The sequence below is a fragment of the Myxococcales bacterium genome (assembly GCA_016717005.1).
In the GTDB taxonomy this organism is placed as follows: Bacteria; Myxococcota_A; Polyangia; order Haliangiales; family Haliangiaceae; genus UBA2376.
On sequence record JADJUF010000008.1, the window covers coordinates 192,844 to 308,186 of the forward strand.

Sequence of the window (115,343 nt, forward strand, 5' to 3'; positions counted from 1 at the left end):
ATCCGGGAACTGGGGCAAGCCCGATCGCGCCGATCATCCAGTCAACTGTGTGTCCTTCGCGCAGGCCCTGACGTATTGCAACTGGCTGGGCAAGCGCCTGCCGGCGAACGACGAGTGGGAGAAGGCAGCCCGCGGCACCGACGGGCGCACGTACCCGTGGGGCGAGCAGACCCCATCGTGCAAGCGCGCGGTCATCAAGGGCTGCACCCGTGGCATCACCGCGCCGGTCGGCTCTCGCCCCGCCGGCGCGAGCCCCTACGGCCTGCTCGACATGGCCGGCAACGTGCGCGAGATCGCGCTCTCGAAGAACCTGCTGCGCTACCAGATGGATCGGCTCCCGATCACAGTGGCCGGGCTCGAGCCGATCGCGGAAAACGGCGCTGCGCGGGGCGGTGACGTTGATGCGCACGCCACCGATTCCGCGTTCAAGGTGTGGGCGACCGAAAATCACGGCGTGGCCGACTGGGTTGGGTTCCGGTGTGCGGCGTCTGTGCCAGGGGTGACCGGTCCTTGATCGCTACTGCAGCTGGCGCAGCGGGCGGCTGTCCAGGTACTGCCACAGCGCGACCTCGCCGCCGGCCCGCGCGACGTGGTCGTCGACGCCATCCACCTGGCGTGCGCCGTCAGCGGACTGACGCAGAACGATGGCGCCGCTGTCGTGGGCGCGGATCAGCCGGATCTCGACGACCCAACCGCGCATCTCCGATAGATGCTTCGCGTAGGCGTGGTCCTGCATGGTCTGGGACATGTCGTCGGAGCCGTAGCGCCCGAAGTCGATCTCCGAGAGCACCATCGAATACCCCGCGCCGTATCGGTTCGGCACATCGAAGTTGACGCTCCCACTGACACGCAGCTTGCGCCGCTCGGCCTGCGTGTCGCGCCCGACGACCTCGCCGTCGGCGATGCCGGTCGCGCGATATCGCAGGTAGCGGTCGAGGAGCTGCGCGAACCCCGCGTCGAGTCGCGCGGGCACGTCGGTCGCTGCAGCGGCGAGGAGCTTCACCGCTTCAGCCATGCGGTTCATGGTGCGGTGGTAGTTGGCGACGTTGTCCCGGGCTTCGTCGTAACTTCGCTTTCCGTAGTCGTCAGGTCTGGTTGCGGCGCCAAGATCTCGCCGCACGTCGGCGTCAGCGCTTCGCGTCAGCGCTTCGCGTGCGCTCGCGAACTGCGTTAGCAGGCTGCCGTACTGGCGAAACAGCGCGCGGCTCGCTGCCCCCGCGTGTCCACTTGCGAGCGCGCCGACGGTCCCGAGGCGGGCCTGCAGCCCGTCGATCTCTGCGTTGAGCTGGCCTGCGGCGTGGACGTCGTATGCGAGCTGGAGCGTCTTCGAGATCGCCATCGTCACCGGATGCCGATCCGCGGCCGCGTCCACCACCTCGGTGAGCAGGAACTTCGCGGCCTCCTCGTCGGGGTTGGCGCGGATGCTGCCGAGCGCCGCGATCCCTTCCTGGCTCAGCCACGTCACGACGCGCTGCTGGAGCGACGCGCCGGCGCTGGCGATCGTGTTCGCGAACCGCGCCACGGCCTCGTCCGCGTGCGGAATCAAGGCCTGGTAGTTCATCGGCACCGTCGAGATCGCATCCGCGGCGCGGTCTCGCAAGTGACGTCGCTGTGCCACGGTGTGCGGCTCCTGGGCCTCGGGGAGCTCCTCGATCGAGGGCGGGCGCAGCGGATCTCGGGCGGCATCTTCCTCGGCGGTGCCTGCGATCTTCATCGCATCGCCGCCGAGGGCGATGCGCAGCGGAGCTTGGTCGCCGTAGCGCAAGACCAGCACGCCGGCGTGATGCCCGCTGCGGGTGGGCTCGAAGCCAACGGGCAGCACTTCGCTGGGCTGGTTCTTGCGTTCGGCGCGCACGAACAACGGGTCGCGCGGCACCGAGAAGGAACCGCTCTCCTCGACCGAGACGTCGACGCGCACAGTGTCCTCGTTTGGATTGGTGATCGTCACCGCCTGTGGCAGCACCGGTCGTCCGACCACCGCGGCGAACTGCAGCTGGTGTGTGTCGACGTGGAGGGGGACGGGGACGTGCACGGGCGGGGCGGCGGCGGGTTCGGGCGGTGGCGTGGGGGCCGCAGCCGGTGCCTTCGGCTGCCGCGTGGCGCCATCGTCTTCGTCCGGTGCGGCGGCGGCCGTGGCCGGCGCCGCTGGTGCGGATGCTGGCAGCGGTCGCAGTTGCGCCGAGGCGGCGACGAAGAACTGGAAGGACTCGCCGAGATCGGTCGTCAGCTCGACCAGGCCGCTGTGGTCGCCGACGGCATGGGGCTCGAACGTGACCAGCACGATCGCGTAACCTCCTGGTGCGATGGTGTCCGTTGCTCCAGTGCCCCGCTCGCGCTCCGCCACGCGCGCCGAAAGCGCCGACGAACCACCGACGCGCACCCGGGCGATGCCGACCGGGTCGTCGCCGACGTTGTAGATGTAGGCCGGAACCTGCCTGCGATCGCCGACGATTCCCTCGCCGATCTCCAGCCTCGCATCGAACTCCAGGCGCGTCGGCGCGTTGTCGAGCGTGGCGCCGTCACCATCGCTGGCGCGGGTCGCCGCGCCCGCGCCATCGACCAGCGCGATCACGGACTGCGTGAAGTGGTTGCCGCGCTCGGCCTGGAGGGCCTGGAGGGCCTCACCACGGTGTGCCTCGGGCATCGCCCGAAGTCGGTCCGCGACGACATCGGCGGAGCCACTCGCGACGTTGGTCCCGCGCTGGGGCAACCCCGCGTCGAGGTGGGCGGCCGGCGACGGAGTCTGCATGCTGCCCGACGTGAGCGCAGCTCCCGAGCCTTCCTCGATCGAACGTTCACCTGACATGGTGAGGATTGTACGGCCGGAACTGGCCGAACCTTCCTTGCGAGGGCGACGACAATGCGTCGCATCGAGACGGGCGACCTTTGTCGCGGACCTCGCCTGGCCGGACCGGTCGTGCGGCGCGGGTCACGGGCGACAGGAGATGTCGCGAGAAATGTGCTTGTGTGCGACGACGGCTTCGTTACGATGCGCGAGCCGGATCGGGGGAGCCCCGGCCCAGGAGACGTACATGCCAGCACGCAGCCCGCTTCATCTTGTCCTGTCCCTGATCGCCGCCGCCGGGCTGGCCTCGATGGTCGCGTGCGCCGCAGGCGCCGAGGGCACCGGCGGCGATGGCGATCCCATCGACGCGCGCCGCATCGACGGGCCGAACAACCCGAACCCCGACGCCGCGACCGCGGACGCGCGCCTCATCGATGCGCCGGGCCAGCCGATCGACGCCCCGGTCAGCCTGCCGGACGCGCCCGTCGGCTTGCCAGACGGCGGGATTCCTGGAACCTGCACGACCAACGCCGACTGCACCGTCGCTGGAGAGTGTTGCTTCGTGATCGCGTGCACGCCCGGCGTACCGCTCCCGCCCCCGATCAACTGCCTGCCCAACTGATCTTCGCTGATCGAGCTGCGGTGGCGAGCGTGAGTCGCCACGATCGCGGTGGTCGCAGACCGGGGCGTCTGCATTCCGGCGGGCCCTCGCGGATTTCAGTCCAGGCCGAGCTTCTCGAGGTCGTCGTCGTCGAGGCCGAAGTAGTGGGCGGTCTCGTGCAGGACGGTGATCCGGACCTCCTCGGCGATGGCCTCGGGGTCGCCGCCGCCGGCGCGCTCGAGGTTCTTGCGGTAGAGGTGGATCGTCGTGATCGTCGGGACGCCGCCGACGGCGGACTGCTCGGACAGGGGCGTGCCCTCGAACAGCCCGAGCAGGCGCGGATCGACGCCGTCCTCGACCAGGTGGTCCGAGGGCAGATCGTCGATCATGATCGGCACGTCGGCCAGGCGCGCGCGGACGTCCTCGGGGAGCTCCTCGAACGCGGCGGCCGCGAGCTGCTCGAGGTCGTCGTCGGCGACCACCGGCTGCCACGGCTCGGCGCGATCGCGCGCCAGCACCTCGCGCCAGGCGGCCACCATGCCGGCCTTGTCGCCCTTGGCCTCGCGCGCGGCGCCGATGAGGTGCCAGGCGTGGGCGGTGTGCTCGTCCTCGGTCGAGGTCAGCCGCCGCAGCCACAGCTCGGCGGTGGTCGGATCCTCGGCGGTCAGGAGCGCGTTGGCGACGTCGAGGATGATGTCGGGGTCGTCGATGGCCGAGCTCGACAGCTCGCCCAGAACCTCGCGGGCCTCGCCGGCGCGGTCGGTCGCGCACAGGCCGTCGGCGAGCAGCAGCACCGCCGCGACCAGGTCGCCCTCGTCCTCGACCAGGTCGGCGGCCTTGCGCGCCAGCTCGACCGCGGCGTCGGGATCGATCCCGAGGCCGATGTCGGCGGCGCACAGGAGGCCGTGGACGTGCTCGGGGTGGGCCGCGACGATCTCCTGGGCGATCGCGTAGCCGGCCTCGAGATCGCCCTCGAGCGCGGTGAGCTGCGCGTCGAGGCACATGACGTCGGGGTTGCGGCGATCGACGCGCGCGGCCAGCGCGTGCTTGGCGCGCGCCCCTTCGAGATCTCCCTCGTCGAGACAGTCGTGGGCGGCGTCGATCAGGGCGGGCAGGCGCTCGGTGCGTGACACCGGCGGACCTAACCACACCCGCGGCCGCTTGCCCACCAGGGAACGCCGGGTTCGCCTCGCGCGTTGGACCGGCATGGCCCACGTCGGTCTCGGGTTTGCTGCGCTCGGCGGCGGCGGCTATCGTCGCGGCATGTCACGTCATGTGTCCCTGGTCGCGCGCGCGCTGGCGCTGGTGGTGGCCTGCCTGGTCCTGGCCGGCTGCCCCAAGTCGACCCGCCGCACGCTGGTGCCGCAGGTGCCCACCACCGGCGACGCCGCCGCCCGGCAGCGGTTCCTGGCCGCGCGCGAGGAGTTCCTGCGCTCGGGGGGCCAGACCGACGAGTTCCGGGCCATCGCCGACGAGTTCGCCGGCGACCCGGTCGAGCCGTTCGCGCTGCTCTTCGCCGGCGTCGCGGCCCAGCAGGCCGGCGAGGCCGCCGGCGCGGTCGCCAGCCTCGAGAAGCTCCTGGCCAAGCCCGACCTCGAGGCCGGCCTGCGCCGCCGCGGCGAGCTCTACCTGGGCCTGGCGACGAGCTACCTGGGCGACGGCGACCGCGCGGTGCCCCTGCTGGCCGGCAGCGAGGGCGCGATCGAGAACGACGCCGAGCGCGGCGAGTGGCTGGCGGCGCAGGTGCACGCGCACCTGGCGTCGGCGCGCCCGCTGACGGCGCTGCCGTGGATGGACAAGTTCTGGTCCAAGGCCAGCGCGGCCGAGCGCGGGTACGTGCTCGCGCGCGGCGCCGAGGTGGTCGCGGCGGCGCCCGGCGCCGACGTGGCGGCGGCCTGGGCGGCGGCCGGCGAGGGCCGGGTCGCGGTCGTGCTCCTGGCCGAGCGGGTCGCGGTCGACCTGGCGGCGACCGGCGACAGCGCCGGGGCCACCAGCGCGCGCAAGCACGGCGCCGACGCCCGCCGCGCGCTCGATCTGCCCGACCTGGGCCCGCCGGTCACCGCCGACGCCGCCCCGGTCGCGCCCGGTCGGCTGGGCGCGATCGTCGCGCAGTCCGGCAAGCAGGCCCGCATCGGCGAGCAGATCGCCCGGGGCCTGCACGTCGGCGCGATCAGCCTCGGCGCGCTGGCGCCGGCGATCACGATCGTCGACGCCGAGGGCGGCCAGGCCGCGACGGCGGTGGCCACGCTCGCGAACGGCGAGGCGCTGGCGATCATCGGCCCGGCCGACGGCGCGTCGGTCGACGCGGCGAGCGCGGCCGCCAGCGACGCCGGCGTGCCGCTGCTGTCGTTGTCGCCGCGGCCCGAGGAGCGCAGCGGCGGCGGGCGCTGGGTGTTCCATGTCATGCACTCGGCCGAGGCCCGGGCGCGCAGCCTGGCGCGGCGCGCCCACGCCGACGGCGTCCGCACCTTCGCGGTGCTGCGCCCCGAGAGCGGCTACGGCGCCGCGGTCGCGCGGGCGTTCGCCGAGCAGGTGGCGGCCCAGGGCGACGCGCTGGTCGTCGAGGTCTCGTACAAGGCCGACACCCGGTCGTTCGCCGGGATCGTCAAGAAGCTCGGCGGCGGCTGGCAGGCGGTGTTCGTGCCTGACACCGCCGACCGGGTCGAGCTGGTGGCGCCCGCGCTGGCGGCGGCCGGGATGCTCGCGCGCCCGGCCGGGGCCAAGAAGGTCAAGGGCGGCCGGCCGATCGTGCTGCTGTCGACGGTCGAGGGCGCCGGCGACGACTACCTGCGCGAGGCCGGGCGCTACAGCGAGGGCGCGCTCCTGGCGCCGGGCTACTTCCCGGGGGCCATCGACGAGCGCGGCCTCGAGTTCGAGCGGCAGTACCAGCTGGCGATCGGCAAGCCGCCGACCGCGGTCGACGCCTACGCCTACGACGCGGTCCGCGCGCTGGCCGCGCTCGGGGCCGGCAGCCGCGACGAGCTGGCCCGGCGCCTGGCCTCGGCCCGGGTCGACGGGGTGACCGGCGCGATCGGGTTCGACGCCGAGCACCGCCGCAGCGACGACGGCGTGGTCTACGTGGTCGAGGTCGACGGCGGCGGCGTGGTCGTGCGCGCGATCCGTTGACCGCGCGCGCCGGGGCCGGCTACACCGCGCCCATGAGCTTCGACCCCGGCAACCGACTGATCGTCGCGCTCGATGTGCCGGACGCCGCCGCGGCGAGCGCGCTGGCGGCGCGGGTCGGCGCGGCCGCGTCGTGGGTCAAGGTCGGCCTCGAGCTGTTCATCGCCGAGGGGCCGGCCGTGGTCGCGGCGGCGCGCGCGGCCGGCCACCGGGTCATGCTCGACCTCAAGCTGCACGACATCCCCGAGACGGTCGGCCGGGCGATGACCCAGGCCGCGCGCCTCGGCGCCGAGCTGGTCACGGTCCACGCCGGCGGCGGCCGCGCGATGCTGACGGCGGCGGTCGCGGCCACCGCGGGCACGCCGGCCCGGGTGCTCGCGGTCACCGTGCTGACCTCGATGGCCGACGGGGACCTCGACGACATCGGCGCCCACGGCCCGGTCGCGGCGCTGGTGGCGCGGCGCGCCGCGCTGGCCGCCGCCGCCGGCTGCCACGGCGTGGTCGCGTCGGCGCAGGAGGCGCGCGCGATCCGCGCGGCGGCCCCGGCCGGCTTCTTGATCGTCACCCCCGGCATCCGCCCGGCCGGCGCGGCCGCGGGCGATCAGCAGCGGATCGCGACGCCGGCGTCGGCGCGCCGCGACGGCAGCGACCTGATCGTCGTGGGGCGACCGATCCGCGACGCCGCCGATCCCGCGGCCGCGGCCCGGGCCATCGTCGCCGAGCTCGAGGCGGCGTCGTGACCGACCGCCTGGTCTACGGCGTCGGGCCGGTGCGCGAGCTGGTCGCGGCGCGGCCGCGCGCGATCACCGTGCTCTACGCGGCGCGCGAGCGCGCCGAGGCCAAGGGCAAGGACCCGGTGGTCGGCGTCGTCGACAGCGCCCGCCACCAGCACGTGCAGGTCGAGCTGCGGCCGCTGCGCGAGCTCGACAAGCTGGCGCCCGCGGGCGCGCGCCACCAGGGCGTGATCGCGGTGACCGGCGAGTTCCGCTACGCCGAGCTCGAGGCGCTGTGCGCGCCGGGGCCGACGCCGCCGCTGGTGGTGGTGCTCGACGGCCTCCAGGATCCGCACAACCTCGGCGCGATCGTGCGCTCGGCGTACCTGTTCGGCGCGACCGGCGTGGTCATCCCCGAGCACCGCGCGACCGAGGTGACCGCGACCGCGACCAAGGCCTCGGCCGGCGCGACCGAGCTGATCGGCATCGCGCGCGTGCCCAACCTGGTGCGCGCGCTCGAGCAGCTCAAGGCCGCGGGGTTGTGGGCGTGCGCGGTGGCGGCGGTGCCCGAGGCACGCCCGATCGCGTCGCTCGATCTGCGCGGCCCGCTGGCGCTGGTGGTCGGCGCCGAGGGCGAGGGCGTCCGACCGCTGGTCGCGCGCACCTGCGATCTGCACGCGCTGATCCCGATGGCGGCGACCGGCGTCGGCTCGCTCAACGCCTCGGTCGCGGCCGGCGTGGCGCTGTACGAGGTCGCGCGCCAGCGCGGCGCGGGTCGACCCAGCTGACCCGTGGCACGGGGCGGGGCCGGGCTCAGGTCACCGCGACGGCCTGCACGCGTCGTGCGTGAGGGTCAGGGCAGCGTGACCGGCTGCGCGGTCGCGAAGTCGCGATGCCCGGCGAGGCCGATGGCGCCGTAGCGGCCGTTGCCCCAGCACCAGAGCTCGCCGGTCGCGGTCAGCGCGCAGCCGTGGCTCCAGCCGAGGCTGACCGCGCTGAAGCCGGTGCCGATCGCCGTCGGGCTGGTGACGTCCCCGGGATCGCGATCGAGCCCCGCCTGGTAGCTGTCCTCGTCGTTGGCGCCCCAGCACTCGAGCGACCCGCCGCGCACGCCGCACGAGGTGTCACTGCCGGCCGCCACCGCCGACCAGTCGACGGCGGTGCCCTGGCGGCGCGGGGAGGGCGAGCCCGAGGCGAGCGGGCTGCCCTGATGGCGAGCGTTGTCGCCCCAGCAGAACAGCGCGCCGACCTCGACGCCGCTGGTGACCGCGCACACGTGATCGCCGAACGCCGCCGGCGCGATCGCGCTGAACGTGAAGCCGGGGATCGCGACCGGCCCCGACTGCGCCGATGCGCCGGTGCCGAGCTGGCCCTGGTCGCCGCCGCCCCAGCACAGCGCGACGCCCCCGCGCAGGCCGCAGCCGAAGTTGGCGCCGAGCCCGGGCGAGGTCCACAGGGGCGAGCCGTCCACGGGCTGCGCGTCACCCTGGTTGGCCACCGTCGGCAGGCCCAGGCGGTTGCCCGCGTTCTCACCCCAGGCGAACAGTCCGCTGGGGCCCGCCGCCTGGGAGCCGTGGTCGGCGAGCGCGAGCTCGCTCGCGTGCAGCGCGCCGCCGCCATCGGAGACCACGGTCGGGGGGAGGACACCGCCGGCGACCGAGCCGTTGCCGACCCGCCCGTAGGTGGCCTCGCCCCAGCAGCTGACCGTGCCGTCGAGGGCGACCGCGCAGGCGTGCTCGCTGCCGACCGCGACGTCGAGCGCCGGGCCGACGTCGGGCAGCAGCGTGGGCGTCTCGAGCAGCGCCGCGGGGCCAGGCTGGTTCCAGCCGCCGAAGTTCTGGCCCCAGCAATAGACCCGCTGATCCGCCATCGCGATCGCGCAGGTCGCGTCCTTGCCGGTGGCGACCGTGCGCCACACGCCGGGCACCTGGACCCGGACGTGGGCGGTCGCGGTCGTGCCCTGGCCGAGCTGGCCGTCGCTGTTCTTGCCCCAGCAACGGATCGAGCCGTCCACGAGCGCGGCGCAGTGGAACCGCGTGCCCGAGGCCAGGCGCTCGACGCCGGGTGCGCCCTGGACCGGTCCACCGTAGGTGCGCCGGTACGCGAACGAACCGTCCCCGAGCTCGCCGTCGCTGCCGTCACCGAAGCATCGCGTGGTCGTGCCGTCGCTGGCGCACGCGCCGTCGCGCGCTGCGCTGAGCGCCGAGACGCCGCTCAGGCCGCTGGGCAGGGCCGAGACCGGGGCCGGATGGGCGGCGTCGTTGTAGTACCCCCAGCACGAGAGCCCGCTCGTGGTCGTGATCGCGCACGAGTAGGTGTCGCCGATCGCGACCCGCGCGGCCCCGGCGAGCACGGTCACGTCGGTCGGCTCGTCGTTGTCGACGCCGGTGACCGCGCGCCCGAGCATCCCGTTGGCGTTCTCGCCCCAGCAGTACACGGCATGGTCGCTGGCGACCGCGCAGGTGTGGTTGACGCCGCAGGCGACGTCGGTCCAGGTGCGGGATCCGGCGGTCAGCACCTCGGCGGCGGCCGCCCGCTGGCCGCCGTCGCCGGCGGGGCCGTCGCCGAGCTGGCCGTAGGCGTCCGAGCCCCAGCACATGAGCGCGCCGGCGACGATCGCGCACGAGTGCGCGGCGCCGGTGCACAGCGCCGTGGCCCCGGTCAGCGCGGCGCCCGCGCCATCTTTGACCTGGCTCGGCGTCGACGACATGCTGACCATCGCGCCGGTCTGGCCCGACGTGTTCGAGCCGAAGCACCAGACCACGCCGGCGCGGATGCCACAGGTATGGTTCTGGCCCGCCGCGACGTGCTCCCAGTCGGTGGCGCTGCCAACGACGATCGGGGTGCCGGTGCGTTTGATCGACAGCGTGACGCCGAGCTGGCCGCGGCGGTTGTCGCCCCAGCACGCGAGCACGCCCGCGCGGATGGCGCAGGCGTGGCGGTTGCCGGCCGCGAGATCCTCGATCGGCGACGGCGGCATGGCGTCGATCTCGCGGGCGTCGTCGCCCGGCGCGTCGGGATCGCCGGCGTCGGGCGCGGGCGCGTCGTCGCCGCCGCACGCGAACGTGTCGCCGCCGCCGTGGCAGAAGCCGTCGGATCCGCACGTCAGCGCTGCCGGGCACCCGCTGGCTGGCGTGCACGCGAGCTGGCACTCGCCCGGATTCGGGCGGTAGCAGCCGGTGGCCATCACGGCGACGGCGAGCGCCAGCGTGGCGAGGGTACGTCCGCGCGCGGCGCCGGGCATCGGCTCATCGTGCCACACCGCGCGCGGGCCGACGATCGCGGCGCGGTTCGTTCGCGGGCGGTGATGTAGGCGGGTGTCCGCCAGCGGGTGATCGCCGGCGCCGTGCCGAGCGCCGCGACCGCGCGCGTGCTGATCGCGTATGATCACCCGGGCATGGTGAGCCGCACGACGCCGGGCGCCGACCAGGACACCGACGCCAACACCGACATCGACGGCGGGCCGTTCGCCGCGCCGCTCATGCCCGGCACGATGGTCGGCGAGTACCGGGTCGAGGCCAAGATCGGCGAGGGCGGCATGGGCACGGTCTACGGCGCCGTGCACCCGGTCATCGGCAAGAAGGCGGCGATCAAGCTGCTGCGCGCCGAGCTGTCGATGAACCCCGAGGCGGTCGAGCGGTTCCTCGGCGAGGCGCGCGCGGTCAACCAGATCGGGCACCCCAACATCGTCGACGTGTTCAGCTTCGGGGCGCTGCCGGACGGGCGCCGCTACTTCGCGATGGAGTGGCTGCGCGGCGAGTCGCTGGCCGCGCGGATCGATCGCGACGGCGGCCTCGTGCTCGCGGAGGCGCTGCCGATCCTCGAGCAGGTCGTCGCGGCGCTCGCGGCCGCCCACGAACGCGGCATCGTCCACCGCGACCTCAAGCCCGACAACGTGTTCCTGTGCGAGGTCCGCGGCGAGGCGCCGCGCGTGAAGCTGCTCGACTTCGGCATCGCCAAGCTGGTCGGCGAGCCGCTGGGGATCAAGCGCACCAAGACCGGCGCGCTCATGGGCACGCCCGGCTACATCGCGCCCGAGCAGGCGCGCGGCGAGGACATCGACGCGCGCGCCGACGTCTACGCGCTCGGCTGCATGACCTTCGAGGTCCTCACCGGCCGGCTGCCGTTCGTGTCCGAGAGCGCGATGGTGGTGATCACCAAGCACCTGACCGAAGATCCGCCGGCGCCGTCGAGCGTCGACGGCTTCGACGATCTGCCGCCCGAGGTCGACGGGCTGGTGCTGTCGATGCTGGCCAAGGATCGGGACGCGCGCCCCGGCCTCGACGACATCCGCACGCGGCTGACGGCGTTCGGCCGAGCCGAGACGCGGCTCGGCGCCGGCGGCGCGCGGCCACGGCGGGCCAAGGGCATCTCGCGCGCGCCGACCGCGGCGCCGGCGGCGGGGGCCGTCGGTGCGACCGGCGTGATCGTCGCCGCCGTGCCGGTGTCTCCGGACGTCACGCTCGCGCCGCGCCCGACGCGCGGGGCTGAGCTGAGCGGCGGCGGGACGGCCGCGGCCCGGCCCAGCCGCGGCCGCTGGATCGTCGCCGGGCTCGTGCTCGCGGCGGCGGTCGCGGCGGTCGTCGGCCTCACGGCGGGTGGCAGCTCCGGCGCCGGCGCGGCGAGCCCCGCGGGCTCATCGGCCGCCGCGCCGCCCGCGCCCGCGCCACCGCCGAGCGCGCCGCCGCCCGAGGAGCCCGCGACGATCGCGACCGCGCCGGGCACCGCGATCATCAAGGTCACGGGCGCGCGCGCCGCGGTCGTCACGATCGACGGCGCGCCGCAGCCGCTGGTCCGCGGCGTCGCCCGCGCCACGCTCGCGCCCGGAGCGCACGAGCTCGTCGTGACCGCGCGCCGGATGCGCAGCGAGCGTCGCCAGCTCATCGTGACCAGCGGGCAGGCGATCGAGACCGAGCTCGCGCTGGTCCCGGAGCGGTCGACGGCGCCGCGCCCGCCGACCGGCAGCGGCGCCGCCACCGGCGCGAGCGCCGGCCCGGGCTCGGGCGCCGGGACCGGCACCCCCGACGACGACGCGCTGGTCGATCCGTTCCACAAGCGCAAGCCGTCCGGGGCCACGCCATGAGCCACACCCGCTGGATCGTCGCGGCGACGCTGGCGCTGGCGAGCGCCGCGATCGCCCAGCCCGCCCCGGGCACACCGGAGGGCCAGGCGCTGGCCGAGCGGCTGTTCGCCACCGGCAAGGCCCACTACGATCTCGGCGAGTACGCCGAGGCTGCGACGGCGTTCAAGGAGGCCTACCGGCTGACCAGCGAGCCGCTGTTGCTGTTCAACATCGCCCAGGCCGAGCGCAAGCAGGACGACTGCGCCGGCGCGCTCACCGCGTATCGCAGCTACCTGCGCAACCTCCCCGACGCGCCCAACCGCGCCAAGGTCGAGGAGTTCATCGCCGACGCCGAGGCGTGCGTCGCGCGGACGCCCGGCGAGCCGCCACCGCCCGACCGCGCGGGCCCCGGCGGCGCGGGCCCCGGCGGCGCGGGCGGCGGCGGCGCGGGCCCCAACGACGGACTGCCGCTCGGTCCGCCGAGCGCGGCGGGCGCCAGCGGCGGGCGCACGCTGCGCTACGCCGGGATCGCGTCGGTCGGCGTCGGCGTGGTGGCGCTGGGCGTCGGCGCGTACTTCGCGCGTGCGGCCGGCGATCGCGCCGCCGAGCTCGAGGCGTGCGCCGCGCCCTGTGCGGCGGCGACCTGGACGGCGATCGACGCCGACGGCCGCGCCGCCCAGCGCAACGCGACGATCGGCTTCGTCGCCGGCGGCGTCGGGATCGCCGCCGGCGCCACGCTCTACGTGCTCGGCGTGCGGGCGCACCGCGAGGCGCCGGTCGCGATCGCCCCGACGGTCGGCGGCGCGACGGTCCAGGCGACCGTTCGCTTCTGACCCCCGGCCGCGCGTCGGTCAGCGCGGGGCAGGGCGCGGCCGCCCGTCGGTCAGCGTCGGGCGCAACCGGCCGTCGGTGAGCGCGCGTCGGGCGCGGCCCGTCGGTCCGCGGTCAACACGCGTCCGCCCGGTCAGCGCGCGTCGGGCGCGACGCGCTCGAGGAAGCTCAGCTTGAGCAGCTTCTCGCCGTGGCTGGGGAAGAACGTCAGCGCGCTGTCGCCGAGCACGCGCACGACCTCGCCGTCGCCCCAGGTGGCGTGGCGGACGAGGTCGCCCTTGCCGACCGGATCGAACCGGGTCCGGGCGCGCTCGATCTTGAGGGCGCGGCCGCGCTGGGCCCGGCGCCGCGCCAGCATCTCGTCGGCCTCGGTCGGCGCGGCGTCGGTGCCGTCGGCCGCGGCCCGGCGGGCCGCCAGCACCGCGGCCACCGCGGCGATGCGCGCCGGCGGCGGCGCCGTATGGGCGGGCCCCGCGGCCCGCTGGCAGTTGTCGCAGGCGCCGCAGTCGGGCCCGTCGGTGTAGCCGAAGTAGGTCACGAGCAGGCGCGACCGGCACAGGTGCGACTGGGTGTATCTGAGGATCGCCTGCAGCCGGGCGCGGTCCTGGGCGCGCTTCTGCTCGTAGCGCCGGGTCGCGCGAGCCAGCTCGGTCAGGCTGGGCGGGTCCGCGGCCAGCGGCGCGAACTGCTGGCCCGGCGCCTCGGCGGCGAAGCCGATCTCCTTCAGGAACGACAGCACCACGCGGGCCTTCTTGGCCGGCGCCTGGGCCGCGGCCGCGATGACCTTGAGCGGCACCGTCGTGGTCAGCTCGTCCGGATCGGTGACCGGCGCGCCCGCGGCGGCGCGGTAGGCGTCGACCAGCGCCGACGCCACCGCCTGGGTCTGCTCCGGCGTCGGGTAGCGCCCCCCGAGGAAGAAGCTCTGGATGCGCTTGTCCTCGGGCTGGTACAGCAGGATGCAGTGGGCCGGCTGGCTGTCGCGGCCGGCGCGGCCGGCCTCCTGGTAGTAGCTCTCGAGCGAGCCCGGGAAGTTGTAGTGGATGACGAAGCGGATGTCGGGCTTGTCGACGCCGAGCCCGAACGCGTTGGTGGCGACCATGATGCGCGGGTCGCTGTGCTCCATGAACGCGGTCTGCACCCGATCGCGATCCTTGGCGCGCATGCGGCCGTGGTAGCGGCCGCACGCGATGCCCTGCTCGTGCAGGAAGTCGGCGAGCGCGTCGACCGCGCGGACGGTCGCCGCGTAGATGATGCCGCAGCCGCTGTGGCGGTCGAGCATGCGCAGCAGGATCGCCTGCTTCTTGCGCTCGCTGTCGGCCTTGAGCACGTAGTAGCGCAGGTTCGGGCGCGACAGGCCGATGTCGACCACCGCCGCGTCGGCGATCCGGAGCTGCGCGAGGATGTCGTCCTTGACCTTGGCCGGCGCGGTCGCGGTCAACGCCAGCACCGGCGGTCGGCCCAGCGCGCGCACCGCGTCGCCCAGGCCCAGGTAGGCCGGGCGGAAGTCGTGCCCCCACTGCGAGATGCAGTGGGCCTCGTCGACGACGAACAGCGCGACGTGGACGCCGACGAGGCGCTCGCGGAACCGCGGATCGCCGAGCCGCTCGGGCGTGACGTAGGCGATGCACGGCCGCTCGTCGGCCAGCCGCGCCAGCGCGATCGCCTCGTCGCGCGGGGTGATCGTGGAGTCGAGGCGCACGACGTCGATGCCGAGCTCGACCAGCTTGTCGTGCTGATCCTTCATCAGGGCGATCAGCGGCGACACCACCAGCGTCACGCCCGGCAGCTCGAGCGCGGGCAGCTGGTAGCACAGCGACTTGCCGGCGCCGGTCGGCATGATCGCCAGCGTGTCGATGCCGGCCATGACGTTGCGGATGGTCAGGGCCTGGCCGGGGCGGAACGCGCTGATGCCGAACCGGCGCGCGCCGACCTCGAGCAGGTGCGCCTCGAGCGCGTCGCCGTCGGCGTCGACCGCCTCGGCGGCCAGATCGGGCAGCTCGGGCGCGTCGGGGTCGTCGCCGGTCGGGGCCTCGAACACCACCACGGGCAGCGGCGCGAGCGGCGCCAGCGTCCCCGCCGCCATCCTCGCGCGTCGCCTGCGCACGTCCACGTCCTGCCCGGGCATATGCCGCAGGGTCGCGCGGGACTCTGGCCCGCGCAAGCGGGAAAGTGCGCGAATCCCGGAACGACCGGGCCGCGTCACCGTCGACGAACGACCCGCCTGTAAGAGCGCGCACAGTCGCTGCATCGATCGTGCACCCGAGATGCGTTCACCGTCGGCGGTGAGGCATAGTGAGGCAGATGCGGTGGGTCGCTGTTGCGCACGTGGCACTGCCAGGATTCCTGGCGTGCGCCGTCCCCGCGTCAGAGTCCTCGGACCACGCCGTGATCGGCGGCCAGCCCAGCGGCGCGGACGCGGTGGTGATGCTCGACCTCGGCGCCGGGCCGTGCTCGGGCGTGGTGGTCGCGCCGCGGGTCGTGCTGACCGCGGCCCACTGTCTCGGCGTCGGCGGCCAGGTGCAGGTCGGCGCCTCGGCGCCGTGGCGCCAGACCCTCGAGGTCGTGGCCCAGCACGCCCACCGGGCCTACGTGCCCGGCGAGCTCGCCGACGACCTCGCGCTGGTGCGGCTCGCGGCGCCGGCCGAGGTCGCGCCGCTGGCGGTGCGCGCCACCGACGCCGCGGCGCTCGCCGAGGTGCAGGTGATCGGCTTCGGCCGGCAGGTCGCCGACCAGCCGGCGTCGGGCGGCGTGCGCCACGGTGGCCTGGTCGCCGTGGTCGGCCACGACGCCGGGCTCCTGTACACCGCGGCGACCGGGCCCGTGTTCACATGCGCCGGCGACTCGGGCGGCCCGGCGCTTGATCCCGTCGGCGCGATCGCGGCGCTGGTGGTCGCCGGCGACGCCGGCTGCGCCGGGGCGTCGCGGCTGGCCCGGGTCGACCGCGCGGGCGCGTGGATCGCCACGGTCATCGCCGCCTGGGACGGGCCGTGCGCGGCCGACGGCGCGTGCGCGACCGGCTGCGCCACCGTCGACCCCGACTGCGATCCATGCGGCCTCGAGGGCACCTGCGCCCCTGGGTGCGCGGCGCCCGATCTCGACTGTCCGCTCGGCGGCGCGCCGGGCGCGACCTGCGCCGACGACGGCGCCTGCGAGTCGCGGCTGTGCGCGCCGGCGCCCGACGACGCCACCAGCCAGTTCTGCTCGCAGCCGTGCGGGCCCGAGGCGCCGTGTCCGGCGCCGATCAGCGCGTGCGTCGACGGCGGCTGCGTCTACCCCGGACCGACGCCCGGGCGGCTCGGCAGCGCGTGCGTCGACGACGCGGCCTGCCGCAGCGGTCGGTGCGATCGCGGGCTCGACGTGTGCGCGGTGGCGTGCGGCGGCGACGACGCGTGCCCCGACGGCTACGCCTGCGCGACGACCGGCAGCGGCCCGCTGTGCCGGCCGAGCTCGGGTGGCTGCGGCGCCGGGCCCGACGGCGGGCTGGGCGCGCTGGCGCTGGTCGGGATCGCGCTGGCGCTCAGCGGACGGCGAGCCAGCGGGGCAGGAGGGCGGCGGCGCCGATCGCCGCCAGCACCGCCACGCCGCCGTGGATGACGCCCACGTGCAGCGCGTCGGCGATCGGGCAGTGCAGGTGCAGCATGAAGCCGCCGATCGCGCCCGCGGCGGCGCCGATCGCCGCGGCGGTGAGGCGGGTCGCGGTCGGCGCCGCGCCCCGGAGCGCCAGGGCCATCAGGGCGATCGGCACCAGGGCGGTCGCGAGGCCGGTCGACAGGCACCCGGCCCAGGACGCCAGCCCGCGGTGCAGGCTCGACGGCCCGCTCCGCGCCAGCGCCAGGCCGGCGACGATGAACCCGGCGGTGGCGACGGCGGCGATCGCCGTGGCCGGCACCCAGCGCGGCATCATCGCGCGCCGGCCGGGGACCACGACCAGCACCGTCGGGACCACGAACCCGATGAGCCAGGCGGCCAGGTAGGCGTAGAGCCAGGTGCGGGGCAGCTCGTCGAGGTCCCGGCGCACCGTCAAGAGGCCGACCATCGCCACCGCCCAGCCCAGCGAGGCCAGCACGACCACGGCGGCCTGGCGGGCCGGGCGTCGGGGCCGGACCGGGGCGAGGTGGTCCAGCTCGGCCGCGAGCTCGGCCGGCAGCGGCGGCGGGGCGCCGCCCAGGTCGAGCCCGTCGAGGGGTTCGCGCGGGTCGTTCACGAGGCACCTCGCAAGATCCGGCGCAGGGCCTCGTAGCCGCGGTGGGCCCGCACCTTCATGGCGCCGGGCGTGGTCCCGGCGATGGCCGCGGCCTCGGCCACCGATCGGCCGTCGAGCTTGGTCAGCACCACCGCCTGGCGCTGGGCCTCCGGCAGCTGCGCCAGGGCCGCTAGCGCCGCCCGGGTCACCTCGGGATCGGCCTCGGTCCGCTCGGCCGCCACGGTCGCGGCCTCGCCGGTGATGGCCGCGGCGGTCTCGGGCACCTCGCCGTCGTCGGTGGGCACCGCGGCGCGCTTGCGGCGCCGGACCTCGTCGAGGAAGGTCCGGTGGGCGATGGCGTAGATCCAGGGCAGGGGATCGGCGCCCCGGACGTAGGCGGCGCGGGCCCGGTGCACCTTCAGGAAGGTCGCCTGGAGGACGTCCTCGGCGACCGCGCGGCTGCGGGCCATGCCCGTCAGGTAGGCCAGGAGCCGGGGCGCGACCTCGCGGTGGAGGGCGCGGAATGCGTCGGCGTCGCCATCGCAGTAGCGGGTCATGAGGTCGGCGGCCGTCATCTCGTTCGGCCGCAGACTATACGCGGTTGCAGCTCGGGCGGTTACAGGGCTTGACCCCGGCTGCGACTTGACTAGACTCCGCCCTCCGAACTGGACCGCAAACGAGGTTGCCCGTGGCTGCTGGACGCTCGAAAAGTAAGCTCAAGAACCGCCCCAAGTACAAGCGCGATCGCTCGCTCACGGGTCGCAAGATCAAGGCGAAGAAGGCCGCCGCGAAGAAGCGGGGCCTCGGCCGCAACCGCAAGCGTCGCAAGGCGCGCGGCTCGCGCGCCAAGTAGCGCCGGTCGCGCTTCGTCGCGCTGGGCACCCGGTCGTCCGCGTCGCTCAGCGGACGACCAGCGCCCAGGCACCCGGTCGTCCGCGTCGCTCAGCGGACGACCAGCGCCCAGGCGAACAGCAGCTGGGCGCCGTAGTACACGGGCAGGCCCAGGGTGCGATTCAATGGATCGCGCCCGATGAACTTCTCGCGCGCGACCGCCAGGTCCGAGGCGAAGAACGCCGCCGCGCCCGCGGTCAGCAGGTGCCGCGCGGTCGGGATCGCCACGCGCTCGCCGTCGACCAGGGTCGCGGCCAGCCCGCCGATCAGCATCGCGGTGATCACCGCGACGTAGCCGATCACCGGGATCCGCATCGGGCCGAGCCGCGGCCACAGCCAGCGCAGGATCACGCCCGCGGCGACGACCGCCGCCGGCGCCGCGCCGATCATCGCGCCGTCGAGCCAGTGGCCGGGCGCGGTCACCCGGGCCAGCCCGACGACGTAGGCGACGTGGCCGAGCAGGAACGCCACCAGCCCGGCCAGGAACCCGCGGTCGCTCTCGAACATGAGCGCGACGTCGCCGAGCGCGCCGAACCCGAGGCCGACGACGATCCAGACCGCGAGCGTGCGGTCGCCGCCGTCGGCGAAGGCGCCGCCGACCAGCGGCAGCGCGACGAACGCGGCCGAGGCCAGCGGCTTCCACAGGAACCGCCGGCGCCGATCGCCGGCGCGCTCGGCCGCCACCAGCAGCGCCACCGCCAGCGCGCACGCCGCGGTCGCGACGATCGCGGCGGTCATCGCGCCTCCGGGATCCAGCCGCGCAGCGCGGCCGCGACCAGGTCGAGGCGATCCTGGCCCCAGAACGCCAGCGGCCCGGCGGCGCTGTGCACGATCGTCGTCGGCGCGCCGAACACGCCCGCGGCCGTCGCCGCCGCCGTCGACGCGATCAGCGCCTGCTTCACCGCCGGCTCGCTGGTGCGATCGACCAGCGCCGGATCGAGCCCGACCTCGGCCGCCAGCGCGCGCAGCTCGTCGGCGCCGCCGACGTCGCGGTCCTCGACCCAGGCAGCCCGGAACAGCCGCGCCACCAGCGCCGGGGTGCGGTCGCCGGCGAGCAGCGTCAGCCGCAGCGGCGCGACGGTGCGCAGCGGGAACCGGCTCGAGAACCGGAAGTCGACGCCCCACCAGCGGGCCCAGCGATCGAGCTCGCGCGCGACGTAGCGGCGCTTGGGCTCGGGCATCTGCAAGAGCGGCACGTCGGCGGTGCCGAGCTCGCGGAACAGCGCCCCCAGGAGCATCGGCCGGTAGCGCACGGTGGCGCCGGCCGCGGCGGCGACCCGCTCGATCTGGGTGGCGCCGAGGTACGCGAACGGCGACGAGTAGTCGAACCAGAAGTCCAGCGCCGGCGCGGCCGCCGCCGGTGGCGCCGCGCTGGCGGGATCGGCCGGCACCTGCCGCGGCGGCGGCCCGCCGTCGGGAGCCCAGCCGTCGAGGACCGCGGTCAGCCAGTGCAGGCGATCCTGGCCCCACAGCAAGATCGGCGGCGCGTCGCCGCGGCGCACGACCATCGCCGGCGCGCCGAAGATCCCCAGGGCCACCGCGCGATCGGTGCGGGCCCGCAGCTCGTCCTTGCGCGCGTCGCTGTCGGCGGCGATCAGCGCCGCGGCGACGACGTCGGCGTCGAGCCCCGCGCCGGTGAGCGCGCCGCCCAGCGCGGCCGCGTCGGTGACGTCGACGCCGTCGACCCAGTACGCGGCGTAGAGCGCGTGCATCGCCGCCGGCCAGGTCGCGGGCGGGAGCGCCAGCATCGTCCGCAGCGCCCGCACCGTCCGCTGCGGGTGGCGCGGCGGCACGTGCAGCGGCACGCCGCGGCGCTCGGCCCAGCGCGCCATGTCCCGGGCGTTGGCCAGGGCCTTGGCCGGCGCCAGGGTCGGCATCGGCCCGTCCCCGGCCCCGATCGAGCGGAACACGCCCCCGAGCAGCATCGGCGCCAGCTCGAGCCGGACGCCGGGCCGCGCGCAGACGGCCTCGATCGCGCGCGACGCCAGGTAGGCGTACGGGCACGAGAAGTCGAACCAGAACTCGACGGTGATCACCCGCCGACGATCGCAAATGCTGCGCGCCCGCGATACCCGCGGTCGACCGAGATCGCGACGGCGGCGCCGTGCCCCGTCGGGACCGCGCCGAACTGTTTTGACAGCGCCCCCGGTGGGGTTAGACTCTCGCAGTGTCCGCCACGCGGACGGCCCATGGCAAAGCTGATCGAAGGATTCAAGGACGGCCGACCCGAGCTCGGACGCCGCACGTTCCTGGTCCCCGAGAACCACGCCGAGGTCCTCGCGCTGCTCTATCACGAGCGCACCGGCATCGTCGGCGGCCTGCCGGTGGGGCCGGTGACCACCGATCCGTGCGGCGCCCACGGCATCCGCATGTACCCCGATCAAGATCCGGCGATCCTCGAAGAGACCCGCCGCTACTTCGAGAAGCTGTCCGAGCGGTTCTCGAACGATCTCGCCAAGGCGTGAGCGCGCACCGACCTGATCCCCGCCCCCGCGGCCCGACGATCTCGCGGCGCCGGTCTGGTAGCGTCGGCCCGTGATGCGGACCTGGTGGGCAGCCGTGCCGATCGCCGTCGTGGCCGCGTGCGCCGGACGGGCGCGGTCGCCCAGCCCGTGCGCGAAGGACACCGACTGCAAGGGCGCGCGCGTGTGCTCCGCCGGCGCGTGCGTCGATCCCGCCCCGGGGACCGCCGGCGCCCGCCCGGGGCCTGGCGGCGACGGCGACGGCGGCGTCGCGGTGGCGCCGGTGATCGGCCCGCGGCCGTTCGCGATGATCGGCGGCGGTCCGCGCCACCTCGGCCGCACCGCCGGCCCGGCGCCGCGCAAGGCCCCGACCGAGCTCTGGCGGGTCGAGGTCGGCGGGCCCGTCACCGGCGCGCCCACGCTCGGCCCCGACGGCACGCTCTACGTGACGTCCCACGCCGGGACGCTGACCGCGATCGATCCGACCGGCGCGGTCACGTGGACCTTCGCCATGGGCGAGCGGTCGTGGAGCACGCCCGCGGTCGCGGTCGACGGCACGATCTACGTCGGCTCCGACGACGATCACCTGTACGCGGTCGACGCCGCCGGCCACAAGAAGTGGGCGCTGCGGATCGGCCAGTGCGATCCCAACGGCTTCGGCCCCGAGAGCTCGCGCTGCGACGCCGACGGCGGGCCGGTGATCGGCGCCGACGGCACGATCTACCTCGGCGGCGACGGCGTCCACGCGGTCTGGGCCGACGGCACGCTGCGGTGGCGGTTCGCGACCGCCGAGCACGTCGCGACCGCGCCGGCGCTGGCCGACGACGGCACGATCTACGCGGGCGGCCAGGACGACGCGCTCTACGCGCTGGCGCCCGACGGCAGCAAGCGCTGGGAGTTCCGGGCCGGCAGCGACTTCGACGCGGCGCCGGTGATCGGCGACGACGGCACGATCTACGCCGGCAACGACGACGACGCGCTCTACGCGCTGCGGTCCGACGGCACGCTGGCGTGGAAGACGTTGGTCGGCGGCGATGTCCGCGGCGCGGTCGCGATCGCGCCCGACGGCACGATCTACGTCGGCAGCTACGACCACCACCTGTACGCGCTGGCGCCGACCGGGCAGGTGGTCTGGCGCCTGGCCGCCGCCGACAAGATCCACGCCGCGCCGGTGGTCGCCGCCAACGGGGTGATCCTGGTCGGCGCCCAGGACGAGCGCCTGTACGCGGTCGATCCCAGCGGCGTGCTGCTGTGGACGATCGCGATCGCCGGTGACCTCGACAGCGCGCCGATCATCGGCAGCGACGGCACGATCTACCTGGCGGGTGACGACGGGATCGTGCGCGCGCTCAAGTAGCGCGCGCCATCTCCGGCCGCCGCCGCACCGCCCGCGCGCTCGACCTGTCGACGCGCCGGCCCACCCCTTCTCCCGCGGATCTGCGCGCAGGTCCGCCTCCGACAAAGGTCTGACGAAATGACGATCGAACGCGACGATATTCTCGAGGGGCTCCGCACGGCGGTGACCCATGGCATCAAGTTCACGGCCCTCGCCGACGCCATCGGCGCCCGCAAGGTCGACTACGCCCACATGCGCGCGGTCCTGGCGACGATGGTCGCCGAGGGCCTGGTGCGGGCGCTGCCGGGCGGCGGGTTCGGCCTCGCGCCGCACGGCCGCACCGCCGACAAGAAGGCCCGGCCCGGGCTGCCGTGGCAGGACGCGCCGGCGCCGGTCGACGCGGCGCCGCCCGCGCCTCGGTCCCGCCGGACGTCCAAGGCACCGCCGGCGGACACGGCGCCGCCCGCGCCCCGACGCGCCGCGCGCCCGACCGCACCGCCGGTCGAGGCCAGCGACGACGCCCCCACCGGCCGCATCACCGTGCACCCCGCCGGCTACGGCTTCGTCGGGCTGCCCGACGGCCGCGACGTGTTCGTCCCGGCCAAGTACCGCGGCGGCTCGATCGACGGCGATCAGGTGCGGGTCACGACCTGGGTCGGGATCAAGGGCGTCGAGGGCCAGGTGATCGAGGTGATCGCCCGCGGCCGCGCTCGCCTCACCGGCGTGCTGCGGGTCAGCGGCCGGCGCATCTACCTCGAGCCCGACGACCCGCGCGTCGCCGCCGACTTCGGCCAGGTGCCGATCGACGGCGGCTCGCCGTCGGCCGAGGGCCAGGCGGTCGTGGTCGAGATCACCCGCTACCCGGCGCCGGGCAGCCGCGACGTCGCGGCTCGGGTGCTCAAGGTCCTGGGCGACCCCGACGATCCCCGCACCGAGATCGAGAAGATCCTCGCGTGCGCGGCGCTGCCGCTCGAGTTCCCGGCGGCGGCGCTGGCCCAGGCGGTCGCCACGCCGCAGCAGGTCGGCCCCGACGACCTGGCCGATCGCATCGACCTGCGCGATCGCCGGTTCTGCACGATCGATCCCGAGACCGCGCGCGACTTCGACGACGCGCTGTGCATCGAGGACGGCCCCGACGGTGGCACCCGGGTCTGGATCGCGGTCGCCGACGTCTCGCACTACGTGCGCTGGGACGACGCGCTCGATCGCGAGTCGACGCTGCGCGGCGTGTCGGTCTACCTGCCCGATCGCGTCATCCCGATGCTGCCGCACCAGCTCTCGAGCCAGATCTGCTCGCTCTTGCCCGACGTCGATCGCTGCGCGATGGTCGTGCGGCTCGACTACGACGCCGACGCGCAGCTGGTCGGCGAGAGCTACGCCGCGGCGGTGATCCGGTCCCAGGCCCGGCTCGACTACCCGGGCGTGGCCGCGGCCCTGCGCGAGGACTTCCGCGGCCGGCGCGAGGCCTACCGGCCGTGGCACGCCGAGCTCGTGCGGCTCAACACCCTGGCCCAGACCCTGCGCGCCCAGCGCCGGGCCCGCGGCACGCTCGATCTGGATCTGCCCGAGGCCAAGGTCATCCTCGACGCTGACGATCCGCGGCTGGTGCGCGACGTCGTCCGCGCCAAGGGCGACGCCGACGTCAAGGGCGCGTACCAGCTGGTCGAGGAGTTCATGATCGGCGCCAACGAGGCGGTCGGCCGGTTCTTCCGCAAGCGCAACGCGCCGACGGTGTGGCGCGTGCACGCGCCGCCGAGCCGCGAGCGGGTCGAGGAGCTCGCCGCGATCCTGGGCGGGCTCGGGCTGCCGGTCGACGTCGACGCCGCGCTGACGCCGCTGGGCATGAAGCAGGTGCTCGACCTGGTCGCGACCACGAACGCGGCCCGGTCGCTGTCGTTCCTGGTGCTGCGCTCGCTCAAGCAGGCGGTCTGGGACACCGTGCCGATCGGCCACTTCGGCCTGGCCTCGGGCGACTACGTCCACTTCACGTCGCCGATCCGGCGCTACCCCGACCTGCTGGTCCACCGGCTGCTCAAGCACTACTTGCACAAGGACGGCCTGCCCGCGGGCGGCGCCTACCGCGAGCCGCCGCCGCCGATCGAGCGCCTGGCCGAGCTGGCCGCCGGCGCCAGCGGCCACGAGCGCCGCGCGATGGAGGCCGAGCGCGAGGCGGTGGCGATGTACCGCGCGTACCTGGTGCGCGATCAGATCGGCGAGCGCTTCACCGGCGCGGTCTCGGCGGTCACCAGCTTCGGCGCCTTCGTCGAGCTCGACGCGCCGTTCGTCGAGGGCCTGATCAAGCTCGAGTCGCTGGGCCACGACATCGGCTACGACGAGGCCCGGCTGCGGCTGCGCGCGCGCCGCTCGGGCTTCAGCCTGGCGATGGGCGACGCGGTCACGGTCGAGCTGATCGACGTGTCGGTGGCCCGGCGCCGGATCGAGCTGAAGCTGGTGACCGGCGCGACCGGCGCGGCCGAGGGCGCGACCACCCGCGGCCGCGAGGTGCTGCCCGGCGCCGCCACCCCGCCCCCGCGCCGCCGCCGCGAGACCGCCCCCACCGACGACGCGCCGCCGGCCCGGACCGGGCCGACCCGGCTGGAACTGGCGCGCCGCGAGCGCGCCGGCAAGGCGGTCGCCAAGGCCAACCCCAAGGCCGGCAAGCGCAAGCCCGCCGGCGCGCGCCCGTCCCTGGGCGTCTCGCACCACAAGCCCAAGAAGAAGCGCTGACGGGCCCCGGAGCCGGACGCGGAGCCGGAGCCGGAGCCGGCCGGGGGGGGGGGGGGGGGGGGGGGGGGGGGCAGGCGCGCGCGCCACCGCGCCTCGCGCGGGCCGGCTTGATCATCGGGCGCAGGAACCGGCCGGTGTGGCTGGCCTCGATCGCGGCCACCTCCTCGGGCGTGCCGGCCGCGATCACCTCGCCGCCGGCGGCGCCACCCTCGGGGCCGAGGTCGATGACCCAGTCCGCGGTCTTGATGACGTCGAGGTTGTGCTCGATCACCAGCACGCTGTTGCCGGCCTCGACCAGCCGCGCCAGCACCTCGAGCAGCCGGCGCACGTCGCCGAAGTGCAGGCCGGTGGTGGGCTCGTCGAGCAGGTACAGCGTGCGCCCGGTCTGGACCCGGGCCAGCTCGCGCGCCAGCTTGATGCGCTGGGCCTCGCCGCCCGACAGGGTCGTCGCCGCCTGGCCGAGCGCCAGGTAGCCGAGGCCGACGTCGACCATCGTCTGCATGATCCGCCCGAGCTGGCGGTGGTGGCGGAACAGCTCGAGCGCCTCGTCGACCGGCGTGTCGAGCATGTCGGCGATCGACTTGTCCTTGTAGAGGACCCGCAGCGTGGCCTCGTTGTAGCGCTTGCCCTTGCACACCTCGCACGTGACGAAGACGTTGGGCAGGAAGTGCATCTCGACCTCGCGCATGCCCGCGCCCTCGCACGCCTCGCACCGGCCGCCGCCCTGCTTGGCGGTGACGTTGAACGAGAACCGCCCAGGCCCGTAGCCGTAGGTCTTGGCGGTCGGCATCTCGGCGTAGAGCTCGCGCACCAGATCGAACGCCTTGGTGTACGTGGCCGGGTTCGAGCGCGGGGTCCGGCCGATCGGCTTCTGATCGATCACGATGACCTTGTCGATCAGGTCGAGGCCGGTGAGCGAGTCGTGGGGCCCGACCCGGTCGAGGCTCTTGTGGAGCTGGCGGGCGAGGGCGGGGTACAGGGTCGCGTTGATCAGCGACGACTTGCCCGCGCCCGACACGCCGGTGATCGCGACCATCACGCCCAGCGGGATCGTGACGTCGACGTTCTTCAGGTTGTGCTCGCGGGCGCCGCGCAGCTCGATCGCGCCCTTGCCGGTCCGGCGGGTGGTGGGCACCGCGATCGACTCGGTGCCGGCCAGGAACCGACCGGTCACCGACGCCGCGGTCGCCTTGACCTGCGCCGGCGTGCCCTCGGCGATGACCTCGCCGCCGTGGCGGCCGGCGCCGGGGCCGAAGTCGATCACCCAGTCGGCGGCCTCCATCGTGGCCTCGTCGTGCTCGACCACGAGCACGGTGTTGCCGAGGTCGCGGAGGCGGTGGAGCGTGCGGATCAGCCGCTCGTTGTCGCGCTGGTGCAGCCCGATCGACGGCTCGTCGAGCACGTACAGCACGCCCGACAGCTCGCTGCCGAGCTGCGACGCCAGGCGGATGCGCTGGGCCTCGCCGCCCGAGAGCGACCCGGCCGGCCGGTCGAGGGTCAGGTACTCGAGCCCGACGTCGAGCAGGAACGTCAGCCGGTTCTTGATCTCCTTGAGCACCTCGCCGGCGATCTGGGCCCGGGTGCCGGCCAGCTTGAGCCCGCCGATGAAGTCGTAGGCCTGGCGCACGGTCGTGCAGGTGACGTCGACGACGCCGCGGTCGCCGACCAGGACCGCGCGGGACTCGGGCCGCAGGCGCGTGCCGGCGCAGGTCGCGCACGCGATCGCGCGGAAGAACGACTCGTAGTGGGCCCGGACCCGATCGCTCGACGACTCGCGGTGGCGGCGCTCGAGCTGCGGCAGGATGCCCTCGAACTTCATGTCCCACGCGCCCGACGAGTGCCGGCCCTGCCACTCGACCGCGACCCGCTTGTCGCCGGTGCCGTAGAGCAGGATCTCGCGGGCCTTGTCGCCGAGCTTGGCCCAGGGCTTGTCGAGATCGATCTTGAACGCCTTGGCGATGGCCTTGACGATGTTGGCGGTCCAACCGGCGTCCTTGCCGACGCTGTCGCGCCAGACGGCGACCGCGCCGCCGTTGATGCTCTTGGTCGGGTCGGGGACGATCAGCTCGGGGTCGGCCTGGAGCTTCTCGCCGAGGCCGTTGCACGCGACGCACATGCCGAGCGGCGAGTTGAACGAGAACGACTGCGGCGACAGCTCGGGGAAGCCGATGCCGCAGGTCGGGCAGCTGTTGTCCTCGGAGTAGACCCGGGGCGTGCGCTCGCCGGCGACGTCGGCGATCAGCTTGCCCTTGCCCTCGCGCAGCGCGGTCTCGACCGAGTCGGTCAGGCGGCCGCGATCGCCGGCGGTGATCGAGACCCGGTCGATGACCAGCTCGATCGTGTGCTTCTTCTGCTTCTCGAGCGCCTCGACGTCCTCGAGCCGGACGATCATGCCGTCGATGCGCACGCGCACGAACCCGGCCTTGCGGGCGTCGGCGATCAGCTCGCGGAACTCGCCCTTGCGGTTGTCGGCCTTGGGCGCGAGCAGCGTGACCTGGGTCCTGGCCGGCAGCGTGGCCAGCTCGTCGACGACCTCGGCCGCCGAGCGCTTGGCGACGGCGCCGCCGCACTGGTGGCAGCGCTGCTCGCCGGCGCGGGCGTAGAGCACGCGCAGGTAGTCGTAGATCTCGGTGATCGTGCCGACGGTCGAGCGCGGGTTCGACGCCGCGCTCTTCTGCTGGATCGCGATCGTCGGCGACAGCCCGCTGATGCGCTCGTACTTCGGCTTCTCCATCTGCCCGAGGAACTGGCGGGCGTAGGCCGAGAGCGACTCGACGTAGCGGCGCTGGCCCTCGGCGTAGAGCGTGTCGAACGCCATGCTCGACTTGCCCGAGCCCGACGGACCGGTGATGACGACGAGCTGGTGCTTGGGGATCTCGAGGCGGTCGACCTTGAGGTTGTGCTCGCGGGCGCCCTCGACCACGATGGCGTCGGGCTGGCTGGGTGCGCGGACGACGGGCGGGCGCGGCATGCGGGCGACACCCTACGGAACAAGCGTTCAGTCGTCAAGCCAGCGACGGTGGTCTGCGGTCGAGCGACCGCCGTCGCCGGGGCGCCGGGCTCGGGGCGGGCTGGCCGAGCCGAACTCGCGATGCGTCCTCGTCGGGCCCGAAAATGCCGACGGGCAGGCGCGTGGCCTGCCCGTCGCGTCGACATCACGCCCCATCGCGGGGCGCTGCCTCAGGCGTGGGCGAGCTCGACCTTGATGATCGTGTCGCCGTGGGCCTGGCCGTTCACCGTGGCGATGATCTTCTCGGCCACCGGCGCCGGCACCCGGACGTGGCAGTAGGTGTCGCGCATCGCGACCGAGCCGAGATCGGTGGCGGCGATGCCCGCCGCGTCACCGAGCAGCTTGCGGACGTCGTCCGCCGACAGCCCGTGCTTCTTGCCGAGGTTCACGTGGATCCGCACCTGGGCGCCGGGCTCGGCGGTGACCGCAGCCGCCGGGGCGGGCTCGGACTTGCGCGCGCGCTCGCCGCGAGCCGGACGCTCGCTGCGGGCCGCGCGGGCCGGCTTGGCGTCGGCGTCCGCCTCGGCCTCGACCGCGGGTTCGACGGCGGGCTCCGCCTTCGCCTCGTGCTTGCGCTCGCCGCGGGCCGGACGCTCGCCGCGGGCCGAGCGCTCGCTGCGGGCCGGACGCTCGTCGCGGGCCGGACGCTCGTCGCGGGCCGGACGCTCGTCGCGGGCCGGACGCTCGTCGCGGGCCGGACGCTCGTCGCGGGCCGGACGCTCGTCGCGGGCCTCGGCCGGGGCTCGGGTCGACTTCTCGTCGGCCCAGGTCTCCCAGAAGTCGCGCTGATCGACCGGGGCGGTGGCCGGTGCGCCGTTCTTGGGCTTGCGGTCGTGGTTGCTCGACGCAGCGCGGGGCGCCTCGTCGCGGGCCGGACGCTCGTCGCGGGCGGGGCGATCCTCACGGGCCGGGCGCTCGTCGCGGGCCGGACGCTCGTCACGGGCGGGGCGATCCTCACGCGCCGGACGGTCGTCGCGGGGACGCTCGTCGCGGGCCGGACGCTCGTCACGGGCCGGACGGTCGTCGCGGGCCGGACGCTCGTCGCGGGCGGGGCGATCCTCACGCGCCGGAGGGTCGTCGCGCGGGCGGTCGTCGCGGGCCGGGCGATCCTCACGCGCCGGACGGTCGTCGCGCGGACGGTCGTCGCGGGCCGGGCGATCCTCACGCGCCGGACGGTCGTCGCGCGGACGGTCGTCGCGGGCCGGGCGATCCTCACGCGCCGGACGGTCGTCGCGGGGACGGTCGTCACGGGCCGGGCGATCCTCACGCGCCGGACGGTCGTCGCGGGGACGGTCGTCACGGGCCGGGCGATCCTCACGCGCCGGACGGTCGTCGCGGGGACGGTCGTCACGGGCCGGGCGATCCTCACGCGCCGGACGGTCGTCGCGGGGACGGTCGTCGCGGGCCGGGCGATCCTCACGCGCCGGACGGTCGTCGCGGGGACGGTCGTCGCGGGCCGGGCGATCCTCACGCGCCGGACGGTCGTCGCGGGGACGGTCGTCGCGGGGACGGTCGTCGCGGGCCGGGCGATCCTCACGCGCCGGACGGTCGTCGCGACGCGGGCCACGGTCGTCACGGGCCGGACGATCGTCGCGGGGACGGTCATCCCGGGCCACGACCTCATCGCGCGGACGCTCGTCACGAGCCGGGCGGTCGTCGCGCGGACGGTCGTCGCGGGCCGGGCGCTCCTCGCGCGGACGGTCGTCACGCTCGCCGCGGTCGTCGCGCTCGCGGCGCGGGCCGCGGTCGTCGCGATCGAACCGACGCGGGCTGCGCGCGGGCCGCTCCTCGCGGACCTCGCTGACCGCGTCGACCACCGGCGGCGCCGCCTCGATCAGCTCGACTAGCGCGACGGGCGCGACGGGCGCGACGGGCTCCTCGCCCTCGGGGCGGCGGTCGCCGAAGCGGGGGCCGCGGTCGCGGTCGCCGAAGCGGGGGCCGCGGTCGCCGCGGTCGCGGTCGCCGCCGAAGCGGGGGCCACGGTCACGGTCGCGGGGGCCGCGGTCGCGGTCGCCGAAGCGCGGGCCACGGTCACGGTCGCCGAAGCGCGGGCGGTCGCCGAAGCGATCGTCGTCGCCACCGCGCTCCTCGCGGACGCGGGCCTCGCGCTCGAGGCGCGCGGCCTCGGCGGCGGCGCTGGTCGCGGCCTTCTCGGCCTTGATCTCGTCGAGGCGGGTGCCGATCAGCAGGGCGACGATCTGCTCGCCGTCGGGCTCGGCCAGGAGCCGCTTGGTGAGCTCGAGGTACTCCTCGGTCGCCTCGCCGCTGACCAGGCCGCGCACGGCGAGCAGCGGGTCGGGCGGCGGCGGCGCGCCGACGCGGGGCAGGGGCGTCTTGAGCACGCCCTCGAGCACCGACATCGGCGGCAGGTCGCGCTCCTCGGGCTGGATCTTGTAGAGCACGCGCAGGTACCAGAACGACGACAGCTCGCGCGGGCCGATCAGCGACAGCGCGGTGCCCTTCTTGCCGGCGCGGCCGGTGCGGCCGGTGCGGTGGACGTAGACCTCGGCCGAGTCGGGGAAGCTGAAGTTGATGACGTGCGACAGCTCGGTGATGTCGATGCCGCGCGCGGCCACGTCGGTCGCGACCAGGTACTTCAGGTTCTTGTCGCGCATGCGCTTCATCACGCGCTCGCGATCGGACTGCGACAGATCGCTCGACAGCGGCTCGGCGTCGAGGCCCTGCTTCTGCAGGAACCGCGCGACCATGCCGGTCTCGTCGCGGGTGTTGCAGAAGACGATCGCGCTCTCGGGCTGCTCGCTGACGATCACGCGCAAGAGGTCGCGGGCGCGGGCGATGCCGCTGACGATGTAGTAGGCGTGGTGGATCTCGGCGACCGAGATGTTGCCGCTCGACAGCGCGATCTGCTCGGGCTCGCGCATCTGCCGCTTGGAGTAGCGGACGACCTCGTTGGGCATCGTCGCCGAGAACAGCAGGGTCTGCTTGGTCTTGGGCGTGTGCGAGGCGATCCGATCGATGTCCTCGAGGAAGCCCATCGACAGCATCTCGTCGCACTCGTCGAGGACGAAGAACCGGATCTGCTTGAGATCGAGGGTGCGGCGGCTGATGTGATCGAGCACGCGGCCGGGCGTGCCGACGACGATGTGCACGCCCTCCTTGAGCTGGGTGATCTGCTTGGGGATCGGCGCGCCGCCGTAGATCGGGACGATCGACAGGCCCTTGTGCTTGCCGAGCTGCGCCAGCTCGCGGCACACCTGCAGCGCCAGCTCGCGGGTCGGGGTCAGGACGATCGCCTGGGGCGCGCGCACGGCGGCGTCGACCGACGACACGATCGGCAGGCCGAACGCGGTGGTCTTGCCGGTGCCGGTGCGCGACTGGACCATCAGGTCCTTGCCGGCGACGACCGGCGCGTAGACCGCCGACTGCACCGGCGTCGGGTGCAGGTAGCCCATGTCGTCGAGCGCCGCCTGCACGTCGCGGGGCAGCCCGAGATCGGCGAACAGCAGCTCAGGCGGGGCGGCGGGGGCGGCGGCGGCGCCGGGCTCAGCGTCGCCTTCGGTCGCGGGCAGGGAAGCTAGGAGGGCGGGATCGGGGCCCGCGGTATCGGGGCCGGAGGTGACAGACGGGTTCGACATGGGTGCTGTTCCGAGAGAGCGAGGGCCCACCGGGCGCGATCACAACCTGCCATGCGTCGGGCGGCCCGCTCCCCCACGACGCCACGATCGCGTCGAGCCACCCGGCGCGCGCCTGGGTGGTGGGGGGAGGCGGCGGCCCGACGACGGGCGCTGCGGTGGACGAGGTGACGAGAGCGATCGGCAGGTCGATCGCCCGAGGATGCGGGACCAGAGCCTCGACGACGATCGGCCCGGACCCGGGGAGCGGGCGCGGTTGCGAGGGTCGAGATGTCCAGCCAGTCCACTTAGATGTCCTACTAGCGCGGGACCATATGCGCCGAACCCCAGGGGGTCAAGGCCAATACGCGGCCCTGGGAGCGCAGGCAGGCCCCTGATTTCTCAGGGACCGGCCCCGATTGGCGTCAGAAGTATCCCCAGCGCCAGGTCGAGCGCACCGCGACCGTCACGGTCGTGGTGTCGCTGGCGAACGAGGTCACGGCCGCCGCCAGGCCGACCGACCGGGCCCGGCTCCGCAGCAGATCGATCCCGGCGCCGATCCGCAGCGCCGGCTCGACGCCGGTCGTGAACGGCCCGCCGGCGCGGACCAGGCCACCGACGCCGAGATCGACGTACGGCACGTACTTGAGGATGTCGATGCGGTAGACGAGGCCGACCGTGGCCTGGCCGGTGAGCGCCGCGCCGCCGCCGAGGTAGCCGGCCACGACCAGATCGGTCCGCCACGACACCTCGGCGCCCAGCGCCCGCTCGTAGGTCGCGGCCAGCGCCAGCCCGGCGGTCGGCGTCAGCGTCTCCTCCATCTTGGCGTCCGGCGTCGCGTACGTGGCGAAGCCGGCCGACACCGACGCCGCGCGCTCGCTGTCGTCGGCGCGGGCCGGCCCCCGGACCAGGATCGCGGCGACCGCGAGCAGCGACGCGAGCGTGCGCATCCACGATCCGTTACGCGAAACACCGGCACGAGGCAACCGCCTGGCCAGGCCGCAGGTCGAACCGCCTGAATTGACGCCGCAATGACCCGGGTGCTACACAGCCGGCTCGTTTCGACGAGGACCCCGTGGCCACCAAAGACGCTGACCCCACCCCTGGCATCTCCGTCACCGCCGTGCACATCGGCGGGGACTCGATCACCGATCGATTGATGCCGCACGTGAAGAAGATCGCCGCCGGCGCCGGTGCGCTGGTCGTCGTGATCGTCGTGTACTACAGCTACCGCTGGTACAAGCACACGCAGGAAGAGAAGGCGACGACCGTCCTGGTCCGCGGCCTCGAGCTGGGCGATCGGGCGGTCAAGCCCGAGGACGCCAGCAGCGCGGCGCCCGCCGACGGCGAGCCGTCCTGGAAGACCTACGGCGAGCGCGCCGAGGCCACGGCCGCGGCGATCGCCAAGGCCGGGCGCGCCCGCGGCGCCGCCGCGGTCTACGAGGCGAACCTGCTGCTGACCGCCGGCAAGCTCGACGCCGCGCTCGCGGCGTTCCGCAAGGTCGGCAACGGCACGAGCGACGACGCGGTGCTGGCGCGCGAGGGCGTCGGCATCACGCTCGAGACCCAGGCCGCGGCCGCGACCGACCCGGCCATGCGCCAGCGGCTGCTCGAGGAGGCGCTCGCCGCGTTCCGCGCGGTGCAGCCCGACGACAAGGGCGCGCGGCGCGACTACGCGCTGTTCCACGAGGCCCGCGTGCTCGAGGCGCTCGGCAAGCCGAGCGAGGCGGTCGCGCCGCTGACGCGCGCGCTGAGCGTCGCCCCCGACTCGATGCTCAAGCAGGACATCGAGAACCGCCTCGCGGTGCTGGGCGCGCCGGTGCCGGAGGCGCCGACGCCGGAGCTCGTCACGCCGTGACCCGCACCCGGGGCATCGGGCGGGGCATCGGGCTGATCGGCCTGGGGCTGATCGGCGGCGCGTGCTCGACGCTGCGGCCGACGACCCACGTCGCCGACGACCCGGGCCGGGCCGCGGCGCTGCGCGTGCGCTGGACGCTGGTCACGAGCGATCGCTCGACCGACGTCAGCCCGCAGGAGTTCGCTGGCGTCGCGACCTCGGCCGAGAACGTGTTCGGCGGCTCCGCCGGCGGGCTGTTCGTGTCGGTCCGCGCGCTCGACGGCCGGGTCCGGTGGAGCAAGCAGCTCGGCGCGATCAGCTCGCGCCCGACGATCGTCGGCGATCGCCTGTTCGTCGGCACCGACGACGGCGAGCTGATGTCGGTCGAGCTCGACACCGGCAAGGTGCTCTGGAAGTACACGACCAAGGGCGCCATCCTCGAGTCGCCGGTGGTGCTCGACGTGCGGGCGCTGCCGAACGATCCGGCCGACGCGGTCGTCGTGTTCTCGAACGAGGCCGATCAGGTGATCGCGCTCGACGCGGTCACCGGCGCGTTCCGCTGGCAGTACAAGGCCGAGACCCCCGAGGAGTACACGCTGCGCGGCCACGCCGGCGTGGTCGCGAGCGGCGAGCTGGTGTTCACCGGCTTCGCCAACGGCACGCTCGTGGCGCTGCGGGCGCGCACCGGCTCGGTCGCGTGGCTGACCACGCTGACCGGCGACGCCGATCGCTTCGTCGACGTCGACGCGACCCCGGTGCTCGACGCGACCTCGCTGTACGTGACGTCGTCGTCGGGCGGCGTCTGGTCGATCGACCAGCAGACCGGCCTGGTCCGCTGGCGGACCCCGCTGGTCGGCTCGGCCTCGGCCCGGCAGGACGGCGGCAGCGGCGCGGTCGGCGGGCTCGCGCTCGACGGCGAGCGCCTGTACGTCGCGGCCGCCGATCTCGGCGTCTACGCGCTCGACCTCAGCGGCAACGTGCTCTGGCGCCACGGCACCCGCGGCGCCGGCGAGCCGGCCACGCCCCAGGTCGCCGGCGACTACCTGATCTACGCGCTGACCGACGCCGGCATCTACGTGGCCGACAAGCGCACCGGCAGCGTGCTCGAGTACTTCGATCCCGGCGACGGCGTCTCGGCCGACCCGGTGGTCATCGACGATCGCGACCTGTACGTGCTGTCGAACCGCGGCGTCCTGTACGCGTTCGACCTGCGCGCGCTCTAGGTGGCGTCGCGCGCGCGCAGGGCCCGTCGGTCTCGACGGCCCAGAGGGTCTGGTCGCAGGTGAGCAGGGCGCGGGCGCCGTCGGCGACGACGGTGCAGTGGGATCCCAGCCCACCGGGGGGCCGCCCCGACACCCGTCGCGTGGCACCGCGCGTCCGCGCTTGCGCGTCGGCGACGAGCGCCCGCCGCGCCGCACACCGATCGCAGCGATACACGGCGCCATCTGCCGCGCCCCGACCGCACCAGGTCGGAGCCCGAGCGAGGCGATGGGGACCGAAAACGCCGCGAGGCCGGCGAACCGGCCTCGCGTCTTCACCGTCGAGTGACGCTAGCGGCCGTAGCCGCCGCCACCCTGGGGAGGATAGCCGCCGCCACCACCCTGAGGAGGATAGCCGCCGCCACCCTGCTGGGGAGGATAGCCGCCGCCGCCCTGGGGAGGATAGCCGCCGCCACCCTGGTGCGGAGGATAGCCGCCGCCCTGCTGCGGAGGATAGCCGCCACCCTGCTGCGGGTAGCCGCCCGGATAGCCGCCGCCGGGAGGCGCCATCGGCGCCGCCGGACGCACCGGCGCGGTCCAGCCCGAGAGCTGGCCGTGGCGCATCAGCGCGATGCCGGCCGCGCCGCCCGAGACGATCAGCGCCGACAGCGCGGTCGAGATCGAGTTCCACTTCTCGCCGTTCACCAGTGAGCCGACGAGCATGTAGAACGCGCCGATCGCGGCGAGGCCGGCGACGAAGCCGAGGGCGCCCATCGCGAACCGCTCGATCTGCGAGTGGGTCGAGTTGTTGGTGCGCGGCAGGATGCCGAGGGCGAAGCCGGCGACGGTCGCCGCGCCGACCACGAGCGGCGTGATCGCGGCCTTGATCGACGGGCCCGGACTCTTGAAGCCGCCCAGGATGAACTGGAGCAGCATGAACACGCCCATCAGCGCCAGCAGGGCGCCGATCAGGATGAGCTGCCAGGCGACCAGCTTGGTGCCGATCTGCTTGTCGTCCTTGCTCGGCCGGTCCTCGCGGCGATCGAGCAGGATGAACAGATACCCGAGCACGATGAACATCGGGATCGCGTAAATACCGGCCATGGCCGTCGAGCCAATGGCCATGATGGGTCCGAGCCCTTCCATGGTCTTCTCCTCTTCCTCGGTGACGATGCGATTGGTGCCGCGACTGTACACCGCGCCCCGGTGGCACAAGCGCGGGCCGGCCGTGATTCGAACGGACGCGTCAGCGCGGACCGGTGGACGGCGCCGCCGGGCGCGCGAACGACCGCGTCAGAGCGGATCGGTGAACGGCGCCGCCGGGCGCGCGATCAGATAGCCCTGGAGGTAGTCGCAGCCGAGCTCGGCGAGGATCTTGGCCTCGGCCGCGGTCTCGACGCCCTCGCCGATCACGCGCACGCCCGAGTCCTTGCACACGCCGACCACCGACGACACCAGCCGCTGCTTGACCGGGTGCGAGTCGACGTCGCGCACCAGCGACATGTCGAGCTTGACGAAGTCGGTGTCGAGCGGCGTGAGGTGGTTCATGCGGTTGAAGCCGCCGCCGAGATCGTCGACCGCGATGCCGTAGCCGATCTCGCGCAGCTCGGCGACGCGATCGCCGAGCCCTTCGATCCCGTCGAGCGAGGTGCGCTCGGTGATCTCGAGGACCACGCGTCGGGCCATGCGCGTGAGCGGCGCGAACGGCGACGACAGGGTCGGGTCGAACAGATCGCGCGCGTGCAGGTTCACGAACACCACGCCGCGCTCGACCGGCGCGGACGCGAAGGTCGAGGCCACCTGGGCCCGGACCGCGCGACCGAGCTGCGAGGTGCGCTCGAGCCGCTCGGCGGCGTCGAGCAGGGCGCCGACGTGCGGCAGCTGCGGGTCGCGCGAGCGCATGAGCGCCTCGTAGCCGAACCGTTGGTGGGTGCTGGCGACGACGATCGGCTGGAACGCCATCCACATCGTGCCCAGCGCCCGGGTGAACGCGACCTCCAGGTCGACCAGGCCCAGCTCGGCCTCGGCGGTTGGTGACGGATCGCCCACGACCGCAAGATACCAAGCCCGGCGCCACCGTGCCTCACCCCCGCAGGGTGATCGGCTCGCTCACGGCCCGGGCGGTGCGCCGAGCCTCAGACGAAGCGGCGCAGGTGCTCACGGAAGTCACCGACGACCGCGGACGCCGCGTGGCCGTCGTAGTGGGCCTCGATCCACTCGCGGCTGACCGGCAGCTCGAGCCCGAGCCGGTAGGTCATCAGGCACGCGCGGTCGGACAGGGGCGTGAACCGGGCCTCGCCCTCGACGCGGATGGCGCTGCCGGAGGTCGTGCTCCAGCGGATCGTCAGCTCCGCGGCCCGGTACTCGTAGCGGACCACGTAGCCGAGGGTCGCGCGGTCGAACGACGCGCGGAACGCGACCTGCGCAGGGCGGCCGTCGTCGTCGCGCTCGAGCACCCGAGCCGACTGCACGACCGACAGCCACCGCGGCGTCTCGCCGGCGTCGGCGAACACCTCGTACGCGACCTCCGCCCGGACCGGCAACGTGGTCGCGACCTCGGTCGAGACCGGCGGAAACTCGGCGGCGGCGTCGCGAAGGAGCTGGGCGGTGGCGTTCATGGCGCCTCACCAAAGCAACTCGGGTGCCGGACCAGCGGCCGCCCAGCCGATCGCCACAGGCCACCAACATCGGGCGGTTACGCAATGACGCGGCGCACGATCGAACTGGCGACCCAGGTTGCCGGCGCCTGGCGTTGGGAGGGCCTGTTGGCACCGCAGACACCAGCGGCAGCCACGATGGGAGATCGGAGCCGGGATCGGGAGCCGGAATCGGAGCCGGGATCGGAGCCGGGATCGGAGCCGGGATCGGAGCCGGGATCGGAGCCGGGACCGGAGTCGGGACCGGAGTCGGGACCGGAGTCGGGACCGGAGTCGGGACCGGAGTCGGGACCTCGGAGTCGGGACCGGAGTCGGGACCGGAGCCGGGATCGGAGTCGGGACCGGAGTCGGGACCGGAGTCGGGACCGGAGTCGGGACCGGAGAACTCACGGGTGTCAGCCGATCGGGATCTGGCCAGAGCTCACGGGTGTCAGCCGATCGGGAGCTGGCCGGAGCTCACGGGTGTCAGCCGATCGGGGGCTGGCCAGAACTCACGGGTGTCAGCCGATCGGGAGCTGGCCGGAGCTCACGGGTGTCAGCCGATCGGGAGCTGCGGTCAGCCGATCGAGTGGCGTGAAGGACCTCGGATGGCCCAAAGATCCCAGCGGGTTGATGGGTATCCAGAGAGGAATGACGTCGCAGAATCTATCTTATGTCAACTCTGCGCGGAGGGCTTCTGGGGGCAACCCCAGCACAGGACCCGCCGCCCGAAATCGCCACGGCGGACACCGCGCTCACTCCAGCGACTCCGGCCCGATCAGCGAGCGCGCGGCGGACAGCAGATTGATGTCGGTCGTGCCGGCGCCGAGCTCCAGCAGCTTGGAGTCCCGGGCCAGCTTCTCCAGGTGGTACTCCTCCATGTAGCCGTACCCGCCGTGCAGCTGGATCGCCGTCAGCGCGCCGTCCACTGCCAGCTGCGAGCACAGCGCCTTGCTGGCGTTCACGAACGCCGGGTCCGCGGTCCGCGACTTCTGCATCCAGGCCAGGCGGTAGACCACGTTCTCGACCGTCTTGAGCTTCAGGTACAGGTCCGCGATCTTCAGCTGGACCGCCTGGAACGCGCCGATCGGCCGCCCGAACTGCCGGCGCTCGCGCACGTAGGCGACCGACTGGTCGTAGCAGCGCTCGAGGATGCCCCAGGCCATCGCCGGGATGCCCGAGCGCTCGGTGCCCAGGCTGTCCTTGGTGTCCGAGCGCCCCGCGGCGCCCTTCTCGCGGCCGCCCAGCAGCCGCTCGGGCCCGGCGACGACGTCGTCCAGGAACACCTCGCAGGTCGGCGAGTCGCGCATGCCCATCTTCTTGAACGGCGTCCCGGTCGTCAGCCCCGGCATGCCCCGGTCCAGGATGAAGGTGCCCAGGCCCTGCTGCTCGCGCGGCTCGCCGCGGTCGATCCGCGCGTAGACGATGAACACCTCGGCGCCCGGGCCGTTGGTGATGAAGGTCTTGCTGCCGTGCAGCCGGTAGCCCTCGGCGCACGGGGTCGCGGTCGTCGCCATCGACCCGAACGCGTCGGAGCCGGCCCCGGGCTCGGTCAGGCACCACGAGCCGATCTGCTTGCAGGTCACCAGCGGCACGCCCCAGCGCTCGATCTGCTCGGGGGTGCCCTTGCCGACGATCGCGCCGCCGGCCAGCCCGACCGAGACGCCCCAGCCCATCGCGAAGCCCGGCGACACCCGCGACAGCTCCTTGACGAACACCGCCATCATCATCGGGTCGCCGCCGAACGTGCCGCCGCCCTCGCGCTCCTCGACCGCGCCGTCGGTCGCCCGGAGCTTGGCGATGCGCTTGCGGGCCGCGGCCTCGGCCAGCGCCGCCACGCCGAACGTGGTCGCCAGGTCGCGCATCAGCGCCCACGGCATCTCGGCGCCGGCCTCGAGCGCGGGCAGCCGCGGCGCGAGCTTCTGCTCGCACCAGCCGCGCACCATCTTCTCGACCATGCGATTCGTCTCGTCGAGCGTGAACATGCCCCGACGGTGCCAGACCCCGGGCGCGTCGCCAACTTCCCGGACGCCGCACCGGCCGCGGTCAGCGCATGCCGGCCGCGAGCCGCTTCCCGGACGCCGCACCGGCCGCGGTCAGCGCATGCCGGCCGCGAGCCGCTTGATCTCGTCGGTGGTCAGGCCGCTCGCGGCCTCGATCATCACGGTCGTGGCCTTGCCGGTGGCGACCTCGACCGCGTCGACCTGCAGGATGCCGTCGGCGTCCATGCTGAAGCTGACCTCGACCCGCGTCGCGCCGCGCGGCGCGACCCGCAGATCCCCGAGCACGAACCGCCCGAGCCGCCGGTTGCGCGACGCCTGCGCGTCCGGGCCCTGGTAGACCTCGACCGCGACGAAGCTCTGGTTGTCCTCGGTGGTCGCGAACACCTTCTTCTCCCGGGTCGGGATGCTGGTGTTGGCCGGGATGATCACCGACATCTTGTCGCCGGCGACCTTGACCCCCAGATCGTGCGGCGTCACGTCGAGCAGGACCACCTCCTGCAGCTCGCCGCCGATGACCGCCGAGTGCACCGCCGCGCCGACCGCGACGCTCTCGTCGGGGTTGACGCCCTTGTGGGCGGGCTTGCCGAAGATCGCGAGCACCGCGTCCTGCACGGCCGGCATCCGGGTCATGCCCCCGACCAGGAGCACCTGATCGATGTCGCCGGCGGTGCAGCGCGCCAGCTCGAGCGCGTCGGCGCACGGCGAGGCGAGCCGGGTCAGGAGCTCGCGGCACGCGCGCTCGAGCTCGGTCCGCGACAGCGCCCGGGTCAGGTGGATCGGGCCGCTCGGGCCGACCGCGATGAACGGCAGGTTGATGTCGGTCGCCATCGTCGACGACAGCTCGATCTTGGCCTGCTCGGCGGCCTCCTTGAGGCGCTGCAGCGCGACCGTGTCGTCGCGCAGGTCGACGCCGCTGTGGACGTGGAACTCGTCGGCCAGGAGCTCGATGATCGCGCGATCGAAGTCGTCGCCGCCGAGCGTGGTGTCGCCCGAGGTCGCGAGCACCTCGAACACCCCGTTCTCGATCGTCAGCACCGAGATGTCGAAGGTGCCGCCGCCGAGATCGAACACCGCGACCCGCTGATCCTGCTGGTGCTGGACCCCGTACGCCAGCGCCGCGGCGGTCGGCTCGTTGAGGATCGCGCGCACCTGCAGCCCCGCGATCGCGCCCGCGTCCTTGGTCGCCTGGCGCTGGACGTCGTCGAAGTACGCGGGCACCGTGATGACGGCCTCGACCACGGCCTCGCCCAGGTAGTCCTCGGCCACCCGCCGCATCTTCGCCACCACGTGCGCCGAGATCTCCTGCGGCGAGTGCGGCTGGTCGCCGATCGTGACCCACGCGTCGCCGTTCTTGGCGGGCACCAGCGGGTACGGCAGCGTCCGCGCCAGGCGCTGGATCTCGGGATCACTGACCTTGCGGCCGATCAGCCGCTTGACCCCGTACACCGTACGCCCGGGGTTGGTCACCATCTGGCGCTTGGACGCGGCCCCGACGACGACGTCGCCGTCGGCGTTCCACGACACCATCGACGGCGTCGTGCGCCCGCCCTCCTGGTTGTGGATGACCACGGGCTCGCCGCTCTCCAGGACCGCCACGCACGAGTTGGTCGTGCCGAGGTCGATGCCGATGATCCGAGCCATGTGGTTCCAATCTCATCACGATCGACGCCGCCGCGCCAATCGCTGGGTCACGCCAGGTTGGTCTTCTCGAGCGCCCACTTGGCCATGCCCAGGCCGGGGTCGCACGCCAGCGCCCGGCGCCACTCGGCCCGGGCCTCGCCGTCCTTGCCGAGCTCGTAGGCCTCCCAGCCGCGCAGGTAGTGGAGGTAGGCGCGGTAGCGCGGATCGTTGGGCGCCGACGCGGCCAGCTCGACCAGCACGGTCCGGGCCTCGCCCCAGCGGCGCTCGCGCAGGTGTGCGAGCGCGCGCTCGAACCGATCGTCGGTCGGCGGCGGCGCGTCGAGCCTCGGCGACAGCGTCGGGCCGCGGCCGGCCGGCTGGCCCGGCGGCGTCGCCGGGGCGACGGGCACGCGCGCCGACGAGGAGGCCGGCGTCCGCGGCAGCGGTGGCTGGCCCGGCGCCGCCGGGACGATCGGGACCCGCGGCGACGACGACGCCGGCGGCCGCGCGATCGGGACCCGCGGCGACGACGGCGGACGCACCGGCCCGGGGCTGGGCACGATCGTCACGCCCCGCGGCGGGGTCCGGACCGCGGTCCGGGGCGGCACGATCGTCACGCCGCGCGGCGGGGTCCGGGCCCGGGTCTGCGCGGCGGTCAGGGCCGGGGCCGTCGGCGGCGGGTTCTCGGCCGCGCGCATGAGCTCGTCGTAGGCCCGGCGCATCACCAGGAAGGTCTCGTTGGCCAGGCGCACCGTGGTGGGCGAGCACCGCGCGTACTTGGCCGGGTGATAGCGCTTGCACAGCGCCATGAACGCAGCTCGGATCGCGATCGCGTCGGCGTCCACCGCGAGCGCGAAGGCGGACCGAGGGTCACCCCGGAAGCGCGTCAGCGTCAGTTCCAGATCACTCACGATGGCTCCCTCAGGGAGCGCGCCGGGGCCCACGGGGTGAGCCTAGCGCACCCACCGTCGTCGGCGCAATTGCGACGATCGGCTGGGCCCCGATCGCGCTTGTCGGTATGTTGTGGTTGTGAGCGGGTGCACCAGCTGCGGCAGCAAGTCGGGATGCGATCATCGCAAGGGCGACATGTTCGCGGCGATCGACGACGCCCTGGCCGCGCTGTACCCGGATCGACGCTGGCGCAGCCCGGCCGGGACCGCGGCGCCGACCGAGGACGCCGCGGCGCTGGCCGACGAGCTGGCCGACGTGCTCCACACCGCCACGTTCGTGCGGGGCCCCGCGACCCCCGGCGCCTGCACCTATGTCTACGTGCTGTGCGTCGGGCGGCCGCCCTGCGCCATCCAGGTGCGCGACGCCGACCTGGCGATCCCCGACGAGTGGCTGGCGGCACCGGCGGCGATCCAGGAGCGCTACCTGCGGATCGCGCTGGCGCCGGCGGTGCCGTTCGCGGTGGTCCAGGAGGTCGCGGTCGACGTCGAGGTGGATCGCGACGGCGCCACCGTGCGCGAGCGCTGCCTGGCGGGCGTGTACTCGGCGCCGCTGCTGCAGCGGTTCCAGCGGGTCGTCGCGACCCTGCCCGCCTACGACCGCCGCCACCTCGACATGGGCGAGCTGATGGGCGCCCCGCCGGGCTACGACGGCGGCCCCTGGGCCCAGCTCTACGCGGGCACACCGGGCGTCGTGAACTACCTGTTCTTCCCCGAGCCGGCGTCGATGACCGCGACCACCTGGATCCCGCGCGAGGGCGCGTGACCGAGGACGCGCGCCAGCTGCTCGCCGAGCTCCTGACCGAGCTGGGCGCGCGCCGGGCGTCGATCGTGCCGGCCGGCGGCGCGTCCCCGCCCGGCGGCGTCGGCGGCCTCCGCAGCCTGCCGCTCGGCGGCGGGGCGCGGCTCGAGGTGGAGCTGGGCGCGATCGGGCGCGCCACCGACGACGTCGATCGGGCGCTCGAGGAGGCCGTGCGCGCGCTGCGCGAGCTGGCGCGGGCGACCGCGCGGCCGTGGCCGGCGCTGACGACGACCGGCGCCGGCCCGATGCGGGTGCGCGACCGGATCCGGACCTACCTCGCGGCCCTGGCCGAGCTCCACGGCGCCCGGGTCGCGCTGGTGTGCGTCCGGGATCGGGTGGTCGTCGCCAACGTCGAGCCTGACCTGCAGGACCGCGAGCGGCTGCCGTTGCTGGTGCGCCGGCTCGAGGCGGCCGGGCTGCGCCAGGGCTCGAGCCACGGCGAGCTCGCCGACGACGACGTGTTCGCGCTGTCGTTCTGGCACCGGGCGGCGGTGGTGGTCTTCTTCGCCGGGCCGTACCCGATCGACTTCGTGCGGCACCGCGCCCGGCTGGTCGCCCGCGAGGTGGCCGAGCTGCTGGCCGATCTCGAGCCGGACCCCGGCGCGCCGGCGATGGCGCAGCGCCGGCCGGAGTGACAGGGTGCTGGAGATGCGCTCGCCCGCCGGCCGGACTCCCCCTCTCCTGCGCGCGCTGATCGCCGCGGCCCCGCTGGTCGCCGCGAGCTGCGGCGGCGTCACGCCCACCGCCCCAGCGGCGCGGGGCTGCCCGCCGGCGACCGCCGTGGCGATGGCGCGCTGGGACGAGGCCGGCGCCTGGCCGGGCTCGGCGCGCACCGCCGGGTATCGGGTGCCGCTCGGGTTCCGCTGGGACGGCGATCCGACCGCGCCGCCGCCGGGGCCGTTGCCAGGGTACGAGGTCGCCAAGCTCGGGCTCGGACCGCTGCCGCCGACGCTGTGGCTGCTGCGCCCGGGGCTGGCGCCGTGCCAGGCCCAGGTGACCGGGTACCTGACCGAGCTCGTCGACGTCGGCCCGATCAGCCGCGCGGTGGTCGCCACGCTCGCGGGCTGCGCGCCGGCCGACGATCTGAGCGCGCCGGCCTGGGTGTCGCTGGTGTCGACCGAGCCGATCGGTTGTCGCCTCGAGACGCCCGCGCCGGCGGGCGGCCGCACCGCCGACGCCACCGGCGGCGGGTTCGTCGTGCCGCCGGCCACCGAGGACGTGCCGGCGGCCTGGGCCGGCCTCGATCCCGACGAGCTGTGCGTCGGGCCGTGCGAGCGGTTGTGGTCGGTCGCGGCGATCGCGAGCGAGCCGGCCCTCGCCGAGGTGACGATCTCCGACGTCGGCGCCGACGGTGCCGCGTGCGCGCTCGAGGTCCACGATCGCTTCGGCATCTTCGCGACCCCGACCGGGCAGCCGCCGGTCGAGATCACCACGTCGGCGGTGGTCGATCTGATCGGCGCGCTGGTCGACGACACCGGCGCGCGGGTCGCGCTGACCCACGGCGTCGACACCTGGGAGGCCATCGACGTCGGCCCCGACGGCGCCACCGGCGGCCGGCGGATGGTGCAGTACGAGGTCGCGCACGAGGAGGACGGCCTGCGCCACTCGCTCGGCCCCGACTGCGGCCCGTGACCGCCGGGTCTTCCGCGGCGCCGCTCGACCCCCGCGCGCCGAGCGGGCTCGAGGCTGGACGGGCGCGGGCGGGGCTAGAGCGCCGCGCGCTCGGCCGGCGGCCGATCGAGGCCGAAGCCGTCGTGGAGGGTCCGCAGCGCCAGCTCGGCGTACTTCTTGGCGACGACCACCGAGATCTTGATCTCGCTGGTCGAGATGAGCTGGATGTTGATGTTCTCGGCCGCGAGCAGCTGGAACATCCGCTTGGCGACGCCGGCGTGGCTGCGCATGCCCACGCCGACCACCGAGACCTTGCAGATCTCGTCGTCGGTCGCGATCCGCTCGCCGCCGGGCCCGACCAGGTCCGCGACCTGCTGGGTCAGGATGTCGATCGCGCGCTTGCGATCGCCCGACGGCACGGTGAAGGTCAGATCGGTGGTGCCGTCCCAGCCGGTGTTCTGGATGATCATGTCGACGACGACGCCGCCGTCGGCCAGCGGCGCGAACAGCCGGGCGGCGACGCCCGAGTGATCGGGGAGATCCTCGACGGTGATCTTGGCCTCGTCCCGGGCCACGGTGACGCCGGAAACCACGACGTGTTCCATCTCGCGCTCCTCGGGCACCACCCAGGTGCCCTCGACTTCGGAAAAGCTCGACCGGACGTGGATCGGCACGCCGAACTTCATGCCCAGCTCGACCGATCGGATCTGCAGCACCTTGGCGCCCAGCGACGCCAGCTCGAGCATCTCCTCGTAGCTGATGCGCTCGATCTTGCGGGCCGACGCCACGACGTTGGGATCGGTCGTGTAGACCCCGTCGACGTCGGTGTAGATCTCGCACACGTCGGCCCCCAGGGCCGCGGCGATCGCGACGCCGGTGGTGTCGGAGCCGCCGCGCCCGAGCGTCGTGATGCTGCCGGCCTCGTCGACGCCCTGGAACCCGGCGATGACGGCGATCTCGCCGGCGGCGAACGCGGCCCGCAGCGGCTCGGCGTCGATCGAGACGATCCGGGCCCGGGCGAACGCGCTGTCGGTCTGGATCTTGACCTGGTGCCCGAGGAACGACCGGGCCTTGCCGCCGAGCTTGCGGATCGCCAGCGCCACCAGGCCGACCGAGACCTGCTCGCCGGTCGAGACGATCACGTCGACCTCGCGATCGTTGGGATCGTCCTGGATCTGGTTGACGAGCTTGAGCAGGCGGTTGGTCTCGCCCGACATCGCCGAGACGACCACCGCGACCTGGTGGCCGGCGCGCTGGGTGGCGAGGCAGCGCTGGGCGACGTGGTTGATCCGCTCGATCGTGCCGACCGACGTGCCGCCGAACTTCTGGACCACCAGCATGGCGCGGACGATAACCGCGGGCGTCGCGGGCGGGAAGCGCCGCGCCAGGGCTTCGTGCTACGTGGCCGGCATGGCCGAACCCGATGTCGTGCTGGTGCTGTCGACCGTGCCCGATGACGACCGCGGTCCGGCGCTCGCGCGCGCGCTGGTCGACGAGGAGCTGGCGGCGTGCGTGAACCTGGTGCCGAGCGTGCGCTCGATCTACCGGTGGGACGGCGTGGTCGCCGACGAGCGCGAGCAGCTGGCGATCATCAAGACCCGGCGCGATCGCGTCGACGCGCTGCTGGCGCGGCTGGTCGCCTTGCACCCCTACCAGGTGCCCGAGGCGATCGTCGTGCCGGTCGCCGGCGGCCACGCGCCCTACCTGGCGTGGGTCGGCGCGATGGTCCGGTAGCATCGCCCGATCAATCCGGCGGTCGCGCCTTGCCAGCGTCGGTCGGCGCGGGCATCCTTTGCGCTTCCGCGCCCGGCGCGACCCACACGCATGTACTGGTTCTGGATCGGCTTCTTCGTGTTCGTCGCCCTGTGCCTGGCGATCGATCTAGGTATCGGGTCGCGGCACGTGGTCGAGCCGACGTTCCGGTCGGCGTTCAAGAAGACCCTCGTCTGGGTCAGCGTCGGCTTGTCGTTCTCCGGCGTGGTCTACCTGATCTACGAGAACCACTGGCTCGGCGCCAACCCGTCGATGTCGGGCGCCGACGCCGCGGTCACGTACCTGTCGGCCTACCTCCTCGAGGAGGCGCTGTCGGTCGACAACATCTTCGTCATCTCGCTGATCTTCCGGTCGTTCAAGATCCCCGGCAAGTACCAGCACCGCGTGCTGTTCTGGGGGATCATCGGCGCGGTCGTGTTCCGGGTGACCATGCTCGGCGGCGGCGTCTGGCTCACCAAGAAGTTCACCTGGGTCTTCTACTTCTTCGGCGCCTACCTGATCTACTCCGGCCTCGGGCTGCTCAAGAACCAGGACGAGGACGAGGACGGCGCCGAGCACAGCTTCGCGGTCCGGACCGTGCGGCGGTTCGTGCGCGTCGTCGACGGCGATCACGGCGGCAAGTTCCTGGTCCGCGACGGCCACGGCCGGCGCGCGCTGACGATCCTCGCGGTGACGCTGGTCGTCGTCGAGCTGACCGACGTCGTGTTCGCGCTCGACTCGATCCCGGCGGTGCTCGCGGTCAGCCAGGAGTCGTTCGTGATCATCACGTCGAACATCATGGCGATCCTGGGCCTGCGCTCGATCTACTTCCTGCTGGCCGGCGCGATGGCGCAGTTCGACTACCTCAAGTACGCGCTGGCCGGGCTGCTGGTGTTCATCGGCGCCAAGATGATCGCGCACGACCACGTCCACGTGCCCAACGGGGTGTCGCTGGCGATCATCGCGGGGTTCATCGTGACCGGCGTGCTCGCGTCGATCATCGCCAACCGCCGCCGCCCCGCCGCGCCCGCCGCCGCGCCCGCCGCCGACGCCGACGACTCGGCGTCCTGAGCCGGGCAAGGCCGACCCGGCCTCGGACCGCCCCGGCGATCGCGCCACGAGCGCCGCGCAGCTCCCCGGCGATCACGTCACGAGCGCCGCGCAGCTCACGGCGCCGGGACCGTCAGGCCGCGCTCGGCTAGATCGGCGAGCGCGGCGCGGACGTCGCCGGGGCTCACGCTCGGGGTCGGTCCGGCGCTGCCCTCCCGCCCGGCCTGGCCGCCGCGGCCGCTGGCGCCCGCGCGGCCGTCGCGGCCCTGGCGCGCGCCCTCCCCGCCGGGGCCGCCTGACCCGCCGCCGCCGGGATAGCCGGCGTCGCCCGCGACCCCGCCGCGGGTGTCGAGCACCACCAGGGTCGCCAGCTCGGGGAACCGCGCGTCGTAGGTGACCGCGATCGTGCCGCCGGGCCCGCCGTCGCTGCCGTCGCCGCCGTCGCCGCCGTCCCCGCCATCGCCGCCGGCCGCGCCGTCGGTGCCGGGGTCGCTGCTGCCCGAGCCCGAGCCCGAGCCGGTGCTCGTCGAGGTCGGCGCTCGGCCGCGCCCGCCGCGCCCGCCGCTGCCGCCGTCGCCGCCGCTGCCGCCGCTGCCGCCGCGCCCGCCGAACGCGATCACCGCCCAGCGCTCGCCGCCGGGGTCGAAGACCGTCGTCTCGACGGCGCCGCCGCGCTGGGCGCGCAGCACCGCGAACCGGCGACCGCTGGCGGTGTCGACGTAGCCGAGCACCGCGGTCACGGCCGGCCCGGGGCCGCCGGGGCTGCCGGGGCTGCCGTGATCGCCGCCGCCGCCGCGCTGGCCGGTCTCGGCCGGACGGGCGCCGTCGTCGGCGCGGCCGTCGGCGCCGGGGGCGCCTCGCCCGCCCGAGCGGCCGCTCCCGCCGGTCGCGCCGGCGGCCCCGAGCGCGCCGCCGCAGCCGAAATCGGGCGTGAGCGTCGTCGTGCCGACCAGGTCGGGGCGCTCGGCGATCCGGACCTCGACCGTGACCGGGCGATCGATCGCCGCGATCGCGTCGTCCGGAAGCCGGACGAACCCGTCGCCGTCGACCGCGCCCCACGACGTCGTCCACTCGAAGGTGTTGAACGGCAGCTTGCCCGCGCGGCCCTCGCCCGCCGACCAGCTGTCGAGCACCGCGCCGGTGGTGGTCGTGACCGCGACGTCGAGCTGGGGCGCGGCGCCGCCGGGGCAGAACCGGTCGACGCCGCCGACCAGGCCGACGGCGATCGCCGCCGCCGTGGCAGGATCGAGGCGCGCCGGCCTGGGCTCTGGAGGGCCGCCGCACCCCAGAACGGCGAGCGCGAGCAGCGCGGCCGGGGACGAACAATGCATGGTTCGATTGTGCCCGATGGGGTGCCGCCGCGCTCGGCCCGGTCGTGCTACTTCTAGACCGTGGATCAGTCGGAGCGGTACCTCCAGCTTGCCCTCCTCGGGCGGAGTGCGTTCCTGGCCTCGGCGGCGCCGGCGGCGCTGGTGCGCCGGCGCAGCGACGGCACCGACACCGACACCGACTCGGGCCGCGGCGGCGACGACGACGTCGAGACGATGGTCGCGCCGGTGCTGGGCCAGCGCCGCGGGCCGCGCGCGATCGAGGTCTACCCGCTGATCAAGAAGCCCGGCGCGTCGTTCGCCGACATGATCACGATCGGCCGGACGCCCAACAACGACGTCGTGCTGCGCGACGTCACGGTGTCCCGCTTCCACGCCTACTTCCGGCAGCGCGGCGATCGCTGGATCGTCGCTGACGCCGGCTCGCGCAACGGCAGCGCGCTCGAGGGCGGCGCGCTCGAGGCCCGGCGCGAGCGCGAGGTCGCGTCGGGGGCGGCGGTGCGGATCGGCGACTTCGAGATGACCTTCTACACCGCGGCGCAGCTGTTCGAGGTGCTGCGCGACGGCGGCCCCGGTAGTCGGTCGTGACCGCGGACTGGACCGACCGCACGCTGTGTCCCGACGGCGCCTGCACCGGCGTCATCGGCAGCGACGGCGTCTGCGGCGTGTGTGGGCACGTGGCGCCGTTCTGGGGCGACGAGCGCCGGCGCGGCATGGTCGCGGCCGAGACCGAGCCGCCCAGCGATCGCGGCCAGGGCGACCTCGACGACGATCGCGAGCTGTGTCCGGACGGCGCCTGCGTCGGCGTGATCGGCGCCGACGGCACCTGCGGCGCGTGCGGCCAGCGCGGCCAGCGCGGCGCGACGCCGGTGACCCGGGTCGTGCCGCCCGGCCCCGCGGTGACCGCCGCCCGATCGGCCGCGGGCGACGACGACGACCGCCGCCTGTGCCCCGACGGCGACTGCGTCGGGCTGCTCGACGCCGCGGGCGTCTGCAAGGCGTGCGGGAAGTCGGACGTGGGCAACTGATGGCCGCGGTCGCGGTGGTCGGGGCCGGCGGCCTCGGCGGCCCGATCGCGCTGGCGGTGGCGGCGGCCGGGCACGCGGTGACGGTGATCGACGACGATCGCGTCGAGCTGTCGAACCTGCACCGGCAGGTGCAGTTCGGCGTCGCCGACCTCGGCCGCCCCAAGGCCGAGGTGCTGGCGCGCCTCGCCGGCGGCCGCGCGATCGTCGCCCGCTTCCCCGACCTGCCCGCCGACCTCGGCCCGGTCGCGGTGATCGTCGACGGCAGCGATCACCCGCCGACCAAGTTCGCGGTCGCGGCGTGGGCGCGGGCCCGCGGCTGCGCGTACGTGATCGCGTCGGCGGTGCGCTACGGCGGCAACGTGTTCGCGGCCGGCCCGATCGACGCGTGCTACGCGTGCCTGTTCGAGGATCCGCCCGAGGACGCGCGCGGGTGCGGCGACGCCGGGGTGCTGGGGCCGCTGGTCGGGTGGATCGGCGGCGTCGCGGCCGCGACCGCGATCGCCGCGGCCACCGACGCGCGCGCGCCCGGCGCCCGGATCTGGGTGCTCGACGATCTGCGGCGCGGCGGCCGGCCGCGCGAGCTAGCGATCGAGGCCCGCGCGGACTGCGGGTGCCGCGGGGCCGCGTGACCTGGTCGCGCGCGCGCCAGGTGCGGTACGCGCACCACGTGCTCCTGCCCGACGTCGGCGGCCGCGGCCAGGATCGCCTGGGCGCCGCCGCGGTGGCGGTCGCGATCGACGGCCGGGCCGGCCAGCTCGCCGCGCTGTACCTGGCCGCGGGCGGCGTCGGCACGGTCGCGCTGTGCGGCGGGGGCGCGCCGGCGCCGGTCGGCTTCCCGTTCGGCGACGCGCCGGTGGGCACGGTGGCCGAGGCGCTGGCCGCGGCGATCGCCGCGCGCAACCCCGAGGTGATCGTCGCGCCGGCGCCGCCCGGCCCGACGCTAGTGGTCGCCGCCGACGCGCCCGACCTGGCGCTGGCGCTGGCGCTGGCGCGCGGTGGCGAGGCCGCGGCCCGGTGGCTGCACGCGTGCGCGGTCGGCGAGGCGGCGCCGTGATCGCGGTGGCGGCGCCGTGATCGCGGTCGCGGCGGCCTGGCCCGCGATCGTGGCCGCGGTCGAGGCGGAGCCCGGCGAGGTCGCCGGCTGGATCGCCGCGGCCGCCGCGGCGGTGACCACGGTCGCGCTCGACCTTGCCGGCGCCTGGACCGACGGCGCGCTGGTGGCGCTGGCGCGCGCGGCCCGAGGTCCGACGCCGCCGCTGACGCTGTTCCACAGCCACCCCGAGGGGCGCGCGGCGCTGTCGGCGCACGACGTGCGGGCGTGGGCGCCGACCGGGACGCCGTTGTGGCGGTGGCCGCAGCTGGTGGTCGCGACCCGCGGCGGCCGCGCCACCGCCGCCGCGCTGTACGCGTGGCCCGTCGACGCCGACGCGCCCGCGCCGATCGCCCGGGTGGTGCGCGACCCTGCCGGGCGCTGGAGCGCGCGGTGACCCGGCTGGGGCTGGTGCTGGCCAGCGCCGACGATCTGGCGCTGGTGGCCGGGCTGGCGCGCGCCGCGGTGGCGCGGCGGCTGGCGGTGCGGGTGTTCGCGATGCACGCCGGGGTCGCGGCCCTGGCGGCGGCGCCGGCCGTGGTCGCCGCCCTGCTCGACGACGGCTGCGACCTGTGCGCCTGCGCCACCAGCGCCGATCGGGCCGGGGTGGCGCTGGCGAGCCTGGGCGTCGTCGCCGGCAGCCAGGACGATCACGCGGCGCTGTGCGCCTGGGCCGATCGCGTGGTGGCGTTCGCGTGACCGGCGCGTCACGCGTGACCCGGGTGGCGATCGTGATCGATCACGGTGACCCGCGCGCGGTGGCCGAGGCCTGGCGCGCGGCCGTCGGTGTGAGCCTGCGCGGCGCGCGGGTGGCGGTGGCGACCCGTGCCGGCAGCGCCGACGGCGGCGCCGAGGCCGCCCGGGCCCGCGCGACCTTGGCGCTGTTCGGCCACGAGGTCGACGCCGACCCCGACGACGTGGGCGCCGACATCTACGAGCAGTGGTGCGACGACGAGGTCCGGGCCCGCCGGCCCAGCGGCCGGTCCGCGCCGGTCGTCCACCTGGTGCGGCCGGGGCGCGTCGCCGGCGCTGTCGCGGCGGGCGATCGAGTGCTAGAGCTGGGCGCCCCCGCCGATGTCGACTTCGCCGCCGTCCTCGCCGCCGCCCTCGCCGTTCCCGTCCGGGTCTGGTGATCTGCTGCTCGATCTGCGCGGCGAGGTGTGCCCGTACACGTTCGTGCGCGCCCGGCTGGCGCTCGAGGCGATGGCCGCCGGCGCCGCCCTGGTGATCGCGGTCGATCACCCGCCGGCGGTGCGCAACCTGCCGCGCAGCCTGCGCGATTGGGGGCAGGAGGTGACCGCGGTGGTCGAGGCCGGCCCGGCGCCCTGGTGGATCCGCGTGGTCAAGCGCGTCGCCTGACGGACGCCGGTTTGGCGCCCCGCCGAGTGCGTGTTACATCGATCGGGTGAGCGATCTGGCCGTCCGACACCGCGCCCTCGAGTCCCGCCTGGCGGAGCTGCCCGGCGTCGTGGTCGCGTTCTCGGGCGGCGTCGACTCGGCGTTCCTGCTCAAGGTCGCGATCGACGTGCTCGGCCCGCGCGCCCACGCCGTGACCGCGGTGTCGCCGACGATGGCCCGGGCCGAGGTCGCCGACGCCCGCGCGCTGGGCGCCGAGCTCGGCCTGGGCGACCGCCACCACCTGGTCGACGCCGACGAGCTGGCGGTGCCCGGCTACGCCGCGAACCCGATCGATCGCTGCGCCCTGTGCAAGACCGAGCTGATGAGCGTGGCGACGCCGATCGCGGCGCAGGTCGGCGCGCCGATCGCGCTCGGCACCAACACCGACGACCTCGGCGATCACCGCCCAGGCATCGCCGCGGCCTCGGCCGCCGGCGCGCTGATGCCGATGGTCGAGGCCGGCCTCGACAAGGCCGCGGTCCGCGCGCTGTCGCGCCAGCTCGGGCTCCGCACCTGGGACAAGCCGCAGCTCGCGTGCCTGTCGTCGCGGTTCCCGTACGGCACGGCGATCACGCGGGCGCGGCTGCGCCAGGTCGACGACTTCGAGGACGGCCTGCGCGCGCTCGGCTTCCGCCAGGTCCGGGTCCGGTTCCACGACGCGGTGGCGCGCCTCGAGGTCGAGGTCAGCGAGCTGCCGCGGCTGGTCGAGCCGGCGGTACGCGCGGCGGTGGTCGCCCTCGGGCGCCAGCTCGGGTTCACGTTCGTCGCGCTCGATCTGGCCGGCTTCACCTCGGGCTCGCTCAACCAGCTCCTGGGCGACGGCCTGGTCCCGCTGGGGCGGCGGCGCCCCGGAGCCGCGCCCACGTGACCCGGGCCGCGACCGCCGCGGCGGTGCTGGTCGCGCTGGTCGCGGCGCCGGCGACGGTGCCGGCCCAAGCCGACCGCGGCGATCAAGCCGCCGCCGACCTCGAAGAAGGCCGCGTACCTCGAGGCCAAGCGCGCGACGACCGCGCCGGCGCCGCGGGTGCTCGGCAAGGCGCCCCCGGTCGTGGTCAACCTGCGCAACACCTGGACCGACGAGTGGCTCGCGCTGGACGCGACCGGGCCGATGACGGTGGCGCCAGGCGAGGTCGATCTGTTCCTGCGCGATCACTACACCAACGATCCGACCCACATGGACCCGCGCCTGATCGGGGTGCTGCGCGAGGCGGCCGTGCACTTCCGCTCGACCCGGATCGAGATCGTGTCGGGCTTCCGCGCGCCCAAGTACAACCTGATGCTGCGCAAGAAGGGCCACGAGGTCGCGCGCGACAGCCAGCACACCCACGGCACCGCCGTCGACTTCCGCATCCCCGGCGTGTCGACCGAGGCGCTGCACGCCTGGGCGGTCGGCCGCAAGCTCGGCGGCGTCGGCATCTACCGCGCGAGCCAGTTCGTCCACATGGACACCGGCCGGGTCCGCTACTGGAGCGGCGACTGACCCCTGCGGACGCGCGTCCCCGCCGCGCCGCGGCGAGGTGCGCGGGTGGCTGATCGACGTGCGCGCCCAGCGTGCGGCGCGGGGGTGGCGCGCGCCGACGGTCAGCGGGCCGCGCGCCGGGCCATCCGGGCCAGGCCGTCGCGGGCGTGCCGGGCGATGTCCGGATCGGCGTGGGCCGTGAGCACCTGCAGGAACGCCTCGGCGTCGGGGCCGCCGATCGCGATCGCGGCCTCGATCGTCGTGGTGAGGCGGGTCGCGTCGGCCAGGTCGACGCGCTCGGTCAGCGCGGCGACCGTGGACGGATCGCCCAGCGCCACCAGCGTCGTCAGCGCCGCGTCGCCGATCGGGGCCGGACGATCGAGCAACGGCACGACCGCGGCGGCCACCCCGGCCGGGCGCCGCGCCGCGATCACGGCCAGCGCGTAGGCCTGCAGCTCGGGATCGTCGACGGCGAGCCCGGCGGTGACGTCGGCGGCGGCGAGGAGGTCGACCTCGGCGGCGAGCTGCGTGCACGCCAGCCCGCGGAGGCGCTCGACCGCGGCGACGATGGCCACGTCGGCGCGCGCGCCCACGACCGGCGCCTCGGCCGCGACCTCGACCCGCGGCGCCGGCAGGTCGTCGCCGTCGCGCCAGGTCAGCGTCACCGCGACCGTCACGACCACCGCGGCGCGATCGGGGCGGGGCGCGGCGTCGAAGGTCACGGCGATCGCGGCGCCCAGCCCGCGCCGCCCGACCGGCACCTGCCGATCGAGCGCGACGACGTCGTCGCCGGCCTCGATCAGGCAGCGGGCCAGCTGGCGCCCGAGCTCCCGCGAGCTGATCACGTCGTCGCCGATCGAGCCGAGGGCGACCTCGATGCGATCGAGCACGACCGTCGGCGTGATCCACGGCGCGGCGTCGGGCGCCGCCGTCGGGGCGGCGTCCTTCTTGCTCGGCGTGGCCTTGCGGCAGCCGACCGCGGCCACCAGCGCCAGCGCCAGCGCGCCTCGGATCACGAGGCGCGGCCGCGGGCGCGCCGGTGCGCCAGCTCGGCGATGCCGCTGATGAGCTGCGGGTAGGTCCAGCCGTGGGCCATCGCGGCGCGGTGGACCCCGGCGTCGGGCGAGATGTCACAGTTCGGGTTGACGTCGATCACCCACGGCACGCCCGCAGGATCGATCCGGAGATCGACCCGGCCGTAGTCGCGCAGCCCGATCGCGTCCCAGGCCGCGCGCGCGGTGGCGACGATCCGCGCGGTCAGCGCCGGCGTCGCGTCGCGCAGCGGCACCGGCTTGGTGCCCGCGTAGTCGACGTGCTGCTCGTCCCACTTGGCCGCGTAGCTGACGATGTGCGGGCGCCCGGCCGGCATCGCGGCGAAGTCGATCTCGTGCAGCGGGAGCACGACCACGTCGGCGCCCGAGCCCAGGAGCGTCACGTTGACCTCGCGGCCGGCGACGTAGCGCTCGAGCAGCAGCGGCTCGCCGAACTCCTTGAGCAGCGCCTGGCAGCGCGCGGCCAGCGCCGCGCCGTCGGCGAGCACGTTGGCCTCGGTGATCCCGACCGAGGCGTCCTCGTTGGCGAGCTTGACGAACCACGGGTAGTCCAGCGCCTCGGCCGCGACCCGCGCGAGGTCGTCGGCGCTGGCGACGACCCGGTACGGCGGCGTCGCGACGCCGCGCCCGATCAGCACGTCCTTGGTGCGCGGCTTGTACAGCGACAGGCCCAGCGCGATCGCGTCGCCGCCGGTGTAGGCCAGGCCCATGAGGTCGAGCAGCGCCGGCACGACGACCTCGTTCCGCGCCACGCCGCCGAGCGACTCGACCAGGTTGAACACCAGGTCGGGACGGTCGCGCGCCAGCGCCGCGGTGACCTCGGGCAGATCCTTGCCCCAGGCGCCGACCAGCTCGGCGGCGTGTCCCGCCACGCGCAGCGCGTCGCGCACGGCCTCGGCGGCGACGCGCACCGACACCGCGTCCGGCGAGGCCGCGCCGGTGATGTGCTCAAAGTCGGTGTTGTAGAGGACCGCGGTCAGTAGCTCCATCGCGGGCATCCTACACGACCGCGCGCGGCGCGAGCGCCGCGACCAACCTCGGGCCCAGGCGCGCGGCCAGGTCGGCCAGCGGCGGCGGCGGCGGCAGGCCCCGGGCCACGCACGCCTCGGCCAGCGACCGCTGCGGCACCGCGAGCCCGCACGGCACGATCGCGGTCCAGGCCTCGGGCGGCGTCGCCACGTTCCAGGCCCAGCCGTGGATCGCCACGCCGCGCGCGAGGTGCAGCCCGCACGCGGCGAGCTTGGCGTCGCCGAGCCACAGCCCGGCCGGCTCGCGCCGGAACTCGGCGCCGACGACCCCGAGCGCGGCGCACTCCTCGGCGATCGCGCCGGCGACGGCCGCCAGGAACGCGACCACCGAGCGGACGCGGACCACCGGGTAGATCATGAGCTGGCCGGGGCCGTGGTAGGTCACGTCGCCGCCGCGCGACACCGGCGTGATCGTGATCCCGCGGCGCGCCGCCTCGGCGTCGTCGATCAGCACGTGGCCGCGATCGGCGGCGTGGCCGAGCGTGATCACCGGCGGGTGCTCGCACAGCAGCACCGCCTGGGCGGCGGCGTCACCGGCGAGGATCTCCTGCCGCCGCGCCTCCTGCTGGGCGATCGCGTCCCCGTGGGCGACGCGGCCGAGCCAGCGCCAGTCGATCACCCGGCCAGCAGCTCGCCGAACAGCTGGTCGTCGACGTAGCGCACCGGCGCCGCGGCGGTGACCACGCCTACGCCCGCGGTCAGGAGCGCGGTGACGAAGCCGTCGCCGGCGTAGACCGAGATCGAGCGCCCGGGCCGCTCGAGCTCGCGCTCGGCCTCGGTCGACAGCTCGCGGGCCGCGAACAGGTGGCCGGCCAGCAGGCCCTTGGCCTCGACGCCGACCCGGAGCTCGCCGACGCCGCGGCGATCGACGGGGGCGTCACCCGCGCGGGCGCTGACCATGATCGTGCCGGTCGAGCCCGGCGCGACCGCGGTGGCGTAGCTGATCGCGTCGGTCCGCTTGATCCAGTTGACCTCCTGATAGCCGACGGCGATCAGGTACGCGTGGACCAGCCGCTCGAACCCGGCCTGGCCGGCCTGGCCGATGCGGGCCTTGAGCGTGGCGTGCGTGGCGACCGCCATCGTCGACAGCGCCCGGGCCAGCGCGGCCTCGGCGTCGGCGGTCGCGCTCTGCGCCACCGGGCCGGGCGCGAACAGATCGCGGCCGCGGTAGACGATGCGCGGCCGCAGGCCCAGCGACCGGTAGCTGCGCTCGTCGCCGAGCAGCGCCGCCTTGAGGTGCGGCCACGCGAGCTCGGGATCGACGTCGAGCAGGCCGCGCTTGCGCATCATCCCAGCCAGTTGCTTGACCGGCATCGGCTGGGCGCCGCGGATCGACGTGAACACCTGCCAGGCGGCGTCGCCCAGCGCGTTGCCGACCCGGACCACGCCGGTCGCGTCGGCGGGCATCGACACCGGCAGCGAGGTCGGCGCGGGCAGCGCCAGCTGGGTCGGCGCCGGACGCTCGCCCTCGGGGCGACGCTCGCCCTCGGGACGACGCTCGCCCTCGGGACGACGCTCGCCCTCGGGACGACGCTCGCCCTCGGGGCGGGGCCGGTCCGCGCGCCGGCCGCGGTCGAAGTCGCGCCGGGACCGCCGCTGCTCGCGCCGCTCCTCCCAGCGCTTCTGGCGCTCCTGGCGCCCGTTGATCTCGGGCAGCATCGGCCGATCCTCGTCGGCGGTGCGGCTGTCGCTGAACTCGGCGTGGGCCGCGGCGGCGGGGGCCGGGGCCAGGTCGTCGCCGTAGAGCGCGGCCAGCTCCTGCTCCTCGGCCGACAGCGGCGGCTCGGGCGCGGTGCCATCGAGCATCGCGTCTTCCATCATCAGGTCGCCGAGATCGCCAGCGGCCTCGATCGGCGCGACCTCGGGGCTGGTCTCGCTCGGGGCCAGCTCGACCTCGGTGACGACCTCGGTCGGCGCGGGCGCCTTGGGGGCCTTGGCCTTCGCCGGGGCCTTCGCGGGCTTCGCCGGGGCCTTCGCCTTCGTCGGGGCCTTGGCGGGCTTCGCCGGGGCCTTCGCGGGCTTCGCCGGGGCCTTCGCGGGCTTCGCGGCTGCCTCGGCCTTGGGCGCCTTGGTGCCAGCGGCTCGCTTCGACGCGCCACCCTTGGCGGCCTTGGGCTTGTCGCTCTTCTCAGCCTTGTCGGCCTTCTCGGACTTCTCGGACTTGTTCGCCATGGTGACCTACCGGCCGACTGGATAACCCCCTTGGCCCGACGACGTCAACCCTTGGACTCGACGACAAAAACTTGCCCGGCCCTGATCGCGCCCGTAGCGTCGCTGACAGGCCGCGGCGGTCGTGTCTCCCCGGCCACACGGGCCTGCGAGCGCGCGTCCCCAGGGGCAGCGGGCGCTGGCACCGCACGTGCTGTCTCCTTCGACACGGCGATCGACACGGCTTCGGGCCACCCCGGCTCGGGCGCTACGGGCAGGAGTCTCGACGATGAAGAACCGCAAGATCGGCGTCCTGATGGGTGGCATGTCCAGCGAGCGCGAGGTGTCGCTGCGCAGCGGCGAGGCGGTGCTGGCGGCCCTGCGCGCGCGCGGCTTCCAGGCGGTCCCGATCTACGTCGATCGCGATCTCGACCTGGCGCTGCGCCAGGCGTCGATCGACGTCGCCTTCATCGCGCTCCACGGCCGCTACGGCGAGGACGGCTGCGTCCAGGGCATGCTCGAGATGATGGGCATCCCGTACACCGGCTCCGACGTGCTGGCCTCGGCGCTGGCGATGAACAAGATCAAGTCCAAGGAGCTGTTCCGGCTCAACAACCTGCCGACCGCGCCGTACTACGTCGCCCACGGCGACGGCGAGGACGCCGTCAGCGCCCACGGCGACTTCGGGTACCCGTGCGTCGTCAAGCCGGCGCGCGAGGGCAGCTCGGTCGGCGTGACGATCGTCGCCAGCGAGCGCGAGCTGCCAGCGGCGATCGAGGCCGCGGCCTGCTTCGACGGTGAGGTCCTGGTCGAGCGCTACATCGCGGGCCAGGAGGTGTCGGTGGCCGTGCTCGGCGATCGCGCGCTGGGCGCGGTCGAGATCGCGCCGAAGACCGAGTTCTACGACTACGGCGCCAAGTACACGCGCGGCGCCACCAACTACTACCTGCCGCCGCGGCTGTCGCCCGAGCGCTACCGCGGCGTGCTGGCCCAGGCCGCGCGCGCGGTCGGGGCGCTGGGTTGCCGCGGCGCGACCCGCGTCGACCTGATCGTCAGCGAGGCCGGCAACGAGTACCTGCTCGAGGTCAACACCGTGCCGGGCCTGACGCCGACCAGCCTGTTGCCGCGGATCGCCGCGGCCGCCGGCATCGACTTCGGCGAGCTGTGCGAGGCCCAGCTGTTCGCGGCCGCCCTGCCCTCCCATCGTCCCCGCGGCGAGCGCCGCATCGCCCAGCGCGGCTACGACGGCGACGAGCGTCGGGCCGAGCCGATCGCGCCGCACTGATGCGGGCCGACGTCGCGCCGGGCGAGGTGACCGCGGTGGCCGCGGCGTGGCGCCGGCTGCGCCAGGAGCGCGTCGCGGTCGTGACGGTGGCGCTCGCGGTCGCGGCGCCGGTCGCGGCCCAGCGCTACCTCGACCATCGCATCCACGCCGATCTCGAGCCGGCGCTGACCCGCGCCACCGGCGTGGCGACCCACGTCGGCGCGTTCGAGGCCGGGCTCACCGGCAACGTCACCGTGCGCCGGCTCGCGCTCGACGGCCTGCTGACCGCGGACGCGGTCGAGGCCGCGGTCTCGCTCGACTCGCTCCTGGCCGGCGACCTGACGCCCGACGAGATCCGCGTGACCCACCCGCGCGTGCGCGCGCTCGCCGACGCGCAGGGGCACGAGGTCTGGCGCGAGGTGCTGGCCCGGCTGGCGGCGCGCCGCGGCCACGGCGGCGCGGCCCGGGCCGGTCGACGCCTGCGGCGGATCGTCGTGTCGGGCGGCGATCTCGTCGCGGAGGTGCGCGGCGTCCGGGTGCGCGCCGGCGACGTCGAGCTGCACCCGTCGGGGCACGGGGTCCGGCTGGTGACCGGCGCCGCGACCCTCACCGCGGGCGGCGCTGGCTGGTCGGTCGACGGCTCGGCCGCGCGGGTCGGCGCCGACGTGCGCCTGCCCGAGCTGGCGATCGAGCGGGCCGCGGTGGTCGGCGGCCGCCTCGGCGTCACGCTCGGCGGCCCGCGCCTGGTCGCGAGCGACCTGACGCTGGTCCGGGACGCGGTCGATGGCCCGTGGCGCCTGACCGGCACCGTCGACGACGGCGGCGCGCCCCGCCCGGTCGCGATCGCGGCCACGACCGCCGACGGCGGCACCGCGCTGGCGTTCGCGGGCGAGCGCGTCCCGCTCGCGGTGTTCGGCACCCGCGCGGGACCGCTGGGGCTGGCCGACGCCCGGGTCAGCGGGCGGATCACGATCGCCACCGGCGCCACGACCGAGGCGCGGGGCCAGCTCGAGCTGACCGGCGCCCGCCTCGACCACCGCGCGATCGCCGACGAGGCGATCGCGCTCGACGGCGCGGTCGCGTTCGCGGTCCGCCGCGCCGGCGATCGGCTCGACGTCGATCAGCTCGCGCTCACGCGCGGCGCGGCCGCCCTCGACGCTCACGGCTGGGTGCGCTGGGGCGGCGCCGGGCCGATCGTCGGCAACCTGGCGCTGGCGGTGCCGACCACGCGCTGCCGCGATCTGCTCGACGCGCTGCCGCCGCCGGTGCGCGGCCACCTCGATCAGCTGGTCGTGCGCGGCACGATCGGCGGCACCGCCAGCGCGACGGTCGATCTCGACGCCGAGCTCGGCGACGGCGTCCACCTCGACGTCGACCTCGCGAACCAGTGCGAGGTCGTGGCCGACGCGCCCGCGGTCGACCCGCGCACGCTGGCCGGCGTCGCCGAGCACCGCTTCCCCGACGGCAGCAGCGCCGCGGTCGGCCCTGGGGTCGGCGACTGGGTCGACCTCGCGACCGTGCCGGCCTACGTGCGCGGCGCGTTCGTCGCCGCCGAGGACGCGCGGTTCTGGGACCACGACGGCTTCGACCTGACGCAGATCGCGCGCAGCCTCGAGATCGATCTGCGCGAGGAGCGGTTCGCGCGCGGCGGCTCGACGATCAGCCAGCAGCTGGTCAAGAACGCGTTCCTGCACCAGCGCCGGACGCTGGCGCGCAAGCTCGAGGAGGCGGTCCTGACCTGGCGGCTCGAGGCGGTGGTCTCGAAGTCGACGATCCTGGCCCGCTACCTCAACGTCATCGAGCTCGGCCCGGGCGTGTACGGCCTGGCCGCGGCCGCGCGCCACTGGTTCGGACGGGCGCCGGCGCAGCTGAGCGTCCGCCAGGTGGCGTTCCTGGCGGCGCTGACGCCGGCGCCGCGCACGATCAGCGCCCGCCTCGCCGCTCAGCACCGGCTCGATCCCGACACCGCGCACCGGGTCGACGTCGTCGTCCGCGCCATGCGCCGCGCCGGCGTCATCGACGCGGCGACCGCGCGCGCGGCCGCGACCGCGCCGCTCGACCTGCGCCCCGCCGCCCTCGGCCGCTGATCGACCTGCGCCCCGGACGCCGGGACGAACCGTCGCCTCAGACGCCAGGCACCGGTTCACGGCGCGCTCCGGTCGACCCGGCTGGAGCCTCACGGGGCGGGGCCCGTCGAGGCTTCCGCACCGAGGTGCCGACGAAGCCGCTGGAACTCACACGCCCAGGAACAGGCGGTTGCCGAAGTTGCGCTCGAGATCGCTCGCGAAGATCTTCTGCGCCGAGGCCTCGATGTCGTAGGGCACGCGCTTGAACTCGAAGACCCGCTCGTCGGTGTCGTAGATCGTGTAGCTGGCGCGGTTGTCGTAGTCGCGCGGCTGCCCGACCGAGCCGACGCTGATGATGTAGCGGTGGTCGGGGCGGATCGTGAACTTCTGCGCGACGACCTCGAAGACGTCGTCCTGCGACAGCGCGAACGACTTGCACAGGTGCGAGTGGCCGATGAACGTCACCGTCGCCAGGTCGTCCCAGATGTCGAGGCACCGCGCGGCCTGCTCGGTCGAGAAGATGTACTCGAACTCCTCGAGGTTGATCGGCGAGCCGTGGCAGAACGTGACCTCGCCGTCCTTGACCTCGTACGGCAGGCCCTTGAGCCACGCCATGTTCTCGGGCGTCAGCAGCCGCGCGTGCAGGTCGAGCGCGCCGCGCGCGGCGTCGTAGTAGTACGAGTAGTCCATGCGCCCGGCGACGGCGGCGTCGTGGTTGCCGAGGATCGTGAACTTGGCCAGCGCGCGGATCGCGTCGCAGCACTCGTTGGGCGACGCGCCGTAGCCGACGGTGTCACCGATGCACACGTACTGATCGATCCGCTCGCCACGGAACGCCTCGAGGACCGCTGTCAGGGCCTCGATGTTGGCGTGAACGTCGCTGAAGATCCCGATGCGCATCTTGGGCGAGCGATCAGCATACCTGGTTTTGCGCGTCGGCGCCCCGTTCGCGCCTCACTCGTCCACCAGATCGCTCTCGTCGAGCTCCTCGTCCCCGCCGTCATCGTCCGGGACCAGGTCGCTGTCGTCGAGCAGCTCCATCGGGCTCGACGCGTCCAGGGCCGCCAGCTCGCCCTTGCCGAGCTCGGGCAGCCCGCGCTCGAGCGCCTCGAAGAACCGCCGGGAGAACGCCCGGTTGACCGTGACCTCACGGCCGGGGCTGCGCCCGGACACGTCGTCCGACGCCGCCGGCGCCATGCGCTCGATCGCCATGCGCGCGACCGGCGCCACGGCGCTGTGGCCGTTGGCGAGGGTCTCGACCGCGTGCTTGCCGCCCCGCACGCCGACGTGGGCCATGGCCCAGGCGATGCGCTCGCGATCGCCGGCGCTGGCGCGGTCGCCGAGCCGGCCCAGGCGGGCCGCCAGGGGCATCAACGCCGGCGGACCCACGTGGCCGACCGCCCGCGCGATCTCGCGCCAGATCTCGGTCGGCTCACCCAGCAGCGCGTCGACCACCGCCTCGGTGCCCGCCTCGGTGTGCAGGAGCGCCAGCGCCAGCGCGCACCCGTGCCGCAAGAACGCCTTCGAGCTGGCAAGCCCGGCGGTCAGGGTCGGGGCCGCGGTCGGCCCCAGCCGCACCATCGCGCCCAGCACCCGCACCGCGTCGGCGCGGCTCATGCGCCGGACCGCGTTCATGACCAGGCGCGCGACGGTGCCGTCGCCGCGCTCGCACAGCTCGAGGGCGGCCGCGAGCCGGCGATCGCGATCGTCGAGCAGCCGGACCAGCTCGGGCACCGGCAGGCCGCGCACGCCCGGCGCCGCGGTCGGCTTGGCGGCGATCGTCCCCGACGTCGCCGGCTCGTCCTCCGCGCTCGCGCTCGTCGCCGAGGCCACGCCCAGCGCGGTGGCCTCGTCGGCGAGGGCCTTGCGGTTGTCCTCGATGGCGTCCGCGTCCAGATCGTTGGCCTGGGCCTGCCCGAGCAGGTTCGCGAACCCGGCCTCGAGCCGCGCCAGCAGATCCCGGCGCGAGCGCGCCAGGCCCTCCGACACCGCGGTCTGGGCCAGCTCGGGGCCCATCCACAGGCCGAGCTCGATCGCGCGCGCCAGCACCGCGCGGCGCAGCTCGCGCCAGCGCGTCAGCGGGAAGCTGCGCACGCACGCGAGGTAGTCCTCCCGCGCGGGCCGCGAGAACCGGCGGGCGATCGCCAGGGCCCGACGGGCCTGGTTCGCGGTGGCCATGGGCTCGAGCTTGTCGACGCGGAACTCGCCGTGCTCGGGGTGAGCCAGGCCGAGCAGATCGAGGCCCGAGCCGCCGAGCGCGACCAGGCCCCGGGCGAAGTTCGCCGACGCGCCGAGCGCGCGCAGGTGATCCGACGCGGCCCGCAGCACGAACCCGACGTTCTCGGTCAGCGGCGCCTGGAGCCGGGCCCGCCGGACCGGCCGGCCGTCGACGATCACGTCGACCTCGATCGTGAAGTCGCGCTCGAGGGCGGCCAGGAACCGCCGATCGACCTCGCCGGCGACGTCGAGCGGGACGACGACGCGGTGGCTCGGGCCGACCCCGCGCAGGGCGGCGGGCGTGCCGATCACCAGCGCGATCACGCCGTACTCGGGCAGGCGGTGGACGACCAGGCGCACGTCGAGCCGGCTGGCGGTCAGCGCGGCGCCGCTGGTGCCGCCGGCGCGCAGCGCGACCCGGACCCGGCCGTCGTCGTCGATCGAGAACACCGCGGGCGCGGTCGAGCGCGCGAACCCGAGCACCCACGGATCGCTGCCCGGACGCGGCGCGTCGGCGGTGACCGTGGTGATGGGATCGGCCGACGACGGCAGCTCGGGCGCGTCGGCCTCCTCCAGCATCTCGAACGGGCTGGTCACCTCGTCGGGCACCTCGGTCAGCGACCGCACCGGGGTCGTGACCGGCTCGCTGGCGGCGGCGGTGGGCGCGCCCGGCGTCGGGCGGGAGGGCCGGATGGCGCTGCGCGCGCCCTCGGCCCGGGCCCGGGTCAGCTCGCGCTCGGCCTCGGCCCGGAGCTCGGCGGCCTCGGCCCGGAGCTCGGCCGCCTCGGCACCGAGCCGGGTCGCGTCCCGATCCGCCTCGACCAGGCGGCGCGCGGCCTCGGCGCCAGCCGCGGCCAGGTCGGCCTGGCGGGCCTCGAGCTCCCGCAGGTGCTGCTCGAGCGCGGCCTCCCGCGTCGCCAGCTCGGCGCGGCGCTCGCCCAGCTCCCGGCGCTCGCGCTCGACCTCACGGCCGGCCTCGGCGGCCCGGTGGGTCGACAGCGCTGCGCCAGCGCGGGCCTCGAGCAGCGCGGTCAGGCCGGCCGCGCCGAACACCAGGCCGAAGTCGCGCACGTACGCTGGCACCGCGGCCGTCCGATCGGCCGCCAGCTCGGTGAAGGTCTGGGCCCGCAGCTCCAGCTCGCGGTGGCGATCGCTGGCGCTGGCCACGACCACGAACACCTCGGCCGCGGGGTCGTGGAACACCACCGGGGTGGTCACGACGACCTCGCTGCCGTCGGGGCCGGCGATCCGGTTGATCGGCTCGCCGGCCATCAGGCGCTGCGCCAGGTCAGGATCGGCGACGGCGTCGATCACGTCGTACACCCGGGCCGTGATCACGTCGCCCGAGGGCAGCGTGACGTGCACGGCACGGGTGCGGGTGGCGCCCACGGCGCCGCGGTACGCGTTCTGCGAAGGTGCGCGCTCGCGCCCACGAGACATACCGACGGCATATCATCGCGCCGCGCGCGCGATCCAGCCGCGGCCGATCAATTGACGAGCGGGTCGACCGGGTCGGGGGCGGGCGCGTCGTCTTCGACGTCGTCATCGGTGCCGTCGTCCGGGGCCGGCACCGGCTCGCCGGCCAGCTGGGCCGCGACGGTCACCAGCACCTCGTGGACGTGCTCGAGGGTGTCGAGCCGGCCGCACAGCGAGTAGTACTCCTCGGTCGACACCGGGCTCATCCGCGCCATCGCCTGCTCGACGTACGGGCGCATCCGCGGCGGCGCCTCGAGGCCGGTGTCGAGATCGTCGACCTCGGCCCGGGCGATCGCGGCCCCGACCATGCCGGCCGGCGAGAACGCCAGCCCGGTCGGCAGCACCATGCGCCAGCCGGTGATCTCCTCGGTCTCGGTCTCCCAGCGCCCGCCGAGCCGGCGCTGCACGACCTCGCCGAAGTACGCGGCGGCGGTCGCGACCACGAGCCGGGTCGTGGCCGGTTGATCGGTCGGCACCGAGCGCAGGTAGTGGTCGAGCAGCGGCAGCGTGTCGCTGTCGAAGTCGAGATCGACCCCGACCGCGCGCTTGACGTACGCGACGGTCTGGGCGGCGTACTCGCGGAGGCGATCCGAGGTGGCGGGCACCGACATCGTCGCAGCATGTCGGCGGAACCCCGGCGGGTCAAGGCGCGCGCGGCGAGCCGCCGGGCGGCTACTGCTGGAGCAGGCTGAAGCTGACGTCGCCGAACCGCGACTCGACCTTGACCGCCGCCCGCCCGCGCCGGCGCCCGTACTGGGCCTCGACCCAGCGATCCGCCGTGGTCGGGGGCGCCGCGCTCGGGGTGCCGCCGGTCATCGACAGCCGGCCGCCCGCGCGCGCGCGGACCGCCAGGCCGACCTGGCCGCGCACCCGCACGTCGACCGAGCCGCGCAGCGACGTGACCGTCAGCGCGCCGCCGGCCTGGGCCTCGGCCTCGAGATCGATCGCGCCGGTGATGGTCGACATCCGCACCTGGCGCGACGCGACCCGCCGGCCGTCGATGTCGCCGTCGTAGACCTGGGCCGTGAGCGCGGCGCCGCGGACGCCGTCGAACGCGACGTCGCCGTCGACGGCGTGGCTGTCGAGCGTGCCGAAGACCTCCTCGAACCGCTGGCTGCCGGCCAGCGAGCGCGCGAACACGACCCCGGCGACGTTGCGGACCACGATCGGCCCGGTCGACGAGTCGAGATCGGCGCCCGCGTCGACGTTCTCGACCGACAGCCGGCCGGTGCTGACCCGGCCCGCGACCTTGACGGCGCGCGGCACCCGGACCCGCAGATCGACCCGGATCGTGGCCAGCGCGACCGCCGGCCGATCCTTGCGCGCGATCACCTCGGTGGTCAGGCGGACCGCGCCGTCGGGGCCCTGCACCGCCACGACCCGCAGGCGCCCGAGCGCGCTCGGATCGGGCGCGTGCTTGACCGAGTCGATCACGACCGAGGTGCCGTCGTAGCCCTCGATGCGGACGTCGCCGTAGGGGTTGTCGATCGCGATCGCGCCGATCGCGCGGGTCGTCGGCACGACCTCGAGCGTGGCGCGCTCGACCACCGCGCCGTCGCCGTCGCCGTCGGTGCCGTCGTCGGCGTGGGCGCCCAGCGGCGCGGCGATCAGCGCCAGCACCAGCAGCGCGCGGGTCATCGTGCGCCCCCCATGGCGACCTGCTCGCCCAGCGCGACGCGCTCGAGGTACGCGGTCAGCTCGTGCCACGCGCGATCGCGGCCGAGGCCAGGATCCGACGTCAAGACCGCGCGCTCGCGCCGCTCGACCTCGTGGGCGAAGTGCCGGGCCCGGGCGGCTGGCCAGCTCGCGACCTCGGTCCGCGCCATCGCCAGCAGCTCGGCGGCGACCTTGCGGAAGCGGGCCTCGGCGTCGCGCTCGAGGTCGGCGTGCTCGTCGAGCGCGTCGCGCAGCGCCAGGTGCACCGGCGGCGCCGGCGGGGCGAGCTCGGTGACCGGCGCGGTCAGCGCCAGCGGACGGGTCGCGTCGCCGCCGTGGCGGAGCTGCCCGACCACCAGCGCGATCGCGCCGGCCGAGGCGATCATCGTCGCTGGCCACAGCACCGGGCGGGCCCAGCCGCGCAGGCGCGTCCAGGCGCGCGCGACCGGGCCGCGCTCGCTGTCGGCGATCTCGGCGGCGCCGAGCCGGGCGTTGATCTGGGCCCACAGCGCCGGCGGCGGCTCCGGCGGCGGCAGCTCGACCAGGGCGTCGCGCAGGCGCGCGTGCTGATCGGCGAGGTCGCGGCACGCCGCGCACACCCGCAGGTGCCCGCGACAGGCGCTCGCGCGATCGTCGTCGAGATCGCCGTCGAGGTAGGCGACCACCGAGGCGGTGAGGTCGCGACAGGTCATGCGCCGTCCCCGGGCAGCCGCTCGGCGGCCAGGGCCGGGCCCAGGAGCTCGCGCATCTTGGCGCGGGCCTTGTGCAGCTGCGACTTGGACGTGCCGATCCGGCAGTCCATGATCGCCGCGCACTCCTCGTGGGACAGGCCCTCGATGTCGTGCAGGACCAGGATCGCGCGGTAGCCGGCGGGCAGGAGCGCCATCGCCGCCTCGACCCGGCGCGACAGCCGCGGGTCGCGCAGCGCGGTCGGCGGCGCGGCCATGCTCTCGAGCTGATCGTCGCCGACCTCGTGCCGGCGCTTCTGCTTGGCGGCGTGGGTCAGCGCGCAGTTGACCGCGAGCCGGTAGACCCAGGTGCCGAGCTGGGCGTCGCCGCGGAACCCGCCGAGGCCGCGGAACACCCGGACGAAGACCTCCTGCGCGACCTCCTCGACGTCGACCGGGCCGACGATGCGGTGGCACAGGCCGAACACCCGGCGCTTGTACTGGTGGTACAGGGTCTCCATCGCGCGGGCCTCGCCGCGGCGACAGGCAGCGATCAGCGTTGCGTCGTCCATGGCGGCGCCGGGGACGGCGGTGCGGGGGCGTGGGATTTCGGAGACTGCGGTCGTGGCCACCGGTTCCTCGCGGCGTGGGTCCGAGGTCAGACCCGCCAGCGGGGCGGAGGGTTGCCTGGGCCGATCGCTCACGTACGCGACCCTACACCGGCGAGATCGCGCGGTCGAGGCGGCCCGGAGCCACGGCGGGCCTGGTACCCTGCGGGTGTGATCGGTCCGACACGGAGCGCTCGGTGAACCGGCCCATCGTCGCCGGGGTCGGGTGCGTCCGCGTGTCGATCTCGGCGCTTGCGCACCGGGTGCCAGACGCGACCTCCGGGGACGCCGGCGAGCTGGCCGCGATCGCCGTGTCGCCAGGTCCGGGCGTCGCCGTCGCGCTCCGGACCGCCGCCGCCTTCGGATGTCAGGCGCGCCTGGCCGGCTGGGTCGGGACCGATGGCCTGTCGGCGCTGGCCCGGGCCACGCTGGCCCAGGACGGGATCGACGGGGCGCTGCTGCGGGTCAACCCCGGCGGCTCGCCGACCGAGATCGTGACCGTCGACCCGCACGGTGGCCGCTTGATCCAGCGCGCGGCCGGCGACGAGATCGACCTCGACGCGCTGCCGATCGACGTCGACGCCACGCTCGGCGGCGCCCGGGCGCTGTTGCTCGACGACTCGGCCCCGCGCGCGCAGATCGAGGTCGCGCAGCGGGCGCGGGCCCGGGGCATCCCGGTGATCATCGACCTGACCGGGCCGGTAGAGGGCTCGGGTGAGCTGGTGGCGTTCGCCGACATCTTGATCACGTCCGAGCGCCTGCTGGCCGAGCTGGCGCCGCGCCGAGATCTGATCGAGGCGCTGGGCGAGCTGGTCCAGCTGGGCCCGCGCGCGGTCGTGGTCACCCTCGGCGCCGCGGGGGCGGTCGGGCGCCACGGCGGCGAGCTGGTCGAGGTGCCGGGCTTCCCGATCGAGACCATCGACGCGACCGGCGCTGGCTCGGTGTTCCACGGCGCGTTCGTGGCGGGCTTGCTCGGTGAGCTGCCGTTCGCGCGCTGCATCGAGCTGGCGTCGGCGGCCGCGGCGCTGTCGTGCCAGGTGCTGGGCGCGTGGGACGGGGTCCCCGAGCGCGACGACGCGCTGGCGCTGGTCCAGACCCGGCGCTGACCGATCCCGGCGTCGCCTCGCGGCGGCGGCGGCGCGATCGGACGTGGTAACGCTTCGGCCATGGCCGAGGCCCCTGCCCCACCCCCCCGTCCGACTGTCGCCGCGTTCGCGAGCGGCGCTGGCGCCGCGCTGGTCGCCGCGCTGGTCCTGGCGATCGTCGACGGGATCGCCACCGGCGGCGGCGCCATGATGACCGTGCTCGGCCTGTGGGGCCTGCCGGCGTTCGGGTTCGCGCTCTACGCCGGCGCCATCGCCGCCGGGTTCTCGGCCACCTTCGGCCCCGGCGCGATCGGTCGGCTGCGCGACGATCGCGACCGCGACGTCGCCTGGGCCGCGGTCGTCCTGGCCGCCGCGGTCGTGGCCGTCGCGGTCGCGACGATCGTGCCGATCGCCACCAAGCTGATCGTCGCCAACGCCCACCGGCCGGTGCCAGGCGCGCGGGTCATGGGCCCGGTCGCGATGCTCATCGCGATCGGCGCCGGCCTGGTGATCGTGCCGCTGGCCCGGCTGGCGCGGGTCGTCGTGGCGCCGGTGCCGGCGCTCGCCGGCGTGCCGCGGTTCGTCTGGGCGGTCGGCCTCGCGGTGATCGTGATCCTGGTGATCGCCCGCCAGCGCCTGCTCCACGCGGGCTTCGACAACGCCGCGCTGCCGATCGGCGCGATCGTCGAGGTGGCGCTCCTGCCGGTGGTGACGCTCGTGCTGGGCGCGCTCGCGCTCGGCCCGCTGGCCGCGGTCCGACGGGCGGTGCCGGCGCGCGGGCCCGTGGTCGCGGTCGGGCTCGTCGTCGCGCTCGGGCTCGGCGTCGTCACGCTGGGTCGGCAGCCGTCAGCGGCGGTGGCCAAGGCCGTGACCGAGCGCGGCGTCGCGTCGCGCACGTTCGTGACCGTGCTGCAGTCGCTGTCGGATCGCGACGGCGACGGCGTCTCGGCGTTCTTCCGCGGGCCCGACTGCGACGACCACGACCCCGAGGTCAACCCCAACGCCAAGGAGATCCCGGGCAACGGCAAGGACGACAACTGCCAGGGCGGCGATCGTCCGCGCGAGGTCGGCGCCGACCCCGCGACCGCGCCCGACGCCGGCCGCGGCGCCCACCGACGGCGGCGCCGCGGCGCCGACCGGCCCCAGGACCAACGTGCTGATCATCATGATCGACACGCTCCGGGTCGATCGGCTCGGCGCCAGCGGCTACCAGCGCAACGGCGCGTCGCTGACGCCCAACATCGACAAGTTCCTGACCCAGGCGGTGTGGTTCAAGCGCACCTACGCCCAGGCCAACAACACGCCGCGGTCGATGCCGAGCTTCATGACCTCGCGCTACCCGTCGCTGGTCAAGGTCGACCAGATGCACGCCAAGTACCCGCGGGTCGACGACGCCAACGTCATGCTGTTCGAGCAGCTGGCCGCCGCCGGCTTCGAGACCCGGGGCCACGCGTCGCACTTCTACTTCCGGCCCGAGCGGAACTTCACCCAGGGCTTCACCACCTTCGACAACGACGGCGCGCTCGACATCGGCCCGTCGAACAAGGACGTCGCGTCGCCGCGGATCGTGCCGCGGGCGGTGGCGTCCCTGGCCGAGCTCGGCAAGTCGCACCAGCGGTTCGCGATGTTCGTGCACCTGTTCGAGCCGCACTCGAGCTTCGTCGAGCACCCGGGCTACCCGCCGGTGACCACGTCGGGGACCAAGGCCCACGCCGAGCGCTACGACTACGAGATCGCGTTCGTCGACGGCTGGGTCGGCCAGCTCCTCGACGGCCTGACCGCGGCCGGCCTCGACGACGACACCGTCGTCGTCGTCATGAGCGATCACGGCGAGGCGTTCGGCGAGCACAATTTCGGCGGCCAGAGCATGTTCCACGGCACCAACCTGTACGACGAGCAGCTGCGGGTGCCGTTCGCGTTCCGGGTGCCGGGCGCGCCGGCGCGCGCGGTCGACGACGTCGTCCAGCTGATCGATCTCGCGCCGACCGTCGTCGACCTGGCCGGCGCCGCGCCCGACCCGAGCTGGCTGGGCCGCAGCCTGGCGCCGGCGATCCGGGGTGAGGCGCTGCCGCCCCGGCCGGCGTTCGCGGAGCTCCTGGCCTACCCGGGCTGGGAGCAAGATCTGAAGATGGCGGTCGCGGGCGACGGCGCGTGGAAGATCATCAACGTCATCTCGCAGCGGCGGACGGAGCTCTACGAGCTGGCGACCGACCCCGGCGAGCGGCGCGACCGCTGGGGCGACGCCAGCGCGGCCGCGGCCAAGGACCAGATGCAGCAGCTCTTGCTCGACTGGGTCGAAGTCACGCTCGCGCAGTGAACCCCGACGCGGAGGCCCCATGACCACGCCCGCCAAGACCTACCAGAACCCGACGCCGACCGTCGACGTCGTCATCGAGCTCGACGGCCGCCCCGGCACGGTCGTGCTGATCGAGCGCGGCAACGAGCCGCGCGGCTGGGCCCTGCCCGGCGGCTTCGTCGATCGCGGCGAGTGGGTCGCCGACGCCGGCGTGCGCGAGGCCAAGGAGGAGACCGGCCTCGACGTCGAGCTGACCGAGCTGTTCCACGTCTACAGCGACCCGGCCCGCGACGCCCGCCAGCACACGATGTCGACGGTGTTCCTCGGGCGGGCCGCCGGCGCGCCGATCGGCGGCGACGACGCCACCGGGGCCGGGGTGTTCGCGCTCGACGCGCTGCCGACGCCGATCGCGTTCGATCACGCGACGATCCTGGCCGACTACGCGGCGTACCGCGCCAGCGGGCGCCGGCCGCCGCCGCGGCGGTGACCGCGGTCGTGTACCATCGGCGGATGCGTACTCCGCTGGTGACGATCGCCATGCCGGCCTTCAACGAGGAGCACTACATCGAGGCGTGCATCCGCTCGGTCCAGGCCCAGGACTACCCGGGCGATCGCATCGAGATCCTGATCGCCGACGGCCGCTCGACCGACCGCACCCGCGAGATCCTGGCCGAGCTGGCGATCGACGACCCCCGCATCAAGGTGATCGACAACCCCGATCGCCTGCAGGCCGCCGGCCTCAACCAGCTCATCCGCGCCGCGCGCGGCGAGATCGTCGTGCGCATGGACGTCCACTGCGAGTACACGCCCAGCTACGTGCGGACGTGCGTCGAGCAGCTCGAGGCGACCGGCGCCGACAACGTCGGCGGCGCCCAGCGGGCCAAGGCCAAGACCGCGTTCCAGCGGGCGCTGTGCGCGGCGCTGGCGTCCCCGGTCGGCGTCGGCGGCGCCCGGTACCGCGACGCCACCGCCGAGGGCTTCGTCGACACCGTGTTCCTGGGCGCCTTCCGCAAGCGCATCTTCGAGCGCATCGGCCTCTACGATCCCAAGGCGATCACCAACGAGGACGCCGAGCTCAACCAGCGCCTGCTCGCGAGCGGCGGCAAGATCTACCTGTCGCCGGCGATCGAGGTCCACTACTACCCGCGCGACTCGTTCGCGACCCTGGCCAAGCAGTACTGGAAGTACGGGCGCGGCCGGGCCCGGACGCTGCTCAAGCTCGGCCGGTTCCCGACGCTGCGCCCGCTGATCCCGTTCGGCATGGTGCTCGGGGCCAGCGCGCTGATCGTGCTGCCGCCGCTGTGGCCGATCGCGCCGGCCGCGTTCGCCGCGTACGCGCTGCTGACCGGCGCCGAGGCGGTCCGGGTCGCCGCGCCGCTGGGGCCGGTCGCGGTCGCGACCGCCTGGGCCATCTTCCCGGTGCTCCACGCGTCGCACGGCGCCGGCTTCGCGTCGGGCCTGCTGCGCTACCTGCGCGACCCCGACTGGGGCCCGGTCGAGACCCTGGACGCGCGCCCAGCGCTGCGCGCGGTCTGATCGTCGCGGCGTCAGCTCGATCAGCTGCGCCACGCCCCCGACCGGCGCGACCGGGACGTCGCGGCCATCGCTCGGCGCTGGCTCGCGCGCCGCGGCGGCCGCGTCACGGCAGGCTGGCGCGATCGGCGTCGAGGCGCGCGAGGCCGCGGGCGGCGAGGACGGCGACGGCGTCCTCGATGCGGGCGAGGAGCTTGTCGCTGGGCCGGGTGAAGCCGACCAGCTTGGCGGTCTCCTTGCCCAGCTCGAGCCGCGGCAGGCCGAGGTTGCGCTCGAGCACGACCCGCGCGGCGGCGGCGAGCTCGAGCAGCGGCAGCTCGTCCCAGTCGCGCTTGCTGTCCGCGGCGCGGTCGTCCGGAACCCGGACGGCCGGCAGGGCGGCGGGATCCTGATCGCGGCGCCAGACCACGTCGGGGTCGTCGGGGCTGCCGACCTGCGCCCGGGTGGCGGCGATCAGGCGCACGCGCTCGACCACGCGCGGCGTGACCCGGCTGACCGCGAACGCGGCCGCGACCCGGCGCGCCAGCAGGCCGGCGTGGACCGGCGCCTCGATCGCCAGGACGCTGTCGATGACCTTGCCGAGGTCGTCGCCGCGCGCGACGTCGAAGAGATCGTCGGCCGTGCGGCGCTTGGCGGCGATCGTCGCGACCGCGTACCGCCCGACCGGCGTGCGCTCGGTGGCGGCCTCCGCGGCAGCGGACGATATGGCGGCGGACGGCGACGTGGCGGACGGCGACGTGGCGGACGGCGACGTGGCGGACGGCGACGTGGCGGACGGCGACGCGGCGGATCGCGACCCGGCGGATGGCGAGGTCGTGACGGGGGCTGCGGCGGTCGGCGCCGCCGCCGATGGCGACGTCGCGGTCGGCGCGCTGGCCTCGCCCCGCCGCGCCGTGGGCGCGCTACCCTCGGCCTTGACCGCCACCGGCCCCGACCGGGAGCCCGGCGCCTTGCGCGCCGCCCGGGCCGCGGCGATCGCGTTGATCACCGCGTTGTGGACCCGGCCCAGCTCCTTGTCGGCGTCGTGGTACCAGTCGAGCGACCAGATCCGGTGCAGCCGCCAGCCCAGGTTGGTCAGCACCTGGCCGCGCAGGCGATCGCGATCGCGGGCGGTGGCGGCGCGGGCGTAGGCCGGGCCGTCGGCCTCGACCCCGAGCACGTAGCGGCCGGGCTCGTCGGGGTCGACCACCGCGAGATCGATCTTGTAGCCGGCGCAGCCGACCTGGTGGTGCACGGTCCAGCCCTTGGCGACCAGCGCCGCCGCGATCGCGCCGGTGAGCGCGGTCGCCGCCGGCCGGGCCTCGCGCTCGGTCGCGGCCTGGCCGCCGGCGCGGGCGTAGCGCAGCAGGTCGGCGAGGTGGCGCACGCCCAGCGCCGAGACGTCGGCGCTGATCTGCTCGGGGGTGATCGACGCGAACACGACCAGCTCGTCGCGCGCACGCGTGACCGCCACGTTGAGGCGCCGCTCGCCGCCGTCGCGGTTGAGCGGCCCGAAGTTCATCGCGACCTTGCCGTCGCGATCGGGCCCGTAGCCGACCGAGAACAGGATCACGTCGCGCTCGTCGCCCTGGATCGTCTCGAGGTTCTTGACCAGCACCGGCTCCCGGGCGTCCTCGGCGAAGAACCGATCGAGGCCCGGGTCGGCGGCGCGGGCGGCGTCGAGCAGGTCCAGCACCAGCTCCTGCTGCGGCTTGCTGAACGTCACGACGCCGATCGAGCGCCCGCAGCGGTCGGGGTCGGTCAGGCGCGCCACGATCTCGGCGACCACCGCCTCGGCCTCGATCCGGTTCTGGCGGGTGCCGGCCCGATCGTAGACGCCGGCGATCGCCCGCAGCGAGACGCCCAGGCCCGGCACGTCGGCGGCCGCGGCCGGGAACACGTCGAGCGTGCCGCCGTAGTAGCGGTCGTTCGAGAACGCGATCAGATCCTCGTGGCGGCTGCGGTAGTGCCAGGTCAGCCGCAGCTCGGGCAGCCGGGCGGCGACACACTCGTCGAGGATGCTCTCGAGCTCCTCGAGCTCGTCGTCGGGGTCGGCCGCGCTCGTCGTCGCGGCCGCCGCCGCGCGGTCGCACAGCTCGAAGAACCGCGTCGGCGGCAGCTGCTTCGAGTCGCCGACCACCACCGCCGAGTGTCCGCGGGCGAGCGCGCCGACGGCGTCGGCGGTCGGGATCTGGCTGGCCTCATCGAACACGACCAGATCGAAGCGTCGCACCGCCGGGTCGAGGTACTGGGCCACCGACAGCGGGCTCATCAGCACGCACGGCTTGAGCCGCGGCAGCAGGTTCGGGATCTCCCGGAACAGCGCCCGCAGCGGCTTGTGCCGGCGCTGCTTCTTGAGCTCGTGCAGCAGCACGCCGATCTCGCCGGCGTCGGCGGTCTCGCCGCCGAGACCCGCGGCACCCGCTCGGACAGCCGCGCGATCGCGCGGGCCCGGGCCACGCCCAGCTGCGCCCGGTCGAGCTCGACGAACTCGGCGACGCGCGCGTGGTGGCTGGCGCCGTGGAAGGTCGCCAGCGCCGGCGTCGCGCTGGTCGAGCGCTCGGCCACGCCCCGGTACATCGCCCGCTCCCACGCGGCCTCGATCGCGCCGGCCGCGACCGCGCCGCGCTCGACCCCGGCCACGGTGTTGCCCAGGCCGGCCGCGACCGCGGCCGCGCGCGCGCGCACGAACGCGGTCCAGTCGCGCAGCGCCGTCGGCGCCGCGGCCCAGGCGGCGACCTGCGCCGCCATCGCCTCGAGGTGCGGGCGATCGCCGTCGACGATCTCGACGCCGCACACGTCGCGCAGCCGGCCCAGCGCGGTCCGCCACCGCGCCGCGCTCGCGGCCAGCGCGGTCCAGGTCGCGATCGCGACGGCGCGGTCGGTGGCCAGCGCGACCACCGATCGCCACGCGCGCTCGCGCTCGGCCGGCGGGCACCGCATGCGCTCGAAGGCCGCGCGCAGCTCGCGGGCCCAGGCGAGCGCGCGCTCGACCGCGTCGAGATCGCCGTCGTCGGCGGTCGCCCCCGCGAGCGCCCCCAACCAGGTCGCGGCGGTGGGCTGGACCGCGGCCAGCGCGCGCTCGGCGGCGTTGACCTGGGCCGCGGTGGCGAGATCGTCGGCGACCTCGGTGTCCGACGGCAGCGCGCCGGCCGCCAGCGCCGCGCGGGCCTGGCGCCGGGCCGCGCGCAGCGCGAACCAGCGGAACAGCGGGAAGCGGTGGGCCCAGGCCCGGAACCGCGCCGCCAGATCGTCGAGCTCGAGCGCGTAGACCCGCTCGCTCCACCGCGTCGCCAGGCGCCGGCCCAGCTCGCGCCGACGGCGCGCCAGCGCCAGCCACGTCACCGCGTCCTTGGGCGCCGTGATCGCCGGCTCGGCCGCCGACGCCCGGGCCTTGACCAGCGCGATCTTGTCGGCGACGGCGCCGGTGGCGGCGCCGGCCGGGTGCGCCAGCGCCGCGTCGATCAGCGCCGGGCCCGGGTGCGGGCTGCCGGCGAGGTGCTCGGCCAGGACGCCGAGCGCGTCGAGCTCGTCCTTGGTGGCCGCGGCCACGCCCGGCAGCTGTGGCGCGATCGCCGCGATCGCCTGGGCCAGCTCGCCGCCGGCGGTCGCGGCCTCGGCCAGCGCGGCCCGGACGGCGTCCTCGGTCGACATCTGCCAGGTGGCGAGGGTCGAGCCGTGCCACGGGTGCGCGGTCACCGGCGCGACGGTCGCGGCGGCCTCGGCGAAGCGCTTGACCGCGTCGCGCTGCGCGGTGATCGCGGCGGCGTCGTCGGCGGCGCCGTCGGCCAGCGCCGGCGCGTCCCGCAGCTGGCCGAGCGCCCCGAGCGCGTCGTGGACCGAGACCCCGGCGGCGCCGCCGTCGTGGAGCGCGGCGACGTAGCGGTTGAGCTCGTCGCGGGTCCCGGCCAGGCGCGCGTCGTCGCCGACCACCGGCGCGTTGGGCCGCCAGACCCGCTCGAGCACGCGCCCGAGCTCGGCCACGACCTCGCGCTTCTTGGCCTTGTGCGAGTGCAGCTCCAGGCAGAAGTCGCCCAGCCCGGCGCCGGCCAGGCGCCGCTGCACGACGTCGAGCGCGGCCTGCTTCTCGGCGACGAACAGCACGGTCTTGCCGTCGCCCAGCGCCTGCGCGATCAGGTTGGTGATCGTCTGCGACTTGCCGGTGCCGGGCGGGCCCTGCAGCACGAACGAGCGCCCGTCGGCCGCGGCCAGCACCGCGGCCAGCTGGCTCGAGTCGCAGTCGAGCGGCGCGTACAGGTCGCCGAGCGCGAGCGTCTGGTCGAGCGCGGCCGGGACCGGGAACGCCGGCTGCGCGGGGAACGCGTGGCCGTCGCCGGCGGCCAGGTGCGCGACCACCGGCGCGGCCAGCAGCGCCTCGCCGCGCTCGGCCAGATCGGTCCACATGACGAACTTGGTGAACGAGAAGATGCCGAGCCGGGCCTCGGGCAGCACCTGCCAGCGCGGGAACTTCGCCACCGCCGCCGCCAGCGCGCCCATCGCGGCCGCGAGGTCGAGGTCGTCGCGATCGCTGTCCGGCCGCGGCACGACCACGCCGAACTCGCTGTGCAGCTTCTCGAACAGCGTGTCGTTCCAGCGCGGCTCCTCGTCGGCGCGGGCGCTGACGCGGTAGCGCTCGCGCGCGCCGGCCCGCCGCAGCTCGACCGGGAACAGCGCCAGCGGTGCGTGGCGCGCGATCTCGCCGCCGTCGGTCTCGAACCAGCGCAGCACGCCCAGCGCCAGCCACAAGGTCGTCGCGCCGCTCTCCTGCACGCTCTCCCGGGCGCTGCGCGCGATCGCGATCAGCCGTCGATCGAGCTCGTCGACCCCGACCGAGGCGATCAGCCGCTTGTGCGCCAGCGCGTCGGCGCCGGCCTTGGCCATGGCCTCGGCCGCGCGCTCGGGGCCGCCGACCGCGTCGGGCGCGACCGGCGCGCCGGGCGTGACCTCGAGCGTCGCGCCCTCGGCCAGGAGCGCGGCCAGCGCCACCGGATCGGCGCCGACCAGCGGCAGCACCTGGCGGCCGTCGCGCGCGTCGAGCAGGCGGTTGCGCAGCGTCAGATCGAGCAGCGACAGCTTCCAGCGGTCCAGGCGGCGAGCAGCGGCGTCAGGCGCGGGCACCGCGCGACTGTACGCTCCCGCCTGCGTCGGCGCCGCCCGGTCGGGGTGGGCCGATCCCGGCGGTGCGCTAGGATGCCGCCATGTCGTGGACCGCGCCGGCCGATCGCGATCGTGGGCTCGGTGCGCTGTGGGGGCTCGCGCTCGGCGACGCGCTGGGCACGACGCTCGAGTTCACGACCCCGCCGGCCCCGCCCTATCCGACCCTCGCGGCGGGGCCGCTCGACGACATCGTCGGCGGCGGCCCCTTCGACGTCGTGCCCGGCGCTGTCACCGACGACACCCAGCTGGCCGCGGCCGTGGCCCAGAGCCTGATCGTCGGCGACGGCGATCTCGATCGGAGCGATCTCGCGGCCCGCTTCGTCGACTGGAGCGCCCACGCCTTCGACATCGGCGGCCAGACCGGCGCGGTGCTGCGTCGGCTCGGGGCCGGCGCGTCGGTCGACGACGCCGCGCGCGCGGTCTGGCTCGAGCGCGGGCGCGAGGCCGCCGGCAACGGCGGCTTGATGCGCGCGGCGCCGATCGCCGTGGCCTACTGCACCCGGCCCGACGCCCTCGTCGACGCCGCGCTGGCCGAGTGCGGTCTGACCCACTGGGATCCGCGCTGCCGCCTGGCCCAGGTCGCCTACGACGCCGCGCTGGCGTGCGCCGTCGCCCCCGGCGGCGCGGCGACCGCGGCCGCGATGCTGGCGGCGGCTCGGGCCGGGCTCGACGAGGGCGCCGCCCGCCTCGACGCGATCGGCGACGATCGCGATCGCGTCACCGCCGCCCACGCCGCGCTGGCCGAGGATCTCGACGCCGCCGAGCGCGCCGACCCGGGCGTGACCGACGAGCGGCTCCACCTGCACCGCCACCAGGGCTTCGTCCGGGTCGCGTTCCGCCTGGCGTTCTGGCACCTGGTCCACGCCCCCGACTTCGTCACCGGGGTCATCGACGTGGTCAACCGCGGCGGCGACGCCGACACCAACGGCGCGATCGTCGGCGCGATGCTGGGCGCCCGCGACGGGCTGGCGACCTTGCCGCGTCGGTGGGTCGAGCGGGTCCACGACGCGGTCCCGCCCGACGCGGCCCTGGCCACGCGCTACCACCCGCGCGCGCTCGTCGAGCTGCTGCCATGATCGACCTGGCCACGCCGGCGGCGCCGCTGGCCGCGTTCGGGCTCGATCCCGAGGTGCTGCACTGGAACCACGGCTCGTGGGGCGCGTGCCCGCGCGCGGCGCTCGCGGCCCAGGACGCGGTGCGCGCGCGGATCGAGGCCGCGACGATGCGCTTCTTCGTGGTCGAGCTGGCGCCGGCGCTGGCCGCGGCCCGGGCCGCGGTGGCGGCGTTCGTCGGCGCCGACGCCGACGGGCTCGCGTTCGTGCCCAACGCCACCACCGCGATCGCCACCGCGCTCGCCGATCTCGAGCTGGCGCCGGGCGACGAGCTGGTGACCACCAGCCACGCCTACCGCGCCTGCAAGAACCAGCTCGACCGGCTCGCGGCCCAGACCGGCGCCCGGGTCGTGGTCGCGGCGGTGCCGCTGCCGCTGGTCGACGACGCGGCGCCCGAGGCCGCGATCCGCGCGTGCGTCGGGCCGCGCACCCGCGCGGTCCTGTGCGACCACATCGCCAGCCCGACCGCGGTGGTGTTCGACGTCGCGGCGCTGGCGGCGACGCTGCCGCCGACGGTGGCGCTGATCGTCGACGGCGCCCACGCCCCGGGCCAGCTCCCGCTGGCGCTCGCGACCGCGGGCGCGACCTACTACGCCGGCAACCTGCACAAGTGGACGTGCGCGCCCAAGGGCGCCGCGTTCCTGTGGGTGGCGCCGGCCCGCCGCGCCCACGTGCGACCGCTGGTGATCAGCCACGGCGCGTCGATGCCGACCGACGGCACCACGCGCTTCCGCCTCGAGCACGACTGGACCGGCAGCCACGACCCGTCGCCGTACCTGGTGGCGCCGACGGCGATCGCCACGGTCGCCGAGCTGGGCGGCGGCTGGGACGCGGTCCGGGCCCGGGGCCATGCGCTGGCGCTAGCGGCCGCGGCCGAGGTCGCCGCGGCGCTCGACGCCGATCCGATCGTCGCGCCGGGCCTGGCGGCGCGGCGCCACGGCGCGATGGCGGCGCTGGCGATCGCCCTGCCGGCCGGGGCCACGCCGCTGGCGGTCGAGCGCGCGCTGCTGGCCCGGGGCGTCGAGGTGCCGATCGTCGACCACCCGGCCAGCCCGGGGCCGCTGCTGCGCCTGTCGGCCCACCTGTACAGCTGCCTGGCCGACGTCGCGCCGCTGGTCGCGCACCTGCGCGCGCTCGGCGTCCGCGGCCGGAGGCTCGCGTGAGCGGCCGCACGTTCGTCGTCGGCGACGTCCACGGCGAGCGGGCGCTCTTGCAGCGCCTGCTGGCCGAGCTGCCGTTCATCGCGCCCGACGACGCGCTGGTGTTCCTCGGCGACTACGTCGACCGCGGGCCCGACAGCCGCGGCGTCGTCGAGATCCTGCGGCGGCTGCCCGAGGCGACCGCCGGGCAGGTCGTGTGCCTGCGCGGCAACCACGAGGACGCGCTGCTGCAGGCCGTCGACGATCGCGATCCCAGCTTCATCCTGCCGATCGGCAACGGCGTCGCGGCCACGTACCGATCGTTCATCGACGAGCCCGACGCCGACCCGTTCGGCGAGGCCCACGTCGCGCGCTACTTCGCGCCGGGCACGTGGCTGCCGGCGCCGGTGATCGCGTGGTTCCGGACGCTGCCGCTGTGGCACCGCGACGCCCACGCCACCTACGTCCACGCCGGGCTCGAGGGCGAGGGCGCGGTCTGGCGCCTGCCCGAGGCGTCGGCCCCCAAGGCGCTCTTGTGGCAGCGCGAGCCCGACTTCTTCGGCGAGTACGCCGGGCCGCCGCTGGTGTTCGGCCACACCCCGGTCCCCGATCTGCCGCCGCTCGATCCGACCCGCACCGCGCCGTGGCGGCGCGGCCCGTTGATCGGCATCGACACCAGCGCCGGCAAGGGCGGCCCGCTGACCTGCCTCGAGCTGCCGGCCCGGACGATCGTGCAGTGCTTCCCCGACGGCCGGGTGAGCCGCGGCTCGGTCGACGACGCCTGAGCGTCGGCCGCGCGCGCGCCCGGCTCAGGCCGGCGTGACTACGATCGCCGCCAGCGCCGCGCGCGCGCCCGGCTCAGGCCGGCGTGACCACGATCGCCGCCAGCGCCGCGCGCACGCGCGCGGGGATCGCGACCGGTCGCCGGGTCGCGCGGTCGACGAACACGTGGACGAAGTGGCCGTGGGCGACCGCGAGGTCGCGCTCGTGCGCGGCCGCGTCGTCGACGAAGATCGCGATGCCGTAGGTCACGGCGCGCTGGCCCAGGCGATCGACCCGGACCCCGGCGGTCAGCGGCGACGGGAACCCGATCGGCGCGTGGTACTGGCACGCCGACTCGACCACCAGCCCGATGACGTCGCCGCCGTGGATGTCGAGGCCGCCGGCGTCGATCAGGTACGTGTTGGCGGCGGTGTCGAAGTAGCTGTAGTAGGTGACGTTGTTGACGTGGCCGTAGACGTCGTTGTCCATCCACCGCGTCGTGATCGCGACGTGGTGCGGGTACGCGGCCCGGGCCGGGCGCGCCCGCGCGGTCACGGCGCCCCCAGCGCGGCCGCGAACAGCTCGGTCAAGAGCGGCGCGGTCACCGCCAGCGGCGCGTTGTCGAGCAGGCGCCGCTGCGGCACGGTCGCCGCCACCAGCGCCGGCACGTCGTCGACGCCGTACCCGACGGCGCGCAGATCCGCGGGCGCCGCGATCGCGCGCATCAGCGCGGCCACCGTCGCGGCCAGCACCGCGCCGGCGTCGGTCGGGGCCGCCCCGCCCACGTCGCCCCCGAGCAGCGCCGCCGCCTCGAGGTGGCGCGCCGGCGCGGTCGCGGCCAGCGCGGTCACGACCGCGGGCGCGTTGACCGCCACCGCGAACCCGTGCGGGATCAGCGGCGCGCCGGCCGGGTAGCCGTCGGCGACGAACCCGCGCACGCCGCCGGCGACCGCGTACGCCATCGCGTGCGGCACGTGGACCCCGGCGTTGCCGAACGCGATGCCGGCCAGGGTCGCGGCCCACATCACCTGGGCCCGGGCCTCGGCGTCGGCGGCGTCGGTCGCGGCCCGCACGAGGTACACGCCCAGCAGGCGCAGCGCCTCGCGGCAGCCGAGGTCGCTCCACGGGTTGGCGCCCTGGCTCATCGGCCGCGCGGTCGCCGGCGCCGGCGCGGGCCGCGCGCCGTGGGGCCGCGCCGTGTACGACTCGAGCGCGTGGCACAGGACGTCGAGGCCCGAGGCCGCGACCACCGCCGCCGGCAGGGTCGCGGTCACGCGCGGATCGATCACCGCCTCGGTCGGCCGCAGCCGCGCCGACGCGACGCCGGTCTTGGCGTGGAGCGCGCGCACGTCGAAGATCGCGATGCCGGTGACCTCGCTGCCGGTGCCCGAGGTGGTCGGGCACGCCAGGTGCGGCAGGAGCGGCCGGTCGATCACCTCGCCGCGGCCGTGGGGCGCCGGCACGAACCGCAGCACGTCGGCGCCACAGACCGCGCCCAGGTTGGCCAGCTTGGCGGTGTCGATCGTCGAGCCGCCGCCCAGCGACACCAGCCCGTCGACGCCGGCCGCGCGCGCCGCCGCGACCGCGTCGGCGATCGAGCGATCGGTCGGCTCGACCGCGACCTCGTCGAAGACGACCGCGTCGACGCCGGCCGCGGCGAGCGCGGCGGCGACCTCGGCGAACCACGGCAGCGCCCGGAGGCGCGCGTCGGTGACCACGAGCGCGCGGGTCATGCCCAGGGCGCGGGCCCGGACGCCGACCTCGGCCAGCGCGCCCGGCCCGAACGTGACCCGCGACGCGTCGACGGTGAAGCACGGATCGCAGCCGGCCGCGACCGCCGCGAGGTGGCCGCACGCCATCAGGGCTTCTTGCCGCGCCGCTGCTGGAACGAGTACGGCCGGTGGACCGGCCCCTTCTTGTCGCCGTCGCCGTCCTCGTCGAGCGGCGCGCCCATCGGCTCCTCGGAGCCCTCGCGGAAGCGGATCGACGTCAGCGGGTTCTCGCCCACGAGCACCTGGGTCTGCTTGTCGAGCAGGTCGCCGAGGCCCTCGAGCCGGTCGATGTCCTCGAGGATGTCGTCGACCGTGGTGTAGCGCTCGGTGCGCGAGTCCCGGGTCATCTTGTCGAAGATGTCGTCGATGCCGGTCGGCAGCGCGGCGTTGATCGTCGACGGCATCGGCGAGCGCCGGCCCGGCAGCTTCCGGGTCAGGAGCTCGTAGAAGATGATCCCGAGCGCGTAGATGTCGGTCTGGGCGCCGGCGCCCATCGGGTCGGCGTACAGCTCCGGCGCCATGTACGCGACGTTGCCCATGCCGACGTAGACCTGGCGGATCACCGCGTGGTCGCGCTCGACCACGCGCGAGAAGCCGAAGTCGGCGACCTTGACGTTGCCGTAGCCGTCGATCAGCAGCTGCTCGGGCTTGAGGCCGCGGTGGTAGACCCGCTGGGCGTGGGCGGCCCGCAGCGCGTGCAGCGTCTGGAGCAGGTACTTGAAGACCAGATCGACCGGGATGTCCTCGGCGTCGTTGATCAGCCGGCGGGCCGAGCCGTTGGGCGCCAGCTCGGTGACGACGTAGGGGAACTCGCGCTCGAGGTTGACGTCGTGGATCGGCAGGATGTTGGGGTGGGCCAAGGTCGCCGACGCGCGGACGACGTCGCTGAACCGCCGCACGATCTCGTAGCGCTGGTCCTCGCTGAAGAACCCGAACAGATCGCGCACCTCCTTGAGCGCGACCTCGCGGTTGAGCGCGACCTGACGGGCCCGGTAGACCGTGCCGATGCCGCCCGAGCCGAGCGACGCCAGCTTCTCGTAGCGCGCGTCCTCGGCGCCGACGCCGGCGATCTCGCCGCCGACCGCGATCGACGGGCGCCCGCCCGACGACATCATCTTGCCGGCCAGCGCGTCCTTGCGCGGCGCCGCCATGGCGCCCGAGGCGCCGCCCTGGGCCGACGACACCACGCCGGAGTTCGTCGTCATGCCGGGCGCGTTGGGCCCCAGCAGGCCGGCCTGGGTCCGGGTCTGGCGCAGCTTCTTGAAGTGCGCGACCGCGCGCTCGGTGAAGTCGGTGAGGTTGCCGCCGTTGACGACGTCCTCGCCCTCGGGCGTGACCTCGAGCGAGTCGCCGTTGCGATCCTGGCGCAGGTACCCCGACTTCTCGAGGAAGCTGACGTACTCCCCGAACGGGATCGAGACCGCGCCCTCGCACACCCGGCGGATGTCGTCGAAGCGGTTCTGTCGCCCGTACCTTGCCTCGGCCATCACGTTGGCGAGGATGAAGCGAGCTTCCTCGCACAGGACTTCTTTGGTGACCTTGCCGCGGCCTTCCATCGTCGCGATTGTAGGCAGCCGCGCCCGACGAGGTCAAAGGATTGGCCGGGACAACGCCCGCCCCGGTCAAACAGCGGGGGCGCCCTCGGCCAGCAACCGCGCCACCAGGGGCGCGTCGGCGGGCAGGATCGTGTACGCGCCGAGCTGGTCCGGGCGGCACCAGGCCAGGTCGGCGACCTCGACCGCGCGGGCGTGCGCGCCGGGCGCGAGCCGGCACGCGTAGACGATCATCAGCAGGTCGAACTCGGGGTACGGGTGGTGCAACACCTCCCACACCCGCCGGACCTCGACCGCGGCGCCCAGCTCCTCGTCGAGCTCGCGCACGAGGCCGGCGATCGGGGCCTCGCCGCGCTCGAGCTTGCCGCCCGGAAACTCCCAGAACCCGCCCAGCGGTTGATCGTCGCGTCGGCGCGTGATGAGCACGCGCCCGTCGCCATCGACCAGCACCCCAGCGACGACAAGCTTGCGCGTCCGCACCGTCATTCTCGACGAGAATAGGGCCGGTGGCGTCCTTGCGAAAGTCGATATCGGACCGTACAGTGCGCCATCCCCATGAAACTGTACGCGGGCAAAGTCGACACGATCGCGGCCGAGGTCATCAACAAGCTCACCGGCGACGGTGACCTCGAGGTGTCCGACCCGCACGAGGCCCAGCTCGACGTGGCCTCGGTGCTCAAGGAGTACCTGCGTGTCGACCGCGAGCTGACCGAGCGGGCCAAGGACATCCTCGAGATCCGCGGCCTGCCCCACGGCCACCTGTTCCGGACCAAGAAGCAGCTCGCCGACCAGAAGGACTTCGGCCTCGGCGAGGAGGCCCTGACCTGGATCACGAACCAGATGGTCGAGACCTTCATGCAGTCGAAGAACGTCGACGAGGTCTACGCCGAGGACGTGACCCTGCGGAAGAAGATCAAGGAGATCGTCCGCAAGCACATGGCGGTCGAGGACGAGCTCGATCAGGAAGTCCGGAACCGGCTCAAGAACATCCAGGAGGGGTCGTCGGCGTGGGACCTCGAGTACGCGCGCGTGCTCGATCAGGTCAAGCAGAAGCACGGCCTCAAGGAGTAGCGGGGCGTGCCGGGGTGGCGGCGACGGGGGTGGTGACGGCGCGGCGGTCGTCGACCATGGTGGTGACCGCGGCGGATCAGCGCGGCGTCGGCGGCGCCTCGGCCGGCAGCCCGGCCTTCGACGCGTCGAGCACCAGGTAGGTCAGGTTCTGCGCGACGGTCGCCAGCCCGCTGCAGCACCCGGGCCGCCCCAGCCGCGCGGCCTCGTCCAGGTAGCCGGCGGCCACCGCGCCGCCGATGCGGACGTACTGGGGATGGCGCTCGGGGTTGGCCGCGTAGGTGGCGGTCGCGGCCGCGCACGCGACGCCGACCGCTTCGAGCTCCTCGGCGGTGGGCGCGGCGTCGGCGCCGGCGCGCTCGGCGGCCGCCGCGCCCGGAGCCAGCCGCGGCGCGATCGTGACCAGATCGTCGCATGCCGCCAGCAGCCGCCGCCACGCGGGCCCGGCCGGCGCGCCGGTCGCGGCCCGGGCCCGCAGGTCGGCGCCGGCGGCCACGAGCTGATCGAGCGCCGTCAGGAGCTCGGGCCACGCCACGAACGCGCGTTGACCGTCGAGGATCGCGCGGATCGTCGGCAGGTGCCGCGCCAGCGCGGCGCGGTAGCGCGCGGCCACGGCCGCCAGCGCGCGATCGTCGGAGGCGGCCAGCGCGGTCAGCGCGGCCTCGGCCCGCGCCATGGTCCTGGCGTCGAGCCAGATCGGCCAGCGCGCCGGCGAGCTCGCCACGCCCGGCCCGGCCGCGCGCAGGGTCGTGAGCGACAGGTCGACGGTGACCACCGCCAGCACCAGGTCGGCGTCGGCGGGGTCGGGCTCGGTCGGCGCGATCGCGGTCGATGTGTCGGCGGTCGGCGCGACCGCGGTCGATGTGTCGGCGGTCGGCGCCAGGGACGCGGGCGCCGGCGCGCGCTGGCTCCGGGCGTCGCAGCCGACCAGGGCGACCCCGATCAGCACCTGGACCCACGGGCGCGCCATCGCGCGATCGTGCCACGATTCGAGTTGCGGTCGCGCGGCCGGCGCGCTTCGATAGCGCCATGTGGTGGCACCGGCTCGACGACCCTGACGAAGGGCCCAAGCTCAAGGTCTGGCACGTCCTGTTCGTGGTCACCCCGCTGATGCTGTGGCTGGCGTGGTCGTCGTACCGGGACTTCAGCAAGCTCGAGGATCACGGCGGCACGCTCTACGTCGGTCGCTCGACCAAGCTGCTCTACGATCTCGCCGGCAAGTGGGGGGTGATCGGGTTCCCGCTGGTGATCGCCGCGGTCTGGATCTACGGCGTGGTCGTGACCCTGCGGCTGCACCGCCGGGCCGACGAGCTGGCGGGCCTGCGCGCGCCGCCGCCGCCCCCGGCCCCACCGCCGCCCGACCTGCCGCGCGCGGTCGCCACCGGCGTGCTGCCGACGGCGCCGCGGCTCGATCCGCTCGAGGGTCGCGCCCCAGCGCCCGCGGCGGCGTCGACCGAGCCAAGCCGCGGCGACGGCCCGCGGCTCCTGCGCTGACCGCCTCGGTTATGGGGTGGACAGCTCGCCGACGATCATCTCGGCCAGCCGCTCGATCTGCTCGGCGCCCTCCGCGGCGGTGGCGGCGGCCGGGTCGCCGGCGTAGGCGTCGCGCATGCCCATCGCCACGAACGTCGTGACGCCGGCGCGCAGCTGCTCCGCCAGGCTGATCGGCACCGGGGCCAGGGTCGCGCGCGCGGCCTCGTCGACCAGCGCCGGCTCGGCCGCGAGCACGATCGAGGTCTCGTAGCGCCCGGCGTGGCAGGCCCCGCTCTTGAACTCGGCGGACAGCGTCCGGGCCCAGCGCCGGGTCAGCGGGCACGCGACCACCACCTGCGGCCGATCGATCGCGACCGCGCGGATCGCGGCGTCGTGGTCCGGCTCGAGGTGGTTGTTGACCAGCGCCACCTGGGCGAAGCCCTGGGCCACCAGCCCGTCACACACCGCGCCGACGAACGCGGTCAAGATCGGGCCCGGCACGCTGACGGCGCCGGCGAACCCGGCCGCGCACTCGGTGACGCCGTAGGGCACGGCCGGCGCGATCACCGCCGTGGTCCCGCGCTCCGCCAGCAGGTCGACCGCGCGCGCGCACGCCGCCGTCGAGATCGCGACGTCGGTGCCCAGCCCCAGGTGCGGGCCGTGGGGCTCGGTCGAGCCGATCGGCACCAGCGCCACCACCGGCCCGGCCGCGAGCAGCGCGCCGAGCTCGACGGTGGTCAGCTGGTGCAGGTGCGCGCCGCGCGCGGTCATCGGTTGACCTCGGTCGCGAGCCGGCGCTTGTCGACCTTGCCGCGATCGTTGCGCGGCAGCTCGTCGACGAAGACCACCCAGCGCGGGTACTTGTACTTCGACAGCCGCGCCTTGACGTGGTCCTGCAGCTCGGCCGCGAGCGCGTCGGCGTCGGCGGCCAGCCGGGCCCGGGCCTCGGGCCGCACGACGACCACCGCCTTGGGCTTGACCAGCCCGGCGTCGTCGGCGCCGATCACCGCGACCGCGCTCACGGCCGGGTGCGCCAGCAGGCAGTCCTCGACCTCGGTCGGGGCGACGAAGACGCCGCCGACCTTGAGCAGATCGTCGGCGCGCCCGGAGAAGTACAGGTAGCCGTCGCCGTCGATCCGGAACAGATCGCCGGTGCGGCACCAGTGGCCGTGGAAGGTCAGCCAGCTCTTGTCGCGATCCTGGAAGTAGCCCTGGGCCACGCTGTCGCCGCGCACCCACAGGACGCCGATCTCGCCGACCGGCACCTCGGCCGCGTCGGCGCCGCGCGCCTCCTCGGGCAGGATCTTGAGCTGGTAGCCGTCGACGACGCGCCCGAGCGTCCCCAGCCGCACGTCGCCGGGCCGGTTGCTGCAGTAGATGTGGAACATCTCGGCCGAGCCGATGCCGTCGTAGATCGCGCCGCCGAACCGGGCCAGGAACCGCTCGTACAGCGGCGCCGGCAGCGCCTCGCCCGCCGACAGGTGGAAGCGCACGCTGCCGAGGTCGAGCCCGGGCCGGCCGGCCGCGCGCAGCTCGTCGTCGTGATCGAGCAGCTTGCCGAGCATCGTCGGCACGTTGGTGACGATCGTCGGCCGGTAGCGCGCGATCGCCGCGGCCAGGCTCTCGGGCGTCGGGCGCTCGGCGAACAGCGCGACCGTGGCGCCGACCGCGAACGGGAACCACAGGTTGGTGCCGGTCGCGTAGCCGAAGAACAAGCGCGGCACGCTGACGGTGACGTCGTCGGCGCGGTAGCCCATCGTGCCCTTGGCGTAGACCTCGGTGTTGAACGCGAAGTCGCGGTGGCAGTGCATCGCGGCCTTGGGCCGGCCGGTCGAGCCCGACGTGAACAGCCAGATCGCCGGATCGTCGCGGTGGGTGCGCGGCAGCGGCGCGGCGTCGGCGCGCCCGGCCGCGATCGCGTCGGTGACCGCGCGCCAGGCCAGGCCGCTCGCGGCCAGCGCCGGGCCAGCGGCGCACGCGGCCTCGGGGTCGCCGTCGGTGCCGGCGTCGGGCACGAGCAGGAACCCGATGGGTGGCTGGCCCGGCGCCAGGTGCGCGACCAGCGCGTCGGCGACCGCGGGCGTCGTGACCACCACCTGCGCGCGCACGTAGTCGATCACGCCGGCCAGATCGGCCGGCGGCACCGCCGGGTTGCCCATCGTCACGACGCCGCCCGCCGCCAGGATCGCGAAGATCGCCCACGCGAACGGCGGCAGGTCCGGCAGCACGATGTAGACCCGCTGCTCGGGCGCCAGGCCCAGCCGCACCAGCGCGCGCGCCAGGGCCGCGCTCCGATCGGCGACCTCGGCGTACGTCCAGGCCCGATCGCCGAACCGGATGGCCGGGTGGTCGCCCCGCCCTGCGCGCACCCGCGCGAACAGCCAGTAGTCGGCCAGGTTGAAGTCGTCCGGAAAGCGGACGTCGGTCATGAGGGTCCTCCGGTGGCGATGGCGCGGCCGATGATCGTGCGCTGGATCTCGCTGGTGCCCTCGTAGATGCGCAGCGGCCGGATCGCGCGGTACAGGTGCTCGACCACCGCGCCGACGATGACGCCGCGGCCGCCCAGGAGCTGGACCGCGCGATCGATCACGTCCTGGGCCGCCTCGGTCGCGAACAGCTTGGCCATCGACACCTCGACGGTGGCGCGGCTGGTGCCGGCGTCCTTGACCGCGGCGGCGCGCCAGGTCAGCAGGCGGGCCGCGTCGATCTGCGTGGCCATGTCGGCCAGGTGCGCCTGCACCAGCGGCTGCTCGGCCAGCGGCTTGCCGAACTGCGCGCGGGCCCGGACGTGGCGGCTGGCCTCATCGAGCGCGCGCCGGGCCATGCCGACCGCGGCCGCGGCCACCGAGACCCGGAACGTGTCGAGCGTGCGCATCGCCAGGGCGAACCCGGCGCCGACCTCGCCGACCCGGGTGGCGCGGGCGCCGTCGAGCACCAGCCGCCCGAGCGGGTGCGGCGCGATCGGCTCCTGGCGGATCACCGTGACGCCGGGCTGCGCGAGCGGCAGCCAGAACGCGGTCAGGCCCTTGCGCCCGAGCGCCGGATCGACCGTGGCGATCACCGTCGCGACCCCGGCGACGCCGAGGTTGGAGATGAACATCTTCTCGCCGGTCAGGCGGTAGCCGCCGTCGGCCGCGGCGGTGGCGCGGGTGGCGATCGCGGCCACGTCGCTGCCGGCCTCGGGCTCGGTCAGCGCGAACGCGGCCACCGCGCGCCCGGCGGCCAGGTCCGGCAGGTGCGCGCGCTGCGCGGCGTCCCCAGCGGCCAGCACCGCGTACGCGCCCAGGCCCTGGACCGCGAAGATCGAGTCAGCGCGCGGGCTGACCCAGCCCAGCAGCTCGCGCGCCAGGCACAGGCTGCGCGCCCGGACCGCGCCGTCGATCGGCGCCACCAGCTCGAACAGCCCGGCCGCGGCCAGCGCCGCCACCGCCGCGCGATCGCGGGCCGGCTCGTCGGCCGCGTCCTCGCTGGCCGCGAGCGCCGGCGCGGCGGCGCGGAGCCGCGCGGCCAGCGCGCGGTCGCCGTCGTCGCAGAACCACGGCAGGTCGTCGGTCGACAGCGGGATGGTCACGCGTCGCTCTCGGGCGCGCCCGCGAACCGCGGCGGCCGCTTGGCCTTGAACGCGGCGTGGGCCTCGGCGAAGTCGCCGTGCTGCATGCACAGCGCCTGGGCCTGGGCCTCGGCCTCGATCGCGTCGGCCAGCCCCATCGTGGCCTCGCTCTCGATCATCTGCTTGGTCATCGCGTGCGCGAACGCCGGCCCGGCCGCCAGCCGCGCGGCCCAGGCGTCGGCCAGGGCGTGACAGTCCTCGACGGTGTCGACCACGCGGTTGACCAGGCCGATCCGCAGCGCGTCGGCCGCCAGCACGAGGTCGCCGAAAAACAGGATCTCCGACGCGTGCCCGAGCCCGACGATCCGCGGCAGCAGGTAGGTCGCGCCCATGTCGGCGCCGCACAGCCCGACCTTGGGGAAGATGAAGCCGAGCTTGGCGCTGGCCGCCGCGATGCGCACGTCGCACGCGATCGCGATCACCGCGCCGGCGCCAACGACCGCGCCGTGGACCGCGGCGACGACCGGCCGCTTGCACCGACGGATCGCCGCGATCAGCCGGCCGGTGGCGCGGGTGAACGCCAGCAGCTGCGGCGTCGACTGCCCGAGCAGGTGGTGGATGATGTCGTCCTGATCGCCACCGGAGCAGAACCCGCGCCCGTTGCCGCGGATGACCACGGCCCGGACCTCGTCGAACCGATCGAGCTGCTCGAAGGTCTCGGCCAGCTCGAGGTAGCTCGCGAAGGTCAGCGCGTTGAGGCGCTCGGGCCGATCGAGCGTGATGGTGGCGACGCCGCGATCGAGGACGAAGCCGAAGGTGCGCGGGACGGGCAGCTCCATGGCCGAGGGTGTACCACGCGCCCCGTCGCGCCCGCGCGGGTCCGGCGGCGACGACGGCGCGGCAACGGATCGCTCAGGCGACGAGCGCGTGCGCCTGGATCTCGACCAGCGCCCGCGGCTCGACCAGCGCGGTCACCGCGACCAAGGCCATGGCCGGGAAGTGCTTGCCCAGGCGCGCGCGCCACACCGGTCCCAGCTCGCGCAGGCGCGCGCGGTACCCGTCGATGTCGGTGACGTAGACGGTCATCGACGCGATGTCGGTGACCGCGGCGCCGGCGGCGGTCACCACCGCGACCACGTTGGCCAGCGCCTGATCGAACTGCGCGATGAGATCGTCGCTGTGGAACACGCCCTGCGCGTCCCAGCCGATCTGCCCGGCGACGAAGACCGTGCGGCCGGTGCCGACCATGCCGTTGGCGTAGCCGCGGGGCGTCGGCCAGCCTGGCACCACCACCGGCTCGACCCGGGCGCTCACTTGAGCACCTGGCCGCCGTCGAGGACGATGGTCTGGCCGTGGATGCCGCGGGCGGCGTCGGGGCACAGCATCGCGACCGCGTGGGCGACCTCCTCGGGCTCGATCAGCCGGCGCTGCGGGCTCATGCTGGTGAGCGCGGCGGTGGCGGCCGTGACGTCGCGCCCGGTCTTGGCGGCGATGCGCGCGACGGCCTCGTCGGCCATGCGGGTCGCGACCCAGCCCGGGCACACCGCGTTGATCGTGACCCCGGTCCGCCCCAGGTCGATCGCGAGCGCCCGGGTCATGCCGACCACCGCGTGCTTGGCCGCGCAGTAGGCCGCGGTGTAGCCGTAGCCGGTCAGCCCGGCGTTCGACGCGATCGTGATCACGCGCCCCCACCCGGCCGCGACCATCGCCGGCACCAGCGCCCGCGCGAGGCGGAACGGCGCGGTGGCGTTGAGCTCGATGATCCGGTCCCACATCGCGTCGTCGGTGTCGGCCAGCGGCGCGCTCTCGGCGATGCCGGCGTTGTTGACGAGCACGTCGACGCGCCCGACCGCGCGGACCGCGTCGATCATCCGGTCGGCGCTCGCGCGATCGCCCAGGTCGCCGGTGATCGCGACGCCGCCGACGCGCGCGGCGACCTCGTCGAGCTCGGCCCGGCCGCGGCCGGTGACGACCACCCGGGCCCCGGCGGCGGCCAGCCGCAGCGCGATCGCGGCGCCGATGCCCCGACCGCCGCCAGTGACGAGCGCCAGGCGCCCGCGCAGGAAGTCGCTGTCCATGACCTCCGTGTACCGCGGCCCGCCCGGGCGGCGGAAGCGCCGGCGCCAGGACTCGTCCCGGACCGATGGCACCGGCGGTGGCGTCGTGGCACCGTCGACACAATGTCATCGCCGCGCCGGCTCGTCGTGGTCGCGTTCGTCATCCTGGGGCTCGCCGCCGCGGCGGCCGTCGCGGCGCCGGTGTGCCCCGACCCGGCCGCGTGCGCGAGCGCGTGCGCCGACGGCGCCGGCGAGCCGGCCGCGTGCACCGCCTACGCCGAGGCGCTCCTGCGCGGCCGCGAGGTCGCGCTCGACCGCCCCAAGGCGCTGGCCCTGTTCACCCGCGCCTGTGGGGTCGACGCCGAGGACGTCGACGCCCCGGCCGATCCGGCCGCCTGCGTCGCGCTCGGCGAGCTGCGCCGGGACGGCTGGATGTTCGAGATCGACCGCAGCGACAACTTCCGCGCGGCGTTCGTGCGCGCCGCGGCCCGGGCGATCTGCACCGACGCCGACCCGAGCGGCTGCGCGACCCGCGCCCGCGCCGACCTCGCGCTCGCGACCTCGTCGGACGGGACCCGCCCGACGGTCCAGATCAAGGTCGCCGCGGACGAGGCCGAGCGCGGGTGCGCCAAGGGCCGCGACCCGCGCGCGTGCAAGGCGCTGCGCGACGTCGCGTACCGTCTCGGCGACCCCGTCGAGACCACCCGGCGCCTCAAGGCCGCCAGCGCCGGGATGCTGGCCGTGTGCACCCGCGACGAGGTGATCGAGGCGTGCCTCGCGGTCGACGACCCGGCCCAGGCCGCGACCATCAAGCCGGTGCTGGTGCGGCTGTGCGAGCGGGGCGAGGTCCGCGCGTGCGCCAACCTGCGCCTGGCCGACGTGCTGGCCGCGGTCCGCGAGCCCGCGGCCCAGGGGCCGGCGGTGCAGGCGCTGCTGGCCACGTGCGACGGCAACGGCCACGATCTGTGTCCGCAGCTCGCGACCGATCTGATCTACGGCCGACCCAACATCGGGCTCGCGCCCGACCCCGATCGCGGCCTGGCGATCGCCGCGCGCCGGTGCGACCTCGGCGACGCCCAGGGCTGCCTCGTGATCGCCAGCGCGCGCGGCCCGCTCGGCCCGCAGCCCCTGCGGGACCCGGCCCTGGCCCGGACCGCGGCCGACCGCTCGTGCCGGCTGGTCGGGCACAACCAGTTCTGCGCCTGCGACGACGCGACCGTGCCGAGCTGCGTGGTGCGGTCGCTCTACACCGACCACCTCGCGTGCGACCGCGACGAGGTCGGCGCGTGCGTCCGGGTCGCGACGCACTTCCGCGACGGCGACGGCATCGCCAAGGACGTCACGCGCGCGGCCGGCTACCTGCGCCGCGGCTGCGACGCCGCCGACAAGGTCGCCTGCGCGACGCTCGACGAGGTCTGCCGCGACCACCCGGACCTGTCGGTCGAGCTGTGCCAGCAGTCGCTGATCCAGAGCGACCTGTTCTTCGAGGCCGAGTTCCAGGCCGCGGCCGGCGGCGACGTCGACATGATCAACCCCGACGCCGGCGCGGCGGCCCGCGCCGATGCCGGCGGCATCACGATCGCCGACGTCGCGGCGGCCATCCCGACCAGCGCCCGGCGCGGCAAGCTCGACGCCGACCTCGTCGTCGACGTGGTCCTCGATCGCGCCCGCCAGGCCGCGATCAAGCTGGTCGTGGGCGAGCTGCTGCGAGCCCAGCGCCGCGCCGGCTACCGCTACCTCCGGGACCTGCTCGATCAGGGCGCCCGCCTGCTGGCGGATCCGACGACGCTGCGGCGCGAGAAGTTCCAGGACCTCGGCATGACCGTGGTCCGGGCGTTCGTCGCCGCCAACCTGATCGACGGCCTGTACCCCACCTCCGACGAGCTGCGCGCCGCGCCCGAGATCGGCCAGACGGTGACCAACGGCGCGCGCGTGCTCGGGGCCAAGCGCGGCAAGGCGCTGCCGCCGCTCCTGCACGGCTACCTGGTCGACGTCGCGTACTACTGGCTCGGGCAGACCCGGCTGTTCGGCCGCTCGAGCAGCCAGTCGTCCGAGGCGCCGCAGTGCCCGTGGCGTCACCCGGCGGCGGTGACGCTGTGCACGCAGCTGGCCGAGCGCGCCACCGCCGAGCGCGCGATCGGCGTCGCCAAGGTGCTCGACGCCCTGCGCCTGGTCAAGCTCCTGCGCAACGGCGGGTTCGAGGACGTCCGCCGGCTGATCGAGGCCGCGAGCCAGTCGCGCACGATCGCCAACCTGTCGACCACGCCCGGCCTGAACCTCGCGGCCTGGCAGGACCTGATCATCGCCAGCTCGCGCACGCGCGTCGACAAGCTCCGCGGCGGGCTGACCGATCTGCGCACGCTCCTGCGCGCCAGCGTCTACGAGGATCGCGGCCTCACGATCGACGAGCTGATCGCCGCCGCCGCCAGCGCGCGCAGCGCGATCGGTCCGTCGTCGATCCGGCTGGCGATCGGCGTCGACCAGCTCGACCACATCTATCGGATCCTGCGCATCATCGATCGCGCCAAGTTCGATCTGGGCGCGGCGCCGACGGGACCGGCGGCGCCGACGGGGCCGGCGGCGCCGGCCGGGGCGCTCGACCCGCGCACGCTCGCGCTGGCCAAGGTCCGCAAGGACGTGCGCGCGGGGCTGGTCGCCTGGGGCCCGCGCAACCAGGTCGAGACCGCGACCAAGCTCGAGGCCCTCGCGGCGTCGCTCGACAAGGTCCAGCCGGCCCTGGCGCGGCTCGAGGCCGCGATCGCCGACGTCAAGGCGGTGTTCGCGCGCTTCCCGGGCCCCGACCGCAAGGTCTCGCTCGACGTCGGCGACCTGCCGCTCTACGCCTCGGTCGACCTCACCCACGAGCTCCGCGCCACCGCGGCCGCGCTGGCCGCGGTCGACGACGCCCTGCGCGCGGTGTTCCCGGGCGAGGTCCCGGCCCGGCTCCGGTTCGCGCGCACCTCGACCGCGCGCCTGATCGCGTTCCTCGATCTGATGCAGCGGGTCGCGCGGCAGTCGCCGCTGTCGATGCGCTCGGGCGACGTGATCGCCGCGCTGCGGACCCTCGGCACGACCCGCGTGTCGGGCTTCGACGCGCCGCTCTACGACGTGCTCGAGCCGGTGCTCGACGCGATCAAGACCCACGAGCCGATGAGCCTCGAGCTCCTGTTCGCGGTCATCGGCCGGGTCCGCCTCGACACGCTGATCGGCTCGCTCCAGGGGCGCCAGAACGCGTGCACCGACGACACCAGCGTCGACTGCTGGGTGACCAAGCTGATCCACGCGCTGCAGGAGTCGGTCGAGAAGGACGGCGGCGCGCTGCGCATCGACGGCGGCAAGTTCGCCCAGCGCCTGGCCCAGGCCGGCGACGACTTCCGGCACAAGCACACCTGGCGCGGCTACTTCCACCTGACCGTCGGCGTCGGCGGCCTCTACTCCGATCCGGCCTACGACGCCGGCAGCGCCCGCCGGCCGACGCCGATCATCGCCGAGCAGGTCGGCTTCGGGATGGCCAGCCCGTCGCTGCTGGGCGACCGCCTGACGTTCAAGGTCGGCGCCGCGGCCTCGGGCATCCTCTACCGCGCGCTGCTCGACTCCGAGGAGTCGAGCGCGATCATGCTGCACCCGGTGCTGCTCGCGGTCGACTTCGGCGACCTGGTCGAGGCCTACGTGTCGCCGGCGATGCTGCTCGTGTACCCCCCCGACGGCGACCAGGACGGCGCGATCCGCTGGGGCTTCTCGGCCGGCCTGAGCGTGCCGCTGTCGGCGTACCTCGAGCGGCTGTAGCGCGCGGTCACGGCACGGCGCGGAATCGCCGCGCGGATCACATCGGCGAGATCGGGAACTCGGCGGCCTCGCCCTCGAGCGGCGGCGGGTCGGCCAGGCACGCCGTCAGCGCGTCGGTCGTGGTCCAGCCGCAGGCGCCGTCCGCCTGACGCGCGCAGGCCGCCTCGCGGTAGCACGCGTGCTCGGGCTTGAACTCGCAGGTGGTGACCGTGCCGGCCTCGGCCTCCTCGCACAGCTCGCCGCTGCAGCCGCCCCGGACGCACGCGGCGCTCGGCTGGGGCGCGGGCGCAGCGGGCTTCGACGAGCCGCCACAGGCGGCGCTCGCGACCAGGAACGCGAGCATCAACATCGGCTTCATGCCCCCTGATACCACGCGACCGCGCCGCGGTGACGTGACGCGATCGCGCGCCGCCAGGGGCCGCGGTCGGTCGCGTCGCACCGCTCACCCCGGCGGCAGCGGCGCGGCCTGCGCGAACGCCGCCGCCAGCTCGGCGGCGCTGGGGCGCTGCGCCGGATCAGCGGCCAGCCCCCGCGCGATCAGCGCCTCGAGCCCGGGCGGGCCGTGGTACGCGCGCCGCTGCCCCGCGACGATCGCCGACAGCTGCATGAACGCCGACTCGCCCTCGAACGGGTGCGCGCCCGTCGCCATGTGCGCGACGACCGCCGTCGCCGCGAACACGTCGCCCGCCAGCGTCGGCGGACCACCGCGCAGCACCTCGGGCGCGTCGTACAGGTACCGGTACGGCGTCACCGAGCCCACCGACCGCGGCGCCTGCCCCGCCATGAACGCCTCGCCGCGCGGGGCGACGCCGGTGATCCTGGCGGTGAAGGGCGTGGCCGGCTCGTTCTCAGCAAAGATCGTCTCGGGTCGGAGTCCGCCCAGCGCCCCATCGGCCGCCGACAGCAGGTGGAAGAGTGATGTGGCGAGCTCCGCAACGCCGGTTGCGTCCAAGGGGATCCACCAGCATGACAGCGGCTGTCCCTCGGGTTCGACCTCGAGCAAGACGACCAGATCGTCGTGGCGGGTTCGCAGTTCCGTCACTGCGATGAGCGGGGCGACCGCTGGACCACCCCGCTGGAGACTCGCCCGGACGCGATCGAGCGGCTCGCGCTGGCGCGACGTCATGGTCGCCAGCGCATAGCGAGCGTCGCGGCTCATCGCGAGGAACGAGCCGCGATCAGCCGCGCCTCGAACGCGCGTGACCAGCGTCCAGGCGCCATGGATGGTTGCGCCGCACGGCGCGTCTTCCGCCTCGTCGACCGCGACGGGCGCACCATCGAGCACGAGACCTTGGCGCCGGAAGCCGACAAGATCCGCGCGCCGCACCAGCATCCACGCGGGGCGCCCCGTGTCGGCAAACGGTGACACCTCGATAGCCAGGTAGTCGTGGAGGTCGTCGAGGTCGGAGACCCAGCCTGGGATCTCGCTGACGTCGTCGAGCACGTTGACCGTTCGGTCGGCAGGGGCCTCGAGCGCGTAGGCCAAGAAGCGACCGGGGTCGTCGCGCTGGCGGTTTATCCGAGGTGTCGAGCGCTCGAGTTGATGCGTTCCAAGCATCACATGCCGCTCCAGGACCTCGTGCCAGTCAACGCGGTAGCCCGATGCGCCAAAGGGTGACTCGCCCGTGACGCGCTCGAACTCCCACGCGAACGCCTCCGCGATGAAGTCGGCATCGTTCACGACATCGGCCGTCAGCACCACCGGCGTTATCGCGGTCAACGTTCCCGCGATGACGCGGACCTGGCACCATGCTTCAGCTCCACAGACTGAGCAGATCGCTTGCTCGAGTATCGTCACGTCGGCGGACTCGCGCCGAGACGCGCCCTTCTTCGTGTGCAGGTAGGCCTTCGCGACGGCGTGGAGGTCTCCGTCGTCGATCGGCGCACCGAGCGTCAGCACCGCGAACGGATCGTCGACGAGGTTCGACTTGAAGCCGATCCGCGTGATTGCCATGCAGGTCCGGCATCGGAGCGTCGCTTGCAGGTAGCCGTACGTCACGTGTTGTCTCCTGGATGAACGGGGATGACTCGCAGTCTATGAACGCCGCCTTGTCCATCCGGGATCTCAACCGTGAAATCTGGCAGGTCCTCGGCGACGGCAGCACCGACTGACTGAGTCTTCTTGACTCCACGTCTGTCGAGATATGGCTTTTGCTTGAATGAGCCCGGCGGAAGGTAGCGCTGCGCCAAGCGGGCGAAGACGTTGGCATCGCCGGAGACCAGCGTCGGGGCACTGCCATCCGACGTGACTGCGAACACCGCATCCGCAACAACGAGCTTGTCAGCCTGTCCACTTCCTCCGATCGGTGGAGGGCTGCTGAGTTCGCTGAGTACCCCTGCGTATTTCGGCGTGTCGCGTGTGGCAGACATTGGCCTTGCAATGGCCATTCCCGTTCCGCCCACCTCGCCTGTGACGATATTCGCTGTGCGCAAATCGGCATGTCCAACGAGGCCTGCAATGGACCGATCGGGAGGGTCGGCGGCTAGCTCTGGCAGGCCTGACAGCTTGCGGATACGGTTGACGAAGACCTTCTCGCCCGCCTGGAGGGTATTCCAGCTTGCGCCTGATTGGAGCTTCTGGATCGAAATGACAATGTTTGAATCGACCATCATTGAGGAGGAGGTGAGCGCCTTTGCCGAATCAATCTCCAGGGCAGAGTGGCTCAGGCCTTCGGCATGGCGCTTCAGGCGAGATGGCCCCTTCTTCTCGGTGTTGTCTCCGGCGAATCGCCGGGCGCCCTCCTCGCCGAGGTACTTGGCCTCCAGCGCCACGTCCCCGCCGGTCAGCGGCGGCACGACCTTGGCGATCGTGTCCTTGCCGATCACCCCGACCAGGTGCGCGGCATCCTTGGCGGGGATGTCGCCGAGCGCCACGAGCGTGCGCGTCGGCAGGTCGGCCAGGAGCGCCTTGGCCTGGGAGCCGTCGAGGCCGTGTTCGGCCCAGCGCACCACCTCGGGGCCGTGGTCTTCGACGTACTTGGTGCGGTCCGGGTACGTGTAGGTCGTCGCCGGATCGGTGGGTGCGCCGGTGTCGTCGGGCTTGTGCGTCGAGCGCGTCACGTCCGGCGGTGCCTCGCCCGGCGTCCGCGAGCGCCACGTCGCCGGGATCGCGTTGGGCTCGACCACGTCGCCGATCGCCGGGTGGCGCATCGACCACATCTGCTGGGTGTCGATCAGCTCGCCGCCGGCGCTGATCACGACCGTCGCCTTGTAGACCGGCACGTCGGCGTTGCCCTCGAAGTCGCCGACCAGGTCGGGGCGCTTGAGCTCGAATTCGACGCGGGGCATGCCCTCGTCACCCGGTCCGGGGTTGCGGACCCGGCCGGTCTTCTTGTCGAACACGTAGGGCGTGACCACGACATGCCGCGGAACGCCGTTGTGCGCGCAGTACCCGAAGTCGGCGGCTGACGGCAGCACCAGGCCGCGGTTGATCGCGCCCGAGGCGTCGGTCGAGCCCTTGAGCAGCTCCTTCAGCTTGAGGCCCTTGCCGCGGAGCTGGCGGCCGGGCGTCATGTGGTGGCTGTGGGCCAGGCCGACGATGTCGGGCAGCTTGCCCCAGTCGACCTCGCCGGCCGCGCCCTTGACGATAACGTACTCGTTGCCGCGGCGGCCCAGCCCCCACTCGACCCCCGGCGCGTCGAAGTCGTCGCCGACGTGGACGCCGATGGCGGCGAGGCCGTCCGGATCGCCGGCGGTGATCGGGGGGGGGGGGGCGCCGGGGGGGGGGGGGGGGGGGGGGGGGGGGGGGGGGGGGGGGGGGGGGGGGGGGGGGGGGGGGGGGGGGGGGGGGGGGGGGGGGGGGGCGTGGCGCGGCGGGTCCGCGGGTGGTCTGCCTGGCGCGCGCGCGTGCGGCTGCGGTTGTCCGGGGGCCGGGGGGGGGCCCGGCGGGCGGCGTCGTGGGTCGGGTGGGCGTTGCGGCGGGTCGCGGGGCCGGGGGGGTCGAGCGTGGGGTCGCGCGGGGCGTGGCGCGGCCGCTTGGCGTTGCTGTCGCGGCTGGGGGGCGGCGCGGCGCCCGGCCGCTGTCGTCGAGCGTCCGCCGCCTGCGCTCGCACGCCGCGGCGCTCGGCCTGACCACCGCGACGGTTGGTTGCGAGATCCCGGTCGAGCGTTGTGGCTCGCGTCGATCAGTTTGCCGCGACACGTGCATCCGAATGCCCATCCACGAATGTCCAGCGAGAGCCGGATTGGATGCACCATTCTACGCGAGCTGAGACGTAGACCTTCCCGGCACTTGACGAATCATTTCACTGTAGTTGACCTTACACCGGCTACATCGAGCGTGGGTTGCGGCCCGGCGCGCGCCCCGCTCAGCAGCTCGTGCCGCTGGCGCAGGCGCGGGTGGTCTGGAGCGTGCCGTTGGCGCCGCCCTGGCCGTCGTTGCCGTCGCGCTCGATCGCGGGCGCGGCCGGCGCGTGGGCGCCGCCGCTGCCGCCGGCGCCGAGGGCGCCGCCGCTGATCGTGCAGTCCTGGGTGATCGTCGAGCCGGGGGTCGTGACCAGGCCGACCGAGCGGCCGCCCTGCCCGCCGCCGCCACCGCCACCGTGGCCGCCGTGGGCGCCGGCGCCACCGACGCCAGGCGTGGCGCCGCCGGGCGACGCGCCGCCGGTGTTGCCGGCGCCGCCGCTCTGGCCGCGACCGCCGGTGCCGCCGTCGCCACCGCGGCCGGCGTTGCCCCGCGCCAGCGCGCAGCCGGTGATCGTCACCGCGCCGTTGCTGACCGCGAACACGCCGAAGCTGCCGCCGCCGCCACCGCCGCCGCCACCGCCGCCGCGGGCCGCGCAGCCGCCGGCGCCGCCGCCGCCACCGCCCGCGCCGTAAGAGTCGGTCCCGATGTCGCAGCCGCCGGCGCCGCCGCCGCCACCGCCGCCGCCGCCGTTCTCGCCGGTGTCGCCGGCGGTGCCGGGGTTACCGTACCAGTAGCCGTTGGTCACCGCGGCGCCAGCGACGGCGGTGCCGCGGGCGCCGTTGCCGACCTGGCCAGGGCCGCCGCCGGTCGTCGGGCCGCACTGGTCGACGCCGCTGCCGCCGGTGCCGGGCGCGCCGAAGCTGCCGTTGCGATAGGCCGCGGCCGCCCCGCTGGCGCCCGCGCGGGCGTTGTAGTCGAGCGAGAACACGTTGCAGTCGGTGTCCATCTGACCGCCGGCGCCGCCGGCCCCGGCGTTCATCGCGCGGGTCGACGGGCTCGAGGTGCAGGTGTTGGTGCCCGCGGGACCGGCGGCGCCGCGCCCGCTCGAGTCGCACGTGGTGTTGTACTCGCGGCCGTCGCCGCCGCGCCCGCCGTCCATGTAGCTCTGCGACGCCGTCAGGACCGCGTCGGCGCCGGCGCTGCCGGTCGCGCCGTCGGCGCCGTTGCCGGCGTTGATCGCCACCCGCTCGAGCCGCACGGTCGCGGCGTCGACGTGGACGGCGTAGCTCGAGCGGCCGTTGCCGCCGACCTGGCCCGTCGCGGTCGGCCCGGTGATCACCAGGTCGCCGAGCGTGACCGGCACGATCAGGTCGTGCGCGCGCACGGCCAGGTACTCACCGTCGCCGCCGGCGGCGTTGTCCTGGGCGCCGATGATCTCGACCCGGTGACCGGGCGTGGCGTAGCCGGCGCGCTGCCAGCTGAAGTCGTAGCCGCCCCAGACGTTGACGCCGTTCACCAGCACGACCACCTCGTTGTAGGTGCCGGCCTGGACGAAGACGTGGTTGCGCCCGACGGTGGCGGCCCGGACGACGCCGTAGCTGATGGTCTGGCACGGCGACGTCGACGTCAGGCCGCAGGTCGGCACGTTCGCGCCGCCGCCGGCGACGAAGACGCCGCGGGTGACGTCGCCGTCGATGCCGTCGCAGTTGGCGTCGGTGTACGTGCCGTCGGGGTCGTCGGTCGCCGCCGGCGGCTCACACCCGCCCCAGCCGGTCGCGCCCTGACACGTCCGCATGCCGCCGCAGGTGGTGCCGAACGGCGTCGTGATCGAGCAGGTCTCCATCATGCCGGTGTTCGCGGCGCTGCAGTCGCACGCGCCGCTGTTGGGCACGCACTGCTTGGTCGGGCTGCCGCCGATCGTCAGGTCGGTGCACGCGTAGCCGGTCGGGCACTGGACGACGCTGCAGTCGCGGCTGCAGTACTGATCGCCGTCGGGGTAGGTCAGGCAGCGGTCCATGCCGAGCTGGGTGCACTCGGCGTCGCCGCTGCACGCCGAGCACAGCTGGTCGATCACGGGCACGCAGACGTTGTCGATCTCGCCCGGATCGATCACGTCGATGACGCCGAAGCAGCCCCACTCGCTCGGGCAGTCGTTGTCGCACAGCCGGGTGCAACGGCCGCCGGTGCCGACGAAGATGCAGATGTCCGACTCGCACTCGGCGTTGCCCAGGCACGGATCGCCGAAGGCCTTGCGCGGCGGCGCGTCGACCGTGGGCCCGGCGTCGACCGTGGGCCCCGCGTCGAGGTCGACCACGCACGTGCCGCCCGGACCGCAGACGTAGCCCGTCGGGCACGGCGTCGCGACGTCGCACGCGCACGGCTCGTCCGCCGGGTCGCAGTTGCCGCCGACCTTGCTCGACGCGCACCCGAGCACCAGCACCCCACCCAGGAGCACGAACAGGAAGCGGTACATATTCCGCCAAGATATCACGACCTGAAGGCGGCTCGGGTGTGACGAACTCCTCAGGGGCCAGCGGCGCCGACGGGGCGCGCGCCGAGCCAGGTCGTGGCCGGCGGCGCGTCGATCGCGACCGCGCCGGTCGTGGTCAGCGCCGAGACGTCGACGAGCTCCAGCGCCAGCACCCGCGCGATCGTGATCGGCCCGCCGATCGAGACCAGGCGCGACAAGCTCAGCGTCGCCAGGCTCGGCAGGTCGCGGATCTCGAGCGCGCCGACCTCGACCACCGTCGGCGCGAACACGCCGCTGATCGCGCCGCCGCTGACCACCGCGAACCGCCCGCCGACCGTCCGCAGCCCCGGCAGGCCCACCGACGTCAGCGCCAGGGTCGGCCCGATGATCAGATCGCCGTCGACCTGCGCCAGCCCGGCCAGGGGCGCGAGGTCGAGCGGCGCCGCCGAGCGCACCGACAACCCGGGCAGCCGCGCGCACCCGGCCAGGGCGTCGAGCTGCTCCTGCGACGAGGCCACCACCGCCGCGGTCGGGCAGCCGCGCGCGGTCGTCGTCGGCGCGGGGTGGCCGCACGCCGCCAGCGCGCCCAGCGCGGCCAGCGCGCGCCGCATCAACGCGTGACCGGCGCGGCGACGTCTTCGCCGCGGCACGCCCGCAGGTACCGCGCGATCGTCTCGGCCAGCCCCAGGTAGAGCGCGTCGGCCAGGAGCGCGTGACCGATCGACACCTCGGCCAGCTCGGGCACCGCGCGCGCGAACGTCGGCAGGTTGTGCAGGTCGAGATCGTGGCCGGCGTTGACGCCGAGCCCGGCGGCGGCGAGGGCCCGCCCGCACGCCTGCAGCCGCGCGAGCTCCTCGGCCCGGCGCGGGGTCGACCACGCCGACGCGTACGGCTCGGTGTACAGCTCGACGCGCGCGGCGCCGGTGGCGGCGGCCAGGGCCATCTGCGCCGGATCCGGATCCATGAAGATCGCCGTGCGCACGCCACGGTCGTTGAGCCCGCCGAGGATCGCCGCGATCTGCGCGGTCTGGCGCGGCAGCTCCCAGCCGTGATCGCTGGTGACCTCGCCCGGCTTGACCGGCACCAGCGTGAACTGATCGACGACCAGCTCGGCCGCCAGCGCGTGCAGCTCGGGGCGCTCGTCGCCCTCGAGGTTGAACTCGACGCCGCGCTCACGACAGATCGCGCGCAGGTCGCGGACGTCGGCCTCGCGGGTGTGGCGCTCGTCGGCGCGCCAGTGCAGCGTCAGCCCGGCGACGCCCGCGTCGATGCACGCGTGCGCCGCCACCCGGGGCGACGGGTTGTCGTGGCCGCGCGAGTTGCGCAGGAGCGCGACCTTGTTGAGGTTGACCGAGAGGTTGGTCGACATGCGCGGCGCCTAGAACGAGCCGCGGACCAGCAGCCCGAGCTGATCGCTACCGACGGCGGGCGCCACCGCCACCTCGCGGGCGCCGCGGCGCTTCGGCGCGGTCAGGTACAGCACCACGCCGCCCACCACCGCGGCGCCGCCGACGGCGAACGCGACGGTCGAGATCGTGGCGCGGGTGCGCGCCGAGTCGGTCAGGTCGCGCGCGGTCGCGAGATCGCCGCGGCAGTCGCCGACGTCGCCGCCGCACTCGGCCTTGGCCTCGTCGCTGGCGCTGCGCGCCATCAGCCCGAACGCGACGCCGGCGCCCAGCGCGGCCACGCCGCCGGCGGTCAGCCCCAGGCCGAGCCTGCGGCGACCAGGCCCGGGATCGCTGGGCGGCGGCGGCGGCGGCGGCGGTCGCACGACGATCGGCGTCGGATCGGGGTCCGGATCCGGCGGCGTCGGCACCTCGGGGATCCTGGTCAGCGACGGGATCTCGACGGTGACCGTGGTGCCATCGCCCATGACCGCGACCTCGGCCTTCCACGGCTCGTAGCCCTCCGCGCTGGCCGAGATCATCGATCTGCCAGGATCGACCGGCGTGGCGACGCCGATCGCCGCGGTGATGTCGGTGCCGTCGCGCTCGACCCGCACGTTCGGGGTGTCGCCGCGCAGGACCAGCAGCACGCGCACCAGCTTCGGCCCCAGCGCCTTGGCGCGCTTGGCGGCGTCGGCCTTGCGGCCCTTGTTGGAGTCGGTCTCGGCGAGCGCGGTGAACAACCCCCACGCCGACGCGGACCGGCCGAGCTTGTCGTAGCAGAGCGCGAGGTTGTACTGGGTGCCGAACTGCGGATCGAGCTCCTGGCTCTTCCGGAACGACTCGCACGCCTCGGTCACCTGGCCGGCCGCGATCTGATCCTTGGCCTGCCGGAACGCGGCCTCGGCCGCGGTCTTCTTCGCCAGGCTGTCGTCGGGCTGGGCCACGGCCGTGGCCGTCGCGGCGCACAGCCCCACCGTCAAGAGCGCGAGGTGCAGTCGCATGGTGCGAGCATGCCCGGTCAGGGCGATCGTTGCCAGCGCGCCCGACTCAATGGCGCGAGCCCGAAAAGTCCTCGGACCCGCTGCCGCTGCCCGCGGCGCTGCCCGAGCCGCGGCGATGCCCGCCGCGCTTCGCCGAGCCCGAGCCGGAGCCCGAGCCCGAGCCCGAGCCAGCGGCCATGTCTGAGCCCGAGCCCGCGGCCATGTCCGAGCCGGAGCCCGACCCGGTCGCGATGTCCGAGCCGGAGCCCGACCCGGTCGCGATGTCCGAGCCGGAGCCCGACCCGGTCGCGATGTCCGAGCCGGAGCCCGACCCGGTCGCGATGTCCGAGCCGGAGCCCGACCCCGCCGCCGATCCGGAACCGGTGGCCATGTTCGAGCCCGTCGCCGAGCCCGTCGCCGCGGCCGCGCCGACATCCGTGCCCGCCGCGCTCCCCGGATCGGGCTGCCGGGCCGCGCCGGCGCCGGCGCCATCGCCCTTGCCGCCGCTCATCGCGATCACCACCGCGACCACGATCGCGACCGCGGCCACCGCCGCGCCGATCATGATCCCGTACCGCTTGCCCGACGTCGCGCCGCCGGTGCTGCTCGCGCTCGCGGTCGCCGACAGCGTCGTCGGCGACGTCGGCACCGGCAGCACGCCGCTCCGGAGCAGGTTCGTGGCCAGGCCGGCCTGGACCCGCGCGATGCGCTGCGCCTGCTGGTGGGCGCTGGGCCCGCCGAACGGCACCAGCGCCGCGGCCAGCTCGGCGATCGAGCTGTAGCGCTGGGTCGGATCCTTCGCGAGGCACTTGTTGACGACCGCGGCGAACGCCGGCGGCACGTCGACGGGCATCGGCGGGACCGGATCCATCGCGACCTTGAGGGTCAGCTCGGTGATGGTCTCGGCCGCGAACGGCGCCAGCCCCGTCACCAGCTCGTACAGGATGACGCCCAGCGCCCAGACGTCGGTGCGCACGTCGACGTCGCGGGCGCTGCGGAGCTGCTCGGGCGACATGTAGCCCGGCGAGCCCATCACCATCGCGGTCCGGGTCAGCGAGAAGTCCTCGCTGTCGCCGGTGGCCTTGGAGATGCCGAAGTCGAGCACCTTGACCATCGCGACGCCGTCAGCGCTGGTGGTCAGGAACATGTTCGCGGGCTTGAGGTCGCGGTGGATGATGCCCAGCGAGTGGGCCTCGGCCACGGCCTCGGACGCCTGCAGCACGAAGTCGACCGCCTGTCCGAGCGGCAGCCGGGTGTGCTGGAGCAAGAACTGCTGCAGGTCGCAGCCGTCCAGGTACTCCATGACGATGTACGGCGCGCCGTCCTCGAGCGTGCCGACGTCGATCACCCGGCCGACGTGCTCGCTCTTGAGCTTGACGATCGCCCGGGCCTCGCGCAGGAACCGCTCGGTCACCGTCGCGTTCTGGAGCGCCTCGCGGTGCAGGAACTTGAGCGCGACCAGCTGGCCCAGCTGCAGGTGCTGCGCCGCGACGACGACCCCCATCCCGCCCTCGCCGAGCACGCGCTCGACCTGGAACTTGCCTGCGAGGATCTGGCCGGGCTGCACCACGCCGTCAGTGTACGCGGCGTCAGGCGTGCTGTCACATTCGGGTTCGAGCATGGGGCGCCACGGCTGGTACGTGCCGGCGGCAGCGTGGTTACGCGCCAGCGGCCCGATCGGATCACCAGGCGCGCACGGACATCAGCGCTCGCGTGTAGGTCTTCGGGCGAGCACCGCTCGGCGCGCTGGGAGAATCCCGGCGCGCGGGATCAACCTCGCTCGGGAAGGTCGACGGGGCGCCGGTGGTCCGCTTCGCGGGCAGCCCTCGACCTCGGCACGCCCCGGGCCTGCGCCGGGGCGCCCGGGAACGTCAGCTGTCGAGGCCCTGCCGCAGGTACTTCACCGTCTCGGCCAACGTCAGCTGCGGGTCGCGGGTCGTGAAGCCCAGCTCGCGCTCGGCCTTGGCCGAGTCGAACCACCAGTAGTGCTCGGCCATCGCGACCGAGATGCGATCGACCGGCGGCGCCTTGCCGCGCCAGCGGTAGACCTCCTCCATCGCGGCCGCGCCCCAGCGCTGCAGCTTCGGCGGCAGCTTGAGCCACGGGCCCCGCACCTTCGACACCCGCTCGAGCCGGCCGAAGAACTCGGCGGTGGTCCAGTTGGGGCCGCCGAGCAGGTAGCGCTCGCCCGGCGTGCCCGCGGTCAGCGCGTTGGCGAAGGCGATCGCCGCGTCCCGGGCGTCGACGAAGTTCACGCCGCCGGTCGGGATCGACGGGATCTGGCCGCGCAGGAACTTGAGCACGTCGCCGGTCGACGACAGCCGCCGATCGCCCGGACCCAGCAGCAGGCTCGGGCACAGCGCGATCACGTCGAGGCCCAGGCGCGCGCCGAGGTCGAACGCCAGGCGCTCCTGGTAGATCTTCGAGGCGTAGTACGGCCACTTGGCCGCGATCGACTCCTGGGTGCCGTCGCGCTCGTCGAGGATGGCCTCGTCCTCGGACACGGCGATCGTGCCCGAGGTCGACGCCAGGATCATGCGCTTGACGCCGTGGCGGGCCATGGCCTCGGCCACCGCGCGGGTGCCGTCGACGTGCAGGCGCATCATCCGGGTGGTGTCGTCGGGATCGCGCGAGACCATGCCGGCCAGGTGGAACACCGCGGTCACGCCCGGCATCGCCCGGTCGAGATCGTCGGCGCTGCGCACGTCGCCGCGCACCACCTCGACGCCGAGGTCGGTCAGGTAGTCGGACCGCGTCCGGGCCAGCGCGCGCACCGCCACGCCCCGCCGCACCAGCTCGGCGCAGAGGTGCTCGCCCAGGAACCCGGTGGCGCCGGTGACGAGCACGGGCGCAGCCGCGGCGGTCACGACGACGCCTCCTCGGTGACGACCACCCCGTTGGCGGCGGCCCAGTGGGCCCACGGCGTCGTCCCAGCCTCGCCCAGGGTCCACGCCTGATCGCGCGGCGCCATCCGGCGGATCGTCCGCTCGACCTCCTGGCTGATCACCCGGTAGCCCTCGGCGCGGGTCTTGCCAGCGCCGAGCGCGGCCACGTCGGCGTGCGACAGGAACGGCCCGATGTGGGCCGAGACCTTGGCGTCGCGCTTGGGCAGGTAGTCGCCCTTGGGCATCGCCGCGTGGGTGCCGGCCAGGTACATCGGCAGGATCCCGCACTTGTTGGTCATCGCCAGGTAGCCCAGCGACGGCTTGAAGTCGGCCATCACGCCGGTGTCCGAGCGCGTGCCCTCGGGGAAGATCAAGAGCACGTAGCCCTGCCGAAGCACGTCGCCGGCCAGCTTGAGCGACTCGCGCAGCGAGCCGAACCGCTCCATCGGCACCAGGTTGGTGAAGTTCTCGAAGTAGGCCTTCCGCACCGGGTCGTCGAAGAAGTAGTCCTTCGCCGCCAGGGCCACGACGCCGTCGCCGTGCTCGCCCAGGGCGTACTTGCATAAGCCCATATCGAGGTGGCTGGTGTGGTTGGCCGCCAGGATGTAGCCGCCGAACGGCGGCACGTAGGCGCGGCCGGTGACCTTGGTGTCGAGGTAGCGGTCGTAGAGGTTGCGCATCCCGGCGCGCAGGAGCGCCCGGCCGGCCCGCACCACCGGCGCCGGCACGTCGATCTCGTCGTCGTCCTTGGCGTCGTCCTTGCTCTTGCCGACCAGCTTGCGGGCCTTGGCGTCGCTCCGGGCCTTGCCGCCGAGCCGCGCGATCAGCGCCTCGACGTCGGCGACGGTCTCGAGCCCGACCAGCTCGCTGGGGTCCGGCAGGGTCGCGCCGGCGCCCTCGAGCGCCACGCCCAGCTCGGTGAACATGAGCGAGTCGAAGCCGAGCGCGTCGAGCCGGGTGTCGCCGGCCACGTCGGCGCGCTTCTTCTGGGCCACCGACGCGATCACCTCGCGCACCCAGTCGGTGCTCGAGCCGCCGGCCGCGGCCAGACGCTTGACCTCGGCCCCGCCCTTGGCGGCCTTCTCGAGGCGCTCGAGCTCCTTGATGACCTCCTTGCGCTTGATCTTGCGGGTCGAGGTCTTGGGCAGGTCGAAGTCCCACAGGTGGACGACCTTGAGCCGCTTGTACAGCGGCAGCTGCTTGCCGACCTTCTTCAGGTGCTCGCGCACCTCGTCGCGCACGCCCTCGCGGTCCTTGCTGCCGTGCTCGTAGTCCGGGACGATCAGCGCGGCCACGGTCTCGGCGCCGTCGCCGGCGGCGAGGCCGACCACCGAGATCTCCTTGACCCACGGCGAGTCGCCGTAGAGCTCCTCGAGCTCGTCGGGGTACACGTTCTCGCCCGACGGCCCCAGGATCATCTCCTTCTTGCGGCCGACGATGAACAGGTTGCCGTCGGCGTCGATCCGGCCGAGGTCGCCGGTGTGGAGCCAGCCGTCCTGCAGGGTCGCGGCGGTCGCCTCGGGGTTCTCGAAGTAGCCGAGCATGACGTTGGGCCCCTTGGCCACGACCTCGCCGATGCCCTTGGCGTCGGGGGCGTCGATCCGGACGTCGACGCCCGGCAGCGCCCGCCCGACCGAGCCCGGGATCAGCTCGTCGCCAGGCCGGGTCACGGTCAGGACCGGCGCCGCCTCGGTCATGCCGTAGCCCTCGTACAGGTTGAACCCGAGGCCGCGGAAGGTCTTCATCGTCTCGGGCGGCAGCGCCGAGCCGCCGCTGATCAGCAGGCGCATCCGCGGCCCGAGCTTCTTGTGGACCGGGTAGAACGCGATCTTGCCCAGGCTGGCGCCGAGCTTGTCGCGCAGCGCGCGGTTGCCGTCGACGACGGTCTCGAACGCCCGCTCGAGCAGGATGCCCTTGTCGGAGATGTTCTTGTAGACCTTGCGCTCGAGCAGCTGCCACAGCGCCGGCACGCCGACCATGCCGGTGATGCCGCCCTCCTCGAGCGCCGCGCCCAGGTTGTCGGCGTCGATCTCCTCGAGGTAGGTGATCGAGGCGCCGTGCGTGAGCGGCATCAGGAACCCGGCCGAGAACTCGAACGTGTGGTGCAGCGGCAGCACGCTCAAGAGCACGTCGTGCTTGTAGAGCGAGAACGTGCCGGCCAGCTTGGACACCATCGACGTCAGGTTCTTGTGCGACAGCATCACGCCCTTGGGCACGCCGGTCGTGCCCGACGTGAAGATCAAGGACGCGACCGAGTCGGACTTGACCACCGGCGCGACCGCCCCGGGCGACACGTCGGGCTCGGTGAAGAACTCGTCGAAGTCCAGCACCTGCCCGGTCACGCCCTGCCCGGCCAGGTGCGCGGCCAGGGCCGCGTGGGCGGCGCCGTCGGCGTCGGTCGGCACCGCCAGGCCCACGTCGGCGCACAGCCGCTCGGCCACGCGCGCGCTGATCAGCAGCACCGCGGCCGACGACACCCGCGCCAGGTTCGCGACCTCGGGCGCCGACAGCTCCTTGTCGAGCGGCACCGCGGTGGCGCCGGCCTCGAGGATCGCGAAGTACGCGATGCCCCACTGCGGCCGGTTCTCGCTCATGATCATGACCCGGCCGCCGGCGGCGCCGCGCTGCCGCAGCTGGGCCGCGCCGACCAGGGCCAGGTCGGCCATCCGGGCGTAGGTGTAGACCACCGGCTCGACGTCACGCGGATCGACGTCGTCGTCGATGCGCGGCCGCAGCCGCAGCGCCACGCGGTTGCCGTGCAGCTTGGTGGTCGCGTGCCAGAGCTCGAGCAGATCCTTGTAGGTGTAGACCGTGCGGGGCTTGGGGCCGAACTCGTCGTCGAGCGTGGGGAACACCCACTCCTGCAGGCCGGCGAAGTGGGTGCCGATCCAGTAGTCGCGCCAGTTGATCGTCTCGGGCGCCCACCACAGCCGCTCCTGGTCCTCGGGGGTGACCCGCTGCCACAGCGCGCGCGTGCGATCGCACCGGAACGTGATGTCGCGATCGTAGTTGAACGGCTTGAACAGATCGGTGAGCTCGACCACCTGGCCGGTGAACCGGCTGATCCTGGCCAGCTCGTCCTTGGCCCGGGCCGCCAGCGCCTCGAGCCGGGGCGCGCCCCAGCGCGGCAGGTGGGTGTCGATCATCTTGATCGCGCCGTCGGCGAGGCGCTTCATCATCGGCGCCGAGAACCGATCGAAGGTCTCCTGGCTGACCCGCCGGCCCTCGCGCCGCATCTTGATGCGGTTGGTCCAGGGGTGCTCGCCGGCGTCGACCTTCCGGCGCCAGTGTCGCCGCACGGCCAGGCCGGTCAGCTCGGTCAGCCGGCGCGAGGTCACGCGGTTCAGGTCCGAGGCGCCGAGCTGGTAGACGGTCTCGTGGCTGCCGTCGAGGATCGCCGCGGTGGCCAGGAGCATCCCGGCCGCGACCATGTCGACCGGGATCACGTCGAGCGCGGTGTCCTCGCCGGCCGGGATCTGGGTGTGGCCCTTGAGCACCAGGTAGACCAGCGGCGAGGTGGTGTTGAAGCCCTCGTTCCAGCCCGGGAACGGGAACCGGACCGCGCTCTCGACCACGGCCGGGCGGACGACCGTGGCCACGACCTCGCGGTCGGCCAGGATGACCTGCTCGCCCAGGCTCTTGGTGTACGTGTACGTGTTGGTCCAGCCCCAGTGCAGCGACCGCTCCATGCCGAGGTCGGTCAGGTGCTTGGCCATCCACATCTTGCGCTCGCGCGCGACCGCGAGCTTGAGGTCGCCCTCGTTGTCGGGGTCGCGGCGCTGCTCCTCGAGCGACCGCGCGGCCTTGTCGCGGAAGTCCGAGATGTGGGCGCGGTCGTTGGCCTGCTCGCGCACCTGATCGATGATCCGCTGGCAGTCGGCCATCTCGGCGGTGGCGTCGAAGTCCTTGTCCTTGAGCTCGTCGTGGCGCGGGAAGTAGCCGACCACCGGCTCGTCCTCCCAGATCTCGCCGTCGCGCTGGCCGGCCACGTAGCAGGTCGAGACGTGGACCAGCTTGGCCTTGAGCCGGCGCGCGACCTCGAGCACGTTGCGCGCGCCCTGGGCGTTGATGCGCAGCGCGCTCTCGAGCGACGGCATGAACGACACCAGGCCGGCGCTGTTGAGCACGACGTCGACGCCGCCCGACGCCGCGAACGCCTCGAACTGCGCGTCGTCGAAGTTGCACAGCGCCCGGCCGATGTCGCCCGGGATGGCGACGATCTTGGTGCGCAGGAACGCCTCGGTGCCGTCGCCGTGGCGCTCCCGCAGCGGCCGGAACGCCTCGGACGTCGCGACCTTCTTGTAGAACCGCTGCTCGGCGGTGTTGCCCGCGCCCGGCCGCACCAGGCAGTAGACCCGCCCCACGTCGGGGTAGCGGTCGAGCAGCATGCACAGCGCCACCTTGCCGACGAAGCCGGTGGTGCCGATGAGCAGGATCGTCTTGCCGCGCAGGGTGGCGGTGACGTCGAGGCGGTCGGCGGGGGTGGTCGTGGTCACGGCGTCACGGTCCAGGTCAGCGCGGCGGGCGGCGAGCGGGGGCGGGGTCGAGGTCGTCGGGCGCTTCCGGCAAACCCGAGTCAGGTCCAACCGGGGGTCAGCAGCAACGCCGCATGTGGGGCGTCGGGGCGTTTCGGGTGGGGTCAGCAGCAACGTCGCGTGTTGGCGGAGGGATCCGAGTCAGGTCCGGGCCGTTTCGGGTGGAGTCAGCAGCAACGTCGCGTGTTGGCGGCAAACTCCGAGTCACGTCGCCGGGGGTTGGGGGGGGGGCGGCGCATGCCGGGGGAGGGTTTTTTCGAAAAACCCTCTCAAGATCACGCGACGTCCGCGATCACGATCGGGGGGTGGTGCAGCATCGTGATCTTGGCCGAGCGGCCCATCGTGCCCTGGGCCATCGAGATCGCCTCGGCCATCGTGTCGGCGGTCTCCCAGCCCATCAAGGTCGGCACCGTCGTGTTGTCGGCGCCGACGACGATCACCCGGGACACCCGCTCGCGCCCGCGCTGGCCCCAGTACCACATGTAGAACGGGTGGGCGCCGTGGTAGGCGTTGCCGCGCCGGTACATCTCGACGTAGCTCGGGTTGTACGCGAACTCGTCCTGGTACTTCTTCTCGAGCGTGTAGCTGTCGGTGGTCTCGGGCAGGAGCCGGTTGAAGAACTCGATGTAGCTCGGGTGGTGGACCGGATCGAACTTGTCCGAGCACGGGTGCGCGATGATCAGGACGCCGCCGTCGCGCAAGACCGGCTTGCCCCGGTACATGTGGTAGTAGTAGCCGAGCGCCATCACCTGCACGAGCAGCGGGTTGAGCGCCTTCGAGTTGACGTTGTAGGGCGAGATGTACGGGATGCCGGTGATCAGGATGTCGGCCTGGCCCTCGACCTCGACCGCGTACTGATCGAACGACCTGGCCAGGGTCTTGTCGTGGACCGGCTCGCACGCGCCGGCGGTGCAGGCGATCAGCTCGTAGGCCGCGGGCGTGCGCATGAAGATCTCGCGCCGCGCCGCGAACGGCAGCTTGTCGAGCGCCCACTTCATGCCCTGGAACTTCAGCCGATCGGCCTCGGTGAAGTCGTCCTCGTTCTTCATCAGGAAGTCGAGCGGGCCGTCGAACGTGCGGTTGTTGAGCACGGTCTCGATGTGGAAGACCTTGAGGTGGCTCTCGACCACCGCGCCCTGGCGGTTCATCGAGTGGCTGATCGCCGAGTCCGGCGGGTTCATGTACGAGTTCGAGTCCGCGATCATCTTGGGCGTGTGGTGCGACTTGAGGCTCTCGTAGCCGCACAGCCCCACGCCCATCGACTTGTGCCCGCCGTTCATGGGCACGAAGTTCATGTTCACGTAGATGACCAGGTCGCTCTCGGCGGCCCGGCGGTTGACCTCGACCAGCTCGCCGTGGCGGGTCTTGCCCAGGACGACCATGCCGTCGGGGTCGCACGCGTCGTGGTTGTAGAGGCGATCGGGCCAGTACTCGTTCCAGATCTTGGGGCCGACCATCCGCTTGATCTCGGCGTCGGTCATGCGCCGGTGCAGCGCCAGCGCGATCACCAGGTGGACGTCGTCGACGCCGTGATCGGCCAGCATCTCGCACACGATCTCGAGCACGAGCTGGCGCACGTCGGGCCGCCGCATCACCGGCAGCGGCATCGAGATGTCGTCGATCGCGACGGTCACCTTCATGCCGGGGGTGAGCAGCGCGTGCAGCGGATCCATGCCCTCGGGGTGGTTGAGGGCGTAGCGGATCGTCGCCTGGGGGTTGGCGACGCCGGTGATCGGCCGCTTGGGGTAGATGACGCGGGTCCCGACCGGGAGATCCTCGAGGAGGAAGTTCTCCCCGTAGAACATGATCCGCGGCGCGCTGTCGCTGTCGATGGTGACGACGTGCTCGCGGCTGTCGGGACGGGTGCGGGGGCGGATGGCGCGCATGGAGGCCTCGGGGTCAGGCGGCGTCGAGATCGAGGACCGGCCAGTCGTAGCTGCGCGCGATCGAGCGCAGCCGCAGGTCGGGGTTGACCGCGGTCGGGTGACCGACCACCGCCAGCATCGGGTAGTCGGAGAAGCTGTCGGTGTAGGCCCAGGACTCGCCCAGGTCGATGGCGTGCTTGCGGGCGTAGCCGCGCATGATCTCGGCCTTGGTGGCGCCGGCCACGAACGGCTTGGCGAGCTTGCCGGTGGCGTAGCCGCCGTCGAACTCGAGCTGGTTGGCGATCAGCTCGTCGACGCCGAGGTACCGGGCCAGCGGCCGCAGCGTGAAGTCGAGGGCGCCCGAGATCAGCACCTGCCGGACGCCGGCCCGGCGCGACTCGTCGATGAGATCGCGCGCGCGCGGGTAGATGTTCGGCTCGATGACGTCCTCGAACAGCTCCTCGGCGAGCATCACCAGCCGGTCCTCCGACGCGCCCTGGTAGGAGCGGTAGAAGATCTCGTTGAACCACTTGCGCGAGACCTTGTCGGCCGCCCAGAACATCGGGATCGAGGCGGCGGTGGTGATGGTCCGCTTCACCGACTCCAGGAGCGACGGCTGACGCTGCGCGTAGTAGCTGAACGTGTGGACGATGTTGATCCGGATGAGGGTGCCGTCCACGTCATAGAAGGCCGCGGAATTCTTGTACTTATGGTGCGGATGCGACATGGCAGCCCGTAGGCGGGCGCACGTTGCCCAAACCGGGCTGATTTGTCAACCAACCGCCCGACATGGCCCGCTCGAGCCACCGCCCGTGCTAGATCGAGGCCACCATGGCGATCCCGCAGTGGCTGGCGATCTCGATCTCGGTGTTGATCCTCGGCTTCGGTGGCTACCGGCTCTGGCTGGCCGTGGCCGGGCCCTCGAACTTCGTCCGGGCCAACGTGCGCCGCGGCATGCTCGCGATGTCGCGCCGGTCCCACGGCCTGGTCGCGGTGCTGTACCTCCTCGTCGGCGCGGCGCTCCTGGCCTCGGCGTTCGGCTGGAACCCGTGGCACAGCGGCGGCGGCGCCGGGGCCCCGACCGCGCCGCCACCGGCCGGCTCGGCCCTGCCCGTCCGCTGAGCGCGCGGGTCGGCGGCGGCGATGGTAGGATGGCATCGTGCGCACGACGATCGCCGCGATGTCCCTGGCCGCGGTGCTCGGTGGCGCGCCCGCGATGGCCGATGACGGCCCGGCGGCGCCGCTCCCCAAGCGCTGCGCCGCTGACTCTCCCACCGACACGCCCTGTCCGCAGCTGGCCGGGCGCTACCGGATCACCCTCGCCCCCCGTGGCGAGAGCTGCGTCGTCAAGCGCAAGGCGCTCGGGGTGTTGACCGTGCGCGGTGAAGGCACCAAGCCGGCGTTCGATGCGCGGCCGCTCGTGCGCGCGCTGGGGCTCCGTGCTGGCAAGGGGGACGAACCGCAGCTCGGCGCCGCGCTCCGCGACGGGGTGTGCTGCCTGGATCTTCGGCTCTACGGCCACCGCGGAGACCG

The 115,343-nt window shown here is 74.5% G+C and carries 96 protein-coding genes and 1 pseudogene (2 of these 97 only partly in view); 43 read left to right on the forward strand and 54 right to left on the reverse strand.

What is annotated here, in order from left to right; translation table 11 throughout:
* Positions 1–514, forward strand: partial view of an SUMF1/EgtB/PvdO family nonheme iron enzyme gene (locus tag IPL61_10615; GenBank protein ID MBK9031758.1) — the 3' portion only. It extends 374 nt beyond the left edge of the window; 514 of the gene's 888 nt are visible here — the last part of the coding sequence; its start codon lies off the left edge, out of view; its stop codon occupies positions 512–514.
* A gap of 3 nt (positions 515–517) precedes the next feature.
* Here IPL61_10615 and IPL61_10620 read toward each other — a convergent pair whose 3' ends face one another.
* Entirely contained in the window at positions 518–2,806 is a 2,289-nt protein-coding gene (locus IPL61_10620; protein ID MBK9031759.1) for a hypothetical protein, read from the reverse strand.
* Between the two features lie 226 nt (positions 2,807–3,032).
* Between IPL61_10620 and IPL61_10625 the strand changes: the two genes are divergently transcribed.
* Positions 3,033–3,407 (forward strand): hypothetical protein, encoded by a 375-nt coding sequence (locus tag IPL61_10625; GenBank protein ID MBK9031760.1) that lies wholly within the window; start codon positions 3,033–3,035, stop codon positions 3,405–3,407.
* 95 nt (positions 3,408–3,502) lie between these two features.
* On the opposite strand, the gene IPL61_10630 is transcribed toward IPL61_10625, so the two are convergent.
* Positions 3,503–4,519 (reverse strand): metallopeptidase family protein, encoded by a 1,017-nt coding sequence (locus tag IPL61_10630; GenBank protein MBK9031761.1) that lies wholly within the window; start codon positions 4,517–4,519, stop codon positions 3,503–3,505.
* 130 nt (positions 4,520–4,649) lie between these two features.
* On the opposite strand from IPL61_10630, the gene IPL61_10635 reads away from it, so the two are divergent.
* The 3 genes from IPL61_10635 to rlmB are packed head-to-tail and all read left to right on the forward strand — an operon-like array spanning position 4,650 to position 8,010.
* Positions 4,650–6,512, forward strand: a complete 1,863-nt coding sequence (locus IPL61_10635; GenBank protein MBK9031762.1) for a penicillin-binding protein activator — start codon at positions 4,650–4,652, stop codon at positions 6,510–6,512.
* A gap of 32 nt (positions 6,513–6,544) precedes the next feature.
* Positions 6,545–7,249 (forward strand): orotidine-5'-phosphate decarboxylase, encoded by a 705-nt coding sequence (gene pyrF, locus IPL61_10640; protein ID MBK9031763.1) that lies wholly within the window; start codon positions 6,545–6,547, stop codon positions 7,247–7,249.
* On the forward strand, positions 7,246–8,010 hold the full coding sequence (gene rlmB / locus IPL61_10645; protein ID MBK9031764.1) for a 23S rRNA (guanosine(2251)-2'-O)-methyltransferase RlmB: 765 nt from the start codon (positions 7,246–7,248) through the stop codon (positions 8,008–8,010). The genes pyrF and rlmB overlap by 4 nt, the downstream gene beginning before the upstream one ends.
* Positions 8,011–8,075: 65 nt before the next feature.
* Here rlmB and IPL61_10650 read toward each other — a convergent pair whose 3' ends face one another.
* Positions 8,076–10,466 carry a hypothetical protein gene (locus IPL61_10650; protein ID MBK9031765.1) on the reverse strand — a complete coding sequence of 797 codons (2,391 nt, stop codon included), beginning with the start codon at positions 10,464–10,466 and terminating at the stop codon, positions 8,076–8,078.
* Positions 10,467–10,619: 153 nt separating this feature from the next.
* Between IPL61_10650 and IPL61_10655 the strand changes: the two genes are divergently transcribed.
* Positions 10,620–12,305 carry a serine/threonine protein kinase gene (locus IPL61_10655; GenBank protein ID MBK9031766.1) on the forward strand — a complete coding sequence of 562 codons (1,686 nt, stop codon included), beginning with the start codon at positions 10,620–10,622 and terminating at the stop codon, positions 12,303–12,305.
* Positions 12,302–13,117, forward strand: a complete 816-nt coding sequence (locus IPL61_10660) for a tetratricopeptide repeat protein (GenBank protein ID MBK9031767.1) — start codon at positions 12,302–12,304, stop codon at positions 13,115–13,117. Before IPL61_10655 ends, IPL61_10660 begins: the two co-directional genes overlap by 4 nt.
* Positions 13,118–13,248: 131 nt before the next feature.
* Here IPL61_10660 and IPL61_10665 read toward each other — a convergent pair whose 3' ends face one another.
* Entirely contained in the window at positions 13,249–15,198 is a 1,950-nt protein-coding gene (locus IPL61_10665) for a RecQ family ATP-dependent DNA helicase (protein ID MBK9031768.1), read from the reverse strand.
* A gap of 242 nt (positions 15,199–15,440) precedes the next feature.
* Between IPL61_10665 and IPL61_10670 the strand changes: the two genes are divergently transcribed.
* Complete coding sequence (locus IPL61_10670; protein ID MBK9031769.1) at positions 15,441–16,709, forward strand: S1 family peptidase; 1,269 nt, start codon at positions 15,441–15,443, stop codon at positions 16,707–16,709.
* On the opposite strand, the gene IPL61_10675 is transcribed toward IPL61_10670, so the two are convergent.
* Together IPL61_10675 and IPL61_10680 are read right to left on the reverse strand one after the other, a co-directional pair.
* The gene (locus IPL61_10675; GenBank protein ID MBK9031770.1) at positions 16,633–17,319 is read right to left on the reverse strand and encodes a DUF1109 family protein; all 687 of its coding nucleotides are present in this window, start codon (positions 17,317–17,319) and stop codon (positions 16,633–16,635) included. The genes IPL61_10670 and IPL61_10675 overlap by 77 nt on opposite strands.
* The gene (locus IPL61_10680) at positions 17,316–17,873 is read right to left on the reverse strand and encodes an RNA polymerase sigma factor (GenBank protein MBK9031771.1); all 558 of its coding nucleotides are present in this window, start codon (positions 17,871–17,873) and stop codon (positions 17,316–17,318) included. The genes IPL61_10675 and IPL61_10680 overlap by 4 nt, the downstream gene beginning before the upstream one ends.
* Before the next feature lie 113 nt (positions 17,874–17,986).
* On the opposite strand from IPL61_10680, the gene IPL61_10685 reads away from it, so the two are divergent.
* Positions 17,987–18,151, forward strand: a complete 165-nt coding sequence (locus IPL61_10685) for a hypothetical protein (protein MBK9031772.1) — start codon at positions 17,987–17,989, stop codon at positions 18,149–18,151.
* An 89-nt stretch (positions 18,152–18,240) separates the two neighbouring features.
* On the opposite strand, the gene IPL61_10690 is transcribed toward IPL61_10685, so the two are convergent.
* Together IPL61_10690 and IPL61_10695 are read right to left on the reverse strand one after the other, a co-directional pair.
* Positions 18,241–18,927, reverse strand: a complete 687-nt coding sequence (locus tag IPL61_10690; protein MBK9031773.1) for a lysoplasmalogenase — start codon at positions 18,925–18,927, stop codon at positions 18,241–18,243.
* The gene (locus IPL61_10695; protein ID MBK9031774.1) at positions 18,924–20,225 is read right to left on the reverse strand and encodes a 2-hydroxychromene-2-carboxylate isomerase; all 1,302 of its coding nucleotides are present in this window, start codon (positions 20,223–20,225) and stop codon (positions 18,924–18,926) included. Before IPL61_10695 ends, IPL61_10690 begins: the two co-directional genes overlap by 4 nt.
* A gap of 153 nt (positions 20,226–20,378) precedes the next feature.
* On the opposite strand from IPL61_10695, the gene IPL61_10700 reads away from it, so the two are divergent.
* Positions 20,379–20,654 carry a hypothetical protein gene (locus IPL61_10700; protein MBK9031775.1) on the forward strand — a complete coding sequence of 92 codons (276 nt, stop codon included), beginning with the start codon at positions 20,379–20,381 and terminating at the stop codon, positions 20,652–20,654.
* 73 nt (positions 20,655–20,727) lie between these two features.
* Positions 20,728–22,008, forward strand: coding sequence for a PQQ-like beta-propeller repeat protein (locus IPL61_10705; GenBank protein ID MBK9031776.1), 1,281 nt, complete (start codon positions 20,728–20,730; stop codon positions 22,006–22,008).
* A gap of 2,374 nt (positions 22,009–24,382) precedes the next feature.
* On the opposite strand, the gene uvrA is transcribed toward IPL61_10705, so the two are convergent.
* The 3 genes from uvrA to IPL61_10720 all read right to left on the reverse strand — a co-directional run bounded on the left by uvrA (position 24,383) and on the right by IPL61_10720 (position 32,246).
* Positions 24,383–27,685 (reverse strand): excinuclease ABC subunit UvrA, encoded by a 3,303-nt coding sequence (gene uvrA / locus IPL61_10710; protein MBK9031777.1) that lies wholly within the window; start codon positions 27,683–27,685, stop codon positions 24,383–24,385.
* Between the two features lie 209 nt (positions 27,686–27,894).
* Positions 27,895–31,320, reverse strand: coding sequence for a DEAD/DEAH box helicase (locus IPL61_10715; GenBank protein MBK9031778.1), 3,426 nt, complete (start codon positions 31,318–31,320; stop codon positions 27,895–27,897).
* A 401-nt stretch (positions 31,321–31,721) separates the two neighbouring features.
* Positions 31,722–32,246 (reverse strand): hypothetical protein, encoded by a 525-nt coding sequence (locus tag IPL61_10720; protein MBK9031779.1) that lies wholly within the window; start codon positions 32,244–32,246, stop codon positions 31,722–31,724.
* A 125-nt stretch (positions 32,247–32,371) separates the two neighbouring features.
* Between IPL61_10720 and IPL61_10725 the strand changes: the two genes are divergently transcribed.
* Both IPL61_10725 and IPL61_10730 read left to right on the forward strand, forming a co-directional pair.
* The gene (locus IPL61_10725) at positions 32,372–33,154 is read left to right on the forward strand and encodes a hypothetical protein (protein ID MBK9031780.1); all 783 of its coding nucleotides are present in this window, start codon (positions 32,372–32,374) and stop codon (positions 33,152–33,154) included.
* Positions 33,151–34,356, forward strand: a complete 1,206-nt coding sequence (locus IPL61_10730; GenBank protein ID MBK9031781.1) for a PQQ-binding-like beta-propeller repeat protein — start codon at positions 33,151–33,153, stop codon at positions 34,354–34,356. Before IPL61_10725 ends, IPL61_10730 begins: the two co-directional genes overlap by 4 nt.
* Before the next feature lie 327 nt (positions 34,357–34,683).
* Here the strand turns inward: IPL61_10730 and IPL61_10735 are convergent, their stop codons facing one another.
* From IPL61_10735 to IPL61_10760, 6 genes are all read right to left on the reverse strand, one after another.
* The gene (locus IPL61_10735; protein MBK9031782.1) at positions 34,684–35,478 is read right to left on the reverse strand and encodes a hypothetical protein; all 795 of its coding nucleotides are present in this window, start codon (positions 35,476–35,478) and stop codon (positions 34,684–34,686) included.
* A 147-nt stretch (positions 35,479–35,625) separates the two neighbouring features.
* Positions 35,626–36,381 carry an EAL domain-containing protein gene (locus IPL61_10740; GenBank protein MBK9031783.1) on the reverse strand — a complete coding sequence of 252 codons (756 nt, stop codon included), beginning with the start codon at positions 36,379–36,381 and terminating at the stop codon, positions 35,626–35,628.
* An 86-nt stretch (positions 36,382–36,467) separates the two neighbouring features.
* Positions 36,468–36,950 (reverse strand): SRPBCC family protein, encoded by a 483-nt coding sequence (locus IPL61_10745; GenBank protein ID MBK9031784.1) that lies wholly within the window; start codon positions 36,948–36,950, stop codon positions 36,468–36,470.
* 773 nt (positions 36,951–37,723) lie between these two features.
* A complete protein-coding gene (locus IPL61_10750) occupies positions 37,724–38,953 on the reverse strand; it encodes an acyl-CoA dehydrogenase family protein (protein MBK9031785.1) in 1,230 nt (409 codons plus the stop codon).
* Between the two features lie 111 nt (positions 38,954–39,064).
* On the reverse strand, positions 39,065–40,612 hold the full coding sequence (gene dnaK, locus IPL61_10755) for a molecular chaperone DnaK (GenBank protein ID MBK9031786.1): 1,548 nt from the start codon (positions 40,610–40,612) through the stop codon (positions 39,065–39,067).
* 47 nt (positions 40,613–40,659) lie between these two features.
* Positions 40,660–41,502: a hypothetical protein gene (locus IPL61_10760; GenBank protein ID MBK9031787.1), complete on the reverse strand. Its 843-nt coding sequence runs from the start codon at positions 41,500–41,502 to the stop codon at positions 40,660–40,662.
* A gap of 118 nt (positions 41,503–41,620) precedes the next feature.
* On the opposite strand from IPL61_10760, the gene IPL61_10765 reads away from it, so the two are divergent.
* Genes IPL61_10765 through IPL61_10775 form a run of 3 tightly spaced genes read left to right on the forward strand, consistent with a single transcriptional unit; the run spans position 41,621 to position 43,972 of the window.
* Positions 41,621–42,304, forward strand: a complete 684-nt coding sequence (locus tag IPL61_10765; protein MBK9031788.1) for a hypothetical protein — start codon at positions 41,621–41,623, stop codon at positions 42,302–42,304.
* Complete coding sequence (locus IPL61_10770) at positions 42,301–42,975, forward strand: hypothetical protein (GenBank protein ID MBK9031789.1); 675 nt, start codon at positions 42,301–42,303, stop codon at positions 42,973–42,975. The genes IPL61_10765 and IPL61_10770 overlap by 4 nt, the downstream gene beginning before the upstream one ends.
* Positions 42,976–42,988: 13 nt before the next feature.
* The gene (locus IPL61_10775) at positions 42,989–43,972 is read left to right on the forward strand and encodes a hypothetical protein (GenBank protein ID MBK9031790.1); all 984 of its coding nucleotides are present in this window, start codon (positions 42,989–42,991) and stop codon (positions 43,970–43,972) included.
* Between the two features lie 74 nt (positions 43,973–44,046).
* Here IPL61_10775 and IPL61_10780 read toward each other — a convergent pair whose 3' ends face one another.
* Entirely contained in the window at positions 44,047–45,291 is a 1,245-nt protein-coding gene (locus IPL61_10780; protein ID MBK9031791.1) for an aspartate kinase, read from the reverse strand.
* A 70-nt stretch (positions 45,292–45,361) separates the two neighbouring features.
* Between IPL61_10780 and IPL61_10785 the strand changes: the two genes are divergently transcribed.
* Positions 45,362–45,685, forward strand: coding sequence for a divalent-cation tolerance protein CutA (locus IPL61_10785; GenBank protein MBK9031792.1), 324 nt, complete (start codon positions 45,362–45,364; stop codon positions 45,683–45,685).
* A 90-nt stretch (positions 45,686–45,775) separates the two neighbouring features.
* A complete protein-coding gene (locus IPL61_10790) occupies positions 45,776–46,774 on the forward strand; it encodes a TerC/Alx family metal homeostasis membrane protein (protein ID MBK9031793.1) in 999 nt (332 codons plus the stop codon).
* A gap of 95 nt (positions 46,775–46,869) precedes the next feature.
* Here IPL61_10790 and IPL61_10795 read toward each other — a convergent pair whose 3' ends face one another.
* Positions 46,870–48,084 (reverse strand): hypothetical protein, encoded by a 1,215-nt coding sequence (locus tag IPL61_10795; protein MBK9031794.1) that lies wholly within the window; start codon positions 48,082–48,084, stop codon positions 46,870–46,872.
* 60 nt (positions 48,085–48,144) lie between these two features.
* On the opposite strand from IPL61_10795, the gene IPL61_10800 reads away from it, so the two are divergent.
* From IPL61_10800 to IPL61_10845, 10 genes are all read left to right on the forward strand, one after another.
* The gene (locus tag IPL61_10800; protein MBK9031795.1) at positions 48,145–48,669 is read left to right on the forward strand and encodes an FHA domain-containing protein; all 525 of its coding nucleotides are present in this window, start codon (positions 48,145–48,147) and stop codon (positions 48,667–48,669) included.
* The gene (locus IPL61_10805; GenBank protein MBK9031796.1) at positions 48,666–49,109 is read left to right on the forward strand and encodes a hypothetical protein; all 444 of its coding nucleotides are present in this window, start codon (positions 48,666–48,668) and stop codon (positions 49,107–49,109) included. Before IPL61_10800 ends, IPL61_10805 begins: the two co-directional genes overlap by 4 nt.
* Positions 49,109–49,738: a ThiF family adenylyltransferase gene (locus IPL61_10810; protein ID MBK9031797.1), complete on the forward strand. Its 630-nt coding sequence runs from the start codon at positions 49,109–49,111 to the stop codon at positions 49,736–49,738. The genes IPL61_10805 and IPL61_10810 overlap by 1 nt, the downstream gene beginning before the upstream one ends.
* Positions 49,735–50,163 (forward strand): hypothetical protein, encoded by a 429-nt coding sequence (locus IPL61_10815; protein ID MBK9031798.1) that lies wholly within the window; start codon positions 49,735–49,737, stop codon positions 50,161–50,163. Before IPL61_10810 ends, IPL61_10815 begins: the two co-directional genes overlap by 4 nt.
* Before the next feature lie 16 nt (positions 50,164–50,179).
* On the forward strand, positions 50,180–50,596 hold the full coding sequence (locus tag IPL61_10820; protein ID MBK9031799.1) for a Mov34/MPN/PAD-1 family protein: 417 nt from the start codon (positions 50,180–50,182) through the stop codon (positions 50,594–50,596).
* Positions 50,593–50,898, forward strand: coding sequence for a DsrE family protein (locus IPL61_10825; GenBank protein MBK9031800.1), 306 nt, complete (start codon positions 50,593–50,595; stop codon positions 50,896–50,898). The genes IPL61_10820 and IPL61_10825 overlap by 4 nt, the downstream gene beginning before the upstream one ends.
* The gene (locus IPL61_10830; GenBank protein ID MBK9031801.1) at positions 50,895–51,332 is read left to right on the forward strand and encodes a hypothetical protein; all 438 of its coding nucleotides are present in this window, start codon (positions 50,895–50,897) and stop codon (positions 51,330–51,332) included. The genes IPL61_10825 and IPL61_10830 overlap by 4 nt, the downstream gene beginning before the upstream one ends.
* Positions 51,274–51,558 carry a sulfurtransferase TusA family protein gene (locus IPL61_10835; GenBank protein MBK9031802.1) on the forward strand — a complete coding sequence of 95 codons (285 nt, stop codon included), beginning with the start codon at positions 51,274–51,276 and terminating at the stop codon, positions 51,556–51,558. The genes IPL61_10830 and IPL61_10835 overlap by 59 nt, the downstream gene beginning before the upstream one ends.
* Before the next feature lie 46 nt (positions 51,559–51,604).
* Positions 51,605–52,465 carry an ATP-dependent sacrificial sulfur transferase LarE gene (gene larE, locus IPL61_10840; protein ID MBK9031803.1) on the forward strand — a complete coding sequence of 287 codons (861 nt, stop codon included), beginning with the start codon at positions 51,605–51,607 and terminating at the stop codon, positions 52,463–52,465.
* Between the two features lie 156 nt (positions 52,466–52,621).
* Positions 52,622–53,077, forward strand: coding sequence for a DUF882 domain-containing protein (locus IPL61_10845; protein MBK9031804.1), 456 nt, complete (start codon positions 52,622–52,624; stop codon positions 53,075–53,077).
* A 101-nt stretch (positions 53,078–53,178) separates the two neighbouring features.
* On the opposite strand, the gene IPL61_10850 is transcribed toward IPL61_10845, so the two are convergent.
* From IPL61_10850 to IPL61_10865, 4 genes are read right to left on the reverse strand one after another with little or no spacing between them, the layout of a single operon-like run.
* Positions 53,179–54,072 carry a hypothetical protein gene (locus IPL61_10850; GenBank protein ID MBK9031805.1) on the reverse strand — a complete coding sequence of 298 codons (894 nt, stop codon included), beginning with the start codon at positions 54,070–54,072 and terminating at the stop codon, positions 53,179–53,181.
* Positions 54,069–55,097, reverse strand: coding sequence for a D-alanine--D-alanine ligase (locus IPL61_10855; protein ID MBK9031806.1), 1,029 nt, complete (start codon positions 55,095–55,097; stop codon positions 54,069–54,071). Before IPL61_10855 ends, IPL61_10850 begins: the two co-directional genes overlap by 4 nt.
* A 10-nt stretch (positions 55,098–55,107) precedes the next feature.
* A complete protein-coding gene (gene lipB / locus IPL61_10860; protein MBK9031807.1) occupies positions 55,108–55,755 on the reverse strand; it encodes a lipoyl(octanoyl) transferase LipB in 648 nt (215 codons plus the stop codon).
* Complete coding sequence (locus IPL61_10865) at positions 55,752–57,308, reverse strand: restriction endonuclease (protein ID MBK9031808.1); 1,557 nt, start codon at positions 57,306–57,308, stop codon at positions 55,752–55,754. Before IPL61_10865 ends, lipB begins: the two co-directional genes overlap by 4 nt.
* Before the next feature lie 265 nt (positions 57,309–57,573).
* Here IPL61_10865 and IPL61_10870 point away from each other — a divergent pair, with 265 nt between their 5' ends.
* Positions 57,574–58,569: a D-alanine--D-alanine ligase gene (locus IPL61_10870; GenBank protein MBK9031809.1), complete on the forward strand. Its 996-nt coding sequence runs from the start codon at positions 57,574–57,576 to the stop codon at positions 58,567–58,569.
* Between the two features lie 1,283 nt (positions 58,570–59,852).
* Positions 59,853–60,635 carry a transglycosylase domain-containing protein gene (locus IPL61_10875; protein ID MBK9031810.1) on the forward strand — a complete coding sequence of 261 codons (783 nt, stop codon included), beginning with the start codon at positions 59,853–59,855 and terminating at the stop codon, positions 60,633–60,635.
* 147 nt (positions 60,636–60,782) lie between these two features.
* Here the strand turns inward: IPL61_10875 and IPL61_10880 are convergent, their stop codons facing one another.
* The 6 genes from IPL61_10880 to IPL61_10905 form a co-directional block, all read right to left on the reverse strand.
* Positions 60,783–61,514: a metallophosphoesterase family protein gene (locus tag IPL61_10880; GenBank protein ID MBK9031811.1), complete on the reverse strand. Its 732-nt coding sequence runs from the start codon at positions 61,512–61,514 to the stop codon at positions 60,783–60,785.
* Positions 61,515–61,568: 54 nt separating this feature from the next.
* Positions 61,569–64,220 carry a hypothetical protein gene (locus IPL61_10885; GenBank protein MBK9031812.1) on the reverse strand — a complete coding sequence of 884 codons (2,652 nt, stop codon included), beginning with the start codon at positions 64,218–64,220 and terminating at the stop codon, positions 61,569–61,571.
* A 98-nt stretch (positions 64,221–64,318) separates the two neighbouring features.
* Complete coding sequence (locus IPL61_10890) at positions 64,319–64,918, reverse strand: hypothetical protein (GenBank protein ID MBK9031813.1); 600 nt, start codon at positions 64,916–64,918, stop codon at positions 64,319–64,321.
* A 61-nt stretch (positions 64,919–64,979) separates the two neighbouring features.
* Complete coding sequence (locus tag IPL61_10895; GenBank protein MBK9031814.1) at positions 64,980–65,945, reverse strand: DUF4097 family beta strand repeat protein; 966 nt, start codon at positions 65,943–65,945, stop codon at positions 64,980–64,982.
* Positions 65,942–66,655: a zf-HC2 domain-containing protein gene (locus tag IPL61_10900; GenBank protein ID MBK9031815.1), complete on the reverse strand. Its 714-nt coding sequence runs from the start codon at positions 66,653–66,655 to the stop codon at positions 65,942–65,944. The genes IPL61_10895 and IPL61_10900 overlap by 4 nt, the downstream gene beginning before the upstream one ends.
* Positions 66,652–67,203 carry a sigma-70 family RNA polymerase sigma factor gene (locus IPL61_10905; protein ID MBK9031816.1) on the reverse strand — a complete coding sequence of 184 codons (552 nt, stop codon included), beginning with the start codon at positions 67,201–67,203 and terminating at the stop codon, positions 66,652–66,654. The genes IPL61_10900 and IPL61_10905 overlap by 4 nt, the downstream gene beginning before the upstream one ends.
* A 233-nt stretch (positions 67,204–67,436) precedes the next feature.
* On the opposite strand from IPL61_10905, the gene IPL61_10910 reads away from it, so the two are divergent.
* The 5 genes and pseudogenes from IPL61_10910 (at position 67,437) to IPL61_10930 (ending at position 72,156) form a co-directional block, all read left to right on the forward strand.
* The gene (locus IPL61_10910; GenBank protein ID MBK9031817.1) at positions 67,437–68,345 is read left to right on the forward strand and encodes a hypothetical protein; all 909 of its coding nucleotides are present in this window, start codon (positions 67,437–67,439) and stop codon (positions 68,343–68,345) included.
* A 645-nt stretch (positions 68,346–68,990) separates the two neighbouring features.
* Positions 68,991–69,374, forward strand: a pseudogene (locus tag IPL61_10915) (putative metal-binding motif-containing protein).
* Between the two features lie 115 nt (positions 69,375–69,489).
* Positions 69,490–70,641, forward strand: a complete 1,152-nt coding sequence (locus IPL61_10920) for a sulfatase (GenBank protein MBK9031818.1) — start codon at positions 69,490–69,492, stop codon at positions 70,639–70,641.
* 19 nt (positions 70,642–70,660) lie between these two features.
* Positions 70,661–71,107, forward strand: coding sequence for an NUDIX hydrolase (locus IPL61_10925; GenBank protein ID MBK9031819.1), 447 nt, complete (start codon positions 70,661–70,663; stop codon positions 71,105–71,107).
* A 23-nt stretch (positions 71,108–71,130) separates the two neighbouring features.
* Positions 71,131–72,156: a glycosyltransferase family 2 protein gene (locus IPL61_10930; protein MBK9031820.1), complete on the forward strand. Its 1,026-nt coding sequence runs from the start codon at positions 71,131–71,133 to the stop codon at positions 72,154–72,156.
* A 103-nt stretch (positions 72,157–72,259) separates the two neighbouring features.
* Here IPL61_10930 and IPL61_10935 read toward each other — a convergent pair whose 3' ends face one another.
* Together IPL61_10935 and IPL61_10940 are read right to left on the reverse strand one after the other, a co-directional pair.
* A complete protein-coding gene (locus tag IPL61_10935; protein MBK9031821.1) occupies positions 72,260–74,506 on the reverse strand; it encodes a DUF3320 domain-containing protein in 2,247 nt (748 codons plus the stop codon).
* Positions 74,404–77,250: a DUF4011 domain-containing protein gene (locus IPL61_10940; protein MBK9031822.1), complete on the reverse strand. Its 2,847-nt coding sequence runs from the start codon at positions 77,248–77,250 to the stop codon at positions 74,404–74,406. The genes IPL61_10935 and IPL61_10940 overlap by 103 nt, the downstream gene beginning before the upstream one ends.
* Before the next feature lie 80 nt (positions 77,251–77,330).
* On the opposite strand from IPL61_10940, the gene IPL61_10945 reads away from it, so the two are divergent.
* Genes IPL61_10945 through IPL61_10955 form a run of 3 tightly spaced genes read left to right on the forward strand, consistent with a single transcriptional unit; the run spans position 77,331 to position 80,325 of the window.
* The gene (locus IPL61_10945; GenBank protein MBK9031823.1) at positions 77,331–78,365 is read left to right on the forward strand and encodes an ADP-ribosylglycohydrolase family protein; all 1,035 of its coding nucleotides are present in this window, start codon (positions 77,331–77,333) and stop codon (positions 78,363–78,365) included.
* On the forward strand, positions 78,362–79,564 hold the full coding sequence (locus IPL61_10950) for an aminotransferase class V-fold PLP-dependent enzyme (protein MBK9031824.1): 1,203 nt from the start codon (positions 78,362–78,364) through the stop codon (positions 79,562–79,564). Before IPL61_10945 ends, IPL61_10950 begins: the two co-directional genes overlap by 4 nt.
* Positions 79,561–80,325: a serine/threonine protein phosphatase gene (locus tag IPL61_10955; GenBank protein MBK9031825.1), complete on the forward strand. Its 765-nt coding sequence runs from the start codon at positions 79,561–79,563 to the stop codon at positions 80,323–80,325. The genes IPL61_10950 and IPL61_10955 overlap by 4 nt, the downstream gene beginning before the upstream one ends.
* 73 nt (positions 80,326–80,398) lie before the next feature.
* Here the strand turns inward: IPL61_10955 and IPL61_10960 are convergent, their stop codons facing one another.
* The 4 genes from IPL61_10960 to IPL61_10975 form a co-directional block, all read right to left on the reverse strand.
* Positions 80,399–80,791 (reverse strand): acyl-CoA thioesterase, encoded by a 393-nt coding sequence (locus IPL61_10960; GenBank protein ID MBK9031826.1) that lies wholly within the window; start codon positions 80,789–80,791, stop codon positions 80,399–80,401.
* A 62-nt stretch (positions 80,792–80,853) separates the two neighbouring features.
* The gene (locus IPL61_10965) at positions 80,854–82,161 is read right to left on the reverse strand and encodes an iron-containing alcohol dehydrogenase (protein ID MBK9031827.1); all 1,308 of its coding nucleotides are present in this window, start codon (positions 82,159–82,161) and stop codon (positions 80,854–80,856) included.
* Entirely contained in the window at positions 82,161–83,630 is a 1,470-nt protein-coding gene (locus tag IPL61_10970) for a serine/threonine protein kinase (protein ID MBK9031828.1), read from the reverse strand. The genes IPL61_10965 and IPL61_10970 overlap by 1 nt, the downstream gene beginning before the upstream one ends.
* A gap of 66 nt (positions 83,631–83,696) precedes the next feature.
* Positions 83,697–84,113 carry a (deoxy)nucleoside triphosphate pyrophosphohydrolase gene (locus IPL61_10975; GenBank protein ID MBK9031829.1) on the reverse strand — a complete coding sequence of 139 codons (417 nt, stop codon included), beginning with the start codon at positions 84,111–84,113 and terminating at the stop codon, positions 83,697–83,699.
* A gap of 69 nt (positions 84,114–84,182) precedes the next feature.
* On the opposite strand from IPL61_10975, the gene IPL61_10980 reads away from it, so the two are divergent.
* Entirely contained in the window at positions 84,183–84,698 is a 516-nt protein-coding gene (locus IPL61_10980) for a DUF507 family protein (protein MBK9031830.1), read from the forward strand.
* Positions 84,699–84,774: 76 nt separating this feature from the next.
* Here IPL61_10980 and IPL61_10985 read toward each other — a convergent pair whose 3' ends face one another.
* Positions 84,775–85,665 carry a hypothetical protein gene (locus IPL61_10985; protein ID MBK9031831.1) on the reverse strand — a complete coding sequence of 297 codons (891 nt, stop codon included), beginning with the start codon at positions 85,663–85,665 and terminating at the stop codon, positions 84,775–84,777.
* Between the two features lie 59 nt (positions 85,666–85,724).
* Here IPL61_10985 and IPL61_10990 point away from each other — a divergent pair, with 59 nt between their 5' ends.
* Positions 85,725–86,189: a hypothetical protein gene (locus tag IPL61_10990; GenBank protein ID MBK9031832.1), complete on the forward strand. Its 465-nt coding sequence runs from the start codon at positions 85,725–85,727 to the stop codon at positions 86,187–86,189.
* Positions 86,190–86,198: 9 nt separating this feature from the next.
* On the opposite strand, the gene IPL61_10995 is transcribed toward IPL61_10990, so the two are convergent.
* The 6 genes from IPL61_10995 to IPL61_11020 form a co-directional block, all read right to left on the reverse strand.
* The gene (locus IPL61_10995; GenBank protein ID MBK9031833.1) at positions 86,199–86,939 is read right to left on the reverse strand and encodes a creatininase family protein; all 741 of its coding nucleotides are present in this window, start codon (positions 86,937–86,939) and stop codon (positions 86,199–86,201) included.
* Positions 86,936–88,597, reverse strand: coding sequence for a benzoate-CoA ligase family protein (locus IPL61_11000; GenBank protein MBK9031834.1), 1,662 nt, complete (start codon positions 88,595–88,597; stop codon positions 86,936–86,938). The genes IPL61_10995 and IPL61_11000 overlap by 4 nt, the downstream gene beginning before the upstream one ends.
* Positions 88,594–89,739, reverse strand: a complete 1,146-nt coding sequence (locus tag IPL61_11005) for an acyl-CoA dehydrogenase (GenBank protein MBK9031835.1) — start codon at positions 89,737–89,739, stop codon at positions 88,594–88,596. The genes IPL61_11000 and IPL61_11005 overlap by 4 nt, the downstream gene beginning before the upstream one ends.
* Positions 89,736–90,557, reverse strand: coding sequence for an enoyl-CoA hydratase family protein (locus tag IPL61_11010; protein ID MBK9031836.1), 822 nt, complete (start codon positions 90,555–90,557; stop codon positions 89,736–89,738). Before IPL61_11010 ends, IPL61_11005 begins: the two co-directional genes overlap by 4 nt.
* Positions 90,558–90,630: 73 nt before the next feature.
* Positions 90,631–90,966 (reverse strand): RidA family protein, encoded by a 336-nt coding sequence (locus IPL61_11015; GenBank protein ID MBK9031837.1) that lies wholly within the window; start codon positions 90,964–90,966, stop codon positions 90,631–90,633.
* Positions 90,967–91,028: 62 nt separating this feature from the next.
* Positions 91,029–91,796 carry an SDR family oxidoreductase gene (locus IPL61_11020; protein MBK9031838.1) on the reverse strand — a complete coding sequence of 256 codons (768 nt, stop codon included), beginning with the start codon at positions 91,794–91,796 and terminating at the stop codon, positions 91,029–91,031.
* 102 nt (positions 91,797–91,898) lie between these two features.
* On the opposite strand from IPL61_11020, the gene IPL61_11025 reads away from it, so the two are divergent.
* The gene (locus IPL61_11025) at positions 91,899–95,561 is read left to right on the forward strand and encodes a hypothetical protein (protein MBK9031839.1); all 3,663 of its coding nucleotides are present in this window, start codon (positions 91,899–91,901) and stop codon (positions 95,559–95,561) included.
* Positions 95,562–95,598: 37 nt separating this feature from the next.
* On the opposite strand, the gene IPL61_11030 is transcribed toward IPL61_11025, so the two are convergent.
* The 12 genes from IPL61_11030 to IPL61_11085 all read right to left on the reverse strand — a co-directional run bounded on the left by IPL61_11030 (position 95,599) and on the right by IPL61_11085 (position 114,537).
* Complete coding sequence (locus tag IPL61_11030) at positions 95,599–95,919, reverse strand: hypothetical protein (GenBank protein ID MBK9031840.1); 321 nt, start codon at positions 95,917–95,919, stop codon at positions 95,599–95,601.
* An 84-nt stretch (positions 95,920–96,003) separates the two neighbouring features.
* Positions 96,004–97,560, reverse strand: coding sequence for a hypothetical protein (locus tag IPL61_11035; protein ID MBK9031841.1), 1,557 nt, complete (start codon positions 97,558–97,560; stop codon positions 96,004–96,006).
* A complete protein-coding gene (locus IPL61_11040) occupies positions 97,557–99,074 on the reverse strand; it encodes a hypothetical protein (protein ID MBK9031842.1) in 1,518 nt (505 codons plus the stop codon). Before IPL61_11040 ends, IPL61_11035 begins: the two co-directional genes overlap by 4 nt.
* A gap of 794 nt (positions 99,075–99,868) precedes the next feature.
* The gene (locus IPL61_11045) at positions 99,869–102,160 is read right to left on the reverse strand and encodes a hypothetical protein (GenBank protein ID MBK9031843.1); all 2,292 of its coding nucleotides are present in this window, start codon (positions 102,158–102,160) and stop codon (positions 99,869–99,871) included.
* 50 nt (positions 102,161–102,210) lie between these two features.
* The gene (locus tag IPL61_11050; protein MBK9031844.1) at positions 102,211–102,768 is read right to left on the reverse strand and encodes a hypothetical protein; all 558 of its coding nucleotides are present in this window, start codon (positions 102,766–102,768) and stop codon (positions 102,211–102,213) included.
* Positions 102,768–103,526 carry a pyridoxine 5'-phosphate synthase gene (locus IPL61_11055; protein MBK9031845.1) on the reverse strand — a complete coding sequence of 253 codons (759 nt, stop codon included), beginning with the start codon at positions 103,524–103,526 and terminating at the stop codon, positions 102,768–102,770. Before IPL61_11055 ends, IPL61_11050 begins: the two co-directional genes overlap by 1 nt.
* Positions 103,527–103,535: 9 nt before the next feature.
* Entirely contained in the window at positions 103,536–104,546 is a 1,011-nt protein-coding gene (locus IPL61_11060) for a hypothetical protein (GenBank protein MBK9031846.1), read from the reverse strand.
* A 46-nt stretch (positions 104,547–104,592) separates the two neighbouring features.
* Positions 104,593–106,095 carry a serine/threonine protein kinase gene (locus IPL61_11065; GenBank protein MBK9031847.1) on the reverse strand — a complete coding sequence of 501 codons (1,503 nt, stop codon included), beginning with the start codon at positions 106,093–106,095 and terminating at the stop codon, positions 104,593–104,595.
* Positions 106,096–106,396: 301 nt separating this feature from the next.
* The gene (locus IPL61_11070; GenBank protein ID MBK9031848.1) at positions 106,397–107,371 is read right to left on the reverse strand and encodes an NAD-dependent epimerase/dehydratase family protein; all 975 of its coding nucleotides are present in this window, start codon (positions 107,369–107,371) and stop codon (positions 106,397–106,399) included.
* Between the two features lie 17 nt (positions 107,372–107,388).
* Positions 107,389–111,906, reverse strand: coding sequence for an AMP-binding protein (locus IPL61_11075; GenBank protein MBK9031849.1), 4,518 nt, complete (start codon positions 111,904–111,906; stop codon positions 107,389–107,391).
* Positions 111,907–112,220: 314 nt separating this feature from the next.
* A complete protein-coding gene (locus tag IPL61_11080; protein MBK9031850.1) occupies positions 112,221–113,831 on the reverse strand; it encodes a DUF2088 domain-containing protein in 1,611 nt (536 codons plus the stop codon).
* Between the two features lie 13 nt (positions 113,832–113,844).
* Positions 113,845–114,537, reverse strand: a complete 693-nt coding sequence (locus IPL61_11085) for an HAD-IB family hydrolase (protein ID MBK9031851.1) — start codon at positions 114,535–114,537, stop codon at positions 113,845–113,847.
* A gap of 104 nt (positions 114,538–114,641) precedes the next feature.
* Here IPL61_11085 and IPL61_11090 point away from each other — a divergent pair, with 104 nt between their 5' ends.
* Both IPL61_11090 and IPL61_11095 read left to right on the forward strand, forming a co-directional pair.
* Positions 114,642–114,932, forward strand: coding sequence for a hypothetical protein (locus tag IPL61_11090; protein MBK9031852.1), 291 nt, complete (start codon positions 114,642–114,644; stop codon positions 114,930–114,932).
* A 37-nt stretch (positions 114,933–114,969) separates the two neighbouring features.
* Positions 114,970–115,343, forward strand: partial view of a hypothetical protein gene (locus IPL61_11095; GenBank protein MBK9031853.1) — the 5' portion only. It continues 142 nt past the right edge of the window; the window shows 374 of its 516 coding nt (coding positions 1–374); its start codon is at positions 114,970–114,972; its stop codon lies off the right edge, out of view.

Bases quoted from the DNA above. Each gene is read 5' to 3' on its own strand.
- IPL61_10665 (MBK9031768.1), bottom strand. From the start codon at position 15,198: ATGGCGGCGGGGACGCTGGCGCCGCTCGCGCCGCTGCCCGTGGTGGTG.
- uvrA (MBK9031777.1), bottom strand. From the start codon at position 27,685: ATGCCGCGCCCGCCCGTCGTCCGCGCACCCAGCCAGCCCGACGCCATC.
- IPL61_11080 (MBK9031850.1), bottom strand. From the start codon at position 113,831: ATGCGCGCCATCCGCCCCCGCACCCGTCCCGACAGCCGCGAGCACGTC.
- IPL61_10620 (MBK9031759.1), bottom strand. From the start codon at position 2,806: ATGTCAGGTGAACGTTCGATCGAGGAAGGCTCGGGAGCTGCGCTCACG.
- IPL61_10690 (MBK9031773.1), bottom strand. From the start codon at position 18,927: ATGACCGCCGCGATCGTCGCGACCGCGGCGTGCGCGCTGGCGGTGGCG.
- IPL61_11020 (MBK9031838.1), bottom strand. From the start codon at position 91,796: ATGGACAGCGACTTCCTGCGCGGGCGCCTGGCGCTCGTCACTGGCGGC.
- IPL61_11085 (MBK9031851.1), bottom strand. From the start codon at position 114,537: ATGTCGCATCCGCACCATAAGTACAAGAATTCCGCGGCCTTCTATGAC.
- IPL61_10700 (MBK9031775.1), top strand. From the start codon at position 20,379: ATGGCAAAGCTGATCGAAGGATTCAAGGACGGCCGACCCGAGCTCGGA.
- IPL61_10780 (MBK9031791.1), bottom strand. From the start codon at position 45,291: ATGCTGGTGGTCCAGAAGTTCGGCGGCACGTCGGTCGGCACGATCGAG.
- IPL61_10970 (MBK9031828.1), bottom strand. From the start codon at position 83,630: ATGGAAGGCCGCGGCAAGGTCACCAAAGAAGTCCTGTGCGAGGAAGCT.
- IPL61_10995 (MBK9031833.1), bottom strand. From the start codon at position 86,939: ATGACCGCGCGCGGCGCGCACCTGCACCAGCTGACCACCGTCGAGCTC.
- IPL61_10920 (MBK9031818.1), top strand. From the start codon at position 69,490: ATGATCGACACGCTCCGGGTCGATCGGCTCGGCGCCAGCGGCTACCAG.
- IPL61_11010 (MBK9031836.1), bottom strand. From the start codon at position 90,557: ATGGAGCTGCCCGTCCCGCGCACCTTCGGCTTCGTCCTCGATCGCGGC.
- IPL61_10785 (MBK9031792.1), top strand. From the start codon at position 45,362: ATGGCCGAACCCGATGTCGTGCTGGTGCTGTCGACCGTGCCCGATGAC.
- IPL61_11040 (MBK9031842.1), bottom strand. From the start codon at position 99,074: ATGACGCCCGGCCGCCAGCTCCGCGGCAAGGGCCTCAAGCTGAAGGAG.
- pyrF (MBK9031763.1), top strand. From the start codon at position 6,545: ATGAGCTTCGACCCCGGCAACCGACTGATCGTCGCGCTCGATGTGCCG.
- IPL61_10950 (MBK9031824.1), top strand. From the start codon at position 78,362: ATGATCGACCTGGCCACGCCGGCGGCGCCGCTGGCCGCGTTCGGGCTC.
- IPL61_10835 (MBK9031802.1), top strand. From the start codon at position 51,274: ATGTCGACTTCGCCGCCGTCCTCGCCGCCGCCCTCGCCGTTCCCGTCC.
- IPL61_10625 (MBK9031760.1), top strand. From the start codon at position 3,033: ATGCCAGCACGCAGCCCGCTTCATCTTGTCCTGTCCCTGATCGCCGCC.
- IPL61_10750 (MBK9031785.1), bottom strand. From the start codon at position 38,953: ATGTTCACGCTCGACGAGACGAATCGCATGGTCGAGAAGATGGTGCGC.
- IPL61_10945 (MBK9031823.1), top strand. From the start codon at position 77,331: ATGTCGTGGACCGCGCCGGCCGATCGCGATCGTGGGCTCGGTGCGCTG.
- IPL61_10810 (MBK9031797.1), top strand. From the start codon at position 49,109: ATGGCCGCGGTCGCGGTGGTCGGGGCCGGCGGCCTCGGCGGCCCGATC.
- IPL61_10635 (MBK9031762.1), top strand. From the start codon at position 4,650: ATGTCACGTCATGTGTCCCTGGTCGCGCGCGCGCTGGCGCTGGTGGTG.
- IPL61_10865 (MBK9031808.1), bottom strand. From the start codon at position 57,308: ATGGCGAACAAGTCCGAGAAGTCCGAGAAGGCCGACAAGGCTGAGAAG.
- IPL61_10985 (MBK9031831.1), bottom strand. From the start codon at position 85,665: ATGGCGCGCCCGTGGGTCCAGGTGCTGATCGGGGTCGCCCTGGTCGGC.
- IPL61_10905 (MBK9031816.1), bottom strand. From the start codon at position 67,203: ATGGACGACGCAACGCTGATCGCTGCCTGTCGCCGCGGCGAGGCCCGC.
- IPL61_10855 (MBK9031806.1), bottom strand. From the start codon at position 55,097: ATGGAGCTACTGACCGCGGTCCTCTACAACACCGACTTTGAGCACATC.
- IPL61_10720 (MBK9031779.1), bottom strand. From the start codon at position 32,246: ATGCGCACGCTCGCGTCGCTGCTCGCGGTCGCCGCGATCCTGGTCCGG.
- IPL61_10965 (MBK9031827.1), bottom strand. From the start codon at position 82,161: ATGGCGTGCGGCCACCTCGCGGCGGTCGCGGCCGGCTGCGATCCGTGC.
- IPL61_11060 (MBK9031846.1), bottom strand. From the start codon at position 104,546: ATGCGACTGCACCTCGCGCTCTTGACGGTGGGGCTGTGCGCCGCGACG.
- IPL61_10870 (MBK9031809.1), top strand. From the start codon at position 57,574: ATGAAGAACCGCAAGATCGGCGTCCTGATGGGTGGCATGTCCAGCGAG.
- IPL61_10980 (MBK9031830.1), top strand. From the start codon at position 84,183: ATGAAACTGTACGCGGGCAAAGTCGACACGATCGCGGCCGAGGTCATC.
- IPL61_11030 (MBK9031840.1), bottom strand. From the start codon at position 95,919: ATGAAGCCGATGTTGATGCTCGCGTTCCTGGTCGCGAGCGCCGCCTGT.
- IPL61_10880 (MBK9031811.1), bottom strand. From the start codon at position 61,514: ATGCGCATCGGGATCTTCAGCGACGTTCACGCCAACATCGAGGCCCTG.
- IPL61_10660 (MBK9031767.1), top strand. From the start codon at position 12,302: ATGAGCCACACCCGCTGGATCGTCGCGGCGACGCTGGCGCTGGCGAGC.
- IPL61_11090 (MBK9031852.1), top strand. From the start codon at position 114,642: ATGGCGATCCCGCAGTGGCTGGCGATCTCGATCTCGGTGTTGATCCTC.
- IPL61_10735 (MBK9031782.1), bottom strand. From the start codon at position 35,478: ATGGAAGGGCTCGGACCCATCATGGCCATTGGCTCGACGGCCATGGCC.
- IPL61_11045 (MBK9031843.1), bottom strand. From the start codon at position 102,160: ATGTACCGCTTCCTGTTCGTGCTCCTGGGTGGGGTGCTGGTGCTCGGG.
- IPL61_10650 (MBK9031765.1), bottom strand. From the start codon at position 10,466: ATGCCCGGCGCCGCGCGCGGACGTACCCTCGCCACGCTGGCGCTCGCC.
- IPL61_10795 (MBK9031794.1), bottom strand. From the start codon at position 48,084: ATGCATTGTTCGTCCCCGGCCGCGCTGCTCGCGCTCGCCGTTCTGGGG.
- IPL61_10930 (MBK9031820.1), top strand. From the start codon at position 71,131: ATGCGTACTCCGCTGGTGACGATCGCCATGCCGGCCTTCAACGAGGAG.
- IPL61_11025 (MBK9031839.1), top strand. From the start codon at position 91,899: ATGTCATCGCCGCGCCGGCTCGTCGTGGTCGCGTTCGTCATCCTGGGG.
- IPL61_10900 (MBK9031815.1), bottom strand. From the start codon at position 66,655: ATGACCTGTCGCGACCTCACCGCCTCGGTGGTCGCCTACCTCGACGGC.
- IPL61_10890 (MBK9031813.1), bottom strand. From the start codon at position 64,918: ATGTCGGTGCCCGCCACCTCGGATCGCCTCCGCGAGTACGCCGCCCAG.
- IPL61_10960 (MBK9031826.1), bottom strand. From the start codon at position 80,791: ATGGACAACGACGTCTACGGCCACGTCAACAACGTCACCTACTACAGC.
- IPL61_10705 (MBK9031776.1), top strand. From the start codon at position 20,728: ATGCGGACCTGGTGGGCAGCCGTGCCGATCGCCGTCGTGGCCGCGTGC.
- IPL61_10655 (MBK9031766.1), top strand. From the start codon at position 10,620: ATGGTGAGCCGCACGACGCCGGGCGCCGACCAGGACACCGACGCCAAC.
- IPL61_10745 (MBK9031784.1), bottom strand. From the start codon at position 36,950: ATGAACGCCACCGCCCAGCTCCTTCGCGACGCCGCCGCCGAGTTTCCG.
- IPL61_10790 (MBK9031793.1), top strand. From the start codon at position 45,776: ATGTACTGGTTCTGGATCGGCTTCTTCGTGTTCGTCGCCCTGTGCCTG.
- dnaK (MBK9031786.1), bottom strand. From the start codon at position 40,612: ATGGCTCGGATCATCGGCATCGACCTCGGCACGACCAACTCGTGCGTG.
- IPL61_10975 (MBK9031829.1), bottom strand. From the start codon at position 84,113: ATGACGGTGCGGACGCGCAAGCTTGTCGTCGCTGGGGTGCTGGTCGAT.
- IPL61_10925 (MBK9031819.1), top strand. From the start codon at position 70,661: ATGACCACGCCCGCCAAGACCTACCAGAACCCGACGCCGACCGTCGAC.
- IPL61_10895 (MBK9031814.1), bottom strand. From the start codon at position 65,945: ATGACCCGCGCGCTGCTGGTGCTGGCGCTGATCGCCGCGCCGCTGGGC.
- IPL61_11055 (MBK9031845.1), bottom strand. From the start codon at position 103,526: ATGTCGACCAACCTCTCGGTCAACCTCAACAAGGTCGCGCTCCTGCGC.
- IPL61_10990 (MBK9031832.1), top strand. From the start codon at position 85,725: ATGTGGTGGCACCGGCTCGACGACCCTGACGAAGGGCCCAAGCTCAAG.
- IPL61_11015 (MBK9031837.1), bottom strand. From the start codon at position 90,966: ATGGTCGGCACCGGCCGCACGGTCTTCGTCGCCGGGCAGATCGGCTGG.
- IPL61_10775 (MBK9031790.1), top strand. From the start codon at position 42,989: ATGCGCTCGCCCGCCGGCCGGACTCCCCCTCTCCTGCGCGCGCTGATC.
- IPL61_11050 (MBK9031844.1), bottom strand. From the start codon at position 102,768: ATGCGGCGCGCGCTGGCCGCGCTGGGCGCGCTGGCGGCGTGCGGCCAC.
- IPL61_11000 (MBK9031834.1), bottom strand. From the start codon at position 88,597: ATGACCGACGTCCGCTTTCCGGACGACTTCAACCTGGCCGACTACTGG.
- IPL61_10715 (MBK9031778.1), bottom strand. From the start codon at position 31,320: ATGTCGAACCCGTCTGTCACCTCCGGCCCCGATACCGCGGGCCCCGAT.
- IPL61_10680 (MBK9031771.1), bottom strand. From the start codon at position 17,873: ATGACGGCCGCCGACCTCATGACCCGCTACTGCGATGGCGACGCCGAC.